This is a genomic window from Mesorhizobium sp. J428 (assembly GCF_024699925.1).
In the GTDB taxonomy this organism is placed as follows: Bacteria; Pseudomonadota; Alphaproteobacteria; order Rhizobiales; family Rhizobiaceae; genus Mesorhizobium_A.
Window position 1 is genome coordinate 669337 of record NZ_JAJOMX010000001.1, and the last position, 110722, is coordinate 780058.

Consider the following 110722-nt stretch of genomic DNA (forward strand, 5'->3'; position numbering starts at 1 on the left):
TCAAGGTCCAGTCCGATCCGCTCGCGGCGTCCAACCGTCGCATCGAGATCCTGCTGGAGGCCGCCGGATGAGGCGGCTCTGCCGGGCCATGGCGTTCGGCGCTACGCTCTCGGCCGCGGGCTTCGCGACCGGGCCGGCGGATGCCGCGCTGGACACGTTCCAGATGGTCCGCTCGCTGCAGCTCGTGCAGGACCGCATCGCGGGCGGCGACCACGCCGCCCTGCCGATGCAGCAGAAGATCCTGCAGATGATCGACAAGAAGCTGCGGGAGGCAGGCCCCGACGACTTCCGCGAGCGCAAGAATATCGAGGCGCTGCTGATCTACGCCATGAGCGGCGGCAATCCCGTCACCGTCGACGTCGCCATCGCCCGCCTCAAGCCCGACGAGGCAACCAAGCCGCTCACCGATGGGGTGCGCTTCTACATCCGCGGCGACGCGAAATCTGCCATGACCACGCTGCAGCCGATCGACCCGCGCACGCTCAACAGGGACCTGGGCTCGTTCCTCGCCCTCATCAAGGGTTCGATGACGGCGCCCGACGAACCCAAGCCTGCGATCGCCCTGCTGGACACGGCCCGGCTGCTGGCGCCCGGCACGCTGGTCGAGGAAGCTGCGCTGCGCCGCTCGCTGCCCCTCGCAGCCCGGCTCGGCGACACCGAGCGCTTCCTGCGCGCCTCCAACCAGTATGTGCGCCGCTTCCTGCGCTCGCCCTATGCGACGCAATATGCGGACGAACTGGTCAAGGGCATCGTCACCCTCTACGCCTCGCTCGACCTGCACGTGATCGAGAGCACCATCGCGGAAATGAGCCAGGAGCACCAGAAGGTGATCTATCTGCGGCTCGCCCGCACCGCCGCAATCGAGGGCCTGCGCGAGCTGTCCGATTTCGCCGCGAAGAAGGCGGCGGGCTTCGAGGCCGTCGCCGCGGGCGAGGACGACCCGCGCGCGCTGCTCTATTCGAGCCTCTCCGAGATCGCGTCGGAGAAAGGGCCGGAGATCCTCGAACGGCTGAGGTCGATCGATCGCGACAAGCTCGCGGGACCCGACCGGCAACTGCTGGACGCGGCGATCTCGGTTGCGACCGGGATCATGACGTCGCCGAACGATCCGGCGCCGCCGGCACCGGTCGTGGCTATCGAGCCTGAACCTGCGCCGCAGCCCGTCGCGCATGCGCCGGCGCCCGAACAGCCGGAGCCGCCGCAGGCTACCGACATCGCCGCTGCGCGTCCGGCGCAGCCGTCCGACGATCCGACGCCATTGGCCGTGCAACGCGTCGACCGGAGGCCGGACCCGCCCGCCCGGCCCGTCGAGGCCAGCGCCCCGGCGGAAGAACCCTTGCCCCTCGTCAGCGAGACGCGGCGCAAGCTGGAGGAAATCGACAAGATGCTCGAAGGGGCCAAATGACCAGTCTCGTGTCCGCGTCCAAGTTGGCGATTGCCGAAACGCGTCAGCAGGCCCGAAAAGACGGATCGAAAGGCCACTCCGGTTTTCAGGACGCCTTCCGCGCGTCCGGCGCCGAGCGGCACGGCAGCACAGCCGCGCACGCGCCGGCCCCCTCTTCGCCTTCGCCGATGCAGGGGCTAGCACAGCGGCTGGATGCGTTCGAGAAGATCGCGGGCCTTGTAGCCGAGAGACCGGCGGAGGCTGGAGGCGAGGTTCCGCAACCTGCCGTCGAGCGAGCGAACGCGCGGATCGCGGAAGCCGGGACCCAGTCATCGCCTGCACCGGCGCGGGGGCAGGCGCAACGGCCGGAGACGTTCGAGAAGGTCGCGGGCCTCGCAAACGAGATGCCTGCGCAGGTCGTAGGCGAGGTTCCACAGCCCACCGTCGCGCGAGCGAACGCGCAGATCACGGAAGCCGGGACCCAGTCATCGCCTGCACCGGCGCGGGGGCAGGCGCAGCGGCTGGATGCGTTCGAGAAGATCGCGGGCTTTGTGCCCGAGATACCGGCGGAGGCTGGAGGCGAGGTTCCGCTGCCCGTCGTCGAGCGAGCGAACGCGCGGATCACGGAAGCCGTGACCCAGTCATCGCCTGAGCCGGCGCAGGGACCGACGCAGCAGCTGGACACGTTCGAGAAGATCGCGAGCCTTGTAGCCGAGAGGCCGGCGGAGGCTGGAGGCGAGGTTCCCCAGCCCGCCGTCGAGCGAGCGAACGCGCAGATCACGGAAGCACCGGCCCAGTCATCGCCCGCGCCGGCGCGGGGGCAGGCGCAACGGCTGGACACGTTCGAGAAGATCGCAGACTTGACGGACGATACGCCGGCGGGAGATGCGGCCGAAGTTCCGCAGCGCACTGTTGAGCGAACGAAGGCGCCGATCGCGCAGGCGGCCGTCCCCCTTTCGCCCTTTGACGAAGCGGCCCCCGCGACGAATGTCAGGGCAGGCGACGGAAACGCCATCGCCGGCGACGCCATGCCGAAGCTTGCACAGACGATTGCCGAAGATGCGGGCGCGCAGGTCGAACAGGTCGCCGATCCTGATGTCACCTTTGACGCGGACCCACCGCTGACCAACGACAGGATCGGGCGCACCAAGATGGACGACACAGCCAAGGCAGATGCCCGCCTTACGCCCCCCTCCACTGACGAGAAGGGCAAGCCGGCGCCGAGGGCGGATATGCGGCCCGCACCGGTCGAGGTCGATACGGAAGCCGCGGAAGTCTCCGACACGACAGACAAGCTTGAACCGGCGTCGGAACCCGAGATCCCCGATACGGCGGCCGTGAAGACGGATGCCATGCCGAAACAGCCGGAGGCGGCGGCGACATGGTTGCCGTTGCATGATGCCAGCGCAGCGGCGCCGACGCAGAAGCCGAACGACGACAGACCGGCCGAGACGGTCGCCAAGGCTGCCTCTGACACGAAGGCAATTCCGGCGTCGAATGCTCCGCGCGAGCCGGCAGCGAGCATGGTCACGGAGGCTGCTGTACATGACGTCGCCGCGCCTGACGATGCAACCGCCTCGGATGCGCCCCACTCCGCGCCCGCGGTCACAGGACCGGCCTCCGTCAAGCCAGCCGCCCACGCCACCGCAACCGACGCGCAGGCGCGAAAGTCCCCGCCGGCCGCAGACGTCGCAACCGGCCCGACCAGCAAGCCGGCGCAGGCCATGGCATCGGGCGACAATCGCATCGATCGACAGGATGTGTCCCGGCCAGCCCCCGGCAGTGCATCGGATCAGGCCAAGGTCTCCATGAACGCAGCGGCCCAGGCGCAGCCGGCGCCGCGTGGGACCGGAGGCGATAGCGACGACCGCAGGACTCCCGAGCGCGCGGCATCCGCTCGTGCTACCTCCACAGCCACAACACCTGCCCCAACTGCCACAACGCCTGCGCCTGCTTCTCGCCCGGCCCAGGCAGCGGATGCCACCGCCGTGCATCCAGGATCGCCGTCCGCACCGGCAAACGAGCGCGTCCAATCCGTGGAGGAACCGGCCGAGAAGGAGCCGGTCCGCAGCGAAGCAGGCGACGACGCGAAGCCGGCCGTTTCCGGCGATGCGCGCCCGGCCGATGCTGCTCGTCCCGCGCCCGCCGCGGTGACGGCGGTTTCCATGCAGACCCAGCCGGCCGCTCCCGCCGCGCCAGCGGCTGCCGTGATCGCTACGGTCCGCGCCGACGCCTCCTGGGCAGCCTATTTCCGCGATACCCAGCCGGGAGCCGGCGCTCCGGTCAACTCGCTGAAGATCCAGCTCAACCCGCTGGAACTCGGAAACGTGACCGCCCACCTCAGGGTCAAGGACGACGCGGTGTCGGTGGAGCTGACGGCGGAGACCGCCGACGCACAGCGCCAGCTTGCCACGGATGCCGACACGATCGCGAAATCGCTGCGCGCGCTCGGCATCGACGTCGATCGCGTGACCGTGCAGCTCTCCGCCCGCGCGGACGCGCAGCCGCAGGCCGATGCCTCGAGCCAGCCGCGCCAGCAGGGCTTCGCTGCCGACAGCGGCGCGGGCAGCGCGCGCGAACAGGACGGCGGGTCGCGCCGGGAACAGCAAAGGCATTCCGGCGAGCCGGCTCCGCCATCCGGGCAGTCCGCGGCCTCTTCGAACAGGAGCGCATCCGCACGCTACATCTAGCCGGACGGCATCGTTCGACCTCCCGAAACGACCTCCGGCAAGCCGTTCGAATCAATCGGCGATTGCTCCCGGAAAATATGGTTAACGAGTGGTTAACGACCGCGCCCGAAGGGGCCGCGGGCGATACCCTAATTATGGTTAACAAGAATTCACGGATGTTCGCGATTCCGGCCCGGGGCTACCCCTTTTGACAGAAGTGGGGCTTCTGATTCGTGGGGCGGGACAATGATCGTTATCGTGGACGAGCGCGAGCTCGTAAAAGGCGGATTCAGTTCGCTTTTCAGCCGTGAAGGTGTCGCCAGCGCGGGCTTTCTTCCGGGCGAGTTCGACGAGTGGATCGACACCGCCGCGCAGCCCGACCTGAAAGCGGTCTCCGCGGTGCTGATCGGCGAGTGCGGCGAGCACGATCTGTCGCCGCGCCGCATCCGCGACCGCACCGCCGCCCCGGTGATTGCGCTCAGCGAACAGCACTCGCTGGAGAACACGCTCAAGTTGTTCGAGGCGGGTGTCGACGACGTCATCCGCAAGCCTGTCCACATCCGCGAGATCCTCGCCCGCGTCTGCGCCATCCGCCGCCGCGGCGCCGAAGAGGCAAGCTATGCCGAGGTCGGACCGATGCGCATCTACATGGACGGCCGCGACCCCGAGATCGACGGCGCGCCGCTGCCACTGCCGCGCCGCGAGCGCCGCATCCTCGAATACCTGGCGACCAATTCCGGCCGCCGCGTCACCAAGGCACAGGTCTTCAACGCGATCTACGGCGTGTTCGACGAGGACGTCGAGGAGAACGTCGTCGAGAGCCACATCTCGAAGCTGCGCAAGAAACTGCGCGAGAAGATGGGCTTCGATCCGATCGAATCCAAGCGCTTCCTGGGCTATCGCCTCGCCACACAGGCTGCCTGACCCCGACCCGACAGCCCCGCGCAAGTCCCGGGCTGTAGGCTCATCCTCAGCGGCACCACATCCGAGGAGTAACGGAATGAGTCTTTACGGAATGATGCGGACAGGCGTCTCGGGCATGAACGCCCAGTCGAACCGCCTGTCGACAACCGCAGACAACATCGCCAATTCCAGCACCAATGGCTACAAGCGGGCGAAGGCGGAGTTCTCCAGCCTGGTGCTGCCGAGCACGCCGGGCGCCTACAATTCCGGCGGCGTGACGACCTCCATCCGCTACGCCATCACTGATCAGGGCGCGCTGCAGTACACCACCTCGATTTCCGACCTCGCGGTCAAAGGCAACGGCATGTTCGTTGTCCAGGATGCGGCCGGAAACTCCTTCATGACCCGTGCGGGTTCGTTCGTACCCGACGGCAACGGCCAGCTCGTCAATGCGGCAGGCTTCACCCTGATGGGTTATGACGCCTCGAAGGGCGTCCCGACAGCGACCACCAACGGCTTCGAAGGCCTTGTTCCGGTCAGCCTGTCGCAGAACGAGCTCAACGCGACTCCGTCGACGAAGGGCTCGATGTCGCTCAACCTGCCCGCGCTCGCGGAAGATCTCTCGACGGGCGACGTGCCGTCGGACAACCTCGCGACCTCGAAATACACCGCCAAATCGTCGATGCAGGTCTATGACGACCTCGGCGGCCAGGTCGTGCTCGACATCTACTTCACCAAGACCGGCGCCGACACCTGGGAAGTGGCCGTGTACAACAAGGCCGACGCCGGCACGAACGGCGGTTTCCCCTACTCGTCGGCGGCGCTGTCCACCGAGACGCTGACCTTTGACCCGACCACAGGCGACTACACCTCGACCAGCCCGACATCAGTGTCGCTGACGATCCCCGGCGGCCAGGCCTTCACGATCGACCTGGAGAATGCGACGCAGCTCAAGGCGGACTACACGCTGTTCGACTCCTGGTCGAACGGCAACGCCCCGAGCTCGATCGAGCAGATCACCATCGACGGCGATGGCACCCTTTACGCCCAGTACGGTGACGGCACCACCAAGGCGCTCTACCGCATCCCGTTGGCCACCACGCGAAGCGACGACATGCTGACGGTGCTGCCCGGCAATGTCTACAGGCCGAGCAACGAGTCCGGCTCGGTGCTGGTCGGCTTCCCCGAGGACGGCACGTTCGGCTCGGTCGTGTCGGGCGCACTGGAGAACTCCAATGTCGACATCGCCGACGAGCTCACCAGCATGATCGAGGCGCAGCGCAGCTATACCGCCAATTCCAAGGTTTTCCAGACAGGCGCCGACCTGATGGACATCCTTGTGAATCTGAAGCGCTAGCTGAAGGTCTGCCGGGGGGCAGGGCCGACGGATGTCGCTTACGACCGCACTCAACATCGCGAAACAGTCGCTTCAGTCGACGTCGCGCCAGACTGCGGTCGTCTCGCAGAACATCTCGAACGCGAGCAATTCAGACTATGTACGGCGCAACGCCGTCGTCTCGAGCGAGGCGCCGGGCGCGCGCGTCGTCCTCATCCAGCGCGCGGCCAACGAGGCGCTGTTCCGCGCCAACCTCTCCGCGGTCTCATCCTACGAAGGCCAGGGGACGCTGCGCACGAGCATAGATTCGCTCGCGCTGGCGGTGAACGGTGTCGACAACGCCAACTCGGCCGCTACCGCGCTCGGATCGCTCTACGAGGCGATCCAGCTCTATTCGAACAATCCGGCCAACACCTCGCTCGGCGAGAACGCCATCGAGGCGGCGCGCCAGGTGGTGCGTTCGCTGAACGAGGGCACGGCCGCCGTCAGCTCCCAGCGCACCAATGCCGACATGCAGATCTCGGTCGCCGTCGGCGAGCTGAACGGCCTGCTGGCTGACTTCCAGTCTGCCAACAGCGCGATCGTGGCCGGCACCCAGACCGGCCGCGACGTTTCCGACCAGCTCGACCAGCGCGACGCGCTGTTGAAGAAGATCGCGCAATATGTGCCGATCTCGACCATCACGCGCGAAAACAACGACATGGTGCTCACCACCGCGTCGGGCGCGATCCTGTTCGAGACGACGCCGCGCTCGGTGACCTTCCAGCCGAAGCCCGGCTATGACGCCTCGACCACCGGCAACGCCGTCTACATCGACGGGGTGCCGCTGCAGGCCGGCATCGGCGGCGACACCAACGCGACGGGCAAGATCGCCGCCTACCTGCAGCTCCGCGACACGGTCGCGCCCGCGGTCCAGGCCCAGCTCGACGAGGTCGCGCGCGGCGTCATCAGGGCCTTCGCAGAGACGGACCAGACCGGAACCGATCCGGATCTCGCCGGCCTGTTCACCTGGAGCGGCGGACCGGCCCTGCCCGCGGACGGCACGCTGTCGCCCGGGATCGCAGGCTCGATCGCGGTCAACGCGGCGATGGATTCGCAGCAGGGCGGCAATCCGACCGTCCTGCGCGACGGCGGCGCCAACGGCGCGGACTATGTCGCGAACACCGCCGGGAACGCGTCGTTCTCGTCCCTGCTGATCGGCTATTCGAGCAAGCTGGACGAGACGATCCCCTTCGACGCGTCAGCGGGCGTCGGCGCCAGCGCCAGCGTGATGGAATACTCCTCCAGCATCATCGGCTGGCTGGAGAACCTTCGCCAGCAGGCCACGGCGGCCGAGGAGACCAAGGGCGCGCTCGTGTCACGCACCGCGGAAGCACTGTCGAACGACACCGGGGTGAACATGGACCAGGAAATGTCGCTCCTAATCGAGCTGGAACACTCATCGATGCGTCTGCCCGTCTCCTCAAGGCCGTCGACGAAATGCTGGCCAACCTCATTTCGATGGTGGGGTAACGGGCGATGAAATCCTCCTACGTCTCTTCGAACGCGATCAGCCAGGCGCTGCGCTATTCGATGATGAAGATGCAGACCGACCTCGTGTCCGCGCAGAAGGAGAGCACGACGCTGCGTGTCGCTGACGTCGGCCTGGCGCTCGGCTCGCGCACCAGCGAGACGGTGTCGCTCGCCCGCGACGTCAGCCGCCTCAACGGCATCATCGATTCCAACGCGCTCGTCTCCTCGCGGCTGACCTCGACGCAGGACGTGCTGGGCCAGCTGACCGCGCAGGCCGAGGAACTGCGCTCGACGCTCGCGGCGGCCGTGTCCGGTTCGTCCGACCGCGGCGTCGTCCAGGCCGGCGGCGCGGCGATGATGGACCTGCTGACCTCATCGCTGAACACCAGCATCAACGGCCAGTACCTGTTCGCGGGCATCAACACCGACGTGAGACCCGTCTCCGATTTCTCCAATGCCTCCTCCCCTGCGAGGGCCGCCTTCGACACCGCCTTCCAGACCTATTTCGGCTTCAGCCAAACGCATGCCGACGCGGCCGACATCACGTCGGCCGAGATGGAAGACTTCCTCACCAACGTGGTCGAACCGCAGTTCCTGGGCGCGGGCTGGGAGACCAACTGGTCGAGCGCGACGGACGAAGGCATCGTCTCGCGCATCGCGCTCAACGAGACGGCCGAGACCTCGGTCAGCGCCAACATCACTGGCCTGCGTAAGCTCGCGATGGTGTCGGCGATCACCTCCAGCTTCATGCAAGGCAACTTCAGCGAGGCTGCCACCAAGGCCGTCACCGAACGGGCACTTGCCCTGACGGTCGAGAGCATATCGGACATCACCGACCGGCAGGCGCTGGTCGGCGTGACCCAGCAGCGCGTCACCAACGCTTCCGAGCGCATCGACACGCAGATCGGAGTCTTCGAATCCACGATCACCGACATGGAGAGCGTCGACCCCTACGAGGCCGCCACGCGCGTCTCCGCGCTCGTGTCGCAGATCGAGACCGCCTACGCGCTGACCGCGCGGATCCAGAACCTGAGCCTGCTCAAATACATGAGCTGAAACTGAATTCGGACGAGCCATTTCGGGACACGACCAGGCATGTATCAATTCTCCTACGCCGACATTCAGACGGACTCGATCGCCGACGCGAAGGATCGTGAGCGGCAGGTGCTCGACCGGTCGATCGAACTCCTGATCGAAGCCCGGACCGCCGGGGTCGATTCATTCAAGTCGATCGAGGCGATCCATTTCTCACACAAGGTCTGGACCACCCTGCTCGAGGACCTCGCCAGCCCCGACAACGAGCTGCCGAAGGAACTGCGTGCGAACCTCATCTCGATCGGCCTGTGGGTGCTGCGCGAAGCCGAGAACATCCGTCAGGGCACTTCGAACAATTTCGACGGTCTGATCGAGATCTCGCAGATCATCAGGGACGGGCTGCAATGAAGAACACCCTGAAGATCTCGCTCAAGCCGAACGAGAAGATCTACATCAACGGCGCCGTGGTGAGGGTCGACCGCAAGGTATCGATCGAGTTCCTCAACGACGTGCAGTTCCTGCTCGAGAACCATGTCATGCAGCCGGAGAAGGCGTCGACGCCGCTGCGGCAGCTCTATTTCATCGCCCAGATCATCCTGATGACGCCTGGTGCGGCCGAAGAGGCGCGCGCGATGTTCAGGAAGTCGCTGTCGCTGCTTCTCGCCAACTTCACCGACGACGGCATCCTGGCCGGGTTAAAGGAGATCGACCGGCTCGTGGGCGAGGATCAGGTCTACGACGCCCTGAAGGCGATCCGCGCGCTGTATCCGATCGAGGCCATGATCCTCGATAGCAGCGCCCCGCGCCGGCCCGTCCAGCGGGAAGCCTTCGCAGCCGCGGGAGCACGTTGATGTACGTATCCAACTATACCTCGCAGAACACGTCGACATCCTCCACGTCGACGGCGTCGTCCGGCACCATGGTCGACTACCAGTCCTTCCTGAAGCTGCTCGTCGCCGAGATGAAGAACCAGGATCCGACGAGCCCGATGGAATCGACGGACTATGTCGCGCAGCTCGCCACCTTCAGCCAGGTCGAGCAGTCGGTGCAGATGAATACGAAGCTCGACAATATCCTCCAGGCCTCTGTCCTGGCGCAGGCGGGATCGCTGATCGGCAAGACCGTGACCTCGGCCGACGGATCGATGACCGGCACGGTCAAGGAGGTCAAGCTATACAGCGATGGCATCATCGCCGTGCTCGACAACGGCAAAGAGGTCCCTATGCTTCCGGGCGTCAAGATCAGCTAGGACGACCCATGAACGAGGCCGACGCGCTCGATATCGTCCAGGCCGCCATCTGGACCGTGCTGATTGCGTCTGCGCCCGCCGTCGTCGCAGCCATGCTGGTCGGCATCGGCATTGCGCTGCTGCAGGCCCTGACGCAGGTGCAGGAAATCACGCTGACCTTCGTGCCCAAGATCGTCGCGATCCTTCTCGCGCTGGTGCTGACCGGCCCCTTCGTCGGCGCGCAGATCTATGCTTTCTCGGAAGTGGTGTTCCAGCGCATCCAGACAGGCTTTTAGGAGATCGCCCGGAAACTTTACTCTGACGGCCATCTGACGGCGTTTTCTGCGCTTCCGGTGCTCACGGACCCAAATGCCCGCTGCGCGCGTCGCCTATGGCGACCCCGAAACCACCGCCATATGACTCGCCAGAGCAAGTTTCCAGGCAATCTCCAGGCCCACCCTCGCACAAGTTTGGCCCCCTAGTCTGAGCGGAGCGCCATGCGTCGGCGCGTGATTCCGCGAGGATTGCCTTGGCCCTGATCGAGACGCTTCCGAGGTTGACGAACGCCCGCAACGGGCGTGACGTCGGATTCGCCATCGGCATCGTCGCGATCCTGTGCATCCTCTTCCTGCCGATCCCCCCGTTCGTCATCGACATCGGGCTCGCCTTCTCGATCGCGCTGTCGGTGCTGATCCTGATGGTGGCGCTGTGGATCCAGCGGCCGCTCGACTTCTCCTCCTTCCCGACGATCCTGCTGATCGCGACGATGCTGCGGCTGGCGCTGAACATCGCCACGACCCGCGTGATCCTGTCGCACGGCAACGAAGGCACCAACGCCGCCGGCTACGTCATCGGCGGCTTCTCAAGCCTTGTGATGAGCGGCGATTTCGTCATCGGCATCATCGTCTTCTCGATCCTGCTGGTGGTGAACTTCATCGTCATCACCAAGGGTTCGACACGTATCGCCGAGGTCGGCGCGCGCTTCACCCTCGACGCCATCCCCGGCAAGCAGATGTCGATCGACGCCGACCTCTCGGCCGGCCTGATCAACGAGAAGGAAGCGCAGCTGCGCCGGCGTGAACTCGAAGAGGAAAGCTCCTTCTTCGGCTCCATGGACGGCGCCTCCAAATTCGTCCGCGGCGATGCCATCGCCGGCCTGATCATCACCGGCGTCAACGTCGTGGGCGGCATCGTCATCGGCTATGCGCGGCACGACATGGATCTGGGCGAGGCGGCCGAAGTCTTCGTCAAGCTGTCGGTTGGCGACGGTCTCGTCACGCAGATCCCGGCGCTGATCGTGTCGCTGGCCGCCGGCCTGCTGGTCTCCAAGGGCGGCACGCGCGGCTCGGCCGACCAGGCGGTCATGGGCCAGCTCTCGGCCTATCCCCGCGCGCTCTATGTCGCCGCGATGCTGCTGACCATCCTGTCGCTGCTGCCCGGCCTGCCGATGCTGCCCTTCCTGTCACTCGCGATTCTGATGGCCGTCATCGGCTACGTGATCCCGATGCGTCAGAACCGGCAGGCGGCCGAGGCGACGGCGCTCGAGAACCAGAAGCAGGCGCAGAAGGAGGAGGAAGAACGCAACTCGGTCAAGGAATCGCTCAAGACCGCAGAGATCGAGCTCCTGATCGGCAAGCAGCTCTCGACCAAGCTGGTGGTCGCCCACCAGGAGATGGCGTTCCGCATGGGCAAGATGCGCAAGAAGTTCGCCCAGCAATACGGCTTCGTCGTGCCGGAGGTGAAGCTCACCGACGACTTCTCCATTCCCGGCAAGGCCTACCAGATCCGCATGCACGGCACGGTCGTCGCCGAGAACCAGATGCGCGTCGGCGAGCTGATGGTGTTGCTCGGCGCCAAGGAGCCGCCTGACATGCCGGGCGAGGAAGTGCGCGAGCCGGCCTTCGGCATGCGCGCCTTCTCGGTGCCGGAGATGTTCGCCGACGACCTGAAGCGCGACGGCTACGCCTTTGCCGACAACCTGTCGGTGCTGCTCACCCACCTGTCGGAAGTGATCCGCAACAACCTGCCGCAGCTTCTCTCCTACAAGGACATGAAGGCGCTGCTCGACCGGCAGGACCCGGAATACAAGAAACTCGCCGACGACATCTGCACCTCGCACATCTCCTATCCGGGCCTTCAGGCCGTGCTGAAGCTCCTGCTCGCCGAGCGCGTCTCGATCCGCAACCTGCACCTGATCATCGAGGCGATCGCCGAGATCGCGCCGCATGTTCGCCGCACAGAGCAGATCGTTGAGCATGTGCGCATCCGCATGTCGCAGCAGATCTGCGGCGACCTGTCGGAAGGCGGCGTGCTCAAGGTGCTGCGCCTCGGCAACCGCTGGGACCTCGTGCTGCACCAGAGCCTGAAGCGCGACGCAAAGGGCGAGATCCGCGAATTCGACATCGATCCGCGCCTGCTCGAGGAGTTCGGCCAGGAGGCCGGCAAGGCGATCCGCAAGCTGATCGACGGCGGCGAACGCTTCGCCATCGTCACCGCACCCGACGCGCGCCCCTATGTGCGCATGATCATCGAGCGGCTCTACCCGACGCTGCCGGTGCTCAGCCATGTCGAGATCGCCAAGGGCGTCGAGATCAGGGTGCTGGGCTCGGTCTCGTGACCGCCACCCTGCCCGACCTCGTTATCGCGGCGTTCATCACCTTCTGCCGCGTCGGCGCCTGCTTCATGGTGATGCCGGGCCTGTCGAGCGCGCGCGTGCCGTTGCAGATCAGGCTGTTCGTCGCCGTCGCGGCGACGCTGGCGCTGCTGATGAACATGTCGGACCTGGTGATCCCCTATGCCCGCCGGCAGCCGGCCGAGCTGGCGCTCCTCGTCATCTCCGAGAGCCTGATCGGTGGCCTTATCGGGCTTATGGCCCGCTTCTATCTACTGGCGCTGCAGTTCATCGCCAGCGCGATCTCGATGATGGTGGGCTTCAACGGCGGCATGGGCCATTCGATCGCGGAATCGGAGCCGGAATCGACGCTCGCCGCGCTGATCTCCTTCGCCGGCCTGATGCTGCTCTTCGTCCTCGACTTCCACCACGAGATCGTCAAGGCGCTCGTGCTGTCCTACCAGCTGGCGCCGCTCGACGCGTTCTTCAATCCGCAGTCCAGCCTCGTCGACCTGACCGACACGCTGTCCGAGGCGTTCATGGTCATGCTCCGGCTCGGCAGCCCGTTCCTCGCCTATTCGCTGCTGGTGAACCTCGCGATCGGCTTCGTCAACAAGCTGACGCCGCAGATCCCGGTCTATTTCATCTCGCTGCCCTTCGTGATCACGGGCGGCTTCATCCTGCTCTATCTCGGCATGCCGATCTTCCTTTCCCTCTTCGCCGGCAGCTTCGCCAGCGTGACCGTCGGACGTTGACCATGACGAACCGAAGCGACCGCCTGAAGCAGATCGTGAAGCTCCAGAAGAAGGTGACGGAGATCCACGAGATGCGCCGCGCCAACTATCTCGCCCAAGCCGCGGCGGCCGACCGCGAGGCGAAGGAGATCCTGGAGGCGCGCAACGAAGGTTCGATGTCGAACCTGTTTCCGGACGTCTATTCGCGCTTCGTCGAAAAGGCGGTCGCACGCGCCCGCGAAAACGAGACGCTGGCGCAGGCCGAGGGGCTGAAGGTCGCCGCTGAGACTGCCCGCACCAACATCGTGGAGCGGACCTGGCGCGAGGCCCTGCGGGAGGAGGAACGCAAGGCCGAGGAGCGTGCAGCGCTTGATGCCGTCGAGCAACGTCTGGCGCTGAAATAGCGGCTCAAGCCTGCCGCAAGTTTATTCGCCTACGTTTTTCCAACGAAACAGCAGGGGAGAGCACCTTGGCCAATGCCGTCATCGACGCCCTCGGCGGCACCGCGATCGCGCAGCCGAACGCGTCCGTGGACGCATCCGAGAGCCGCGTCGAACGTCTCGCGCGGCTCGCCGCCGTGTCCGATGCCCGCAGCGCTGCCGCACTCGCCTCGCCTCGCGCGGCCGCAGGCAAGGTCCCCGAGACCTTCCAGAAGTTCGAGGGCATGGTGCTGCAGACCTTTATCCAGTCGATGCTGCCGCAGGAGAGCGAGGCGGTCTACGGCAGCGGTCTCGCCGGCGACATGTGGAAGTCGTTCCTCGCCACCGAGATCGCCAACCAGATGGCGAAGGCAGGCGGCATCGGCATCGCCGAGCGGGTGCTCGGCCAGCACTACATGGACGGAGAGAAGAAGGTGGCGGTCTCCGGCCTGCCCGGCGCGGCGGAGAAGTCCGGTCTCGCCGACCAGCGGCTCCTGTCGTCCAGCCTCGTGCAGGAAATGCAGCGCATGATGATGAAATCGCTCGGCGAGGACCTGGCGGCCACCGGCCGCTCGAGCGCGGACTGACGGGGTAGACGATGAGCGACACCACATTCTACAGCCCCAACCTACCGCAGCTCGTCTCCGGCGCGTCCGAGCGGACGCCGCAGGGCAGCGTCGGCTCGATCTCCGCCATCATCGGCCGCATCGAAGAGGCGATCGAGAGCGAGACGGCGTCCATCAGGTCGGATCCGAAATTCGACATCCACGCCTCCAACGCCAAGAAGAGCCGCTACCTCTACGAGCTGAACCGCGCCGTGAAGGGCATCTCGATGAGCGACTTCGCCGAGAAACATCGCGACGCGATCGCGCGGCTGAAGGAGAAGCTCGTCGCCAACGAGGCGGTCATCCGCGCCCATCTCGCCGCCGTGGCAGAGGTGGCGGGCCTGATCCAGACCGCGATCGAGCGCGCCGAGACGGACGGCACCTATTCGACCAGCGCGTTCCAGCGGATCTGACGGGCATGGTGAAGTTCATCGTCGCGGCTGTCTGGATCGTCGCCGTCACGGTGGGTTCGATCTTCTTCGCCTTCTCCTCGACCAGTGACAAACCGGGCGAGGTCGAGAAGCCTGCCCCGTTCTTCGGCGGCCTCGACTATGTGAAGACGGACGTGATCTCGGTTCCGGTGGTAAAGAATGGCGAAGTGGCGGGCTACTTCATCGCCCGCTTCGTCTTCACCGCCGAGCCGGCGCGCATCGCCAAGATGAGCGTACCGATGCAGTCGATCATCACCGATGAGTTCTTCACCTACCTCTATTCCAATCCGCTGATAGACTTCACCCGCGGCGACCGCATCGACATCAACGCGTTCCGCAGCGGACTGCGCGACAACCTGAACAAGCGGCTCGGCGAGGACGTGGTCCACGAGGTGATGATGGAGCAAGTGGACTACTTGTCGAAGCAGGAAATCCGCGACAACGCCATGAAACGGCGCATACCGCCGAAGGCCAAGCAACTGCCGGAAGCTCCCAAGCCGTCCAGCGGGCACTGAGGGGTCAGCTGAAGTTCGGCTTGCGCTTTTCCAGAAACGCCCGCAGCCCTTCCAGAGCGTCCGGGCCGGTTTGCGACAAGGCCGCGCTGAGGCTTTCCGCATAGAGCCCGTCGCTACGGCTCATGTCGTCGATGCGGGCGATCGAGTGGATGACCAGATAGTTGACCAGCGAGGCGTTGGAGGCGATGTCGCGCGCCAGCGCAATCGCCTTGTCGAGCCCTTCGCCCTCGCCGACGAGATAGTGCGCCAGACCCAGCCGATAGCCTTCCGCGGCATCGTAGACCCGCCCCGTCAGCATCATCTCCGTCATTCTGTCCGGCCCCAGGATGCGGCCGATTCGCACCGTGGCGCCACCGCCGACGAAGATGCCTCGCTTGCCCTCGGGAAGCTGGAACCGAACGCTGGGCTCCGCGACGCGCACATGGCAGGATGCGGCGATCTCGAGCCCGCCGCCGATCACCGAACCCGACATCGCCGCCACCACCGGCAGCCCGCCGAACTGGATCGTGTCCATGAGCTGGTGCCAGCGGCGCGAATGCTTCATGACGTCCGCCGGTTCGCGCCGCGACTGCTCTCCGAGGTCGAGGCCTGCCGAGAAATGCCCGCCGGCCCCGATCACGACCACCGCGCGCACGCTCTTTGGCGGCGCGTCGAAGAAGGCGCGCAGCCCGTCCGCGAGCGCGTCGGAGATCGCGTTGCGCTTCTCCGCCCGGTCGAAGGTGAGGATCGCAATATCGTCGCGTAGCTCCACCAGGACATGCCCTGCCCCGTCCGGCAGGCGCGTCTGGGGACTGGTGGTGAGGCTCATGGCTGCTGCAGTTCCGCTGGCATCGACTGTATTGTTCTATATCATAACAATATCGGTCGGTTCAATCGACGCATAGCCGGTAGCGATCGCCGCTTGGCGATTTTGCGGTCGTCCTGCACTATTCGTGTGCAGATCAGGTGCGATTCGCGGCCGTCGCATGCGGTTCGGCCGACGTCGGACCTCCGGTCATACCGCGGTTCCCGGCTTTCGCCGGGCCTGTTCCAAGAGGCGCCATGACGGTCGACACGAAGCCAGGACCTCGCCGCCGCGACGCCCCGGCCGCATCCGCCGAGATGCCCGACAAAGAAGGCATCATCGGCTACAAGCTGCGCCGCGCGCAGCTTGTCGTGTTCCAGGATTTCCTGCAGACCTTCGCCCGGATGAAAGTCCGGCCGGCCGAGTTTTCGGTGCTGTCGATGATCGCCCGCACCCCCGGCCTCAAGCAGACCGAGATCGCCGAGGCACTGGGCATCAAGCGCGCCAACTTCGTCGCCCTGATGGATGGGCTGGAGGCGCGCGGCCTCGCCGACCGGCGCAAGGGCGGCGCCGACCGCCGCTCGCACGCGCTCCACCTGACGCCTGAGGGCGAGCGCTTCGTCAGGAAGATGCTCGCCGTCTGGCACGAACATGAGGACCGCATGGTCCGCAGGCTCGGCGGTCCGCAGGAGCGCGACCGCCTGATCGAACTGCTCGACCGTCTGCTCGCGGGACAGGCCACGGCGAGGGAAGACTAGCCCCTCGGCGCTGCCGCGACCTCGTCCGGAATCGCATATCCCTTGATCCTGCCCGGAGCGTCCGGATCGACGCCGGCCCAGACCCGCGTCTCGCGTGCCTCGATCGCCAGCGCGTCGCTTTTGTAGACCCTGTGCAGGATGTCGAAGGACGACCGCCTGATTTCGCTTGCCTGCGTCTCGATACGGATCACGTCGCCGTAGCGCGAGGGGATGATGAACTTCGCGCCCGTGTCCACCATCGGGATGCCGACGATGCCGTAATGCTTCGTCCAGGCGATCTTCTTCATGCCGATGGCCTTCTCGAGCAGATAGGCCGTGGAGGCGTCGAACATCGCGAAATAGCGCGGATAGAAGACGATGCCGGCCGCATCGCAGTCGCCCCATTCGATCTCGATGTCACGGCTGTTCACCAGCATGGCTAGGCCGCCTCCGGATTTTCCACCAGCACTGCGATCCCCTGTCCGCCGCCGATGCAGGCGGACGCGATGCCGTAGCGCAGGCCTGATCGCTTCAGCTCGCGCGCCACGGTCGTCGTGATGCGCACGCCGGTCGCGCCGAGCGGATGGCCGATCGCGATCGCGCCGCCGTTGACGTTCGTCTTGTCCTCGTCCAGCCCCAATTCGCGGATGCAGGCGAGGATCTGCGCGCCGAAGGCCTCGTTGATCTCGATCCGGTCGATCTTGTCGAGTGAAAGCCCCGCCTCGTCGAGCAGCGCGCGGATCGCGGGTGCCGGTCCGATACCCATGATGTGCGGCGGCACGCCGACGGTCGCCGCCGCGACGATGCGCGCGAGCGGTGTCGTGCCGGCGCGCTCAGCCGCTGCGCGCGAGCCGACGATCGCCGCCGCGGCGCCATCCACCACAGCCGATGAATTGCCGCCGGTCTGCACGCCGCCAAACGCCGGCCTGATCTTCGCCAGCGCCTCGTAGGGCGAGGGACGGACATGGCTGTCCTTCGCCACGCTCTCGACGCCGCGCGGCAGCCGGATGCCGCGGGCATTATAGCCCTCCTGCTCGAATGCCTCGCTCGTCACCGCGACGATCTCGCCGTCGATGAAGCCGTCGGCCTGCGCCTTCAGCGCACGGTTGAAGGAGCGCTCTGCGAAGCGGTCCACTTCCTCGCGGCCGATCTGGTATTCCCGCGCCAGGTTCTCCGCCGTGTCACCCATAGTGCAGGAAACCGCCGGATCGAGCAGCGCCTCCCAGAGGAAGTCCTTGAAGGCGACCTGACCCATCTTGAAGCCGTTGCGGTGCGTATAGGCGGCGACAGGATTGCGGCTCATCGATTCGGTGCCGACGCAGAGCGCGAGGTCGACGCGCTGCTGCTCGACCATGTCGGCCGCCTGCACCAGCACCTCGATGCCGGTGCCGCAGATGCGCTGCACCAGATGCGCCGGGCGCTGATAGGGCACGCCGGCATAGAGGCCGATGTGGCGCGGCGTCATGTAGGCGTCGAACGAGGCCTGCGCCATCGAGCCGGCGATGGTGGTGCCGATCTCATTCGGATCGATGCCCGCTTTGTCCAGCACCGCGCGCGCGGCCTTGATGCCGAGGTCGATCGGCGAAATGTCGGCGAAAGCGCCGGTGTAGTCGACGAACGGCGTGCGCACGCCCTCGATCAGCCAGGCGTCCTCGAAACGGTAGCGGAGGCCTTTTTCGGCGGCAGTCATGCGGTCTTCCTTGCGACGAGAATGTGAGGCGGCGGCGGTTCGGCGTAGAGATCCTCGACCAGGCCGGGGCGCGCGGTGATGACGGCGCGCTGGTTGATCGATCCCTTGTCGGTGATCTCGCTTCGGTCCATCGACGGCGGCGTGTCGAGCACGACCGCGCGGGCCACGAGATTGGCGCTGCCGGTCGAGGTCTTCGCCAGCGCGTCGAGCCTTTGCTGGAAGAGGTCCCTCAGCGCCGGGCTGTGCGCGAGGTCGTGCTCGCTCGCCGCGGCAAGCTCCGGCGCGATCCGGCGCGCGGCGTCCACGTCGAGAAACAGCATCGCGCCGATGTGGTTGCGATCGAGGCCGGTCAGCACCGCCTCCCGCACATAGGGCGCGAAGGCACGGATGATCGCTCCCTTGACGGATGCGAGGTTGACCCAGGTGCCGGTCGACAGCTTGAAGTCCTCCGACACGCGGCCGTCGAAGAGCAGCCCCTTGTTGACGTCGGCGGGATCGACGAACTTCAGCGCATCGCCGATCTTGTAGAAGCCTTCCTCGTCGAAACATTCGGCCGTCTTGTCCGGCTGGCGCCAGTAGCCGGGTGTGACGTTCGGGCCGCGCAGCCTGAGCTCGAGCTTGTCGCCGTCCGGCACCAGCTTGAGTTCGACGCCCGGCGCCGGCAGGCCCACCTCTCCGGGCCGCTCGACCGCCCAGGTCGTGGTGGACGCAAAGGGCGCGGTCTCGGTCGAGCCGTAGCCGGTGATGATCATGACCCGACCGCCGGTGGCCTGGCGCGAAATCCGCTCCAGCCCGTCCCACACATGCTGGGCGAGGCCGGCGCCGGCATATTGCATCAGGTTCAGCCGGGCGAAAAAGCTCTCGCGCAGCCGGTCGTTACGCTCAAAGTGGCCGAGTAGCATCTCGTAGCCCTTAGGCACGTTGAAATAGAGCGTCGGCGATACCTCCTCGAGGTTGCGCACCGTCTTCAGGATGCCGGCCGGCGTCGGCGCGCCGTCGTCGATGTAGAGCGTGCCGCCATTGGCGAGCGTGATGCCGAAATTGTGGTTGCCGCCCGCCGTATGGTTCCACGGCAGCCAGTCGACCATCACCGGCGGCTCGTCCTTGAGGAAGGCGAGCGCGGCGGCGATCATCGCCTGGTTGCAGGTCATCATGCGCTGCGTGTTGATGACCGCCTTCGGCATGCCGGTCGAGCCGGAGGTGAACAGGAACTTCGACACCGTGTCCGGCGTCACCGCCGCGTCCGCCGCTTCCACGACGTCGGTGGGCACGGTGGCCACAGCGCAGTCGAACATGGTCGCCGGCAGGTCTGGCACCGCGTTGCGGGCGACGAGCAGGGAGATATCTTCCGACCAGATCGCCCGCAGTGCCTTGTCGAACGGCGCACCCTCGGCGACGAAGACCATTCCGGGCGTCAGCAGCTTCACCAGATAGCGGAGCTTCTGGTGGTCGGTGGAGACCAGTGAATAGGCGGGCGACAGCGGCGCGAAGGGGATGCCCGCCATCATCGCGCCGAGCGCCAGCAGGCCGTGCTCGACCGAATTGCCGGAAAGGATCATCAGCGGACGCTCGGCCGACAGGCCGCGGTCGATTAGGAACTGCGCCAGCGACCGCGCCTTGGCCAAGGCCTGCGCATAGGTGATGCGTCGCCACTCGCCATGCGGCCCCCTGTCGGCGAGGAAGACGCGGTCCGGCTCCGTCCGCGCCCAGTGGCGCAGCAGATCGGTCATCGAACGGGGATAGTCGTCCAGCCGCGCACGCGGGCGGATCAACAGCGTCCCGTCCGCGCGCCTCTCCAGCTCCGCGGCGAGATCGCCCATCCGCACCGGCCGCATGCCGGGCACATCGACCAGCGGCATTCTTCTCCTCCCGGATACTGTTATCTTGTATAACAATCTTGTGGCGGTGGTTCAAGGGCGCATGACTGTTTGCGCATTCAGTCAGAGCCGCTCAGCCCCTCCATCTGCCACGATCGGCGAAGAACGAAAGCCTTACTCCCGCAGGCCCAGCATCGCACGTGCCTCGGCCGGCGAAGCTATCTCGCGGCCGGCTTGGCGCGCGCAGCCGGCGAGTGCCTCGATCAGCTGGCCGTTGCCGGTCGCGCGCGTTCCGTCGGGCAGGTAGAATGTGTCTTCCAGCCCCGTGCGCAGCATGCCGCCGAGCTCCGCCGCGCGCTGGTGCACCCGCCAGATCTCGGCCCTGCCGATCAGCGTCGCCTGCCAGCGCGCGCCTTCGATCCGGTAATTCAGCAACAGCTCCAGCAGCGCGGCGTCGACGGGCATGCCCGAGGCGACACCCATGACGAAATTGTACTGCGCCGTTCGCGCCATGCCGTTCGCCACATACATGCCGACCGAACGCACGATGCCGGTATCGAAGCACTCGAATTCCGGCAGCGCGCCGGCCTCGGCCATCTCATCGAGGAACGCCTTCACCTTCTCGACCGGATTGTCGAACAGCATCGGCGGCCAGGCCCAGGCGCCGTCGGCCTTGATCTTGAGATAATTCAGGCTTCCGGCGTTGCAGGCGGCGATCTCCGGCCGCGCCGCGCGGATGCAGGCGAGCGGTCCGGCGATGTCCCGGCCGACCGTGCCGGTCGTCTGGTTGACCACGACGCCCGGGCATGCCTGCCGGATCGCCTCGCAGACGGCCACCGCCACGTCCGGCTCCCAGCTCGGCAAGTGGCCCCTGCCGGCGCCCTGCTGCCGGAAGTGGATATGGATGATCGAGGCCCCGGCGTCATAGGCCTCGCGCGCCGAGGCGGCGCATTGTTCCGGCGTGACGGGAATAGCGTTCTGCGACGGGTCTGTCAGCACGCCGTTCAGCGCGCAGGTGAGGATCGCCTTATCCATGGTCGGGCTCGATCTCCGCGATGAGCTGGCCCGCCGCCACCTGCGCGCCTTCGGCCACGTGCAGCGCCGCGACGACCCCGTCGATGGCCGCGTTGAGCGCGTTCTCCATCTTCATCGCCTCCACCATCGCAATCATGTCGCCCACGCTCACTGCCTGCCCCGCGACCACGCCCACCGCGCGGACCACGCCCGAGACGGGGGCCACGATGCGGCGCGGGTCTTTCGTCGCCGGCGGCCGCACCAGAGGATCGGGCTCGTGGAAGATGAAGACCGTGCCGTCCCGGTCGAGATGGACGTCGCGGCCGTCGAACAGGAAGCCGGCCCGACGCGACACGCCCTCCACCGAGAAGGCGATGTCGTCGTCACCGAGCCGCACCGCCTCGATCGCGACCGCCTCTCCGCCGACGGTGACGCCAACCAGCCGACCTCGCTCGAAGCGCACTTCCGTCTCCAGTCGATCCGTCCCGCAGGCGAGTGTGATCGGGCAGTTCGCAGCGCCGGTGGAACGGAACCAGCTGCCACCGTCGCGGCTCGCCAGCGCCACCGCGGCGATCGCGAAATCGAACGCAGCGGGCTGCGGCGCGTCGAGAATGGCAGCGCCCTCGCCGATCCAGCGGTCGATCAGCCCGGTGGTCATTTCGCCCTGCCGGAACGCTTCGGCGGACAGGAGGTCGATCAGGAAGCGGCGGTTGGTCGCAATGCCGAGAAGGGTCGAGCCGTGCAGCGCCGCGACCAGCCGATCGATCGCCTGCGCCCGGTCCGGCGCGTGCGCGATCACCTTGGCGATCATCGGGTCGTAGTAAGGCGTCACGACGCCGTCCTCTGCCACGCCGGCATCGACGCGCACGCCGTGCCCCTCGGTCGGCCGCCAGCGCAGGATTTGGCCGCTCTGCGGACGGAAGCCGTCATAGGGGTCCTCGGCATAGAACCGCGCCTCGATCGCATGGCCGCGCAGGCTCACCTCATCCTGCGTGGCCGGCAAGGCCTCGCCTGATGCCACGCGCAACTGCCACTCGACCAGGTCGAGGCCGGTCACCATCTCGGTCACCGGATGCTCGACCTGCAGCCGCGTGTTCATTTCCAAGAAATGGTAAGTGCCGTCCTGCGCGACGATGAACTCCACCGTGCCGGCGCCCTCGTAGCCGACCGCCCTCGCCGCGCGCACGGCGTCCGCGCCCATGGCGAGCCTGAGCGCCGGCGTGACGAAGGGCGACGGCGCTTCCTCGACGATCTTCTGGTGCCGGCGCTGCGCCGAGCAGTCGCGCTCGCCGAGATGGATCGCATTGCCGTGGCGGTCAGCGAAGACCTGGATCTCGGTATGCCGCGCATCGATGACGAGTTTCTCGATCAGCACCGACGGATCGCCGAACGCATTCTCGGCCTCGCGCCGGGCGCTTTCGAGCGCTGCCGCGAAATCCCCCGCCCGGTCGACCCGGCGCATGCCGCGCCCGCCGCCGCCCGCCGCCGCCTTGATCAGCACCGGGAAGCCGATCCGCTCCGCCTCCCGCGCCAGTGTCTGCGGAGACTGGTCCTCGCCCTCATAGCCCGGCACCACCGGCACGCCGGCTTGCGACATCAGCCGCTTGGCGCGCGCCTTGTCGCCCATGGCATGGATCGCGGTTGGCGGCGGGCCGACGAAGATCAGCCCCGCTGCCACGCATGCCTCGGCGAACGCCGCATTCTCGGACAGGAAGCCGTACCCAGGATGCACCGCGTCGGCGCCAGCGGCGCTCGTGGCCTCGATGATCGCGCCGGCATTCAGGTATGAGTCCGCCGGGAGCGGACCGCCGATCCGCACCGCCCGGTCAGCCAGCCGCACATGGGGGGCGTTCGCATCGGCATCGCTGTAGACCGCGACGGTTGCGACCCCCATCCGCCGTGCGGTGCGGATGATCCGGCAGGCGATCTCGCCGCGATTGGCGATGAGGAGGGAGCGGATCATGCGGATACCTGGCGACGAAGCCCGTGACGGTGAGCGGGTGTTTTTGCGATCGGGGGATTCTGCATCATCCTACCGCCCAGCCCGGCCTGCGCTTCTCCAGGAACGCCGCCGTGCCCTCCGCACCCTCGGCGCTGCGCAGTGCGATCGCGGACAGTTCCGCCGCGCGGTCGATGATCCCGCCGGTCGGCGCCAGCCGCGCCTCGGCGATCAGACCCTTGGTGGCGGCGAGCGCGCCAGGCGCGCAGCGCAGGATTTTGCGCACGCAGGCTTCGACCGCCGTGTCGAGATCGTCCGCCACCTCGTGCACAAGACCGAGCGACAGCGCCTCGTCGATGTCGATGAAGCCGCCCACGACGGCCAGCCGCTTGGTCTGGCCGTAGCCGATCCGCTCGATCAGCGGCGGCAGGATCTGCGCCGGCAGGATGCCGAGACTGGTCTCGGGCAGGCCGAATCTCGCCCCGCGCGACGCGATCGTCACGTCCGACACGCAGGCAAGCCCGAAGCCGCCGCCGAGCGCGGCGCCCTCGACCGCTGCGACGACGGCGACACCCGTCCGCGCGAACTCGGCCAGCATCTCGCCGAAGGCGCGATTGACGGCCGCGAACGGATCGGGCCGCCCTTCCACCAGCGGCTCTGCGCGCGCCTTCGCCATGTCGGCGATGTCGCCGCCGGCGCAGAACGTGCCGCCGGCGCCGCGCAGCACGATCACGCGCACGCTCCCGCCCGCCTCGGCCGCCGCAAGGGCCGCGCGCAGCTCGCGCACCATCGCCAACGACATGGCGTTCTTCACCGCCGGGCGATTCAATGTCAGCGACAGAACGCCGTCGCTCTCCTCGGCGAGGATGGTCTCGTAATCCGCCATCAGTGCGACTTTGCCGCCTTGTTGCTGGTGCCGGGCAGCGTGCCCTCCAGCTTGCAGATGATCGACAGCATCACCTCGTCCGCGCCGGCGCCGATCGACACCAGCCGCGTGTCGCGATAGGCGCGGCTGACCGGATTGTCGGCGGTGAAGCCCATGCCGCCCCAATATTGCAGGCAGGCATCCGTCAACTCGCGCGCCAGCCGCCCGGTTTTGAGCTTCGCCATCGAGGCGAGCTTGGTCACGTCCTTGCCCGAGACATACAGCTCGATCGCGCTCCAGGTCAGCGCCCTGAGCAGCTCGACCTCGGCGCGCAACTCGGCCAAGCGGAAGTGCACCACCTGATTGTCCAGGATCGACTTGCCAAAGGCCTGCCGGTCACGCGTGTAGTCGATGGTGAGGTCGATCAGCCGGTCGAATCCCTTGATGGAGCTCGCGGCGGAATAGAGCCGCTCCTCCTGGAACTGCAGCATCTGGTAGGTGAAGCCGAAGCCCTCCTGGCCAATGACGTTCGCCTGCGGCACGCGCACCTCGTCGAAGAAGAGCTGCGCGGTGTCGGAGGAATGCATGCCGATCTTGTGGATCTTCTGCTTGGTGATGCCCCTGGCGTCCATCGGCACGCAGATCAGCGACTTGTTCTTGTGCGCCGGCCCGTCCGACGTGTTGGCGAGCAGGCAGCACCAGTCGGCCTTCAGCCCGTTGGTGATCCACATCTTCTGGCCCGTGATGACATAGTCGCCGCCGTCCTTGCGCGCCGACGTTTTCGCCGCCGAGACGTCCGAGCCGGCGCCGGGTTCGGAGACGCCGAGGCAGCCGACGACATCGCCGGCAATCGACGGCGCGAGGAAGTTCTTCTTCACGTGGTCGGACCCGAAGCGGTTCAGCGCCGGCGTGCACATGTCGGTGTGCACCCCGATCGCCATCGGCACGCCGCCGGCATGGCACAGGCCCAGCTCCTCCGCCATCACCATCGAATAGGAGAAGTCGAGGCCAAGCCCGCCATATTCGGTATCGTATTTGATGCCGAGCAGGCCGAGATTGCCGAGCTTCTTGAACAGCTCGTGCGACGGAAACTCCTCAGCCGCCTCCCAGGCGTCGAGATGCGGATTGATCTCGGTGTCTACGAACTTCGCCACCGTGCGGCGGAGGTTCTCGTGTTCGGCAGTCAAGTGCATGCGGTTTCTCCCTACGATCTTTCCCCCTCACCGTCTCGGGCTTCGCCCGATCCACCTCTCCCCCATTGCATGGGGGAGAGGAGTGGTAGCCTCGGCGATTGGCATCTCCTCTCCCCCAGGCAGGGGGAGAGGTGGCCGGCGAAGCCGGTCGGTGAGGGGGTGCATCACCAGTTTCGTCGTCTCTACATCCTCGCCACGCCGAACGTGTTCGCCCGCAGCTCCCGCCGCTCGCCCTCCGCCGCGACCGCCAGGCACAGCGCAAGGACCGCCCGCGTGTCGCGCGGGTCGATGATGCCGTCGTCCCAGAGCCTTGCGGTGGCAAACAGCGCGTCCGACTGCGCCTCGATGCCGCCGCGGATCATCGCGCTCTGCTTCGCGAGCGCCTCCTCGTCGACTGCGCCGCCCTCCCGCGCGGCCTTGCCGCGCGCTACGATCTCCATCACCCGCGCCGCCTGTTCGCCGCCCATCACCGCAGTGCGCGCCGACGGCCAGGAGAAGATAAAGCGAGGCGAGAAGCCCCGGCCGCACATGCCGTAATTGCCGGCACCATAGGAGCCGCCGATGACGAAGGTGAACTTCGGCACGCGCGCGTTCGCCACGGCCTGGATCATCTTCGACCCGTGCTTGATCGCACCGTCGGCCTCCGCCTGCCTGCCGACCATGTAGCCGGTGGTGTTCTGCAGGAAGACCAGCGGCGTGCCGGACTGGTCGCAGAGCTGGATGAACTGCGCCGCCTTGGTCGATCCCGTCGGCATGATCGGCCCGTTGTTGGCGAGGATACCGACCGGACGGCCATCCACGAAGGCATGGCCGCACACCGTTTCCGACCCGTAGACCGCCTTGAACTCCAGGAATTCAGAGCGGTCGACGATCCGCGCGATCACCTCGCGCATGTCGAACGGCGTCCGGTCGTCGGCGGGCACGATGCCGAGCAGTTCGTCGGGATCGTAGACCGGGGCGGAGACGCTTCGCGGGCCGCCCGCCACCTCGTCCCACGCGAGATGGCGCATGATCTGCCGGCCGATCGCGAGCGCCTGCACATCGTCGTCGGCCACATATTCGCCAAGTCCCGTTACCCGGCCGTGCACGTCGGCGCCGCCGAGTTCCTCGTCGCTGGCATCCTCGCCGATTGCGGCCTTCACCAGAGGCGGGCCGGCGAGGAATATCTTCGAGCGGCCCTTCACCAGAACGACATAGTCCGACAGGCCGGGCAGATAGGCTCCGCCCGCCGTGGACGAGCCATGCACGATGGCGATCTGCGGTATGCCGGCGGCGGAGAGCCGCGCCTGGTTGGCGAAGGAACGGCCGCCCTCGACGAACATCTCGGCCTGATAGAGCAGGTTGGCGCCGCCGCTCTCGACCAGCGAGACGATCGGCAGCCGGTTCTCCAGCGCGATCTCTTGGCAGCGAAGCGCCTTCTTCAGCCCCATCGGGGGGATCGTCCCGCCCTTGATGCCGCTGTCGTTCGCCGTGACGACGACGCGCTTGCCGGCAACCACGCCGATACCGGCGATCGAGCCGCCGCCCATGATGTTCCTGCCGCCGTCGTCGTCGTGCATGCGATAGCCGGCGAGCGTCGAGATTTCGAGGAAAGGCGCACCGCGGTCGAGCAGCCTTTCGACACGTTCGCGTGGAAGAATCTGGCCGCGCTTCTCGAACGTCTCGCGCCGCGCGGCCGAGTTCTGCCGCACCCGCTCCTCCAGTTCGCGCACCCTCGCGAGCTTCGCCGCCATCGCCTCGACATTGGCCTTGAAGGTTGGCGAGGCGGTGTCGATCGCAGAGGACAGCACCGGCATCAGCCAGCGTCCTTTCCGGACAGGACATCGGGCACGACGGCGCGGTGGAAGCCGTCGAAGGGTTCGGTTCCCCTGCCCTTGCCGATCGGGAACAGCGCCGAACCCAGCGGCGAGCCACCGTCGATCGGCACCGTCACGCCGGTGACGAAGGATGCGGCCGGCGACAGCAGGAAGCAGATGACGGCCGAGACCTCCGCCTCGACGCCGATGCGCCCGAGCGGCACATGCTTCTTCAGCGTCGGGATCAGCGCCCGCGTCATGCCGTCATAGGTGTCCATGCCCGACGAGGCGACCCAGCCGGGCGCGACGCAGTTGACCCGCACGCCGGCCGGCCCCCACTCGTAGGCCGCCGTCTTGGTGAGGTTGACCATGCCAGCCCGCGCAGCCCCCGAATGCGCCATGCCCGGCATGCCGCGCCACATGTCGGCCGCCGTGTTGACGATCGCACCGCCAGCCGCCTCCATCGCCTGGAGGTAGACCTCGCGCATGACAAGAAAACCGCCGGTCAGATTGTTGGCGACGACGGCGTCGAAACCCTTCTTCGAGATCGACTGCATAGGGGCGGGAAACTGCCCGCCGGCATTATTGACCAGTCCGTGAATCCGCCCGCGCGCGGAAACGATCGACGCGACCGCCGCCTTGACCGCCTCCTCGTCGCGGATGTCGAACGCGCGCGCTTCCGCCGAGCCGCCATCCTCGGCGATCTCGGCCAGCACGCCGTCCAGCTTTTCCTGCCTGCGCCCGGTGATGACGACATGCGCGCCGAGGCTTGCAAGCTCGTGCGCCACGCAGCGGCCGATACCCGACCCGCCGCCCGTCACCACGATCGTCTGTCCGCTGAAACAGTCCTGTCGCAGTATGCTGCGATACGTCATCGGCCTCCTCCCCGAGGTGATCGGACGCTAGACTACGTTGACGTAAACGTCAAACGACTGGTAATGACTCGACAGCCTCGGAACATGTCCGGGCCACCCATCAACCGCCGGCCGGCGCGCCATGCCCGCCCGCACTCAGGAGGACGCCATGAGCGTGGAAGACATCGCCGCCAAGATGAAGGACAAGGTCGCCGCCAGCGGCTTCGACCGCTCGGTCAAATTCGACCTCAAGGGCGAAGGCGTCATCGTCATCGACGGCACGACCGTGTCCACCACCGATGCGCCCGCCGACTGCACGATCACCATCTCGCTGGACGACTTCAAGGACCTGATCGCCGGCGAACTGAACCCCACCGCCGCCTTCATGACCGGCAAGATCAAGGTCGCCGGCGACATGTCGGTGGCGATGGCGCTCAGCCAGATCGTGTGATTCCGATGGCGGTCAGTCGCCCCTGCGGATGGCCGCCATGTTCATCGTCTCGCGCAGCCGGAACCCGATGGACTCGTAGAGCCTGATCGCTGGCGCATTGGTCGTGTAGGCGTGCAGGAAGGCGGTATCGCCCGCCTCCTGGATCTTGCGGGTGCCGTAGAGCGACATCAGCCGCCCGAGCCCCCGCCCCTGCACGTCGGGATGCGAGCAGACGCCGCTCAGTTCCCGCAGCCCGTTCGGTCCGAGCCGCTGGCCGGCCATGGCGATCAGGCGTCCGTTCTCTCGGATGCCCCAGAACGGGCCGAAATCCTGTGCCCTGAGCGAGAACGGCCCGGGCTTCGTCAGCGTCGCAAGCTCCAGCATGTCGGCCGCGTCGGCGCGCCCGAGCGGCCGGATGCGCTCGTCATCGGCGAAGGCGACAGGCGCATCCGCCACCATCTGCACCAGCGTCGCCTGCGTCGCCGGCTCGAAGCCGTGGGGGAAGGCGAGCGGATCCTTCTGCACGAGCAACAGCGTCCCGCCCGGCTCCGCGAGCTCGCCGAGCGCGGCGATGCTCTCTCGCGTCTCGTCGCCGGTCGCGGCGAAGGCGGACATGTCGGCGGGGTAGCGTTTCGCCAATGCCCCGCCCTCGGCGAGCGCCGCGTGGCGCGAGACGAGCGATGTCCAGATCGGTCTATCGAGAAGATGCGCCATCGTCCGGATCCTCCGCGCGCCGCTGGAGCGGCCGCTCGGCGAGCCGGTCCTCCATCGACGCGAGTTGTTCGAGAAGCCCCGCCGGAAGGTCGCGGCAGAGATCGGCGACCGCCGCTTCGATCCGCGGCCAGATCATCGTCTTGCCCTCCTCCACCGCCTGTCGGCCGGCCTCGGTCAGCGTGATGACGCGCCGGCGCTGGTCGTCGGGCGGCGCCTGCGCGGTGACCAACCCCATCCTGGCCAGCTCCGAAACCGCACGCGTCGCGCCAGGCTGCGTGATCCCCAGCGCCTCCGCGAGGTCGCCGATGCCGAGGGGTCCCAGCCGATCGATAGCGGCGAGCGGCGGGTAGAGCGCTGGCTGCACCGCTCCGCCAAACCCGTCGATGATCTTCTGCGTATCGGCCTGCAGCCGCTCGCCGATACGACGAAAGCGTGTGCCGAGGCACAGATAGCCAAGCGCGCGTACTACATCCTCCGTCATCATAGAACTCGCTGTAGATATATAACTGCTTATATAAATGCCTATAGAGCCTTGGCGTCAAGCACCCTGGGACGGCCACCCTGTTCGTTGACGTCATCTGGGCGAGCTGGGACTATGAGCAATGACCTATGATCGCCAATGGCTCGAACGGGAATTCCGCGCAAAGGCAAAGCTGAAGTTCGTCTTCTTCTGGGGCCACCAGCCTTCAAAAGACGGAAGGCTGACGCCTGCATGCTTCAGCCAATGGTGGCCTTCGCCTTTCAAGGTCGAGGGTGTCACTTATCCTACCGCGGAACACTGGATGATGGCGGGAAAAGCCCTGCTGTTCGGCGACGATGACGCAGCAAAGCGAATACGCGAAGCCGGCGGTCCCAGGCAGGTCAAGGAACTCGGACGTCAGGTTCGCGGCTTCAACGAGATGCGCTGGTCCGCTGCCAGACGCGATATCGTCACCACCGGAAATCTCGAAAAATTCCGCCAGAACCCCGCACTCGGCTCCTTTCTCCAATCGACAGGGAAGGCCGTGCTTGTCGAGGCGAGTCCTGTCGACCGGATCTGGGGCATAGGTCTCGCAGCGGACGACGAGCATGCCGAGAATCCATTGCGGTGGAGGGGCGAGAACCTTCTCGGGTTCTCGCTCATGGATGTTCGCGACAGTCTGGCTGGGAGCTGACCGCTCAGGCGGCCAGCGCCGCCTTCGCCGCCTCGCTCTTGCGGCCGGCCGCCTTCAGCACGCCCTGCGCGCCATCCAGCGCGCCGTCCCTGAGTTCCAGCGCCAGGAAGCGGTGCTTCTCGTAGGGGCCGGGCATGGCGAGCCGATCGGTCTTCTCCGCCGAGAAGCCAAAGCGGGCGTAATAGGGCGCGTCGCCCACCAGCAGGATGGCTCCATGGCCAAGGCGCGCGGATTCCGCGATCGCGTGCTTCATGAGCGCCGAGCCGATGCCGGCCGACTTCAGCGACGGGTCGACCGCGAGCGGGCCGAGCAGGAGCGCGCACCTGTCGCCCGCCTCGACATCCCACAGCCGCACCGTCCCGGCGGCACGCCCGTCCTCGCCACGCGCGACGAAGGCGAGCCCCTCGGACGGCAGACGGCCGCGGCGGATCTTCTCCGACGACTTGCGCTTGCGGCCCGGGCCCATGGCGCGGTCGAGCAGCGCCTCGCGGGCAGCGATGTCGCGGGCGGATTCGGTCTGGATTGTGAAAGCAAAAGCGATGGAAGGGGCAGGCACGGCGGTCACGGCATTGTCCTCGGGTGTGCGGTCAACGCACCCCCAAAGCGAGAGTTGCAGGAAAATCGGTGGATCTGGTCGATTGTCCCAGGCGAGGCACGACGCCTCGCCTGTCGCATTTTTGTGCAGCCCGGTTAGGGCGTTAGCCTCGTCAGATGACGTAGGCCCGCAGCGGCTCGAAACCGTTGAACGCGACCGCCGAATAGGTGGTCGTGTAGGCGCCCGTGCCCTCGATCAGCACCTCGTCGCCGATCGTCAGCGACAGCGGCATCGGATAGGGCGTCTTCTCGTACATCACGTCCGCCGAATCGCAGGTCGGGCCGGCGAGCACGCAGGGTGCCGTCTCGGTGCCGTCATGCGCGGTCACGATCGGGTAGCGGATCGCCTCGTCCATCGTCTCGGCGAGACCGCCGAACTTGCCGATGTCGAGATAGACCCAGCGCACGTTGTCGTTGGCCGACTTGCGCGAGATCAGAACCACTTCCGACTTGATAACGCCCGCATTGCCGACCATGCCGCGGCCCGGCTCGATGATCGTCTCCGGGATCTGGTTGCCGAAGTGCTTCGACAGCGCATCGAAGATCGCCTGGCCGTAGGCCTGCGCCGCCGGCACGTCCTTCAGGTAACGCGTCGGGAAGCCGCCGCCCATGTTGACCATCTTCAGCACGATGCCCTCGTCGGCGAGCGTCGCGAACACGCGCTTGGCGTCGCCCAGAGCCTTGTCCCAGGCGTCGAGGTTGGTCTGCTGCGAGCCGACGTGGAACGACACGCCATAGGCGTCGAGGCCGAGCGACTTCGCATGGCGCAGCACGTCGACAGCCATCGCCGGCACGCAGCCGAACTTGCGCGACAGCGGCCACTCGGCGCCCTCGCCGTCGGTCAGGACGCGGCAGAACACGCGGGCCTCGGGAGCGACACGCGCGATCTTCTCCACTTCCTCGACGCAGTCGACGGCAAAGAGGCGGATGCCGAGCTCGTAGGCGCGCGCGATGTCGCGCTCCTTCTTGATGGTGTTGCCGAAGGAGATGCGGTCCGCAGGCGCACCCGCGTCCATCGCCATCTCGACTTCGGCAACGCTCGCGGTGTCGAAGGACGATCCCATCGAGGCAAGCAGGCGCAGGATCTCCGGCGCCGGGTTTGCCTTCACCGCGTAGTAGATCTTGCTTTCCGGCAGCGCCTTCTCGAAGGCGCGGAAATTGTCGGCCACGACGTCGAGGTCGACCACCAGGCAGGGGCCGGCGGGACGTCGGGTGGCGAGGAAATCGAGGATGCGCTGGGTGGCCATCGGGTCTCTCCATCGCGCGGATGCGCGCCATTGCTGCGAGCGAGCGGGCACGCAGCCTCGCTGTCGCGGTCAAACAAAGGCGGGACGCGTATCCGATGGAACCAGCCGGTGGAGACCCCGGAACCATCGAAAGCCATCTCGCGGCGATGAACCTTGGTCAGCCCGACCTCGGTTCGCTTTGTCTGCCTTGGCTTGGAGGGGAGACCCGTCCGCACTGCCGGCAATGAGGGTGTGCCTCAGAGGAGACCGGCATGTGGACAACCGGCTTCCAACAAGGCCCGCACCGTCGTTGCTTCAAGGCGTCCTCGGATCGGCGGTTGGCCGCTGAACCGACCGGGTTCGTTACTCCCCGGTTACCTGCCCTCGCCTCGCCATTCCGAGGTTCGGGGGACGCCCACAGGCACGTGCGACTTTGGGCAAGCGCGGATGTAATGAGAGGGTGTGTCACAATCAAGGAAAAAGTGGGTGCGGGGCGGATTTTTTTCGTGAGGTCGCGGCAGATGTTAACGGGTTGTTTCGCCGGAGGATTCCGGCGTTTCTAGCGCAGCGCTTTTCAGAAAGGCAAAGAGCACATCCGCACGGACCGCCGCTAGGTGGTCCCCTGCCCGACATAGCGCGACGGCGGCACGCCCACCAACCGTGCGCCCGCGCTAGACCCCCGCCACGCGCCGGCGCGTCTCGGCCTGCTGCGCGGCGCGTCTCAAGGCTTGCGGCGGCTGGCCGAAGCCGCGCAGGAAGGCGCGGCGCATGCGGGCGGCGTCGCCGAACCCCGCCTCCTCGGCGATTCGCTCCAGCGGCGCGTGGCCGCTCTCCAGCGCCCGCCGCGCCGTTTCCAGCCGCAGCCGCTCCACCGCCTTGGCCGGCGTGGTGCCGGTCTCGGCGAGAAAGGCGCGGGCGAAGTGGCGCGGGCTCATCGCCGCCTGATCGGCCAGTTGCTCGACCGTCAGCGGCTCGGCGAGATGCGCGCGCATCCAGTCGGTCAAGTCGGCGAAGCGGCCGCTGCGGCCGGCCAGTTCCACCGGCGGCGCGAACTGCGACTGGCCGCCCGGCCGGCGCTGGTGCACCACCAGCTCCTGCGCGACGCGACGCGACACGTCGGGCCCCAGGTCCTCCTCGATCAGCGCCAGCGCCAGGTCGATGCCGGCGCTGATTCCGGCCGAGGTCCATATGTTGCCGTCGCGGATGAAGATGCGCTCCGCGTCGAGCTTCACCTTCGGATTGAGCCGCGCGAAATGCTCGGTGCTGCCCCAGTGGGTCGTCGCGCGCCGCCCCTCCAAGAGGCCCGCCGCGGCCAGGATGAAGGCGCCGGAACAGACGCTGGCGATCCGCCGTGCCTCGACGGCTCCCAGCCAGGCGACGATCTCGCGGAACGCCCCCATCGACCGCACGATCTCGCCACCGGAGACGATCACCGTGTCGAACGGTCCGTCGCGCATCGGCGCGGCCGACATCGAGAGGCCCGACGAGCTCGCCACCTCGCCGCCGCCCGGCGCGATTGCGGCCAGCGCATAGGATCCCGGGCGGAAGCGCTCCGCCATCTCGAAGGCCGCCACCGGCCCGGCTGCGTCGAGCAGCTGGAAACCGGGATGGAGGACCAGCGCGATCGATCGGGTCATGTCTGTTTTTGCACGAAATATGTCATTTCGGACATGCTGCGCCGGCGCTAGGCTGCCGTCAAGTCGACTGGCGAGGAGATATCGCGATGACGTTGCGGATGGCGCTCTGGGGGGTGCTCGGGCTGATCGTCCTGTTCGCGCTGGCGGCAGGCGGCTGGATCCTGTCGCTGCCCGCCGCGCCCGTCGCCAGTGCCGCGCCCGCCATCCCTTCCGGCGAGGCCCAGGCCGTGCTCGACGCCCTCAAGCCGCCGAAGCGCGAGCGCCCGGTGGTCGCGATCCTCGGCATCAACGACGCCACCGAGACCACCGACTACCTGATGCCCTACGGCATCCTGCGCCGTGCGGACGTGGCGGAGGTGGTGGCGCTCGCCACCGGCCCGGGGCCGGTCGCGCTCTTCCCGGCGCTCAAGGTGGAGCCGGACGCCACAACCGCCGAGTTCGACACGCGCTATCCCGACGGCGCGGACTATCTCATCGTCCCGGCAATGAGCCGCGACGACGATCCGGCCGCGCTGGACTTCATCCGCGCGCAGGCCGCCAAGGGCGCCATCGTCATCGGCGTCTGCGCCGGGGCCAAGGTCGTCGGCGCCGCCGGCCTGCTGGACAAGCGCAAGGGCACCACCCATTGGTACTACCTGAAGCAGCTGCGCGGCCTAAGCCCGACGATGGATTACGTTCCCGACCGCCGCCTCGTCGTCGACGGCCGCGTGGTCACCACGACGGGCATCACCGCCTCCATGCCAATGTCGCTGACGCTGATCGAGGCGATCGCCAGCCGCGACAAGGCGGAGGCCACGGCCAGCGAACTCGGCTTAGAGAGCTGGGACGCGCGCCACGACAGCAGCGCCTTCACCTTCACTCGCCCCTTCGCGCTGACGGCGATCGGCAATTCGGCCACGTTCTGGGGCCGCGAGACCTTCGGCATCCCGCTGCAGGCGGGCATCGATGAGGTGGCGCTCGCGCTCGTTGCGGACGCCTGGTCGCGCACCTACCGCTCCCGCGCCCTCACCTTCGCGGCGACCCCCGAGGCGGTTGTCACCCGTGCCGGCCTGCGCATCCTCCCCGACCGCGTCCAGGCCGAGTGGCCCGCCGCCACGCGCCTTCCCGCGATCACCGCTCGGCCGGCGCAGGCGCTGACCGCGACGCTGGACGCGATCTCTGGTCGTTACGGCGCCCGCACCTCAGACTTCGTCGCGATGCAGCTCGAATATCCGAAGACCGCGGCGAGATAGCCGCGACGATGCGTCCCGCCCGTCCCCGATACGGCATCCGCCCCTTGCGCTCGTCCGTCCGGAATGGTTTAGGCACCGCTTCCTGACGGTCGCGACGGCCGGATTCCTCATCGGCTGGGCACGCATGATCCGTCTCGAATCCATCTCCAAGCAGAACGGCAAGCAGATCGTCTTCATCGAGGCGTCGGCAACGGTGCAGCGCGGCGAGAAGGTCGGCCTTGTCGGCCCCAACGGAGCCGGCAAGACGACGCTGTTCCGCATGATCAATGGCGAAGAGCAGCCCGACGAAGGCCAGGTCTCGATCGATAAGGGCGTGCGCATCGGCTATTTCAGCCAGGACGTCGGCGAGATGTCCGGCCGCAGCGCGGTGGTGGAGGTCATGGACGGGGTCGGCCCCGTCAGCGCCCTGGCGGGCGAGATGGCCGAGCTGGAGGCCGCGATGGGCGATCCGGACCAGGCCGACCGGATGGACGACATCATCGCCCGCTACGGCGAGGTGCAGGCCAAGTTCGACGAGCTCGACGGCTATGCGCTCGACGGCCGCGCGCGCGAGGTGCTGGGCGGCCTCGGCTTCTCGGACGAGATGATGAACGGCGACGTGGCCAACTTGTCGGGCGGCTGGAAGATGCGCGTCGCGCTCGCCAAGATCCTGTTGATGCGGCCCGATATGATGCTGCTGGACGAGCCGTCGAACCACCTCGACCTCGAAAGCCTGATCTGGCTGGAGTCCTATTTGAAGGGCTTCGACGGCGCGATCCTGATGACCTCGCACGACCGCGAGTTCATGAACCGGATCGTCGGAAAGATCATCGAGATCGACGGCGGCACGCTGACCTCCTATTCCGGCGACTACGAGTTCTACCGCGAGCAGCGCGCGCTGGCCGACGTGCAGCAACAGGCGCAGTTCGAGCGCCAGCAGGCGATGCTCGCAAAGGAAATCGCCTTCATCGAGCGCTTCAAGGCGCGCGCCAGCCATGCCGCGCAGGTGCAGAGCCGCGTCAAGAAGCTGGACAAGATCGAGAAGGTCGAGCCGCCCAAGCGCCAGCAGACGGTCCGCTTCGAGTTCCAGCCGGCGCCACGCTCGGGCGAGGACGTGGCGACTCTGAAGAACGTCTCGAAGAGCTATGGCAGCCGCACCATCTATGACGGCCTCGACTTCCAGGTCCGCCGCCGCGAGCGCTGGTGCGTCATGGGCGTCAACGGCGCAGGCAAGTCGACGCTGCTGAAGCTGATCGCCGGCGCGTCCGAACCGGACGCCGGCACGGTGGCGCGCGGCCCGAGCGTGAAGATGGGCTATTTCGCCCAGCACGCGATGGACCTGCTCGAGGGCGATCACACGGTGCTCCAGTCGCTGGAGGATTCATTTCCGCAGGCCGGCCAGGCGCCGCTGCGCGCGCTCGCCGGCTGCTTCGGCTTCCACGGCGACGAGATAGAGAAGAAGTGCCGCGTGCTGTCCGGCGGCGAGAAGGCGCGGCTGGTGATGGCCAAGATGCTGTTCGACCCGCCGAACTTCCTGGTGCTGGACGAGCCGACCAACCACCTCGACATCGCCACCAAGCAGATGTTGATCGAGGCTCTGTCGCGCTTCGAGGGCGCGATGCTGTTCGTCAGCCACGACCGGCATTTCCTCGCCGCGCTGTCGAACCGCGTGCTGGAGCTGACGCCGGACGGCATCGAGGCCTATGGCGGCGGCTACACAGAATATGTCGCGCGCACCGGTCAGGAAGCGCCCGGCCTGCGTAGCTGACGGACGCCCGGCCTACCCTGCAGAAATGAAAAGGCCCATCCGGACGGACGGGCCTTTCTAGTCAGGGCCTCAGCCCGCAGACGATTGTCAGGTCACTGCACGCCCTTGAGCGTGAAGGCCATGACGTAGTCGCCCTTGTCGGCCGAATAGGGCGCGCCGCCGACCGAGACGAGCACATACTGCTTGCCGGTCTTCGGCGAGACGTAGGTCATGGGCGTCGCGCTTGCACCGACCGGCAGCGGATACTTCCACAGCTCCGTGCCGTCCGCGGCGTCATAGGCGCGGATGTAGTAGTCCTGGTAGCCCGCGAAGAACACCAGGCCGCCGGCCGTCGCCGAGGTGCCGGCATAGGTCGGCAGGCCCATCGGCATCGGCAGCTTGGACTTGATGCCGAGCGGGCCAAGCTGTTCGGCCGTGCCGGCCGGGACCTGCCAGGCGATCTTGCGGGTGTTCATGTCCACCGCCGTCACCGTGCCGAAGGGCGGGTTCACGCAGGGCACACCGAGCGGCGAGACCCACATCTCGGTCGCCATGCCGTAGGGCGTGCCGCGCTGCGGCGACGGTCCATGACCCGTGTCGTCGGCGTGCACCTTCTTGGCGAAGGCGTCGTAGCCCTCGCGCGGCACCAGCGCGAAGATGCTCGGCGCCCGCACGTCGTTGAGGAAGACGCGGTTGTTCGGCACGTCGACCGAGACCGAACCCCAGTTCAGGCCGCCGATGTTGCCAGGCTGCGAGATGGCGTAGTTGAGGCCGATCGGCGTGAAGTCGCCCTCGTAGCGCAGCTGCTTGAAGGCGATGCGGCAGGCGAGCTGGTCGAACATGGTCAGCCCCCACATCTTCGCCTCGGTCAGGTGCTCGGCGCCGATCGTCGGCATGCCGACCGAATAGGGCTGCGTCGGGGAGAGATATTCCTCCGGCGCATGGCCCGTCTGCGGCACCGGCTTTTCCTCGACGTCGGCGAGCGGTTTGCCCGTCGTACGATCGAGCAGGAAGAGCTGGCCGCGTTTGGTGGTCTGCAGCACCGCCGCGGTCGTGCCGCCCTTGCCGTCGGGCAGATCGAGCAGGGCGGGCTGCGACGGCAGGTCGTAGTCCCAGATGTCGTGATGAACGGTCTGGAACTTCCAGCGCTCGCGGCCGGTGGTCACGTCGAGCGCCACCAGCGAGGCGTTGTATTCGTCCGCGAAGGGCGGACGGTTGCCGCCGAAATAATCCGGCGTGGTGTTGCCGAGCGGCGCGTAGATCAGGCCCAGCTTGTCGTCATAGGCGGCCGTCGTCCACATATTGGGCGTGCCGCGCGTATAGGTCTGCCCCGCAGGCGGCAATCCGGTGATCGCAGGGTTGCCGAGATCCCAGGCCCAGTCGAGCTGGCCCGTCACGACGTTGAAGGCGCGGATGACGCCCGACGGCTCGCCGACCATCTGGTTGTCGACGACCCAGCCGCCGACGACGATCTTGTCGCGCGCGACCAGCGGGGCCGAGGTCTGGAAGTAGAAGCCGGGGATGACCTCGCCCATGTTCTCGCCCAGCGAGACGACGCCGTTGTTGCCGAAGGTCGGGCAGACCTGGCCCGACTTGGAATCGATGGCGAACAGGCGCGCATCGACCGTGGTCATGATCAGGCGCGTGTTGCAGAGCTGGCCCTGGACCTGCTGCTCGGCCGGCAGCTCATAATATCCGATGCCACGGCAGCGCTGCCAGAACGGCCCCTTCGCCTGCGGATCGAACTTCCAGCGCTCGGCGCCGGTGTCCGCGTCGAGCGCGATGATGACGTTGCTCGTGGTACACGAATAGACAGTATCGTCGATCTGAAGCGGCGTGTTCTGGTCGATGCCGATGTCGCCGCGTCCGCATGCGATAGGTCCACGCCAGTTCCAGATTGCCGACATTGCCGCGGTTGATCAGGTCGAACGGCGAATAGCGCAGCCCGGCCGTGGTGCGGCCGTAGGCCGTCCAGTTTGCAGGCGCGTTGTCGCCCTTCGCCGCGGTATAGGCGGCCATGTCGGCCGAGGGGCGCACCACGCCGTGCGGCACGAAGGCCAAGCCGAAGCCGATGACGAACAGAACCGCCGCCAGCGCCGCACCTGCGCGGTAGAGGCCGGAGCGCGCCGTCGGCGCCGCGGAAGGCGTGAACAGCAGCGCAAACCCGGCGAGCGCGAGAGGCGCCATTACACGGGCGAACACGGGCCAGAATTCGGCGCCGGCTTCCCACAGCGCCCACGGAACCGTCAGCACCGCGACGGCCAGCACGAGCAAACCGCCGCTCGCCTTGCCGCGCCACAGCAGGATCGCCGCGACGAGATAGGCAATGCCGACGATGAGATAGTAGACCGAGCCGCCTAATCCGATCAGCCAGCCGCCTGCCGCCGCGAGGCCCAGCCCTATCAGGCCAAGCACCACGGCATAGAGTTTCGCAAGAGCTTTCATGCACCGTTCCTGTTGAGTAGCCGGCCGCACGGCCGATATCTGACGGCGAAAACGGGAGGAAATCGCGCCATCGAACACGGAAACGCGCAGCGCCAAGGGCATCCGCTTGACCGGGCACCAGCGCACCGGTCATGACGTGGGCTCATAGTCCTTTCGTCTGACTGCGACAATTGGTCCAGAGACCGAAACCTGTGCCGCCTGACCGGTTTCCGCGGGAGCGGCCGCGATGGCCGATCCAGGAATGGCCGGGCTTCAGAAGGTCTGCCGCTTCGCTCTCGCCAACCCGTGCGCCACGAGCCGGTCGATGAGCGTCGGATAATCGACGCCGCTCGCGGCCATCGCCTTCGGATACATCGAAATGTTGGTGAAGCCGGGAATGGTGTTGAGCTCGTTGAGGCGGATGCCGAAATCCTCCGTGACGAAGAAGTCGACGCGCGCCATCGCATCGCAGCCCGTCGCCCTAAACGCCTGTGCCGCCAGATCTTTCAGCCGTTCCTCAACCTCCGCCGGAAGCTGAGCCGGAACGATGATCTTCGCCCCGTCTGCGTCGACATATTTAGCGTCGTAGCTGTAGAAGCCGTGGCTTTCCGCAGGCGCGATCTCGCCCGGCCGCGAGACGAACAGGCCGCCCTCGGGCGCTTCGAGCACGGCGAGCTCGATCTCCCGGCCCTTTATGAATTCTTCCACCAGGAGCTTGTCGTCATGGCGGAAGCCGAGATCCAGCGCTGCCGCGTAGCCCGCCTCGTCGGACACCTTGCTCACGCCGACTGAGGAACCGTGCCGGGCCGGCTTGACGAACACAGGCAGACCGAGCGCCGCCTTCACCTCGGCGAAGGACGGAGCCGAGTCCTCGATGACCGTCAGCGAACGTGCGACGGGCACGCCGGCCTGGAGCAGCAGCTGTTTGGCGATGTCCTTGTCGAGCGCGACCGCCGAGCCGAGGATGCCGCAGCCGACAAGCGGTACGCGCGCGGCCTGGGCCAGACCCTGCACCGATCCGTCTTCGCCGTTGAGGCCGTGCAGCACCGGAAAGACGATATCGACCGGCGGAAGGTCGCGCGCAGCACCCGCATCGATCGCCAGCAACCGGCCCTGCCCGCCCGCGGTCAGGCAGAGCTCCGTGCCGCTGTCCGGCCTCGCCAGCGCCCCGTCCGAGAAGCTGCTCGCCAGCCACCGGCCCTCGCGCGTGATGTAGACGGGAACCGCGTCGTATTTCTCCGGATCGAGCGCGGCCATGACGTTCGTCGCCGACATCACCGAAACCTCGTGCTCGGAAGAACGCCCGCCGAACAGGACGGCGATGCGGAGTCTGGCGGCGTTGGTCATGAAGATGTCCCGGCAATTCTGATCGCCTCCCGCCTAGTCCCGATGCTGGGCTGATCGCAAGCGGAAAGCGGCGTCGCATGCCGCTGCCGTGCTGCTTCCTCCTCCCTTCCCCCTCGCCCGCTCTCCTGCCATAAATATCGAACGATCCGGCGTCTGCCGTTCCTGATTCTCGAACGACGGTGTGAACATGGACACCCTCACCCGCATGCGTGCCTTCATCGACGTGGTGGAGGCGGAAGGCTTTTCCGCCGCGGCGCGCAAGATCGGCCGCTCCAAGGCGCTGCTGTCGAAATATGTCCGTGAGCTGGAGGACGAACTCGGCGCGCTGCTGCTCAACCGCACTACGCGCCAGTTCTCGCTCACCGAGGCCGGCCACACATATTACAAGCGCGCTTCGGAGATCCTGCGCGAGATCGACAGCCTCGCCGATACGGTGCGCGATTCCTCCGGCGATGTGCGGGGCCGCATCAAGCTCACCGCGCCGCGCACCTTCGCCGACGCACCGATCGGCCAGTCGATGATCGATTTCGCCAAGGAGCATCCCGACATCGTGCTGGACATCCATCTCGACGACCGCTTCGTCGACCTCGTGGAGGAAGGCTACGACCTCGCCATCCGCATCACCCGGCTGGAGAGCTCCTCGCTGATCGCACGCAAGCTGTCGCCCTTCGGCATCAGGATCTGCGGCGCGCCGGAACTGATCGAGAAATATGGTCGCCCGACGCGGCCGCAGGACCTGACGCGCATGCCCTGCGTGATCGACACCAACGGACGTTGGCTGTCGAACTGGCCCTTCGTCAACGAAGCGGGCGAGCCGATCACCGTGCCGGTGACCGGGAGGCTGGAGGTCAACAGCCCGCAATCGGTACGCGCCGCCGCTATCGCCGGGCTCGGCTTCGCCACCATGCCCGACTTTATCGCCCGCCCGGCGCTGGAGGACGGCACGCTGGTCTCCGTCCTCGATGAGTTCGTGCCGACCGGCGGCGGCATCTTCGCCGTCTATCCGCACCGGCGCTACCTGCCGGCGAAGGTCAGGGTCTTCGTCGACTACCTTGCCCAGTGGTTCAAGAAATACGACGCCGCCTGATGTCCCAATTTTGCCCGCATTGGAAGGCATCTGTCGCGGCGCGCTCGGACACGAGGGGACGGATGCCATTTCCCGAAAAGAAGCGATGGATCGTGGCGGCGGCCCTGTCGTCAGCCCTGCTGTGGTCTACGCCCGCCTGGGTTCATCCGCACGTCTTCGCCGAAGCCAGCCTCGAGGTGAAGCTCGACCCCTCGAGCAACGTCTCCGCGCTGCGCCATGTCTGGCGCTTCGACGACCTGTTCTCCTCGACCGTTCTGGTCGAGTTCGACACGAACAAGGACCTGAAGCTCGACGAGTCCGAGCTGGCGGAAGTGTCGAAGACGATCTTCGAATCGCTCGCCGAATACAACTACTTCCAGCTCGTCGAGGCGGACGGCAAGGACGTCGCGATGAGCGCGCCCGACCAGCTGATCGCCACGCTGGAGGACAACCAACTCATCGTCCTGTTCGAATCCAAGCCGAAGACGCCGTTCCCGCTCTCCGGCAAGATCGATTTCGGCGTCTACGATCCGACCTTCTACACCGCGATCGACTTCACCGAAGACGACAACATGAAGGTCGACGCGTTGCCCGCCTCCTGCAAGCGCCAGGTGATCCGTCCCGACCCGGACGAAGCGATCTCGCAGAACCAGGCGACGCTGACCGACGAGTTCTTCAACGATCCGGCGGGCACCGACATGAGCAAGATCTTCGCGACCAAGCTGGAGATCACCTGCCAGGCACAGGGTTGAACGACATGCAGCACAAGACGGTTCGGATCGCGCTCGCAACCCTCGCGACGGTCTTTGCCCTGACCCATATCGCGGCGCACGCCCACGCGGCGAGCTCGCTCGGCATCGGCACCAACGAGGCCGTGCTGCCTTCCACCGGCTTCTTCTCCGGCGTGCTCAATTGGGTCAACGCCCAGCAGCAGGGCTTCTACCGTCAGCTTACCGGCGCGATGAAGTCGATGCGCGACGGCGGCGGCGGCGCATGGCTGCTGGTCGGCCTCTCCTTCGCCTACGGCATCTTTCACGCCGCCGGCCCCGGCCACGGCAAGGCAGTCATCTCGTCCTACATGCTCGCCAATGAGGTGGCGCTGCGCCGCGGCGTCATGCTGTCCTTCGTCTCGGCCTTCCTCCAGGCCGCAACCGCGATCGTGGTCATGACGCTGGTCTATTTCCTGCTGCGCGGCACCAGCGTCTCGATGACCGACGCCACCTGGTTCCTCGAAGTGTCGAGCTACGTCTTGGTCACCCTCTTCGGCGCCTGGCTCCTGTGGAAGAAGGCCGGTGTGCGGCTGGTCTCGCGCCTGTCCGGCCACCCGGCCCACAGCCTCTCCGCGGCCGTCGCCCACTCTCATGCGCATTCGCATGCCGGGCATGGCCACAATCATGCACACGCGGCCGCGCATGCGCTCGCGCATGATCACCATGATCACGATCATGATCATCACGGGCAGTCCCATGCGCACCACCACGACCACGCGCATCACGCCCATGGCCCGGGCGAGGTCTGCGAGACCTGCGGCCACAGCCATGCGCCCGACCCTGCACTTCTTTCGTCTGAGCGGTTCGACTGGCGCGCCGCCTGGGCCGCCGTCGCGTCGGTCGGCATCCGTCCCTGCTCCGGCGCGCTGATTGTGCTGACCTTCGCCTTCCTGAACGGCCTCTGGGTCGCCGGCATCGCCTCGGTGCTTGCCATGGCGCTCGGCACTGCCATCACCGTCTCGGCGCTGGCGACGCTCGCGGTGACGGCGAAAAACGTCGCGGTGTCGATCGCCGGCGACGGTCGCATCGGCAACCGCATCCACGTCACGGTCGAGATCGCAGGCGCCGCCTTCGTCTTCCTGATCGGCCTGGCGCTGCTGATGGCGACGATATGAACGAGCAAACCGGCCCCTTGGTCAGGTGCAGTCGGTGGGCTCGATCGTGAATGAGATGACTTCGCCGCGGAGCCGGTAGTTGTAGTCCGCGCCGTCGACCCTGCCGGCGGCGAATTCTGGTTTCCAATGCGCGCATAGATCGGACAGAAGGCCAGTCTTCATCGTTTCAGCGGTGACACCCGGAAGGCTGTCGTCCAATTCATAGTGATAGACATAGCGCCGACCGTCATAGTCGATCCGCACGATGGTCGTCACGTCGTCGCCCTTCTTCGGCAGATCAGCGTTGAGGCTGGCTGTGACGATGCGCGGAATGACAACCGACTTAGTAACCTGGGTGCTTGTGACAGCACCGACGACTGCAAGGACGGACGCCAGGTGGGGAATCCGCAGAACCTTCTGCAGTGCTCCCCCGATCAAGCCGCCAAGTCCTCCCAGGATCGCCCCCACGAGACCATGGATCACCCAGTTGGGAAGATCGATCAGCCCAGCGAAGAGCCAGTCCATCAGGCGAGTTCCTCCTCGACATAGACCCTCACGATCTCGTCGAAGCTGGTCTCCGCCTCGAAGCCGAGTTCCCGCGCCCGCCGCGCCTCGAAGCGCGTAGGCCAGTTCTTGACGATCGACCACACGGCTTCGTCGGGCGCCTCGCGGATGAGGCTCACCACGTTCGAGCCCGCAACCCGCTCCAGCGCCTCGATCTGCTCGCCGACTGTCACGCCCACGCCCGGCATGTTGAGGTTGCGTCTTGGCCCGACGAGATCGCCGTCGATGCCGGCTGCGCGGATCAGGAAGCCGACCGCCGAACGCGGGCTCGCATGCGTGTGCACCACGGAGCGCGGCACCGGCAGGATCGCCTCCTGCCCGTTGAGCGGCTCGCGGATGATGCCGGAGAAGAAGCCCGAGGCTGCCTTGTTGGGCTTGCCCGGCCGCACGCAGATGGTGGGCAGCCTGATGCCGATGCCGTCCATGAAACCACGGCGCGTGTAGTCGGACAGAAGCGCCTCGCCGATCAGCTTTTGCGTGCCGTAGGAGGTCATCGGCGTCGGGTGGAACTCGTCCGGAATGACATCCGGGAACGGCGCTCCGAACACCGCGATCGAGGAGGTGAAGACGACGCGCGGCCGGTAGTCCGCCAGCCGGATCGCGTCGAACAGCATCCGCGTGCCGTCCAGGTTGACCCGGTAGCCGAGGTCGAAATTGGCTTCCGCCTCGCCCGACACCACGCCGGCGAGATGGAAGATGACGTCCGGCCGGCGCGAGACCAGCGTATCGACAGTGTCGGGGCTGGCGATGTCGCCGACGAAGACCGAAGTCTCTGCGTCAGGGATAGAAACGAGATCGGCCGCGACAATGTCGTGCAGGTCGAGCGCGGTGATCGGCCTGCCGGCGACCTCGCCGTCCCGGGCGAGCCGGGCGACCAGCTTGCGGCCGATCATGCCGGCCGCTCCCGTTACCAGGATACGCATCAGCGCCCCCCACCCTGCGCACGGCCGCGCAGCCAGAACACCAGGAAGAAAGCGAGCACGAAGAGGACGGCGACGCCGCCCGCGGCCACCGGCGAACGCTCGCCGACGAAGAGCATGATCTTCGGCAGGTAGAAGGCGACGATGCCGAAGCCGAGCAGGATGACGAGGGCGGCGATCGCCGAATTGCGCGTGCGCGGGTCCATCAGAGCGTCCAGCCTCCGTCGATGGGAATGGCGGTTCCGGTGGTGAAGGCAGATTCGTCAGAAGCGAGATAGACAGCCAGCGCCGCGATCTCCGAAGCTTCGCCGACCCGGCCCATCGGCTGGCGCGACACGAACATCTCCATCGCCTTGTCCTTGCCGCCGACCGATTTGCCGAGATCCTCCACCCGCCCTTCCCAGGACGGCGAGCGCACCGTGCCGGGGCAGATCGTGTTGCAGCGGATGCCCTGGCGGATGAAGTCGATCGCGACCGATTTGGTCAGGCCGATCACCGCGGCCTTTGTCGTTCCGTAGGCGTAGCGGTTGGCCGCTCCCTTGATCGACGAAGCGCCGGACGACATGTTGACGATGGAACTCGACGTCCCGTTCGCCTTTGCCCGCGCCAGCATGCCTGGCAGGAAGGCACGGATCGTTCGATGCATGGATTTGACATTGAGGTCGAAAGAGAAATCCAGGTCCTTCTCGGACGTGTCGAGCGCGGTGCCGTGATGGACGAAGCCGGCGACATTGACGAGGATGTCGATCTCGCCGACCTTCGCCGCATAGGATTCGACCGCTTTCGTCGACAGGATGTCGAGCTTCGCCTTCTTCGCCCGCGCCAGCCCGTCGAGCTTGTCACGCGCGATGTCGGAGGCGAAGACCGTCGCCCCTTCGGCGACGAACGCCTCGGCGATCGCGCGGCCGATCCCCTGCCCCGCCGCGGTGACGACCGCGATCTTTCCCTTCAGCCTGCCGGCCATCGAGTTCCTCCCGTCAGTGCCGGTGCGCCGCACTTCCGTCGGCGCAGGCGCCATACTCCACCTCGATAGTGGCATGGCCGATGCCGTGGCGCGATGCAAGCCGCTGCTTGATCGCCGTCACCGCGCCGAACGCGTCCGCGCCGTCATTGAGGCAGGCGTGCAGGGTCGCGATGTTGCGCGATCCGTCCATCGACCAGACATGCATATGGTGCACTTCCCGCACATCCTTCACGCCGCTCTCGATGTCCTTGGCCACGGCATCGCGGTCGATGCGAGACGGCACACCTTCCAGCAGCACGGTGCCCGCTTCCTTCATCAGCGACCACGCGCTGCGGAACAGGATAACGGCAACGAGCGCCGACAGGATCGGATCGATGGGGGTACCATCCCGTCCAGATAATGATCAGCGCGGCGGCAAGCGCCGCGACCGAGCCGAGCAGATCGCCCATCACATGGAGCATCGCCCCGCGCATGTTGAGGTTCTCGCGGTCGCCGCCGTGGAGAACGAAGAAGGCGGCAATGTTGATGCCAAGGCCCACGAGCGCCACCGCCAGCATCGGCCAGCCGAGGACCGGCTGCGGCACCGCGAAGCGCTCCACCGCCTCCCAGCAGATCCAGATGCCGATCGCGAAGATGGTGAGGCCATTGGTATATGCGACGAGCGTCTTCACGCGATCGAAGCCATAGGTCATGCGCGCGGTGGCCGCCCTGCCAGCCAAGCTGAACGCATACCAGGCAAGCACGAGGGACACCGAGTCGGTAAGCATATGGCCGGCGTCCGCCAGCAGCGCCAGCGATCCCGTCACGAGGCCGCCAACGGCCTCGGCGACCATGAAGCCGCCGGTGAGCAGCGCCGCGATAAGAACCCGTGTCTTGTCCGCGCCTTCGGCATGATTGTGGGAATGTCCGCCATGCGAATGGCCTTCATGCCCATGAGCATGGTCATGATGATCGTGGTGGTCGTGCGAATGGTTGCCTGCCATGGTCCAAAGCTCCGTCTGTTCGCGGACGGCTTACACCCGGACGGCGACGTTATGCTATTCCACCTGGAGCGGCCGCAGATCCTCCAGCCGGCGCTTCTGCTTGCCGGCGGCATCGAAGTTCGCCGGATCGAGCCAGGCCTCGTAGGCGCGCTTCAGCGCAGGCCATTCCTTGTCGATGATCGAATACCAGGCAGTGTCGCGGTTCTCGCCCTTGACGACCAGGTGCTGGCGGAAAATGCCCTCGAACGAGAAGCCGAACCGCTCGGCCGCCCGCTTCGACGGCTCGTTGCGGTTGTTGCATTTCCACTCGTAACGGCGGTAGCCGAGGTCGTCGAAGACATATTTCGCGAAGAGATATTGCGCCTCGGTCGACAGCCGCGAGCGCTGCATCTTCGGCCCCCAGTGGATGTTGCCGATTTCGATCACGCCATAGGTCGGGTCGATCCGCATCAGGGTCTGCCGGCCCACCGCCTCGCCGGTCGCCTTGTCGATGACGGCGAAGAACAGCGGGTCCTCGCTCGCCTCGACTTTGGCGAGCCAGGCATCGAAGGTCGCCCTGTCCGGCGGTGTCGTCTCGAACAGCCAGCGAAAGCGGGCATCCGATTCGCCCTCGGTCGCGGCCCTGTAGAGCCCGTCGCCATGCTTCGCCGCGCTCAGCGGTTCCAGCCGGACATACCGCCCCTCCAGCACGATGCGCTGCGGACGCGGCCGCGGAGTCCAGTTCGAGAGATCTTCCATGGGTCTTCCCTTGAAGGCGCGCGCCGGAATATGCTTCGCGCCGATTTGACTTCCATACTAGGTCAGAATTCTGGCTCAATGGATTGAGCCAGTTGCCAATTCCAGTCGGAACACGAAAGCCCATGACCCTCCATACCATTGCCGCCTTCGACCGCATCGGCGAGGAAAATGCCTTCGCCGTGCTCGCCCGCGCGACCGCGCTTGCGCAGTCCGGCAAGGACGTCATCAATCTCGGCATCGGCCAGCCCGACTTCCGCACGCCCGAGCACATCGTCGAAGCAGCCATCAAGGCGTTGCGCGACGGCCATCACGGCTACACGCCTGCCACGGGTCTGCTCGCCTGCCGCGAGGCGGTGGTGCGCCGCACGCTGGCGACGACAGGCGTCGAGGTGTCGCCGGAGAACGTGATGATCCTGCCCGGCGGCAAGCCGACCATGTATGCGGCGATCATCATGTTCGGCGAACCGGGCGCCGAGATCATGTATCCGGACCCCGGCTTCCCGATCTACCGCTCGATGATCGAGTTCACCGGGGCGACGCCCGTGCCGATCCCGGTTCGCGAGGAGAACGGCTTCGCCTTCTCGGCCGAGGAGACACTGGCGCTGATGACGCCGAAGACGCGGCTGATCATCCTCAATTCGCCCGCCAACCCGACCGGCGGCGTCACGCCGAAGGCCGAGATCGAGAAGCTGGTGAAGGGGCTAGAGAAACATCCCGACGTCGCGATCCTTTCCGACGAGATTTACGACGTGATGACCTATGACGGCGAGGTGCACACTTCGCTGCTGACCTTCCCCTCGATCCGCGACCGGCTGATCGTCCTCAACGGCTGGTCCAAGACCTGGGCGATGACCGGCTGGCGCATGGGCTGGTCGATCTGGCCGGACAAGCTCTACAACCTCGTGCGCAAGCTCGCGGTCAATTGCTGGTCCTGCGTCAACGCCCCGTCGCAATATGCCGGCATCGCCGCGATCGACGGCCCGCAGGACGACGTCGACAAGATGATGCGCGCCTTCGACCGGCGCCGGAAGGTCGTCGTGGAGGGATTGAACGGGCTGCCCGGCATCTCCTGCATCACGCCAAAGGGCGCGTTCTATGCCTTCCCGAACATCTCCGGGACCGGCTGGAAAGCCAAGAAGCTCGCCTCCGCCCTGCTTGAGGAAACCGGCGTGGCGCTGATCGGCGGACCGGACTTCGGCGTGCTCGGCGAAGGCTACATGCGGCTGTCCTACGCGAACTCGGAGGAGAACATCTTGAGGGCGCTGGAGCGGATCGAGGGGTTCCTGGCGACAGGTGTTGAAAAGGTATAGTTTCTATACCATATTGTGCTATGAGCTTCGAATTCGACGCGGAAAAGAGCGCTGCGAACAAGAGCAAGCACGGCATCGATTTTATCGAGGCGCAAGCACTCTGGAACGATCCGCTTTTGATCTTGGCGCCAGCGCGTTCGGAAGACGAGCAGCGTTTTCTTGCGGTCGGTCGTATCGGCCTGAAGCATTGGTCGGCCGTCTATGCACTGCGCGAAGGCCGAATCAGGCTGATTTCGGTGCGCAGGTCCCGGGAGCAGGAAGTTGAATACTATGAAGGCGAGTGAATTCGAGAGCCGTTTCGATGCCGGCGAGGATGTCGCTGAGCTTGTGGACTGGTCGAAGGCGCGGCGTCCGAACGTCGAGAGTCGGCGCGTAAACATCGACTTTCCCGCATGGGTCGTACAGGGTCTGGATCAAGAAGCCCGCAGGCTTGGCGTCACACGGCAGGCGCTGGTCAAGCTCTGGATCGCAGAGCGTCTCGACTCATAGCTCTTTCTCGAACCAGTGTTCCGCATAGGGATTGTCGTTGTAGCGCGGGATCGCGCGGTATCCCCGCTTGGCATACATCGCCTGCGCTTCCTTCAAGGTCCCGTTCGTGTCGAGCCGCAGCAGATCGAACCCCGCCTCCGACGCGAGCGCTTCCAACCGTTCCATGATCCGGCTCGCGACGCCGAGACCGCGGGCGGAGGGTGACGTCCAGACGCGCTTGACCTCGCCGATCCCGTCGTCCAGCGTCTTCAATGCACCGCATCCGACCGGCTCGCCATCGAGACGCGCAACGACGAACCAGCCTTTCGGCGGCGTCATTTCGGCCGGATCGAAATTGTTGCCCGCGAGCGGGTCGAAGCCGGACGGAAAGCGGCGGGCGAGCTCGGCATAATACTGCTCCAGACAGGACCGGGCATCCGGACTGTCCGCCGGCTCCAGCGCCACCGCCACAGAAGCCGCGCGCAGCAGATGTTCGATCTGCGCCATCGCCTTCACGACCAGTTTGCGGTCCGGCTCGCGCAGCGACCCCAGAAGCCGCTGCGCCGCAACGTCGGACAGACGATCGTAAGCTTCGAACTCGACCTGACCTTTCGTCGTCAGCCGTGCCTGCCGCGCACGAGCGTCCCGTTCATCCCTGACGAGCTCGACCATTCCCTGTGTTTCCAGCGATCGAATGAGCCTGCTGAGATAGCCCGAGTCGAGACCGAGCCGCTGGCGCAGCGGCTGCAGGCCGATCCCGCCGGAAAGTCCGATCTCGAACAAGACCCGCGCCTCGCCGAGCGGGCGACCGCGCGCAAGATAGCTCTCTTCGAGCACGCCGATGCGCTTCGTGAAGGCGCGGTTGAACCGCCTGACCTGATCGATCTCCGTCCGATACATTAGTTGACTTTAGTCAGATATATAGCCCGACTCAAGTGCGAACCGGACTTACCCGCGCCCCACGAACGGCATCTTGGTCGCCATCACCGTCATGAACAGCACGTTGGAGGCAAGCGGCAGGCTGGCCATGTGCAGGACGGCGTCCGCGACGTGCTGCGGGTCCATCGTCGCTTCGACGGCGATCTCGCCGTTGGCCTGCGGCACGCCCTTGGTCATGGGCACCGCCATCTCGGTCAGCGCGTTGCCGACGTCGATCTGGCCGCAGGCGATGTCGAACGGCCGGCCGTCGAGCGCGATCGTCTTGGTCAGCCCCGTGATCGCATGCTTCGTCGCAGTGTAGGGCACGGAGCCCGGACGTGGCGCGTAGGCCGAGATCGAGCCGTTGTTAATGATGCGTCCGCCCATCGGCGTCTGGTGCCGCATCATGCCGAAGGCCGCCCGCGCGCACAGGAACGAACCGGTGAGATTGACGTTCACCACGTCCAGCCAGGTCTCGACCGGGATCTCGTCGATCGGCGCGCCCTTCGAGCCCATGCCGGCATTGTTGAAGAGCAGGTCCAGCCGTCCGAACTCGGACTTGATCGCAGCGAAGAGCGCATCGACCTCGGCAGGCTTCGTCACGTCGCAGGCGACCGCGAGCGCCCTGCCCGGCACCGTTCCCACGCGCGCAACCGTCTCGTCCAGCTTCTCCTTGCGGCGGCCGGCGAGAACGGTGTCCCATCCGTCCTTCAGGAACGCAGCGGCGACCGCCGCGCCTATGCCGGTTCCGGCCCCGGTGACGAGCGCTACTCCCTTGGCCATGAAATCCTCCGCGTGTTGGCGCGGCGAACCTTGCAGAAGCGGGTGTGGGAGGCAAGCGGCCCGACGTCGGCAAAAAAAGGCGGCCATTGGTGGCCGCCCAGTGACTGGATCTGCTTGGGAGGATGAGAGCAAATCCGATGGTTAAAATTACGATACGAATCTTAACCAAGGGTTAACGTTCGGCTCAGCCGAGGAATGGCAGGAATGGCCGCCCCAGCAGTGCCTCCACGAAGGTGTAGGCGACGAAGGCGGTGAACAGGACCGCGAAGATCCGTGCCGGCCGCCGGTCGTCTCGGCCGAGGAGCGAGGCGGACACCAGCGCGAACGCGGGAATGGCGTGCATCGCGTGGGTCGCGAAGAAGTGGGCGATGCGCAGGTCGCCACCATCACGCGACCATCCCATCAGCGCCAGACCACCCGCGTCGCTCGTGCCGCCGCCGACCCAATGCCCGCCCATCGAGGCCATCGTGCCCGCGGTGACGAGCGTCAGCGGCAAGGTAAGTGCGAGACCGAGCACGACGCCCTCCTTCACCGCCGGAGAAAGGCCCGTCGCAGGATTGCGCGCGATCTGCCAGGCATAGACGGCGGTGATGGAGGTCAACAGCACCGCCAGCGGCCCCATGATCGAATAGAGCACCATTCCGGCCGTCGTCGTGTTGAAATGCGAGGCGGTGCCCAGGGCCGCCGCGCCGCCGACCCAGGCGATCTCGAGCACGATGGCCCCGATCACGGCGGTCACATAGGTGCGATACCAGCGCATGCGTCTCGTGCCGGCCGGCAGAAGACGCGCGAACAGGACGAGCGTGAGCAGATAGACGGCAAGCGCGAATTCGAACTTGAGCGGCTTGTCCCAGACATTGATGCCGAGGAACTCGCGCTGATCGACCAGGGCGGCGAAGGCGGTGGGCGCCATCGCGGCGAGCATCAACACGCCGAGGTCGAAAAGGCGGGGCTCGCCCGCCCGGAAGGCGGCGAGCGCGGCGAACAGGTTTCCGGGCCTGGCCGGACGGTCGATCAAGGCGATGGCGGACATGGTTCTTCTCCGACAGTGGCTCAGGCCGGTTGCCCGGCCGGGCTGCGCAACCGCGCGGCACGAACGGCTGAAAACAGCAGGAAACCGGCCGGCCCGAACAAGAAGGTCAGCACGAGGCATGGCACGACGAGGATGAAGCCGATCCCCTCGGCGCGGGCGGTGCGGACAAGCCAAGCACCGACGAAGAGGTCGAAGGCGAGGAAGTGCAGCCAGCCGGCAAGGAGGAGTTCGCGCGTCTCGAACAGCAGTTCCACATTGGCAAGACTGTCGAAGCCGCCCTGCCCGCCGCTCCAGAGGGCCAGCACCAGTCCCGTATAGGCGACTGACAGCAGAAGCGGCACTGCCACGGCGGCGATCATGTCCGAGGCTCGGGGAATGAACGGGCTCGCCAGCAGAGCGATCCAGCCGACGACCGCCACCATGTTGGCGACCGTGAAAACGAAATCGGGTTCCATACCGTTCTCCCTCTCTTGACGTTGTCAAAATCAAAGCTGGAGCAATTTCTTGACACCGTCAAGATTTATTTTTGACGGTGTCAAGATTGCGAGGGCCAAGCCTGCGGCCTAGAGTGCAGCCGACGAACGGAGAGGAATCGCGATTTGGAAGACGGAATTGACCGGGTGCCGCGGGAGGAAGAGCACCACAAGGCACCGCACCATCACGGCGACCTGCGCGACGCACTGCTGCGTGCGGCCGAGGCCGAACTGACGGAAAAGGGCATGGAAGGCTTCACGCTGCGCGGCTGTGCCAAGCGTGCGGGCGTGTCGCATGCCGCGCCGAAGCACCATTTTCGCGATGCGAACGCGCTACTGACGGAGCTGGCGGCAGTCGGGTTCGGGCGGTTCGTGCGGGCGATGCACGCCCGCCGCGACGCGGCCGAGGACACGCCCCGCGCGCGGCTGGTGGGCGTGGGCCTGGGCTATATCGACTTCGCGCGGGAGAACCCGGCGCTGTTCCGTTTGATGTTCTCGTCCTTCCGCCCGGATTTCGAGACGGCCAGCCTGATGACGCAGGCCAGGGATGCCTTCAATCTTCTGGTGGAGAGCGTCGGCGATCTGCGCGGCGTCGATCCGCGCAGCGACAAGTCGGCGATGCGCGACGTCGCCGCCGCCTGGGCGACGGCGCACGGGCTGGCGGACCTGCTCCTCTCGGACCGGATCAAGTTCATGGCCGAGATTTCGGACAGCGCGCCCGAGCGGCTCTACGCCGACATCATCAGCCGGTCCGTGCCGGACGGGCCGGTGGGCGGCGACTGATCCGCCGCCCTCGCAGGGTCGATCAAGCCGGGACCTTCGCTGCCGACACTGTCGCCTCGACATGGTCGACCAGCGCGTCGGGCAGCTTGAGCCGGCCGGCGAGCATGTCGAGATAGCCGCGCTCGGCGCGGGTCTCGGGCTCGATGGCAAGGCGCGAGGCAGTGTAGAGCTCCACCTTCTGCGCATCGGTCTGCGCGGCGGCGACCAGCTCGTCGAGATTGAACGGGCGCTCCAGTTCGGCGGTGAGGAACTGCTCGGCCTCCTCGCCGATGCCGGAGAGCTTCAGCCTGTCGGCGATCTTCGCCCGCTCTTCGTCATCGATATGCCCGTCGGCGCGTGCCGCCAGGATCATCGCCCGCACCAGGGTCAGCGTGAACTCCGCTTCGCCCTGCGGCGCCTGGGACGGATGGAAGCTGGTGTCGGAGGGCGGCGGAAGCAGTTCCGGCCCTTGCTTGGCAGCCTCGGCAGGCTGGTTGCCGTTCTGGTAGTTCTGATAGGCCTTGTAGGCGAGGCCCGCGATGGCCGCGAGGCCGCCCGCCTTCAGCGCCTATCCGGTGACGGCGCGGCCTGTTCCGGTGCCCAGAAGGATCGCAGCGATCGCACCGGTGGCGATCGGATTGTCCTTGGCGAGCTGGACGGCCTGGCCCGCCTTGTCGCGGACGGTTCCCTGGCCGCCGGGGATCTGGGTTCCGAGAAGATCGTCAAGGAGTTTCTTGGGATCGAACATACGTTCTCCTTCGATGGGGCCTGACACGGCCGGTCGCTTCCGCCGAGCCAGAGGTAGGCAGGCGATGGCGACATTGCAATGACGATGAGGCGGCTTGCTAGCCGCGGCGGCCGATGTGTTCCTCGCCACGCCGCCGGGCGAGCTCGACCTGGCGCTGGCGTTCGGCGTAGCGGTCCCGGTCGGCGTCGCTGCGCACCTCGTGGCAGTGCGGGCAGGACACGCCGGGATGGTAGTGCGGCGAGGCGCGATCGGCGGCGGTGAGCGGCATCCGGCAGGCACGGCACAGCTCCGCCTCCCCTTCCTGCAGGCCGTGACGCACCGCCACGCGCTCGTCGAAGACGAAGCACTCGCCGTCCCACAGGCTCTCCGCGGCGGGCACCTCCTCGAGATATTTCAGGATGCCGCCCTTGAGGTGGTAGACGTCCTCGATGCCGAGCGAGCGGACATAGGCCGTCGCCTTCTCGCAGCGTATGCCGCCAGTGCAGAACATCGCCACCTTGCGGCCTTCGAGCAGCCCGCGGTTCGCGTCCGCCCAGGCCGGGAACTCGCGGAACGACTTCGTCGCAGGGTCGATCGCGCCGCGGAAGGTGCCGATCGCCACCTCGTAGTCGTTGCGTGTGTCGATGACGACCGTGTCCGGATCGCCGATCAGTTCGTTCCACTCGCCCGCCGGAACGTAGGTGCCTGCCGCCAGCGCCGGGTCGATCTCGGGCCGGCCCATGGTGACGATCTCGGCCTTGAGCCGCACCTTGAGCCGGTGGAACGGCATCTCCGAGGCGAGGCTGAACTTGAGCTCAAGATCGGCGAGCCCATGCGCGGCAAGGCGTTCGACCAGAGCCTCGATCGCCTCGTCGCTGCCCGCCACCGTTCCGTTGATGCCCTCGCGCGCAATGAGCAACGTGCCCTTGATCCCCTGCCCGCAGCAGAACGGCGCGAGATCGGCGCGCAGCGCGGCCGGGTCCCCGATCGGCACGAACCTGTAGAGCGCGGCGACCCGGAAAGGTCTGTCGGGGGTGGATCGATCCATGACCGCTGCGCCTACCCCCTCGATGAGGCGATTTCAAGTAAGCTCGGATTTTCAAGCCTTTGCCGGCACGGAAGCTCATTGCCCGCCCGCCGCCCCCGGAAAATCGATCCCCGCGTTCCCGGGCTGCCTCATTCTTGCGGAGAACCAGCAAGGGAGAGGCAACCATGTTCAGCAAGAAAATTCGAAGCGAGATCGAGACGATCGCCACACGCAGCGGCCTGGAGCCGGCAGCACTGCTGGCGATCGCGGAGGTCGAAGCGGCCGGCAAGGCCTTCGCCAATGTCGACGGCCGGCGCGAGCCGCTGATCCGCTTCGAAGGGCACTATTTCGACCACCGTCTGCCCGCCGACAAGCGCGCTGCCGCACGCGCGGCAGGTCTTGCGGACCCAAAGGCGGGCGCGGTGAAGAACCCGGCCTCGCAGGCGGCACGCTGGAGGATGCTCGCGAAGGCGGCCGCGATCGACCACAAGGCCGCGCACGAATCCGTCTCCTGGGGCCTCGGCCAGGTGATGGGCGCGCATTGGGAATGGCTGGGCTATGCCAGCGTCGACGCACTGGTCGCCGAGGCGCGAGCCGGCGCCGGCGGGCAGGTCGCGCTGATGGCGCGTTACATCGAGAAGGCCGGGCTTGCCGGCGCGGTCCGCCGACACGACTGGGCCGCCTTCGCCCGCGGCTACAACGGCCCCGACTACCGGCGCCACGGCTACGACCGAAAGATTGCAGCGGCCTATGCGAAATATGCGGAGGAGATCGCAGCGCCGTCGCTGACCAACCCCCCGCTGCGGCGCAGGTCGACGGGCAAGGCCGTGCGGGAGTTGCAGGACCTTCTCGCGTCCGCCGGCTATTGGGTGTCCTCGGACGGCGTCTTCGGCCCGAGGACGGAAGCCGCGGTGCGGGACGTTCAGCGAGCGCGGTCCCTGGACATCGACGGTGTCGCAGGCCCGAAGACGATGGAAGCGCTGAAAAGAAGTTCGATCGAGGCTCCGTTAGCGAGCATATCCGACGCTCCATCGCCAGCCAGATCGTTCTGGCCCTGGTTCGCAGTCTGGCTGCGCGGTCTCTGGCGCGGTTGATGGACTTGGGGGCCGCCATCTGTTAGGCGGTGCAGCATCGATCGTGTCAGGGGATGCGCCTGGAATGGCTCAGAAGACCGACCTCCTTCTTCCCGTCATGACCGGTCAGCCGGTCATTCCCGTCATCAAGATCGGCAGGCTGGCGGATGCCGTTCCGCTGGCGCGGGCGCTGGCGCGGGGCGGGTTGAAGGCGATCGAGATCACGCTGCGCACGCCCGTCGCGCTCGATGCCATCAGGTTGGTGTCGAACGAGGTCGAGGAGGCGGTGATTGGCGCCGGCACCATCCTCAACCGCAAGCATTTCGAAGGCGCCGTCGAAGCCGGCTCGCGGTTCATCGTGAGCCCGGGGCTCACGCCGCAGCTCGTGGCGGCCGCCGACGAAAGCAGCGTGCCGCTGCTGCCGGGGGCGGTGACGTCGAGCGAGATCATGACGGCGCTGGAGGCGGGCTATTCGCTGCTCAAGTTCTTCCCGGCCGAACAGGCCGGTGGCGCGGCCTATCTGAAGTCTCTGTCCTCGCCGCTGGCAGGCGTGCGCTTCTGCCCGACCGGTGGCGTGACGGAAAAGAACGCGCCAACCTACCTCGGCCTGCCCAACGTGCTGTGCGTCGGCGGATCCTGGGTGGCGCCGGACGAACTGGTCGCCGACGACAAGTGGGCGCAGATCGAGGAACTGGCCCGGCAGGCGGCCACGCTGTCGAAGCCGCGTTGACATAATCATAGCACGCCGAAACGAAACCGGGGCCTGACGGCCCCGGAAATATCGTCCGCGAAAGAACGACTCAGTTGGTGTCGAACTTGGCGACCGACAAAAAGGTCACCGCCTTGCCGGTGAAGCGCTGCGGATCGGGCGCGCGCGCCACCTGCTGGAAGCCGGCCGTGTAGACCTCGCTCGGCGCCTGGCGGATCGACGAGACGGCGAATGCCTTGCCGTCGGGCCGTGCCGGCTTCAGGACGGACGGGGCAGGCGCAAGCGTGCGGTCGACCAGTCCGGTCTTGATCGGAACCTGGACCGGCTTCGGGTCCGGCTTGCTGTCGGTGGATACGGGGCGTGCGGACTTCGGCGTGGTCGCAGGCCCAGCGTTGAGCGCCACGACCGGATCGCCCCCGCCACGCAGCGCGTCGCGCGGGCTGGCAGGGCGCTCGCCGACGGCGGCGACCTCGCCCGTTTCGCCCTGCTCGACGGCGTCCGTTACCGTCGGACGCGTCTGCGGCACGAGCGCGGCAAGCACGACCGGAGCCTCCGGACGGGTGTGCGGGACGGGAATTCCATTCAGCTCGGCCGGACGGTTTTCCCTCGCCAGGACGGTTTCGATGGCGAGTTCACCCGCGGTCGCCGTCGGCTTGCCGGCAATCGCCGTCACAGCCGGCGTGGCCGTCGCGGCAGCGGCAACCGCCGTCTCAGGCGCCGTGTAGGCAGGACGAGGCATGGGAATCGGCACGTTCTCGGCCACCGCCTGCGCGGCCTCGCCAACGGTCAGATCCTGGGCAGCCGCCACCGCGGGAGCCACCTCCGCAACGACATCCACAGACGGACGCGGCGCGAACACAGGCGCCGGGACGTCGCGCAGCGGCAGCGCAGCGATGATCGTCGCGGGCGTCTCCGGCTCGGGCTGGGCGGCCTGGACCGGGACCTCCACCGCCGGCGCAGCAGCCGGTGCGGAGGCAACCGCGACCGGGGCCTTGGCCACCGAATCGTCGACCCCGCCGGTCTCCTCTTCCTCGTCGGCGCCGCCGCCGAACAGCGACGCCAGGAAGCCGCGCTTCTTGCCCGCAGGCTCGTCGGCGCTAGCATAGGCCACCGCAGTGCCCTTGCGCTTCTGATAGGCGGCCACAGCCTGATCGTAGCCCGGCAACGGCTTGCCGTCGGTCGGCACATGCATCGTGCCGCCCTTCGGGAACACGGCAGCGAGCTCGGTACGGTTCATCTTCGGCCAGTGACGGACATTGCCGACGTCGAGATGGACGAAGGGCGAGCCGGAAGTCGGGTAGTAGCCGACGCCGCCACCCTGCAGGCGTAGGCCCGCATAGCGCAGTTCCTTCAGCTTTACGCCGGGGATGAAGAAGTCCATCGCCTTGCCGAGCATGTGCTGGCTCTTTTCGGCAACGCCGCGGCCGCGCTTGCGCAGCATGGAGTTCGTTGCCGGCGAACGGTAGGCCGAGACGACGTGGATGTAGCCGCTCGCGCCGACATTCTTGTAGACCTGCCACACGACGTCGAAGAGCCGGGGGTCCATCTTGGTCGGCTCGTTGCGCCGCCAGTCACGCAGGAAATTGTTGAGCTGCTTCAGGCCGGACGGAAGATACTTGCCGTTCTTCTTGAACGTGATCTCCGCCTTTTCGCCGGTATGGATGTAGTAGAGCTTCAGAGTGCGGGTTTCGGCGCTCGCGGCAGAGCCCGCGCCGAGGATGCAACCGAACGCCAGCAACAGGCTGGCACACCAGTGTTGCCAAGAAACAGATCCCGCGTCCCGTCCACTTTGGGGTCGTCCGATGCTGGTCAAAACGTCTCGCCTTGTCGGCTGATGGTTGGTCCCCGCGGGATGATTCGCAGGCAAATGCGCCTACGATCATCGTGCCTAATGGTTAATCACAGCTTAGTGAAGCCCAAATGCGGTGACACAATGGCAGCATGTTGGCAAGCGCGTGAGGCCTTCCGGCATGGTAAATGAAGGCCTTTCGGGAGAGGATAGCGGGGAAATTCAGCCCTGCGCCGACATCGGGCGCCCCTCGTCCGGATCGATCCCGTATTCCTTGAGCTTCCTGTAGAGCGTCGAGCGGCCGATGCCGAGTCGGCGTGCGACCTCGCTCATCTGGCCTTTGTAGTGCTCGATCGCAAACAGGATCATTTCCAGCTCGACATCGGCCAGCGTGCGCACGTTGCCGCCATCGTCCAGCGCCCGCACCAGGCCGAAACGGCCTGAATAGGCCCGGTCGGCAGCCCCCGGGGCAGCGGGCCGCTCCGCCGGTATCGAGACCGCCGCCGCGGCGGCGGGTGCGTCGGCATAGGCGTCGAGGTCGACCCCGTCGACTTCGAGCCTGATCTGGGGGAAATCGTCCACCGTCAGCATGTCGCCGTCGGCGAGCACCACGGCGCGGAACACCGCGTTCTCCAGCTGGCGGATGTTGCCCGGCCAGTCATAGGCCATCAGCATGGCGAGCGCCTGCGGCATGATGCCGTGCACGCGGCCGCGATGCTCCTTCACCTGTATCTGGCGGATGAAATGCGACACCAGCGCCGGGATGTCGTCGCGGCGGTCGCGCAGCGGCGGCACGGAGATCGGGAAGACGTTCAGCCGGTAGAAGAGGTCCTCCCGGAACAACCCGTCCTTGACCCGCTGCAGCAAATCGCGATGCGTCGCCGAGATCAGGCGAATGTCGACCTTCTGCGTGCCGCGTGCGCCGACCGTCTCGATCTCGCCCTCCTGCACGGCCCTGAGCAGCTTTACCTGCACGTCGAGCGGCAAGTCGCCGATCTCGTCGAGGAAAAGCGTGCCGCCATTGGCCTCGACGAACTTGCCGGAATGCTTCTCGGTCGCGCCGGTGAAGGCGCCCTTCTCGTGTCCGAACAGGATGCTCTCGACCAGGTTTTCCGGGATCGCGCCGCAGTTCACGGTCACGAACGGCTTGCCCTTGCGTTCGCTCGTGCCCTGGATCGCGCGCGCGACGAGTTCCTTGCCGGTGCCGGATTCGCCCTCGATCAGGATCGGGATGTTGGAGGCGGCGGCCTTCTGTCCGAGCCTCATCACGCGATCCATCGCGGGACTTGAGGTGACGATGTCGCGGAAGGTGAGCGTTCCGGCGGGGCGTCGCCGCGTCTGGCGCGCCTCGCCTTCCATTGCCTCGACCTTCAACGCATTGGCGATCGCCGTCCGAAGGCGTTCCGGCGAGACCGGCTTCACCACGAAGTCGAAAGCGCCCTCGCGCATCGCGCCGACAACCGATCTCGATACCGCCCTGCGACGTCTGGACGATGACCGGCGCCGCGATGCCGCGCTGACGCAGCCGCCGCAGCACGTCGAGCCCGCCGACGCCGGGCATGACGAGGTCGAGCACGACTGCGACGATGTCCGAACCGCCTGGGCCGTCGAAGGCGACCATGCCCGCTTCCCCGCCTTCGGCGAGGATGGTGCGATAGCCGAACTTGGTCAGCGCCGCGTCGACGAGACGGCGCTGCACCGGGTCGTCATCGATGACGAGGACGGCGCCGCCTGCGACAGTCTCCTGCGCTCTCGGGGACGTAAGTTGATTCATGGTGCCTCAACTTGGCACAGGCTCCTAAACAACGGCTCAACAAAGCCGGTATACGAATGCTTACGGCCGGTTTAGGAATGCCGTACACTTCGACAGGATCCGGAATGCTGAACGACTTCATCGCCCGCACCCATCTTGCGCCGCAAAGCGCCGCGGCAAAGGCGCCGACGACCGGCGCCCTGCCCGAATGGAACCTGTCCGACCTCTATCCGTCGATGGACGGACCGGAACTCGCAGGCGACATCGCCCGCGCCCTGTCGGAATCGGCAGCGTTCGAGACCCGATGGAAGGGCAAGCTCGCCGACGAAGCCGAAAAAGGCGGGCTCGGCGCGGCGATGGCGGAATACGAGGCGCTGGAGGAGTTGATCGGCCGCATCGTCTCCTATGCGGGGCTCGTCTATTCCGGCGACACGTCCGACCCGAAGCGGGCAAAGCTCTACGGCGACGTCCAGGAGAGGATGACGGATGCGAGCGCGCATACGCTCTTCTTCGCTCTCGAACTGAACACGATCGACGACGCGGCGATCCAAGGAGCGTTCGAGCGCGATACCGGCTTTGCGCGCTACCGGCCGTGGATCGTCGATCTGCGAAAGGAAAAGCCCTACCAGCTCGAGGATCGCGTCGAGCAGCTGTTTCACGAGAAGTCGGTGACCGGCCGCGGCGCCTGGAACCGCCTCTTCGACGAGACGATGACCAGCCTGCGCTTCACGGTCGACGGCGAGCAACTGACGCTGGAGCCGACGCTCAACAAGCTTCAGGATGCGGATCAGGAGGTTCGCCGCAAGGCGTCGGAGGCGCTGGCAGCGACGTTCAAGGCCAACCTGCGCACCTTCACGCTGATCACGAACACCTTGGCGAAGGACAAGGAAATCTCCGACCGCTGGCGCGGCTTCGAGGACATCGCGGATTCGCGCCATCTCGCCAACCGCGTCGAACGCAGCGTCGTCGACGCGCTCGCGACCGCCGTGCGCGAGGCCTATCCGAGCCTCTCGCATCGCTACTACGCGATGAAGGCGAGATGGCTGGGCCTCGACAAGCTCAACAACTGGGACCGCAACGCGCCGCTGCCGGACACGCCGCAGGCGATGATCGGCTGGGACGAGGCCAAGCACACGGTGCTGTCGGCTTACCAGCTCTTCTCGCCCGACATGGCCGAGATCGCCCGCGCCTTCTTCGACCGGAGCTGGATCGACGCCGCGGTCCGCCCGGGCAAGGCGCCGGGCGCCTTCGCGCATCCCACTGTGCCGTCGGTCCACCCCTACGTGCTCGTCAACTACATGGGCAAGCCGCGCGACGTGATGACGCTGGCGCACGAGCTCGGCCACGGCGTGCATCAGGTGCTTGCCGGCGCGCAGGGCGCGCTGATGGCGTCGACGCCGCTGACGCTTGCGGAGACAGCGTCGGTCTTCGGCGAGATGCTCACCTTCCGCTCGCTGCTCGACCAGACCCGCGAGCCGCGCGAGCGCAAGGCGATGCTGGCGCAGAAGGTCGAGGACATGATCAACACGGTCGTGCGCCAGATCGCCTTCTACGAGTTCGAGCGCAAGGTGCACACCGAGCGGCGCAACGGCGAACTGACCTCCGACCGGATCGGAGAGCTGTGGCTGGAGGTGCAGTCGGAGAGCCTCGGCCCGGCGATCGCGCTGCAGCCAGGCTACGAGACGTTCTGGACCTACATCCCCCACTTCATCCACTCGCCCTTCTACGTCTACGCCTATGCGTTCGGGGACTGCCTGGTGAACTCGCTCTACGCGGTCTACCAGAACGCCGAATCCGGCTTCCAGGAGAAGTATTTCGACATGCTGCGGGCCGGCGGCACCAAGCATCATTCGGAACTCCTGGCGCCCTTCGGCCTCGACGCCTCCGACCCGCAGTTCTGGGCCAAGGGCCTGTCGGTGATCGCCGGGCTGATCGACGAGCTCGAAGCGATGGGATGAGCCGCTTGGCGGCTTCGCTCGTTCGCGCTAGATTCCGGACCAAGGAGCCGGGCGATGAACATTCCCCTCAAGAAGCAGCAGGCACAATGGATCGCCGACCAGGTGAGCTCCGGCCGCTACCGCGATGAACTCGAGGCGATCGAGGACGCTATCGCAGCCAAGATGCGCGAAGACGAGGCGGACTGGGCCGCGGCCAGGGAAAAACTGCGCGACCGGATAAGGTCCGCCGAGGACGACATCCGCAACGAGCGGACAATACTGGCCGATAAGGCTTTCTTTGAAAGCAAGCGCCAGATGATCCGCGATCGGTATCTCAAGTCCGGGAAATGATGCCCTACAAGGTTTCATTCTCCACGGAGGCCAACAGCGACGTCGATTCAATCCTATTCTACATAGCAGCGGACAGCCCTGCGACAGCGCTGAACTTCGTCGACCGTCTGGAGTCTCGGATCGTCGAACTGCTTTCGTTGACGCCATCTGCCGGCAAGCGGATCGGCCGGGCACGCTACTTCTCGTTCGGCAATTATGTGGTTGCTTACATCGTGAACGAGGAAGCCTCCACGGTAACGGTCGTGCTCGTTGCCGAAGGACATCGCAACTGGCGGGCCGACCTCGATGATCGTTTACCGTCATGACCGCCTTCACTTCCCCCACCCCCTATGACGGCTCGTCGCGCCCATTCACCATCGGCTTGAAGCCGATCGATCCCGCCGAGTGGATCGCGCCTGCCGACAACCTCGAAGCGATGCTCGCCGAGAAGGATCGCCTGAACTGCGAGATTCCAGATCTCGTCTTCGTCGAGGAGCGCGGCACGCGCGAAGCGCAGGGGGAACTGCGCGACCTGCTGGCGGCGCATCTCCTCGAATGCCAGCCCGCGCTGTATCGGCGCGACGGAAACGCGATCTCGGTCGACGGTTTCCGGACGGTGGAACTGGCCGACACCGGCCGCGCGCCACTGCTTGCCGCCGCCGGTCTCGTCGCGGACGACCTCGTGCTGATGCGCAAGGACGACAATGGCTGGAGGCTCGTCGCCGCCTCGCTGTGCTTTCCTTCGTCCTGGACCCTGTCGGAGAAATTCGGCCGGCCGCTGCAGCAGATCCACACGCCCGTCCCCGGCTTCGGCGAAGGCACGCGGACGGCGGACGTGATCCAGCGCATCTTCGACAATCTCCAGCCGGGCCAGCCCGTGATCCGCTGGAACTGGTCGCTGCAGGCCGACCGCGCGCTCTACAAGCCGCTCTCCTCGGTCCAGCGCGACGAGCGCGCCGCGGCAAGACCTCCGCGCTTCGCCGACGGCGCCGCGTCGGCCTTCATCCGGGTCGAACGCCAGACGCTGCGCAAGCTGCCCGTTTCAGGCGACATCGTCTTCACGATCCGCATCGACCTCGACCCGATGTCGGCGCTGAAGACGCACCCGGACGGCACCCGTCTGGCGGCCGGCCTCGCCGCGCAGCTTGCGGCGCTCGACAGTGCACAGGTCGACTACAAGGGTTTCGGCGCCGATCGCGACCGCCTGATCGCGGATCTGAAACAAGTCGCCGCCGGGTAACCCTGTTCTGGCAAACCGCTTTCCGCTTTATTGTGACAGGCTAATATGGTTTGACCGGGCTGCGGCCTTTCAAAAAGGCCGGATATTGAAGGAGTTTTTAAAGAATGGCGGAAAAGAACTGGCCGATCTACGGCGAAATCAGCGGGCCCGTGGTGATGATCGGCTTCGGATCGATCGGCCGGGGCACGCTGCCGTTGATCGAGCGCCATTTCAAGTTCGACAAGGCGCGCATGACGGTCGTCGACCCGTCCGGGGAGAACCGCAAGCTGCTCGACGAGCGCGGCATCGCCGTCGTGACCGAACACGTCACCAAGGACAACTACAAGAAGCTGTTGACTCCGCTGCTGACAAAGGGCGGTGGCCAGGGCTTCTGCGTCAACCTCTCCGTCGATACCGGATCGGTCGACCTCATGCGTCTGTGCCGCAAGCTCGGTGTCCTCTACATCGACACGGTCGTGGAGCCTTGGCTCGGCTTCTACTTCGACGCGGAAGCCGACAATGCCAGCCGCACCAACTATGCGCTGCGCGAGACGCTGCTGGAGGAGAAGCGCAAGCAACCCGGCGGTCCGACGGCGGTTTCGACCTGCGGCGCCAATCCCGGCATGGTGTCGTGGTTCGTCAAGCAGGCGCTGGTCAATCTCGGCAAGGACATCGGCCTCGACTTCGAACAGCCCGCGACCTCGGATCGCGAAGGCTGGGCCAGGCTGATGAAGAAGGTCGGCGTCAAGGGCGTCCACATCGCCGAGCGCGACACGCAGCGCACCAAGAGGCCCAAGCCTCTCAACGTGTTCTGGAATACGTGGTCGGTCGAAGGGTTCATCTCCGAGGGGCTGCAGCCGGCCGAGCTTGGCTGGGGAACCCATGAGAAGTGGATGCCGAAGAACGCGCGCGAACAGAAGCACGGGTCCAAGGCGGCGATCTTCCTGGAGCAACCGGGCGCCAACACACGCGTGCGCACCTGGTGCCCGACGCCGGGACCGCAATACGGTTTTCTCGTCACCCACAACGAGGCGATCTCGATCGCCGATTTCTTCACCGTGACCAACAAGAAGGGCAAGGTGACCTACCGGCCGACCTGCCACTACGCCTACCATCCCTGCAACGACGCCGTGCTGTCGCTGCACGAGATGTTCGGAGCGGCCGGCAAGGCGCAGCCCGTCCATCACGTGCTGGACGAGAACGAACTCGTCGACGGCGTGGATGAACTGGGCGTGCTGCTCTACGGTCATAGCCTCAACGCCTACTGGTGCGGCTCGCAGCTCTCGCTCGCGGAAGCGCGCAAGCTTGCCCCCAACCAGAACGCGACCGGTTTGCAGGTCACCTCGGCCGTGCTCGCGGGCATGGTCTGGGCGCTCGAGAACCCGAATGCCGGCATCGTCGAGGCTGACGAGATGGATTTCCAGCGCTGCCTGGAGGTCCAGACGCCCTACCTCGGGCCGGTGAAGGGCTACTACACCGACTGGACCCCGCTCGCCGACCGTCCCGGCCTTTTCCCGGAGGATATCGACGAGAAGGATCCCTGGCAGTTCCGCAACATTCTGGTGCGGTAACTCCACGTGCAAGGTCTTGCATTCGCCCGGATAACGCGCGATGCAAACCATGTAGGGGGACTCACTACAGGAGAATCGCCGATGCCGAATGCGCGCACGCTCTTATCGGCCACACCGCTTGTCGCGCTTCTGGCGCTGGCCGGTTGTCAGGCAACCGGCCCCGGCCCTGGAGGTTCCGGGCCATCTGCCTCGCGCCCCTCCGGCGTCGAGGGCGAATGGCTGTCCACGGACGGCGTGGCGATGTCGCGCTTTACCGGCGGCTCGTTCGAAACGCTCGCGGTCGATACAGGCAACAAGCTCGCGACCGGCTCGTATCGCTATGCCGACCAGCGCACGATCGAGATTTCCGTCACCTCGATCATCCGCCAGACGACGTCCAGCGTGAACTGCGCGCTGGTGACCATGCAACAGCTCAACTGCACCAGCTCCACCGGCCAGCAGTTCGTCCTGGTGCGCAAGCAAGCCGGTGCATGAGCGCCGGACGCTAGCGGACTGATGTCGGAGGGCGGCACGTGATCGCCCTCCTCGCGGTCGCATTCCTCTCGGTTGCGATCCTTCCGCAGCTTTGGGTCCGCTGGACGATCAACCGGCATGCCGCGGACAGGGCGGACTATCCCGGCACGGGCGGAGAGTTGGCGCGCCATCTGCTCAACCGCTTCGACCTCGCCCATGTGAAGGTCGAGATCACCGACAAGGGCGATCACTACGATCCGGACGACAAGGCGGTGCGGCTTTTGAAGCAGCACCATGACGGCCGCTCGCTCTCCGCGGTCGCGATCGCCGCGCACGAAGTCGGCCACGCCATCCAGGATGGGCGCGGCGAGCGCGCGCTCCAGGCGCGCCAGTCGCTGGCAAGACTGGCCATGCAGACAGACCGGATCGCGTTCTGGTTCTTCCTCGCCGCCCCGTTCTTCGGCATCCTCGCCCGCAACCCGCTCGCCTTCGCCGCCGTGCTCGGCCTGGGCGTTGCCCTGCTTGGGGTCCGCGTTCTCGTCAATCTCGTCACGCTGCCGGTGGAGTTCGACGCCAGCTTCGGCAAGGCGCTGCCGATCCTAAAACAGGGACGGTATCTCGACGACGGCGACCTGCCGCGCATCCGCAGCGTGCTCGCCGCGGCCGCGCTGACCTATGTCGCCGGCGCGCTTATCTCGATGGTCAACCTTGCGCGTTGGATCAGCCTGTTGCGATAGTGCGGAAAAATCATCGGGAGGAGACATGCCGGATCATTTCGACGCGCTCGAGACACGTGCGCCCACCGAGCGCGAGGCGGACAATTTCTCGCGGCTTCCAGCCTTCCTCGCCCAGGCGATGGCGAAGGCGCCGGGACTGGCGGCGTGGCTTTCCGGGCACGACCCGGCAACGATAACCGACAGGCGCGCGGTGGCCAGGCTTCCAGTGCTGCGCAAGTCGGAGCTGATGGAGTTCCAGCAGAAGGATCCGCCTTTCGGCGGCTTCGCAGACACCTCGCAGCTGAAGGGCGGACGCGTCTTCCTGTCGCCCGGTCCGCTGTGGGAGCCGCAGGCGGCGGGCGCCGACCCCTGGCAGGCCGCGCGCGCCTTTCATGCAGCCGGCGTGCGCCCGGGGGAAATCGTCCACAACGCCTTCGCCTATCATATGACGCCAGGCGGCTTCATTCTCGACGAGGGCGCGCGCGCCATGGGCTGCACAGTATTCGCGGCCGGCACGGGCAACACGGAGATGCAGGTGGATGCCGCCGCGAGCCTCAAGCCCTCGGTCTATGCGGGCACGCCGGACTTCCTCAAGGTGATGCTCGACAAGGCGGCCGAAATGGGCCGGGATCTTTCCTCGATCAGAAGGGGCCTCGTCTCGGGCGGTGCATTGTTCCCCTCGCTGCGCGAGGAATACCGCTCCCGCGGCGTTTCGGTCCTGCAATGCTACGCCACGGCCGAGTTCGGCGTCATCGCCTACGAGACCGCGCAGGCCGACGGAACGCCCCTGCCTGGCATGGTGGTGAACGAAGGGCTGATCCTGGAGATCGTCAGACCCGGCACAAACGAGCCGGTTCCCGACGGCGAGGTCGGCGAAGTCGTGGTGACGTCGTTCAATTCCGCCTATCCGCTGGTGCGGCTCGGGACCGGCGACCTGTCCGCCGTCATCAGCGAGCCCTCGCCCTGCGGGCGCACCAACACTCGCATCCGCGGCTGGCTCGGCCGCGCCGACCAGCGCACCAAGGTCAAGGGCATGTTCGTCGATCCGAAGCAGATCGCCGCCGTGCTCGCGCGCCATCCGGAGATCGCGAGGGGCAGGCTCGTCGTCACCCGCGACGGCGAGCGCGACGCGATGGCACTGCACGTCGAGGCCGCGGATGGCGCCGGGACGGACGCCGCGGCGGTCGAGGCAACGCTCCGCGACGTGACCAAGCTGGGCGGCGCGGTGCTGATCGCGCCGGCCGGCAGCCTTCCCAACGACGGCAAGGTGATTGCGGACGAGCGCGATTACCGCGCCTGAACCCGGCCCGAATCCGCTTGCATCGGTCACGGGCCGGTGGAAGATTGCCGTTACCGGGTTTGCAATATCGCTGACACCTCACCCCGTTAGGAAGGTGTCGTGGCGAAACATGGGAGACGAAAACATGCGGAAAACAGCCTTGATCGGGGCGCTGTCGGCATCGGTTCTTGCGATGTCCACAGCTGCGTCCTTTGCCGACTACACGCTGAACATCCTGCACATCAACGACTGGCACAGCCGCATCGAGAGCAACAACAAATACGAGTCCACGTGCTCGGCCGAGGAAGAGGGCAAAGGCGAGTGCATCGGCGGCGCCGCACGCCTCGTTACTGCGATCGCCGACCGCCGCAAGGCGCTGGAAGGCCAGAACGTGCTGCTGCTCAACGGCGGCGACAATTTCCAGGGCTCGCTGTTCTATGCAACCTACAAGGGCGCGGTCGAGGCTGAGTTCCTCAATCTGATGAAGTTCGACGCCATGACCGTCGGCAACCATGAGTTCGACGACGGCGAGCCGGCACTGAAGGGCTTCCTCGACGTGGTGAAATTCCCGGTGCTGAGCGTCAACGTGAAGGCTGCCTCCGCCTCCACCATTGTCGACCGCATCAAGCCGTCTCTCGTTCTGGATGTCGGCGGCCAGAAGATCGGCATCGTCGGCGCCGTCACCACCGACACGCCGGAGATCGCCTCGCCGGGTCCGAACATCACGATCGAGGACGACATCGCCACCATCACCGCCGAGGTGAAGAAGCTGGAGGCCGAGGGCGTCAACAAGATCATCGCCCTGACCCATGTCGGCTATCCGCGCGACAAGGAAATGATCGCCAAGATCCCGGGCGTCGACGTGGTCGTCGGCGGCCATTCGCACTCGCTGCTGTCGAACACCGACGCGAAGGCCGAAGGCCCCTATCCGACGATGATCGACAACCCCGGCGGCTACAAGGTGCCGGTCACACAGGCCGCGTCCTACTCGAAATATCTCGGCGAGTTTGCCGTCACCTTCGACGACAACGGCGTCGTCAAGGAAGCCAAGGGCGACCCGCTCTTCCTCGACAAGTCGATCACTCCGGACGAAGCGGTTCTCGCCCGCATCAAGGAGCTCGGCGCACCGATCGAGGAGCTGAAGAAGAAGGAAGTCTCCGAAGCGGCCGCCGCGATCGACGGCGACCGCAAGTCCTGCCGCGCCGTCGAATGCACGATGGGCAACCTGATCGCCGACGCGATCCTCGACCGCACCAAGGACCAGGGCGTCACCATCGCCATCCAGAACGGCGGTGGCATCCGCGCCTCGATCGACCAGGGCGTCATCACCATGGGCGAGGTCCTCACCGTCCTGCCCTTCCAGAACACGCTCGCCACCTTCCAGCTCTCCGGCAAGGACCTGAAGGACTCGATCGAAGCTGGCCTCTCCGAGATCGAGGAAGGCAAGGGCAAGTTCCCGCAGGTCGCGGGCCTGAAATATACGTTCGACAAGTCGGTCGCGCCGAACGGCGGCCGCCTGAAGTCGCTCGAGGTTCAGGAAGGCGGCGCCTGGGTGCCGATCGACGAGGCCAAGACCTACACGATCGCCACCAACAACTTCGTCCGCGCGGGCGGCGACGGCTACAAGCTGTTCGCCTCAAACGCCCAGAACGCCTACGACTTCGGCCCAAGCCTCGAGCAGGTCGTCGCCGACTATCTCGAGAAGAACCGGCCCTACACGCCGAAGCTCGACGGCCGCATCACTGAGGTGACACCGGCTGCGGCTCCGGCCGCCGAGCCGGCACCGGCTGCAACGCCCGCTCCCGCTGCGACCCCCGCGCCGGCCACGACGACGGAACCCGCTGCCAAGCTGCCCGAGCTGCCCGCGGCCTCGAACAACATCGCGACACAGCCGCCGAAGGTTGAGACGGCTCCCGCCGCACCCGCCCCTGCGGCTGCGCCCACCACGCAGACGGCTGCCGCTCCTGCGACGCAGGCCGCCTCCCCGGCCACACATACGATCGTCGCCGGCGACAACTACTGGAATCTCGCCAAGGAAATCTACGGTGACGGGTTCCTGTGGAAGAAGATCTCGGAGGCCAATCCGGGCCTGAAGCCCAAGGAACTGCCGATCGGCGGCACCCTGACCATCCCGCCGAAGGGCTGACGCTCACCTCGTTGAAATCGAGCCGGGCCGTCCGTTCGCGCGGGCGGCCCGGTTGCCATTTGCCGCAGCCACCAAGACGCTGTGCGCATTGAATTCCCCGGCTCAGCGGCTAAGTGTGCCTCGATGGAAACGGGCTGATGGACGCGGGCGTGGAGACAAGAGAGAAGCAGAACCACATGACGGGCCCCCTGCCTGCCGGCCACCCGCCCGTGCGCAAGGGCCGCATCGGCGTGCTGCTCGTGAATCTCGGCACGCCGGACGGGACGGATTACGCCTCCGTGCGCCGCTACCTGAAGGAATTCCTGTCTGATCGGCGCGTGATCGAACTGCCGGCACTGATCTGGCAGCCGATCCTCCAGCTTTTCATCCTCACCACCCGTCCGCAGAAGACGGGTGCGAACTACCGCAAGATCTGGAACACGGAGCTCGACGAGTCGCCGCTGCGCACCTTCACGCGCGGCCAGGCGGAGAAGCTTGCTGCCGCGCTATCCGACAACCCGGACATCTCGGTCGAATGGGGCATGCGCTACGGCAATCCGTCGACCGCGAGCGCGCTCGATCGCCTGCTCCAGCAGGGCTGCGACCGGGTTCTGACCTTCCCGCTCTATCCGCAGTATTCCGCTACCACGACGGCGACCGCGAACGACCAGCTCTTCCGCGCGCTGATGAAAATCCGCAACGCGCCGGCGGTGCGCTCCGTGCCCGCCTATTACGACGAGCCGGTCTACATCGACGCGCTGGCGGATTCACTGAAAGGCCATCTCGCCAAGCTCGACTTCGAACCGGAGGTCGTTCTCGCCTCCTATCATGGCCTGCCGAAGGTCAATCTCGAGAAAGGCGACCCCTATCATTGCCACTGCCTGAAGACGACACGACTGCTGCGCGAGAGGCTGGGCTGGGACGAGAAGCGGCTGATCAGCACCTTCCAGTCGCGCTTCGGCGCGCAGGAATGGCTGCAGCCCTACACCGACAAGACGGTCGAGCGATTGGCCAAGGAAGGCGTCAAGCGCATCGCCATCCTCAACCCAGGCTTCTCGGCCGACTGCATCGAGACACTGGAGGAGATCGACGGCGAGGTGCGCGAGGTGTTCCTGCATGCCGGCGGCGAGCGCTTTGCGCACATCCCCTGCCTTAACGACAGTCCTGAGGGCATGACCGTCATCGAGAGCCTGGTCCGGCGCGAACTGTCCGGCTGGGCGTAGGCAGGGCGGAACCGCTTACCCCGGACGGCGTTCTCCCGCGTCTGAGGGGGAACAGGATGATCCGCAAGCTTGATCTCAGGACCGGCAATCCGGTCTGGACCGCCTATCGCGCACCGCGCATTCCAAGCACGAGGCTCACCCGCGACATCCGCACCGATGTTCTCGTGGTCGGCATGGGGATCTCCGGTGCGATGATCGCCGAGGCGCTCAGCTGCGACGGTCACGACGTGGTCGTCATCGACCGCCGCGGACCGATGAAGGGATCGACGGCGGCGACGACCGCGCTGGTGCAGTACGAGATCGACCAGCCGCTGACCCGACTGACGCGCATGATCGGCAAGGGGAAGGCCGAGGCAGCCTGGCGACGCTCGCGCCTCGCCATCGCCAATCTCTCCGGCCATCTGGATGAGCTCGGCATCCGGTGCGACAAGCATCCACGCCCTTCCCTGCTGCTCGCCGGCACGGTGCTCGGCGCCGAGGGCCTGCGCGCCGAGGCGGAAGCGCGCCGCGCCGCCGGCATTGCGGCGGAATACCTGACGCGCGGCGAGCTACGCGGCCGTTTCGGCATCGATCGCGCCGGTGCGATCCTCAGCCTCGACAATCTCGCGGTCGATCCGCGCAAGATGACCGCCGGCTTCCACCTCGCCGTGCAGCGGCGCGGCGCGCGCTACCATTCGCCGGTGGAGGCGACGACTTTCTCCTTCTCGCAGTCCGGCGTCGAGGTCGGCACGCGGGAGGGTCCCGTCATCTCCACGCGGCATGTCGTTCTGGCGACGGGCTACGAACTGGCTTCGATCGCGCCACCCAAGGGGCATCGGGTCGTCTCGACCTGGGCAATCGCGACCAAGCCGCAGAGATCGGCGCTCTGGCCATCGGAAGCCTTCATCTGGGAAGCTTCGGACCCGTACCTCTACATGCGCGCGCTCCCGGACGGGCGCGTGATCTGCGGCGGCGAGGACGAGGACTTCCAGGACGAAGCGGCACGCGACGCGCTGATCGATAAGAAGACGGCGCTGATATCGCGCAAGCTCGGCCGGCTGCTGCCGTATCTGGACCCCACGCCGGAGTTCGCCTGGACCGGCTCGTTCGGCACCACCGCCACCGGCTTGCCGATCATCGCGAAAGTCCCGCGCCACCCGCGCATCCATGCCGTCATGGGCTACGGCGGCAACGGCATCACCTTTTCGCGCATGGCGACCGAGATGATCCGCACCGACCTTGCCGGCGGCCGCGATGCCGACGCCGCACTCTTCGCTTTCCCCGAATAGCAACCCGGGCGGGGATTGTTGCGCGCCGAGATTGTAACGGACACGGAACGCGCTTAAATCGTTGAGCACAGGCGACGCGAAGCGGGCATCCGTCCGCCAAAACGGGGGTTCTCATGGACTTTTCTGGCCTCGATATCGTGATACCGGTCCTCGTGGTCCTGGTGCTCCTGCTGATCTTCGCAGGCATCAAGACCGTGCCGCAGGGCTTCAACTACACGGTCGAGCGTTTCGGCCGCTACACGCGCACCCTCACCCCCGGCCTTAATCTGATCATCCCATTCATCGACCGCCTCGGCGCAAAGATGAACATGATGGAGCAGGTTCTGGATGTTCCGACCCAGGAGGTCATCACACGCGACAATGCGATCGTCGCAGTTGACGGCGTCGCCTTCTTTCAGGTGCTGAACGCGCCGCAGGCCGCCTACCAGGTGTCCGGCCTGCAGAACGCTATCCTCAACCTCACCATGACCAACATCCGCTCGGTCATGGGCTCGATGGATCTCGACGAGCTTCTGTCCAACCGCGACGCGATCAACGAGCGGCTGCTCAAGATCGTCGACGACGCGGCAAGCCCTTGGGGCATCAAGATGACCCGCGTCGAGATCAAGGACATCAATCCGCCGGCCAATCTCGTTGAATCCATGGCCCGGCAGATGATGGCGGAACGCAACAAGCGCGCCCAGATCCTCGAAGCGGAGGGCCTCAAGCAGGCACAGGTTCTGGAGGCCGAGGGCCGCAAGGAGGCCGCCTTCCGCGACGCCGAGGCCCGCGAACGCGCCGCCGAGGCCGAGGCCCGCGCCACGCAGGTCGTGTCGGAGGCGATCGCCAAGGGCGATGTCCAGGCGATCAACTACTTCGTCGCGCAGAAATACACCGAGGCGCTGGCGAAGATCGGCTCCGCCACCAACAGCAAGGTGGTGCTTATGCCGATGGAGGCGTCGTCGCTGATCGGCACGCTGGGCGGCATCGGCGAGATCGCCAAGGAAGTGTTCCGCGCAGAGGGCACCGCCGGCGCGCAGCGCCTGGCTGGCCGCACCCCACGCGTCCCGCCGGAAGGCGGGAACTGAGGCCGTCGCCTCGTTCCAGGCGCAGGGAGGTAACGCATGCTCGAACGGATATTCTTGGAGCTCGGACCCTGGAACTGGATGGTTCTCGGCTTCGTGCTGCTCGCGCTGGAAATCCTCGTCCCGGGCGTCTTCCTGCTCTGGATCGGCATCGCGGCGATCATCGTCGGTGCGCTGTCGCTGCAGTTCTGGGACTGGGCGGCCTGGACCTGGCAGGTGCAGACGCTGCTTTTCCTCGCCTTGTCGCTGGTGGCCGCCTATGTCGGCCACCGCGTCAACAAGGCGCGCGAGACCGACAGTGACGAGCCGCTGCTCAATCGTCGCGACGCCCAGCTCGTCGGACGCACGGCAACGCTCGAAGAGCCGATCCGCGAGGGCCGCGGCCGCATCAGACTGGATGACACGGTCTGGAAGGTGATCGGCCCCGACGCCCAGCCGGGCACGCGCGTGCGAGTCGTCAGCGCACATGGCGGCGAGCTGACCGTCGAAACAGTCTGACCGCGGTCAGGCCGCGCCGATCCTCAGAAGGTCGTGCAGGTGGACGATCCCGACCGGCTTCGGTCCGTCCACGACCATCAATGTCGTGATCGCGGACGAGTTGATCAGCTGCAGCGCGGTGGCGGCGAGCATGTCGGGCGAGATCGTCTTGGGATTGAGCGTCATCACCTGCTCGACGCTGAGCGAGAGCAGGTCGCTGTCGATGTGACGGCGCAGGTCGCCGTCGGTGATGATGCCGGCCAGCGCGCCCTCCGCGTCGACGATGCCGACGCAGCCGAAGCCCTTGCGCGAGATTTCGAGAATCGCCTCGCGCATGCTGGTGCCGGACTGGACGATGGGCAGCCGGTCGCCGGTATGCATGACATCGCCGATCAGCGTCAGGTTGGCGCCGAGCTGGCCGCCCGGATGGAACGTGCGGAAATGGTCGGCCGTGAAACCCCTCGCCTCCAGCAGCGCCACCGCGATCGCGTCGCCGATGGCGAGTTGCAGCAGCGTCGAGGTGGTCGGCGCCAGTCCGTGCGGGCAGGCTTCGGGCGCGCGCGGAAGGCAAAGCACGACATCGGATTCCCGCGCCAGGATCGAACCGTCGTTCGAGGTGATCGCGATCAGCGGGATGGAGAAGCGGCGCGCGTAAGACACGATGCCCTTGAGTTCGGCGCTCTCGCCCGACCATGACATGGCGATGACGACGTCGTCGCTAGCGATCATGCCGAGATCGCCGTGATTCGCCTCGGCCGGATGGACAAAGAAAGCCGGTGTCCCGGTGGACGCAAGTGTCGCGGCGAGCTTGGAGCCGATATGGCCACTCTTGCCGACGCCGGTAACGATCACACGGCCGGAAATGCCTGAAATCGTGGAGACCGCATCCGCGAAAGGCCCGGCGAGCCCGTTGTCGAGGGCCGCTGCGAGAGCCGCCATTCCTGCCTGTTCCGTCGTGATCGTCCGCACCGCGGAGCGGATCGCGGCGGCTCGGTCTACAGATTTGCGTTTCAGGCCTGCATGCATGGCGCCCGGATTAGCGCGTCGCCCTGTTCCTGTCCAACGCTGTTTCGGGGCAGCGGGGGCTTCTCAACTCTCCATTAACCATCGCTGTTTACGGTTCGGTAAGCATGGCGCAAGCAGCGCCGTGGCAAATTCGAGTGGTCATGCCGCGTCTTCGAACCCCTTCGTCGCGCCTGCTGCGCAGCCGGGCCTTGCTGCTCTCGGCCGGCGCCGTGCTGGTTGCGCTCTCGCCGGCGCTCGCCCAGGAGGCCGGCCTGCGCGGGGAGGTGACCGAGGCGGACATCAGGCGGGACCTCGTCTCCCGCCCCTCGCCCCTCTATCCGGTGACGCCGCCGACGCCTGAAGAACAGCGCGCGGCCAATCCAGCCTATATTCCGGAAGGTCCCCGCGCGACCGAGGAAGAGGCCGCCCCCACCGAAACGCTCTCGACCTTGTTTCCCGAACCGACGGGTGATGCCGCAGCGCTCGGAGAACCCGAAGCGGCGGAAAGACCCATCGGCGTGCGCAAACGCCCGACAGAGACGGAAGCCGTTCCCGAGGAACCGGCCCCGGAGGAAGAAGAGCCTACGTCCGCCAATCCGCGCGCGGAGAAGATCGATTCGGAGGACGAAGAGCGGAATATCCGCATCGAGCCCGAGAACGTCCGCACCGCCGGCATCGAAAGCCCGGAGCCGGAGGAGGAGGAAAATCCCTACGCGCCGCTCGGCCTGCGCCTCGGCACCTTCAATGTCATCACCACGCTGGAACAGGGCCTCACATGGACCTCCAACGCGACCTACAGCCCGGAGCCGAAATCGGCCTTGCTCTCCGAGACGACGCTGCGCCTCAACGCGGCATCCGACTGGTCCCGGCACTCTGCGAACATCAACGCCTATGGCACCTACCGCAAGTCGATCGACGGCGAGCCGGTCACCGATCCGTCGGCCGGCATCGACGCCACGCTCACCCTCGACTTCGCCGACGACCTGCGCGGCATCGGCAAGCTCGGCTACGCGCTGAAGCGCGAGGACGCCGACTCGCCCGTCGAGCTCCCCGCGGAGGTCACGTCGCGGCCGATCCGCCAGGAGATCACCGGCAGCCTCGGGCTTGAGAAGGATGTCGGCAAGCTGCGCTTCGCCGCGACCGCCAACCTGCTGCGCCTCGACTATAGTGACGCCGATCTCAGCGATGGCGACACGCTCTCGCAGCGCGAGCGCAATTCGACGCTGGTCACCGGTGTTCTTCGCGCCGGCTATGAGATTTCGCCGGCGATCACGCCCTTCGTGGAACTCGAATACGGCCGCCGCAGCTACGATTTCACGCCCAAAGACGGAAACCAGCGGTCCTCCGACCGCATGGCCGCTAGGCTCGGCACGGAACTCGATCTCGGCGAAAAGCTCTCCGGCGAGCTGGCGCTCGGCTATGTGACGGAAAAATTCGACGATGCCGCCCTCTCCGACATCTCGGGCATATCGGCGAGCGCCGACCTGTCATGGTCGCCGCAACGCGGCACGACGGTCGGCTTCAACGCCTCGACCGAGGTGGAAGGCACGACGACTGCAAACGAGAGCGGGTCGATCTTGTATTCGGGAACCGTCTCGCTGCAGCGGGAGATCCGCGCCAACCTGTCGGCAAACGCCTCGCTCGGCCTGTCCTGGCGCGATTATGCCTCGACCCCCGACCACGATCTCACCTGGCGCGGCGAGACGTCGCTGACCTGGTGGCTCAACCGCTATGCCGGGGTGACCGGGCGCTACCGGTTCGAGCACCTGACCAGCACCAAGACGGAAAGCGACACGACGGTCCACAACGTGTTCCTGGGCGTCACGCTGCAGCGGTAGCGGCCGTGCCGTACACTATTCGGTAGGCTTCACCTCGGCCGACAGCCGCTCGATCGCCGACTGGACATGGCCACGCATGTCCGGCCGCCAGAGGCCGAAGGCGATGTTCGCCTCGATGAAGCCTTCGGGAGAACCGCAGTCGAAGGTGCGGCCGCGATAGTGGAAGCCGTGGAAGGTCTGAGCCCTGGCGAGCGTCAGCATCGCGTCGGTGAGCTGGATCTCGTTGCCCGCCCCGCGCTCCTGCGTGGCGAGAATGGAGAAGATCTCCGGCTGCAGGATGTAGCGCCCGTTGATGAACAGGTTGGATGGCGCAGTGCCCGGCTTCGGCTTCTCGACCATCTGCGAGATCTCGAAGCCGGTGTGGACATCCCTGCCCTTGCCGACGATGCCGTATTTGTGTGCCTCGGCGGGATCGCATTCCTGCACGGCAACGACGTTGCCGCCCGCCTCCTCGTAGAGCTCGACCATCGAGGCCATGCAGCTCTTCTGCGACTGCATGATCATGTCGGGGAGGAGAAGCGCGAACGGCTCATCGCCCACGAGTTCGCGTGCGCACCACACGGCGTGCCCGAGGCCGAGCGGCACCTGCTGGCGCGTGAAGCTCGTCGTGCCCGCCTCCGGCTGCATCGCCGACAGCTTGTTGAGCGGCTCCGTCTTGTTGCGCTCCCGCAGCGTCGCGTTGAGCTCGAACTGGATGTCGAAATGGTCCTCGATCACCGCCTTGTTGCGGCCGGTGACGAAGATGAAATGCTCGATGCCGGCGGCGCGCGCCTCGTCGACGACATACTGGATCACCGGCTTGTCGACGACGGTGAGCATCTCCTTCGGGATAGCCTTCGTCGCCGGGAGAAAACGCGTTCCGAGCCCAGCGACCGGAAACACTGCCTTGCGAATCTTCTTCCTGGACACCTTTTCCTCCGCGCCGGTTTCACCGACGTTGGTCCGACACTTTCATGCCGGAATTTAGAAATACTGAACATTTCCGCAACTGACCAAGCGGAATGCGCATTTGACGTTCAAGTTCCGTATCGTCTCTATGGTAAACTGAATCCTAACCCTCTTCTCCGATGAATTGGCTTCCGAAACGACGATGGAGGCAAGTATGTTCATTCGCAGAACGACGATCCGCGCGGGGGTTGCCGCTCTTGCGGTCACGCTCGGCTCGATGGTTGCGGCTGCGCCCGCCCTCGCCGATGCCGGCTTCAAGCGCTGGATCGCCGATTTCCGGGGCGTCGCCGCCGGAGCCGGGATTTCCGGCAGCACCTTCGATCGCGCTTTCCGAGGGGTCAGCGATCCCGATCCGGAAGTGCTCGAAAAGGCGCGCTACCAGCCGGAGTTCACCGCTCCCGTATGGGACTATTTCGACAACCGGGTGAACGAGGATTCGGTTCGCGTCGGCCGCGAGATGGCGCGCAAATACAAGTCGACCCTCGACAAGATCGAGGCGCGCTTCGGTGTCGATCGCCACATCCTGCTCGCCATCTGGTCGATGGAATCGAACTACGGCGAGATCCTGAAGAACGACAAGGTGATGCGCAACGTCGTGCGCTCGCTGTCGACGCTCGCCTATGCCGACAAGAAGCGCGCCAAGTTCGCCCGCACGCAGCTGATCGCGGCGCTGAAGATCCTGCAACGCGGCGACATCGACGAGAGCCACCTGACCGGCTCGTGGGCCGGCGCCATGGGGCACACGCAGTTCATCCCGACGAGCTTCATCGCCTACGGCGTCGACTTCGACGGCAACGGCCGCCGCGACATCTGGAATTCGGTTCCCGACGCGCTCGCCACCGCGGCCAACCTGCTTGCCAAGAACGGCTGGCAGTCGGGGCAGACGTGGGGCTACGAGGTCACCCTGCCGCAGGGCCGCAAGTTCCCGGGCGGCAAGGCATCCATCGCCAAGTGGACCGACATGGGCATCACGAGGGCGAGCGGCAAGCCGTTCCGCTCGACAAGCATGTCGGCCGAGCTGAAGGTGCCGGACGGACGTTCCGGCCCGGCCTTCCTGGCGACGAAGAACTTCTTCGTGCTGAAGGCCTACAACAATGCCGACAAATATGCCCTGGCAGTCGGCCTCCTTGCCGACCAGATTGCAGGTTACGGAGAACTCGTGAACGACTGGAACCGGCCCTTCACGAAGCTGACCTTCGCGGAGAAGCAGGAATTGCAGAAGCGGCTGCTCACGCTCGGCTATTACGAAGGCGAACTGGACGGCAAGATCGGCACCGGCTCGCGCGAGGCGATCAAGGCGTTCCAGCAGCGCGCCGGTCTCACGGCCGACGGCCATCCGAGCAAGGAAGTGCTGACGACGCTTCGTCAGAAATAGTGGTGGGTTTTGCGACACACGGCGTTTCGGAACATCTCATCCAGGGCCATCGCGATCCTCACGGTCGCGGTGGCCGCGGCTTTTTTCGTGTCGTCGATCGCACCCGTCTTCGCCCAGGATCGCCCGCGTTCGCTTTTCGACTTCCTGTTCCGGTCGAACAGGCCACGGCCGGAGGTCGAGATTCCGGAGAAGTTGCCGCCCCCCACGATCAAGCGCAAGACGCCCGCGAGTGCGAGCGAACGCAGCACGCCGGCGCCGGAAGCCGTCGCCAAGGCTGAGAATGCCCGGGTGGTGCTCGTGGTCGGCGACTTCCTGGCGAGCGGCCTCGCCGAGGGGCTCGAGAGCGCCTATGCCACGCTTCCCGACGTGCGCGTCGTGGTGAGGGCGAACGGCTCTTCAGGCATCGTCCGCGACGACTTCTACAACTGGCCGGCTGAGATCGGCGGCATCATCGAGCAGGAAAAGCCTGCGGCGGTGGTGGTCATGCTCGGCGCGAACGACCGCCAGGAAATGCGCGTCGGCGACGTGCGCGAACCGAAGCGTTCCGAGAACTGGATGAAGGAATACGAGCGGCGCGCCGTGAATCTCGCCAAGGCGGTGACCGATCGCTCGATCCCGCTGGTCTGGGTCGGAATGCCGTCGTTCAAGAACTCCACGATGGCGTCCGACATGCTCGCCTATAACGACGTCTACCGCTCGGCGGCCGAGGCGGCGGGCGGCAGCTTCGTCGACATCTGGGACGGTTTCGTCGACGAGAACGGTGCCTTCGTCTCGACCGGTCCGGACATCAACGGCAACCCGGTGAGGCTGCGCTCGGGCGAAAACGGCATCAACCTGACACGGCCCGGCAAGCGCAAGGTCGCCTTCTACGCCGAGAAGCCGCTGGAGAAGATTCTCGGCACGGCCAGGCCGGCGCAGATCGGTGCGATCGGCCCGAACGGGCTCGTGCCGCAGGCGCCGGGCGCGGTCGCTCCGGTCGACATCGATCGCACCGTTCCCATTTCGCTGTCCGATCCGGAACTGAACGGCGGACAGGAACTGCTGGGCGCGACATTCAAGCCCGGCGTGGAAAAGCCCCAGACCGCGGCGGAAAAGCTTACCAAGGAAGGCATCGCACCGCGGCCGGTCGCCGGCCGGGCCGACGATTTCGGCGACGGCGTCCCGGCGAAATCCGCAACCGGAATTCCCCCGGCGGCAGCGGAGAAGACGACGGCGATCGCGAACTGACCGCCGTCGCCGTTGATCCAGCCTATCGCGGCAGGACCGAAGATCCCATCAGATGCTCGTCGATCGCGCGGGCGGCCTGCCGGCCCTCGCGGATCGCCCAGACGACCAGCGACTGGCCGCGCCGCACGTCACCGGCGGCGAACAGCTTGTCGACAGAGGTGCGATAGTCCTTGTCGTTGGCCACGACATTGGTCGAGCCGCGCGCATCGCGGTTGAGCTTCAGCCCTTCGGCCGTAGACGCAAGCCCGTTCTCCATCGGTCCGGCAAAGCCGATCGCGATGAAGGCGAGATCTGCGCGGATGACGAATTCGGTGCCGGCGATCGGCTTGCGCTTCTCGTCGACCTCGCAGCACTTCACGCCGGTCAGCGCGCCGTCCTCGCCGATGAACTCCAGCGTCGCGACCTGGAACTCGCGCTCCGCGCCCTCGGCCTGGCTGGACGAGGTGCGCATCTTGGTCGCCCAGTAGGGCCACACTGTCAGCTTGTCTTCCTTGACGGGCGGCTGCGGGCGGATGTCGAGCTGCGTGACGCGGACGGCGCCTTGGCGGAACGCCGTACCGACGCAGTCGGATGCGGTGTCGCCGCCGCCGACCACCACCACATGCTTGCCATTGGCGAGGATCGGATCCGCCGCCCAGGCGACGGAGGCGATCGGCTCGCCGCCGACGCGCTTGTTCTGCTGCACGAGATACGGCATCGCATCGTGCACGCCGGCGAATTCCGTGCCCGGAATGCCCGCCGGGCGCGGCTTTTCGGAGCCACCACAATAGAGCACCGCGTCATACTCGGCGATCAGTTCGTCGAGCGGCTTGTCGACGCCGACATTGACGTTGCAGAAGAAGGTGACCCCCTCGCCCTGCATCTGCTCGACGCGGCGGTCGATATAGTGCTTCTCGATCTTGAAGTCGGGAATGCCGAAGCGCATCAGCCCGCCCGGACGGCTCTCGCGCTCGTAGACATGCACCTCGTGCCCGGTGCGGCCGAGCTGCTGCGCCGCCGCCATGCCGGCGGGCCCCGAGCCGATGATGGCGACCTTCTTGCCCGTCTTCGCGGCCGCCGGCTGCGGCACGATGTAGCCGCTGTCATAGGCCTTGTCGGCGATCGCCTGCTCGATCGTCTTGATCGCGACCGGGATGTCCTCGAGGTTCAGCGTGCACGCCTCCTCGCAGGGCGCCGGGCAGATGCGGCCGGTCCACTCCGGGAAGTTGTTCGTCGAATGGAGGTTGCGGATCGCGTTGTCCCAGTCGCCATTGTAGACGAGGTCGTTCCAGTCCGGGATCTGGTTGTGGACCGGGCAGCCCGTCGGGCCGTGGCAATAGGGCACGCCGCAATCCATGCAGCGCGCGGCCTGTTTCTCGACCTCCTTGTCCGACATCGGCAGCGTGAATTCGCGAAAGTGCCGGATGCGGTCGGAGGCCGGCTGGTACTTGTGCACCTGCCGGTCGATCTCAAGAAAGCCTGTTACCTTGCCCATCGAAGTTCCTACTCACGATCCACGGGAGCATCCCGCAGCCAATTCTCTACTTTCAGTCCGGGAACGCGATCGAATTCGCGTTCGTTGTCCGTCACCAGCGTCACCCCGAGTGCCACCGTGTGAGCGGCGATAAGCATGTCGTTCTGGCCGATTATCCTGCCTGTGCGTTCCAGCAATGTCCGTATGCGCGCGTATGCAAAGTCGGCTGGCGTATCCCAAGGTGCGATCTCAAAACTTGCCAGGGTCTGCTCTATCAGCCGCTCCAGCTTGGGCGAATCCGCTTTCGTGTAACCAAACCTCAGTTCGGCAGCCACGATGATGCTGGTTCCGAGGTCTCCCACTTCCAAGTTCCGCACCCGATTTGCAGCGGCACCATTCGGAAACTTGTAGATGTTCGAGACCACATTCGTGTCGAGCAGATACCTCACTTCGGAAGGTCCAGGTCCACCGGGTCGGGCGGGAAATCCTCTATTTCCGGAAACTCGTCGTCGGTCAGCGGCGGTTGCTGCCGCAACCAGTCGATGAGCTCGCGAGGAGACCTCCGTTTCCTGCCGGGTGAGATCGTAAGGCTGCCGTCGGCCTGCCTGCTGATCGTGACTTCATCTCCCTCAAGCTCGAATTCCTTAGGAATGCGCACCGCCTGACTCCGCCCATTGCGGAAAAGGCTGGCGGTGCGCGTTTTGTTGTCGTGTGCGTTCACCGAACCTCTCCTTATGGCATATGACAAAGCATATGCCATAAGTCGCTCTATTTCAACGGACCCTTACTCTGCCGCGACCCCCATGCGCGAGCGCTCCATCTCGATCAGCGCGCGGCGATATTCGACCGGCATGACCTTCCGGAATTTCGGCCGGAACTCCGCCCAGTTGTCGAGGATGTGCTTGGCCCGCGTCGAACCCGTGTAATGCAGGTGGTTCGAGATGAGCTGGTAGAGCCGCTCGTCGTCGTGCCGCGTCATGTCCCCGGACACGTCGACGCGGCCCATATGGGCGATGTCGCCGCCATGGTGATGCAGCTTTTCGAGCAATTCGTCCTCTTCCGGCACCGGCTCCAGGTCCACCATCGCCATGTTGCAGCGTTCGGCGAAGTCGCCCGCCTCGTCGAGCACATAGGCGATGCCGCCCGACATGCCCGCCGCGAAGTTGCGGCCGGTCTTGCCGATCACGACCACCACGCCACCGGTCATGTATTCGCAGCCGTGGTCGCCCACGCCCTCGACGACCGTGATGGCGCCCGAGTTGCGCACGGCGAAGCGCTCGCCGGCGACGCCGCGGAAGTAGGCCTCGCCCTCCGTCGCGCCATAGAGCACGGTGTTGCCGACGATGATGGAGTCCTCCGCCACGATCCGCGCATCGTCCGCCGGACGGATGACGATACGGCCGCCCGACAGGCCCTTGCCGACATAGTCGTTGCCGTCGCCCACCAGCTCGAACGAGACGCCACGCGCCAGGAAAGCCGCGAAAGACTGCCCGGCGGTTCCGGTCAGCTTGACGTTGATCGTATCGGGACGAAGCCCCTTGTGACCGAAGCGCTTGGCGACCTCACCCGACAGCATCGCCCCGGCCGAGCGGTCGACGTTGCGGATGGTCGCCTCGATCGTCACGGGCTGCCGGGCGACGAGCGCCGGCTCGGCCTCGGCGATCAGCCTGCGGTCGAGAACGTCGTCGATCGGATGCTTCTGGGTCTGCGTCCAGTAGGTCTCTTCCTTCGGCGCGTCCGGCTTGTAGAACATGCGCGTGAAGTCAAGCCCCTTCGCCTTCCAGTGATCGATCACCGCCCGCTTCTCCAGCAGGTCCGACTGGCCGATGATCTGGTCGAGATGCGTGTAGCCCATCTGGGCGAGCAGCTCGCGCACCTCGTCGGCGACGTAGAAGAAGAAGTTGATCACGTCCTCGGGCGTGCCCTTGAAGCGCTTGCGGAGGACCGGATCCTGCGTCGCCACACCCACCGGACAGGTGTTGAGGTGGCACTTGCGCATCATGATGCAGCCCGCCGCGATCAGCGGCGCCGTCGAGAAGCCGAACTCGTCGGCGCCGAGAAGCGCGCCGACGATCACGTCGCGGCCGGTGCGGAGCCCGCCGTCGACCTGAAGCGCCACGCGGCTGCGCAGGCCGTTCAGCACCAACGTCTGGTGCGTCTCGGCCAAGCCCATTTCCCAGGGCGAGCCGGCATGCTTGAGCGAGGTCAGCGGCGAGGCGCCGGTGCCACCGTCATAGCCCGAGACCGTGATGTGGTCCGCGCGCGCCTTGGCGACGCCGGCGGCGACCGTGCCGACGCCGACTTCCGAGACGAGCTTGACCGACACGCCGGCGGCCGGATTGACGTTCTTCAGGTCGAAGATCAGCTGCGCGAGATCCTCGATCGAGTAGATGTCGTGATGCGGCGGCGGCGAGATCAGGCCGACGCCCGGCGTCGAATGCCGGGTCTTGGCGATGGTTGCGTCGACCTTGTGGCCGGGCAACTGGCCGCCCTCGCCGGGCTTGGCGCCCTGCGCGACCTTGATCTGCATCATGTCGGAGTTGACGAGATACTCCGCCGTCACGCCGAAGCGGCCCGAGGCCACCTGCTTGATGGCCGAGCGCTCCGGGTTGGGAGAGCCGTCCGGCAGCGGCTTATAGCGGTCCGGCTCCTCACCGCCCTCGCCCGTGTTCGACTTGCCGCCGATCCGATTCATGGCGATCGCGAGCGTGGTATGCGCCTCGCGCGAGATCGAGCCGAACGACATCGCACCCGTCGAGAAGCGCTTGACGATCTCGGACGCAGGCTCGACGCTTTCCAGCGGCACCGGCTTGCGGCCGGCATCCTCAGCCAGCTTGATGTTGAACAGGCCGCGAATGGTCTTGGCCCGCGCCGCGGCGCTGTCGAGCTCGGCCGAATATTCCTTGAACGTCTCCCACGACTTCTTGCGCACCGCGTGCTGCAGGGTCGCGACCGCGTCGGGCGACCACATGTGCGCCTCGCCGCGCATGCGGAACATGTATTCGCCGCCGACGTCGAGCGCGCTGCGCAGCACAGGATTGTCGCCGAAGGCGTCCGAGTGGCGGCGCACCGTCTCCTCGGCGATCTCGTCCAGGCCGACGCCTTCGATCGTGGTCGCGGTGCCGGCGAAGTAGCGATCGACGAACTCGGACTTGAGACCCACCGCGTCGAAGATCTGCGCACCGCAATAGGACTGGTAGGTCGAGATGCCCATCTTGGACATGACCTTCAGGATCCCCTTGCCGATCGACTTGATGAACCGGCCGACGAGCTCGCCCGCATCCACTTCCGGCGGGAACTCGCCGCGCTTGTGCATGTCGAGCAACGTGTCGAAAGCCAGATACGGATTGATCGCCTCCGCACCGTAGCCGGCGAGGCAGCAGAAGTGATGCACCTCGCGCGGCTCGCCGGTCTCGATGACGAGGCCGACCGACGTGCGCAGACCCTTGCGGATCAGGTGGTGATGCACCGCCGCCGTCGCGAGCAGCGAGGGAATCGCGATCCGGTCCGGCCCGACCTGGCGGTCGGACAGGATGATGATGTTGTAGCCGCCCGCGACCGCCGCCTCGGAGCGCTCGCACAGCCGCTCAAGCGCACCGTGCATGCCCGCCGCCCCTTCGGAGGACGAGTAGGTGATGTCGATGGTCTTCGTGTCGAACCGGTCTTCGGTGTGGCCGACCGAACGCAGCTTTTCCAGGTCGCCATTGGTGAGGATCGGCTGGCGCACTTCGAGCCGCTTCTTGCGCGAGGTTCCGACCAGGTCGAAGATGTTCGGCCGCGGTCCGATGAAGGACACCAGGCTCATCACCAGCTCCTCGCGGATCGGGTCGATCGGCGGGTTGGTGACCTGTGCGAAGTTCTGCTTGAAATAGGTGTAGAGCAGCTTCGACTTGTCCGACATGGCCGAGATCGGCGTGTCGGTGCCCATCGAGCCCACAGCCTCCTGGCCGGTAGTGGCCATCGGCGACATCAGGATCTTGGTGTCTTCCTGCGTGTAGCCGAAGGCCTGCTGGCGGTCGAGCAGCGTCACGTCGCGGCGCGGCTCGCGCGGCGCCACCGGCTTCAGGTCCTCGAGGATGATCTGCGTGTTCTTCAGCCAGTCGCGATAGGGATGCTTCGCGGCGATCTGCGACTTGACCTCGTCGTCGGAGATGATGCGGCCTTCCTGCAGGTCGATCAGAAGCATGCGGCCGGGCTGCAGCCGCCACTTCTTGACGATGTGCTTCTCCTCGACCGGCAGCACGCCGGCCTCGGACGCCAGGATCACCCGGTCGTCGTCGGTGACGATATAGCGCGCCGGCCGCAGGCCGTTGCGGTCGAGCGTCGCGCCGATCTGGCGACCGTCGGTGAAGGCGACCGCCGCCGGCCCGTCCCACGGCTCCATGAGCGCGGCATGATACTCGTAGAACGCCTTGCGGTCGGCGCCCATCAGCTTGTTGCCGGCCCAGGCCTCGGGGATGAGCATCATCATCGCATGGGCCAGCGAATAGCCGCCCTGCGTCAGGAACTCGAGCGCATTGTCGAAGCAGGCCGTGTCCGACTGCCCCTCATAGGAGATCGGCCACAGCTTCGAGATGTCGTTGCCGAACAGCTCCGAATCGACCGAGGCCTGCCGCGCCGCCATCCAGTTGACGTTGCCGCGCACCGTGTTGATCTCGCCGTTGTGCGCGACCATGCGGTACGGATGCGCCAGCTTCCACGACGGGAAGGTGTTGGTCGAAAAGCGCTGGTGGACGAGGATCAGCGCGGATTCGAAGTCCGGATCCGAGAGGTCCTTGTAGTAGGCGCCGACCTGGTAGGCGAGGAACATGCCCTTGTAGACGATGGTGCGCGACGACAGCGACACGCAGTACGCGCCGACGTCCTTGTTGTCGTGCTCGTGGTAGAGCCGCCCCGAGATCACCTTGCGCAGGATATAGAGCCACCGCTCGTACTCGTCGTCGGACGAGGCCTCGGCGGGGCGGCCGAAGAAGACCTGCCGGTGCACCGGTTCGGCGGCTGCGATGTCAGGCGCCTTCGACAGCGACTCGTTGTCCACCGGCACGTCGCGGAAGCCGAGCAGCGGCACGCCTTCCGAGGCAGCGCTCTCGCGAATCAGGTCTTCGACGTGGAGGCGCTTCGCCTCGTCCCGCGGCATGAACCAATGGCCGACGGCATATTGGCCGACCGGCGGAAGCTCGACACCCTGCGCCGCCATCTCGCGGCGGAAGAACTTGTCCGGGATCTGGACGAGCACGCCCGCGCCGTCGCCCATCAGCGGATCGGCCCCGACCGCACCGCGATGCGTCAGGTTTTCGAGTATGAACAGCCCGTCCTTGACGATCTGGTGCGACTTGACGTTCTTCATCTGCGCGATGAAGCCGACGCCGCAGGCGTCGTGCTCGTTGCGCGGATCATAGAGGCCGACGCGGCCCGGCTGCGTTTTGACGGCGCGCGCATTGCCCTGCGTACGGGCAGCAAGCTCCGTCGTCAGAGATGGCGTCATGTCCGTCATCGCTTCATCCTCCTGTTCGATCGGGGAATCGGTCCCCGCACCCATCGCGCGCAAGGCCGGAATGGCGCGATGATACGCCAATTCCGGCCATCGTAACGACGATAATTAAGACAGTAGTGCTGTCCTATATTTTGTATGGCAGAAATCGGGCGGCCACACAAGACCGAATTGCAAAGGTTGAGGTCAGGCCGCGTATTTTTAATGCATGAGGCGTGCGGTCACTGGAAATTTTCTTTCGCCACAGGCCGGCAGGCGCAAATGCCGCACCGGACGGCAAGCCGGCCGCTGACCGTCGCCCGCCGAAAGACGCTTGCACAAGACGATCTGAACGAACAGTGTCCCGCCGCACCGCAGAACAGGGGCCAGCATGATCTTCTCCTCCGACAACTGGGCCGGCGCCCATCCATCCATCGCCGAGAGCCTCGTCAGACACGCCGGAGGCTTCGCACCGGCCTACGGGACGAGCGACCTCGACAAGGCGGTCGACGCCACGTTCAGCCGGATCTTCGAACGCGATGTCGCCGTCTTCTTCGTCGGCACCGGCACGGCCGCGAACTCGCTCGCCATGGCCGCCTGCTACAGGCCGGGCGGCGTGGCCTTCTGCCATTCCGAGGCGCACATGATCGTCGACGAGTGCGGCTCGCCCGAGTTTCTCGCCGGAGGCATCCGGCTCTGTCCAGTTACGGGCGCGCGCGGCAAATTCAGCCCGGACGCGCTCTCCGCGGCGATCGATCGCTATTCGGCCCGAGTCGTTCATTCCGGCCAGCCCATGGCGGTCTCGATCACCCAGGCGACGGAGGTCGGAACAGTTTACTCGCTGGACGAGATCGAGGCGGTGGCCGGGATCGCCCACGCCCACGGATTGCCCTTGCACATGGACGGCGCGCGTTTCGCCAATGCGCTCGTGGCGCTGGAGACTACGCCGGCGGAAATGACCTGGAAGCGCGGCGTCGACCTGGTTTCCTTCGGCGGCACCAAGAACGGCTGCTGGTGCGCGGAGGCGCTCGTCGTCCTCGATCCGGCAAAGGCTACCGAGATCCCCTTCCTGCGCAAGCGGTCGGCGCATCTCTTCTCGAAATCCCGCTTCATCGCGGCCCAGTTCGAGGCCTATTTCGCCGAGGATTTGTGGCTCGCCTCCGCCCGCCACGCCAATGCGATGACGAAGCGGCTGGCGGACGTGCTCTCCTCGTCCAACCGCGTCAAGCTTGCCTGGACGCCGGACGCGAACGAGGCCTTCGCCGTGATGCCGCGCGCACTGATGGAAGAGCTGAACGCCCAGGGCGCCCGCTTTTACCCCTGGGCGACGCCTGCATCCTATGAGGAGCCGGTCGCCGACGACGAGACCTTCTGCCGCTTCGTGACGAGCTTCGCCACCCGCGACGAGGATATCGACGCGTTCCGCAGGCTTTTGATGTCGAAATAGATCCTGACCGGATTGTCAGGAGCTCCGCCCGCCCCTGCTGGCTGGGCGGACCCGGGCCTCCTAGTTGTGTCATGGGCGGATCGCCAGTGACGGAACAGGAGCCACACGATGTCCTCATTCGCGGAATTCATGGACCGGCGCGAAGCCGCGGCCGAAGCGTATGTGCGCGGCCGGTCCGACAAGGTCGAAGCCATGGCCTCCGAAACCGAGCCGTCGACCTTCTTCGGCCCCGACGGCAAGGTGCTCGCCGGCAGGAGCGCGATCGTCGAATCCTACCAGGCGGGCGCCTCGCGGTTCGGGTCGGATGGAGAGAGCCGGCTGGACGTGATGCAGTCTGCCGAGGGCGGCGACATCGCCTATTGGTGCGGCATCCAGCGGGCGATCGTCGACCTGGACGGCAAGGCCGTCCCGATGAACTTGCGCGTGACCGAACTGTTCCGCCGCGAAAACGGCGAGTGGCGGCTGGTGCACCGCCACGCCGATTTCCTGCGGGAGTAGGAAACGGAAGCGGCGCCCGAAGGCGCCGCCATGATGTGCCGTGAAGGCTGGATTACGCGGCCGCTTTGGCCTCGATCTGCTTCGAAGGCTTGGCCGCGGTCGCAATCGCGATCTTGCGCGGCTTCATCTCTTCCGGAATGTTCCGCTTCAGATCGACATGGAGCAGGCCGTTCTTCAGCGTCGCGCCCGTTACCTCGACATGGTCGGCGAGCTGGAAGCGGCGCTCGAACGCGCGGGACGCGATGCCGCGATAGAGCAGCTCCGAGCCCTCATTGGCGCTTTCCTCGGACTTCTCGCCCTTGACGGTCAGCACGTTGCGGTGAGCCTCGATCGAGATCTCGTTCTCGCCGAAGCCGGCAACCGCCATCGTGACGCGGTAGGCGTCCTCGCCGGTGCGCTCGATATTGTAGGGCGGGTAGGTCTGGCCGCCGTCGGGCTGGCCGATCTGGTCCAGCATCGAGAAGAGACGGTCGAAGCCGACGGTGGAACGATAGAGCGGCGAAAAATCAACAGAACGCATGGGTGTTCTCCCTTGAGCAACAAGTCTTGCGTGATGACCGACTCTCGAAAACCCGTAGCGGCGTTTCCTGTCGGCCAGTGACCCCTTCAAGGCGGCCACGACAGTGATTTGGGAACGGCATTTTGCGATTTCAAGGATTTTTCGCTCCACCTTCGATGAACGCAGGATGAACCGCCGCTTCGGATGCCGTTCAGGCCGGAACGTCTAGAGTTCGACCATGGATCAAGGGTCGATCGGGGCCTGCGATCCCGGTTCGGGTGTATCGTCCCTTCCACCCGGGCTTGAATCGGCCGGAGGCGGCATGTCCGCTTCCGGCCATTTTTTACCGATCGCGAGGATGCGGGACCGCTCGACATCCGACGGTTACCTCGGCGCCTTTGACATGCCCCGAGCCTTCGGAGGCTTTGCTTTTACGGCCGTCCTCCCTATCAAGGATCGCAGTGCCACCGGATTCTTCAATGACCGAATCTCTGGTCGACATTCCCGAAAACCCCGCGCCCGACTGGGGCGAGGTCGAACGCTTTTCCGCCCATGACGGCCGATCCATCCGCTATGCCCGCTTCCCGGCGCAGACGCGGCCGCTGAGAGGCACCGTCGTCATCCTCGCCGGGCGCAACGAGTGCATCGAGAAGTATTTCGAGACGATCCGGGGGCTCTCTGCGCGCGGCTTCGGCACCGCCATCATGGACTGGCGCGGCCAGGGCGATTCGGAGCGGCTGCTGCGTGACCGCGCCCGCGGCTATGTGACGAGTTTCGACGAATACGTCTCGGATCTGGAAAAATTCTTCGACGATGTCGTCCTGCCGGACTGCCGCGGCCCCTATTACATCCTCGGCCACTCGACCGGCTCCCTGATCGGACTGCTCGCGACCCCGCGCCTTTTCAACCGCGTGCGGCGCATGGTCCTCGTGGCGCCGTTGGTCGAATTCGTCGGTCTGCCGGTCTCGATGACGGCGCTGCGCCGGATGACCGCTTTCCTCTACAGCCTCGGCCTCGGCACGCTCTACGTCTCCGGCGGCCCGCGCCCGAAGGGTGGCTATCCCTTCGCCGCGAACAAGCTGACGACCGATCTCGCCCGCTTCGCCCGCAACACCGCCCTGTTCAACGAAGCGCCCCATCTTGCGATGGGCGGGCCGACGGTCGCATGGGTGCACGCGGCCTGCGTCGCGGCCGAGCGCGTGCGCGATCCCGATTTCGCGGCAAAACTGCACATTCCGACGCTGTTCGTCGCCGCCGGCGGCGACGAGGTCGTGTCGACGCCGGCCATCGAGGCCCTGTCGCGGACGATGCGGTCCGGATCGGTCGTCACGATCGACGGCGCGCGCCACGAAATCCTGCAGGAAGCCGACATCTATCGGGAGCAGTTCTGGGCGGCCTTCGACGCGTTCATACCCGGCGAAGACGCCGAGGACTGACCGCGCTCAGCCGTTGATGAGTTTCAGCGCCTTCTCATGCAGGACCGGATTGGCGCTGGCGAGGATGTCGCCGCCGCCTTCGGCTGCCCCGCCCGTCCAGGTCGTCACCACGCCGCCCGCCTGCTCGATCAGCGGGATCAGCGCGACGATGTCGTAGGCCTGCAGGCCCGCATCGACCGCGATGTCCGCATGCCCGGCGGCCACCATGGCAAAGGCATAGCAGTCGGTGCCGTAGCGCGGCAGGCGCACCGAGGCTTCCAGCCGGTCGTAGCGCTCGCGCATCGCGCCCTTGAACAGCGCCGGCGTGGTGGTGAACAGGGTCGCGTCGGAAAGCGCCACCGTCGCGCGCGTCGCAAGCCTGCGCGGCCCGCCGGGCCCCTCGAAATGCGCGCCGTCGCCGAGCGCGTAGAAGAGCTCGCCGGTGAAGGGCTGCGACATCAGCCCCGCCTTGGCGTCGCCCTCGATCGTCAGGCCTACCAGCGTGCCCCACACCGGCAGGCCGGAGATGAAGGCGCGGGTTCCGTCGATCGGATCGATGACCCAGACATGGCTGGAGGTGATGTTCTCCGCGCCGTGCTCCTCGCCCAATATGCCGTGGCCGGGATATTCGGATAGGATAAGCGCCCGGATGGCGCGCTCCGCCTCGCGGTCGGCCTCCGTCACCGGATCGAACCCCGACGCTTCCTTGTTGGATATCGAGCCTTCCATCCTGAAGCGCGGCAGCGTCTCCGCGGCCGCGACGGCGGCCAGCCGGCGCATGAAGTCGGCGCTGACGGTCATGTATCCCCCTGTTTCGTTGCCTATCTGCCACATTTGGAGGCAGGCAAATCAGTGTGAATTATTTTTAAGCGTTTCGCCTTGACATTTGTGCAATGCAGCAAGATTGTAACGACAGACGGGTTCGCCCGTCTATGCCCTCCTTGGGCGTTTCCTCCCTAGACTTGGACCGCGTCGTGCGAACGATGCGGTCTTTTTTTGTCCGGCCGGAGCGGATGCGGGCGGCTATTCGGCGGCGAGCGCCGGGCGGTCGAAGAAGAAGTCGGCAAATGCCATCAGCCGCGCGGAGAACTCGGTCAGGTCTTCCGCCAACGCCTCGAAGCCGGCCGACTTCTCGTAGGTCCGCTCGTTCATGTAGAGGCCGCGGTTGATCTCGATCTGCATCGCGTGCAGGCCCTTGCCCGGCCGGCCGTAGTGTTCGGTGATGAACCCGCCAGCATAGGGCTTGTTGTGGGCGACCGTGTAGCCCATCGAGGTCAGGATCGCGATCGCCTGTTCCGACAGCGGCCCCGCCGCCGATGCGCCGAACCGGTCGCCGAGGATGAAATCCGGCCGCAGCCCCGCCTCCCCCACCCGGATCGAGGCCGGCATCGAGTGACAGTCGATCAGGATCGCGCGGCCGAAATGCGAATGCGCCCGCATCAGGAGACTGCGCAGGCGCTGGTGATAGGGCTTGTAGAACAGGTCGATGCGCGAGAGCGCCTCCGCCAGCGGCAACCGGCCCGAATAGATGTCCTGACCCTCGCCGACGATACGAGGGATGGTGCCGAGCCCGCCCGCGACACGCGCCGAGCGCGCATTGGCGAACGGCGGCAGGGGTTCGGCGAACATCCGCGGGTCGAGCTCCCACGGCTCGCGGTTGACGTCGAGATAGGCGCGCGGGAAGTTGGCGGCGAGCAACGGTGCGCCGAGCGAGGCGACGCCGGCGAAGAGTTCGTCGACATAGCAGTCTTCCGAACGGCGGATGCCCTCGCCGTCGAGGCGGATCATGCCGAGGAAGCGCTCCGGGTAATAGCTACCGCTGTGGGGCGAGTTGAAGACGAAGGGAACGACAGGATCCGCGGGCGCGATCTCGAAAAAGGGTGTCGTTTCAGCGAAGTCCGCGCCTGCGTTCATCAATCTTCGGTCGGTTGGATAGGCCATGCCGGCAGTTCCCGCACCGTGCCACCCGCACGGCGTCCTGTCCAGTGCGGCTGCCGGCAGTGGGCGCGCGCGTTCACTTGATATTTACCCGCCGCCTTTCATATACAGAACATGGTTAACGGGCGGGTTTTCATCCGCCTGCACATGTGATTCGGACGGGACAATGGCACGAATTCTCCTTGCGGAAGACGATGACGACATGCGCCGCTTCCTCGTGAAGGCGCTGGAGAGGGCGGGCTACGACGTCTCCGATTTCGACAATGGCGCATCGGCCTACGAGCGGCTGCGCGAGGAGCCGTTCTCGCTGCTCCTGACCGACATCGTCATGCCGGAGATGGACGGCATCGAGCTCGCCCGCCGCGCGACCGAGATCGACCCGGACCTGAAGGTGATGTTCATCACCGGCTTCGCCGCCGTCGCCTTGAACCCCGATTCGAAGGCTCCGCGCGACGCCAAGGTCCTGTCGAAGCCCTTCCACCTGCGCGATCTCGTCAACGAGGTCGAGAAGATGCTGCAGGCGGCCTGAGCGCCGCCCGCCCCCTGCCCGGCTCCGCTGGGCGCGCTCATTTCCCCGCCATTTGGCTATTGACGCCCGGCGTCAGGCATGATGTATGCGCCGCGTCGGATGGGCGTGTAGCTCAGCGGGAGAGCACTACGTTGACATCGTAGGGGTCACAGGTTCAATCCCTGTCACGCCCACCATTCGAACTTCATGATTTAGTTGGATTATTTAGTGTTGCCAGCTCGCGCGAGGAGCGCTCGGCCAAAACCCAGCAACAAGCTAGCAACAGCCGGCAGAGACTTCCCGGGCTTTTGAGGTATCTCGCGAGAAGCCAAAACGCCTTCGCAACCGAACCGAGAACCAGCAAACCGCACGCCATGCATGAGCGTCGGAGCGAGGCGCAGAGCGGACCTTGTCGACGCGGCGCTCCTTCTGGCTCCTGTCGAAGACCTCCCCTGCCACAAACGACGATTGTATTGGGTATGCCAATCCGCCGCTGACATCTGTCGGGGGAAGGGCGATGAAGACGTGTAACGCGCAAGAACACATGGCATTTACCGGGATTAGGCGGGAACAGCCGGGATCAGGCGAAAAATGCTGGAAATCCACAGGGTTGCGGGCGAAGGGGCGGTAGGCGGCGTTGGGGCGGCGCGCAACTTTGAAAAGGCGAAAAAAGCAGGATTCCGGTGCCGAAAAACGCAATGAAATCAATCCGAGGTGGGAAATCGCTTCCCACCTTGCCACATTTGCGTGGAATCGCCGCAAGATACTGAAAGCATTGAGATAACTGCACGCCCCGGCCACACGTGAATTGTGGCGAGGTGGGAACTCTTGTTGCTTTCGGCTCAGCTGCATTTCACAGCAAGGTCTCCACCCATCGAGGTCCGAAATCCGGAAGACCGCTACATCGGCACGCGACAAACTTCTGCGATCGTGGACAGCAGGTTCGGGCCAGCTTCCTTCTTCGCGAAACTGAACGATCCCGTGTCGCGGTTTTCACGGAAGGGTGTCAGCGCCAAGGCAGTGAAGTTGAGGTCGGTCCCGAACGGGCGAAAGCCGGTGTAGGCGCCAAACAGGCTCTTGCCGTTCACCTCACCGCAGACGATGTCACCGTCGCGGCGGAGATTGCGGAACTGCAGGGCGACGGGATCATACGTCCCAACGTTGAAGGCACGAACCACGATCTCGAAAGTAGGTCGGGGGAAGGTGCGATTGGAGTCGTCGATGATCGTCTGAGCCTGGGCCACCCCAGAGGCGGCAATCAAAGTCGTAAGGGCAAATAACGCTCTCATCTGATCCTCCCAGTTCCCAACACTATCGCAATCCCGGCATGCAATCGACGCCAACTATTTGAGTGGTCTCAAATGGTTGATCCTCCAAGAGTGCTACTGATAGCCTGCTAAGGGGCTTGGGGGAGACCATTGGACACATACTGACGGCCAGCGGCGCGTGATCATTCTCTATTGTTGCCGTGCCTAAGCCCGCGATCGCGCGGGCAAGTGCGTTTATTGCGTTCACGCCATCCCACGAGATCTAGCGGACGATTAGGAAGCCTCGCGTTTGCCGGTGCCGGGCGCGGCGGCTGCCGCTTTCAGTTCGGTTCGTATCCGGTTTTCCAGCCATGGTGCCAACGAGCGCGCCTCGGCCTCGTCGGCCGGATTGTCCATACGGGAAACAAGCGCCTGCAGATGTCGGATCGTCTCGGGCATAAGCGCGTCGGCCGGCAGCTTCACGCCGTCTTCGCGATAGACCCGGCGCAGGACCTGGTCGACGACGCGCATTGCCTCGGCCGGAACGACAGCTGTGACGATGCTTTGCGTCTGCATCTGCACAAGTGGCTCGCCTGCTAGAACGCTGATCGGGATACCAGCAGCTGCTGCGATCCTTGTCGCGTTTGCAAACGACGCTGTCCTGCTCTTCGCAAGATACTTCTCAAGCGTCTTCTTCGGAATTCCTGTGCGCTCAGCCATGGCGGGAACACCTCCTCCGGCCTGTATGGCGTCGCGAATTCGCTGCAGAAACGCTTCTTCGTCGGCGTCGTCTCCCATTTGAATAAAATCTTCTCCATCCACCCCGAATGGGGTTGATTGACACCCCACTTGGGGTTATTGCTATCGATACGGCCCATGATCTCGGGCCAGATTTCTACTGCATGAACCAACAAAAAGCCGGGTGTCCGGCCTCAAGTCGGGAAGTTCGATGGCACGACGAATTTGGAACCGTCACACGATCCTCGCCGAGCTTAGGTCGCGGGGCATGACCCTGGCCAAGCTGGCGGAGATCTACGAGATCAGCCCGCATTCGGTCTGTCACGTCTGGAAGCGCCCCAACGCAAAGGCCGAGGCAGCCATCGCCGATTTCCTCGGCGTGCCGGCCGAGGAGCTGTTCGAATTCGATGGCCGGTATCCCAAACGGACCGCCGTCGTCCTCTCTAGCAAATACGACACGCCGCCTGCGAGTCCGAATCCCAACGGGAGGGCGGCAGCGTGATCCGGCGCCTGATCAGAAGTCTTCTGGCCGGAAGCGCGCGGCCGGCCTCGCATCCGCCGCAGGGGCGCGTTCCGACCTTTGCCGAGCGGTTGGAGAGAGCTGAGGCCGAGGTAGATCTGCCTCCGTGGTTTTCCACTCGCTCTCGAAGGGAAGAGCATCTTCCCGAACCCGTTTCATGCACTTCCACGCCATCTCGTGGATGTGTTGAACCCGGGCTTCCTGCTCGCGGGTCATGCGGTCCGACCAGCCTCTCGGAAAGGCTTCGTGACCGATGATCGCCTCCAGTTCGGCAGCGAAGTCCTCGTGGCTTGCATACAGCTTGGCCAGCGCGGTTCTGAGCAGCAGCTCATATGCCGAGAGCTGCACCTCCAGCTTTTCGACGCGATCCTTCAATGGTTCCTGCATCGTCTCCTCCAATTCGAGGTTCGAGGGGATGAGAGGTTCCGGGCGGCGGTGGTGCGCCGTCCGGAACCGACTGATCACCGACGCTAGCCGGAGACGGTGCGTCGCGGAAAGGTCAAATCGCACGGCGGATTTTGACAGCGGAGGGCTCGTCTAATGCCCGTTCCGTCAAATCCCGACGCGATCGTTGACATCGCCATCGACCTGATCGACGTGCCGGCCGGGCGCAGGAAGCTCGATCCGAAATGGGTCGAGACGCTGGCCGGCCTGTTCGCCTCGCAGGGGCAGCTGTCGCCGATCGAAGTGATCGCCCGGAGCGACCGCTTCCAGCTCGTCTTCGGCGCGCACCGCCTCGCGGCAGGCTCGAAGGCCGGCTGGAGCACTATCCGCGCGGCCGTGAAAGATGCCGCGACCTTCGCCTCCGAGGCGGAGATCAAGCTGCGGGAAATCACCGAGAACCTCGCCCGACGCGAGCCCTCGGTGCTCGATCGGTCCGTCGACATTGCGACTTGGCGGGAGATCTATAACGCCGCTCACGCTATCTCAAAGGGCGGACGGAAGCCGAAGGACGCCGACCAGCAAGAACTTACTGCAAAGTTTGCAGTAAGTTTCACGCGGGCCGCTCAGATAGCGTTCCAGCTATCCGAGCGCAGCATTTTCCTGGCCGTCAAGATCGCCTCGATCCCGGCCGATCTGCGCGACGCCATCGCCCTTTATCCGATCGCCGAAAACCAGTCCGAGCTGCTGCAACTCGCCTCCGAGCCGGTGGGCCGGCAGCAGTTGATCGTCGGTGTCTTGACGCGCACGGCGCGTCCCGCAGCCTCGGTCAGCGATGCAATCGCCGAGATCGACCGGGCGCCGAAGCCTCGTCCCTCCGCGGCCTGGGAAAAGCTGTCCGGCGTGTTTTCCCGCATGAAGGAGAAGGACCAGAACCGCTTCTTCGACCTGCATGAAGGCGCGATCCGGCGCTGGCTGGCCGAGCGGGGCGGCTGATGAAAAAGCCCCGGCGCGACACGTTCACCGCAGACCTGTTCCGCGACTATCAGCCGGAGCAGGTGGTCGATCGCTTCGACCCGGAGGCGGTGCAGGCGTGGTCACTGTCGGGGCGCCTGTCGAAGGCGGTCGCGATCACCATGGACGAGGCCGGCATGTCGCGTGCCGAGATCGCGGCCGAGATGACGGACATGACCAAGGTCGCCGTCTCCAAGTCGATGCTTGACGGCTATGCCAGCCAGGCGCGCGAGCAGCATTCGATCTCCGCCGTGCGGCTGGCCGCACTGGTCGCCGTCACCGGCGATGCGCGCGCCTTGAACGTGCTTCTCGAAGAAGCCGGGCTGATCGCCGTTCCGAAAAAATACGAGGCGCTGTTGCGACGCGAGATGGCCCGCGAGGCCCGCGAGCGCGCGGCGCGCGACGAGCAGGCTTTCGATGCCGAGTGGAGGGCAAGACGATGAAGGACATGCTGCAGGACATAAGCTCGCTGATCGCCGTCGCGCTCTTTGCCTACGGGATACTGTCGCTGGCGGACGTCGCCAGCCTGCTGGTACTGGCCGGGCGGGTGCTGAATTGAGCGCGCGGGCGTCCACCGTCTCGCGCCGGCTGGCCGCGCTGCGCCGCGCGCTGCTGGTCCAGGAAATGGTGCTGATCGGCACGATCGTCGCCGCCCTGCTGATGGGCATCGCCTCGATGCTCGGAGCGATCTGATGTCGCTGCTGTCCCTGATCCTTTCCGCGCCGGCCCTTCCCGGCTGGCTGCGGCAGGCGCCTGCCGTCTCCTCCTCCCCGGCGGCAGGCGCTCCTCTTTGCGAGCGCTGCCACGGCGCCGGCATCGTCTTCGACTGCGCCCACTGGCCGCGATGCGGATGCCCTGGCGGAGCGGTGGCGCATCATTGTTCCGGCCGGACGGTCGCATGCACCTGCAGGGAGGGGGCGGATGGCTGACGGAACCGCGATCGAGTGGACGGATGCCACCTGGAATCCGGTGACGGGGTGTCAGGTGACGTCCCCGGGATGCCGCTTCTGCTATGCGATGAAACTGGCGGGAACTCGCCTGCGAAACCATCCGAGCCGCGAAGGCCTCACCGTCGAAACCAAGAACGGCCCGGTGTGGACGGGTGCGGTGCGGTTCAACGAGGGCTGGCTTGATCAGCCCCTGCGTTGGACGAAGCCGCGCAAGATCTTCGTCTGCGCGCATGCCGACCTGTTCTATGACGCTGTTCCCGATGAGTGGATCGACCGCGCCTTCGCCGTCATGGCGCTTGCCCAGCAGCACACGTTTCAGGTGCTGACGAAACGCCCCGACCGCATGTGCCGGTATATACGCGCCGGCCGGCGCCTGACGTTGTCTGATGGCTCGACCGTGAGCTGGGACAAGCCTCTTGCAAACGTCTGGCTCGGAACCTCCGTCGAAGATCAGCAGCGCGCGGAGGAGCGGCGCCTGCCACTATATCTAGTTCACGCCGAAGGGTGGCAAACTTGGGTAAGCTACGAGCCTGCGCTCGGGCCCATCTACTGGGATGGATGGGAGTTCATCCGCTGGCTGGTGGCCGGCGGCGAGAGCGACATGGACGGCGTCAGCGCGCGACCTTCACATCCGCACTGGCACCGCCTCGCGCGGAATTTCTGCGCCGCGCACGGCATCGCCTTTGACTTTAAGCAGTGGGGTTCGTGGGCAGCAGCCTGCCAGATGACGGACCGAGAGGTGGATGCGCTCTTCGGTAATGGCGGTGCCTGCAAGGTCGAAGAGATTGTGCTGCGGGCCGATGGAACGCAGCGTCAGAGCGGCTCGTCGGATGCGTTCGGTGGCTACCGGCCAGTGGTCATGTTCCGGGTCGGTAAGAAGCACTCCGGCCGGCTGCTCGACGGACGGCTGCACGACGCATTCCCGCAGGGAGGCGCACTGTGACCCGATGCTGTCCGCACTGCGGTCTCTCAAGCCCCACGCTGCTCCCGTCGCTGACCTTGGATCACGACAGGAACACGATCACCCGTGGTCTAGTAACAGTTCGTCTAAAGCCAGCGGAGTTCCTGGTCTTCGTAGCATTGGTGTCTGCGTTCCCACGGCTTGCTCGCAGAGAACAGCTCCACTCCTCGCTGGTGGCTGCCCGGTCGGAGTGGGACGAGCCCGAGCCACGCATCATCGACGTCTATCTCGCTAGGATCAGACCCTCGCTCGGCCGTCTCAACCTGGGAGTCAGATCAACTCCCGGAATGGGCTGGGAGATAGTCGACCAATTGGGAGCCGCTCGATGAAGGAGTGGCTGACCCCAAGCGAGATCGCGGCCGAGGCGCTGCCGGACCTGCCGGCGACGAAGCGGGGTGTCCAGCTCTTCGCGGAACGCTACGGCTGGCTCGACCATCCCGCGCTGGCACGGCCACGCAAAGGACGCGAGGGTGGCGGCGGAACCGAATTCCATATCCATCAGCTGCCGACGCTTGCCCGGATCGAATATTGCCGCCGGCATCAGATCGCCGGCGGCGATCCGGCCCCGTCCGAGCACATCACCATGTCCGTCGGCGCGACCAACGCTCGCGCGACACTCGAACGCGACGCCCGCCTTGCCATCATTCGCGCCTTCCGACGCCTGTCGGACGGGCTGGCGCTCACCCAGGTCAGCCGCCTGCAGATCTTCACGGACCGATATAACCAGGGGCTGATCGAGATCGAGGGATGGATCCTGAAAGCGGTCCCTGCGGTTTCAAAGCGCTCGCTGGCGCGGTGGCTTTCATCTGCTGCGAAGGGCAAGGCGCTCCAGCTCGGACACGACCCCGCCGCCGCCCCGCAAGGGAACCGGCGTGCTGCACACGGCCAACGGCGGCCGATTGCGTGATCACATCCTCGGCGTGCTTGTCGCGAAGCCGCACTTTACGGCCGACGAAGTCCGGACCGACTGCATCGCCGAGTTCGGAAAGGAGATCGTGCTGCGACACGGTGAGGTCGGCGCAATGCCGCCGCTTCGCACCTTCCAGCACTTTCTCAAGGCGCTGAAGGTCGAAGAGCAGGTGCCTCTCGCGCTCGTAACGAACCCGGACAAGCACCGCTCCCATTTCGCGCTGTCGGGGACCGACGCCTATTCATGGGTGAAGGATCCCAACCAGCTCTGGCAGGTCGATGCGTCTCCGGTCGACGTCATGTGCCTGGATGGCCGCCACTCGATCTATCTCTGCATCGATATTGCCACGCGGCGCGTCGTGATCACCACCTCGAAGACGCCGCGGGCCTCTGCCGTGAACCTGATGACGCGCAAGGCCCTGCTGGCCTGGGGTGCGCCTGTGGCGGTGAAGACCGACAATGGAACGGACTTCACTGCGATCGAGACAATCAGCCTGTTAGATGCGCTGAACATCGATGTCCAGCGATCCACCCGCTACTCGCCCCAGGAGAAGGGCCATGTCGAGCGGGCGATCAAGACGTTCCAATATGGATTCTGCACCAAACAGCCCGGCTATATCGGTCACGACGTCGAGGACCGGAAGGAGATCGAGGCCCGCAAGGCGTTTGCCGCCCGCCTCCATTGCGACGACAAGGACGCCTTCTGCGTCGAGCTGACGGCGGCGGAACTGCAGGCGCGCATAGACCGGTGGGTGGTCGATTACGAAACCTCCGAGCATGAGTTCGTCGGCCTCGGCAAGGTCATACCCGCCCAGCTCGCCGCTGCTTCCGTCAAACCGATCCGCACCGTCGACGAACGCGCGCTCGACGTGCTGCTCATGCCCCTTGCCGGCGGCGGCGGCATCCGCACCATGTCCAAGAAGGGGCTGCGGATCGACCATCACTACTATCAGGCCCCCGAGATCCTGCCGCGCACCCAGGTGTTCGTCCGACTGGACCCCGGCGATGCCGGCATCGTTCGCGCCTATTCCCCCGACCGGCACGAGTTCCTGGCCGTGGCCGTCTGCTACAGCCTGGCCGGCGTCAATCCCGTCGAGCGGCTGAAGGAGGCGCGGGCAAAGCGCAAGGCGGTCGAAAGAAGCCGCATCGACCCGGCGATCGCGGCGACGCGTCATATCAAGCCTGGTGACTACTTCCCCCGCCACATGGCGGTAAAGGAGGCCGAGGCCGCCGAGCGCATGAAGGGGCTGGAGAACGTCGTTCCGCTGCCAAGACGGACGCAGGATCATTCGACGCCGCAGATCGCCGCCGCCATCGAGTCTTTCGATGCGCATTTGAAGGGGCCTCGAAGAGCGGTTTTCGACGATGCGGCAAAGATGCGCCACCAGCGATTGGTGGCCGAACTCTCGGGATCCGACGATCGCGCCGGCAACGTCACTCCGCTGCGTCGCGAAGAGGCGCCCGCTCAGCGCTTTGCCCGCATGATCGAGATCGAGCGCCGGCGGGATGCTGGCGCGCCGCTCAGCGAAGACGAGGCGCATGAGCTCGGCAGCTACCAGCAGAGTTCAGAATACAAGTCCCGAAAGGCAATGCTGGAAGATTCCGGCGACCAGGCGCCAGTCTCGCGTTCCTGAAAAAAACACCCGGCAAGGCCGGGCTTCAAAATGACTACGAGGAGCCTTTAATGCAGCAATCTCAGCCTGGTAGCAAGAGTGGAACGCTCGCGCCGCTCAAGAACGTCACCACCTGCCTGGATGTAGCGTTTCGTATCATCGATCAACCTGCCGGCGTCGACCGGCTCGGGATGTTCTTCGGACCCAGCGGCTATGGCAAGTCGAAGGCGTCCACGTATCTCCAGAACAAGGTGAGAGCCGCCTATTTCGAAGTTTTCGACTTCTGGACACGAAAGGTGTTCGTCGAAAGCCTGCTCATAGAACTCGGCGGCAAGCCTCGCGGCACCATTGCCCATATGATGATGGAGATCCTGGAGCGCCTGCGCGACGACCCCGACCGCCTGATCATCATCGACGAAGCTGACAAGCTCGTCGACAAGGGCATGATCGAACTGGTCCGCGACGTTTACAAGGGCGCGGGCGTGCCTGTGCTGCTCGTGGGCGAGGAGCAGCTTCCGCAGAAGCTCGCGAGCTACGAGCGCTGCGCAAATCGCGTCACGGCCTACGGCATGGCAAACCCGTGCGACCTCGAAGACGCGATCGTGCTCGCACGCGCCTATCAGCCCTCGATCGAGATCGAGGAGGATCTGCTGCGGCGCATACTGAGCGCGACGAACGGTGTCGCCAGCCGCATCGTCGCCTCGCTCAACGAGGTGGCGCAGTTCGCGCGAGCGCGTCGCGTCAGCCGTGTCGGCCTGGCAGGTTATGACGGTACCATTTTCACGGGCCGGGCGCCCTCGCGGAGGGCCGCCTGATGTCCGCCGTGCTCAAGATCCGTGTTGCAGGCTGTGAGCCGATCCGACGCGGGCAGGAACATCTCTGGGCGACGATGATGGAGGCTCGGAGCGCCTTCACGGTCGGCGACATCTACAAGAGTTCGGCTGAAAGCCACCGCTCGAACGTCTCGACCTATATGCGACGGTTGGAGAACGCAGGCTACATCGAGCGGACAGCTGAGAGCCGGCTCGGGCGCAACGGCACCTCCGAGCCGATGTTTTGCGTTTCCAGGCGGCAATCCGCCACGCCGGTCATTTCCCGCCAGGGCGATCGAAGCACCGTCGGTCTGTCGCAGCAGAACATGTGGAACGTCATGCGACGACAGCGCGCCGGCTGGACGGCCAGCGAACTTGCCGTGCTTGCGAGCACTGACGACGTCGTCGTCGCCCGCGCGACGGCGCTCGCCTATTCGACCCGGCTGGCCCAGGCCGGAGCGCTGATCGTCATAGATGCCGGCAAGCCTGGCACGGAGCGCTGCTGGCGGCTGAAAGGCAGCGCGGACACGGGACCCAAGCCCCCGAAAATCCTGCGGTCGAAACTCGTCTACGACCAGAACACATCGCGGATCCTTGGCGACATCCTTGCCGAGGAGGATCGACCATGAACCGTGGGCCGAAAAAGGGCCTTCGACCGACCGGGCCGAGCTTCCTCGAAAAGGCCGCGGCCGCGTGGGGCACGCTGCTGCCGGAGTGGGTCGCGGAACTCGCTCGCCTTGCGGATAGGGAGGGCCTCTCCGGCGCGGGCAGGCATATCGGTTATAGCGCGTCCGCCGTCTCCACCGTCATCGCGAACAAATATCGTGGCGACATGGGCAGTGTTGCCGGCAAGGTGCGCGGCGCGGTGATGTCGGAAACGGTCAATTGCCCGGTCCTCGGCGAGATCGGCCGCGACCGCTGCCTGGACTGGCAAAAGAAACCTTTCGCCGCGACCTCTTCCCACCGCGTCCAGATGTTCAAGGCATGCCGAGGCGGGTGCCCGAACGCGCGGCAGAAGCCGGACGGAGGCGCGTGATGTCCAGGAGCAACGCGACACTCATTGCCAGTCATATCGAGCCGATCGTCCAGCAGCTCGTCGACCAGGAGGTTGCGCGGCTGATGGAGCCGGTGGCGCGGCGCAGGACCGCCGCCCAGATGGAGACGGACGAGATCATGTCGGCGGCGCGCGCGGTGGGCGAGCTCACCGACCGGCTGCTCCAGGCCCGCTATGCCGGGCAGGGCGAGATCACGGCGCGCAAGAAGCTGTTCATCGCCAATCTCAAGCTCGCCACCGTGATGCGTCGGCACGGGAGGCTCAAGTGACGAAGCTGTTCGAGCAGGCCGCCGAGGTCGACATCCTCGACGCCGCCGGCCGTCTGATCGCGGATCCGGAACGGGCGGTGGTGAGCCGCGCGGCGATCGTGGCGTTGGCGCAGCTTGTCGAGCGCGCCTGGGAGATCTGCATCGAAGCCGACCTGCTCGCGCGGGCCGTCGCCTTGCCGGCCGACGCCGCCAGCGAACACGCGATCCGCACCCAGGCGGAACGCGTCCGAACCCTCATGGCCGCGCTGAGCGGCGAAACCCAGGAGAAGACCGATGGAAGCAGTGATTCTTGAAGGCCGCCCGACGGGCGAGACGATCGTCAACGGCCGCGCCTACATGCCCGACGCCAAGGGCAATCTCGTGCCGGTGGAGATGATCAAGGCCGAGCACAAGCTCGAAGACGAGACGGTGCGGAAGATCTTCGGCTACGCCGACGAACTGTCGGCGCAGGTGACCCGGTTCAAGCTTCACACGTTCGACGATCTCGAAGCCTTCGAAGCGCTGCTCGCCCAGGAATACGGCTCTGCGAAGGGCGGAGCGAAGGGCAACAAGACGTTCATGACCTTCGACGGGCTGAAGAAGGTGCAGGTGCAGGTTGCCGACACGATCGATTTCGGGGCGCAGCTGCAGATTGCCAAGGGCCTGGTCGACGAATGCCTGACCGAGTGGGCCTCCGACGCCAGGCCGGAGATCCGGGCGATCGTGACGCGGGCGTTCAACACAGACAAGGAAGGTCAGATCAACCGTGCCGAGATCTTCATGCTGCTGCGCCTCGACATCGAGGACGAGCGCTGGAAGCGCGCGATGGACGCGATCCGCGACGCCATGCGGGTCGTCGGATCGAAGATCTACGTCCGGTTCTACAAGCGCGCCGACCACAAGGCCCGCTGGGAGCCCGTCACGATCGACATGGCCAAGGCGTGAGGAGGTGGGGATGAACATCCACCAGCGGATGAAGCGCGAATTTGATCTCGCCAGGACCTATGCGCGCGACGGCGCTTTCCACACGGGCGCGAAGATCCTCCGTGACCTCTCAAACGAGGTGAAGTCGCACGCCGAATATTGCGACGATCTGCTCGCAAAGGCGATAGGCGCTGACCCGCTGAACCTCGCCGGCTCCGGTCCGACGCTGATCGAGCCGAGGGAGGGCTGAGAGGTGGTCAACGCAGCTACACTCGGTCCCGAAGCCGCCATCCTCGACATCCTCGCCGACGAGGACGACGATTTGCATATCGGCGAGGCTTTGACGGTGCTGCTCAACGTCGTTGCCGGCATCTGCTGCGAAGACCGAAATCCACACGAGCTGGCGATCGAGTTCGGGGTGAGGCTCGGGCGCCACGTGTCCGACGAGGTGGATCGCCAACACAGGGTGCTGTCATGAGCGGTGCCATCGCCACGCTCGGTTACAGCAGCCGAACCGAGGCCGTCTTGGCCATGCGCCGGCAGGGACGGACCACGCGCGAGATCGCGGAGGCGATCGGTATCGACGTGAAGACGGTCAGCGCGCTCGAATGCTCCGCGGCGCGCTGGCCCAAACACGCTGGTGACCACGTTCCTAGACCGTCCTTCGACGTGGTCGCCAGCATCTCCCTCAACACAAGGCAGAGGCTCCGGCCGGCCGCCGCAGCGCGCCAGATGAATGTCGAGCAGCTGATGCGGCTCATCATCGAGAAGGTAGCCGAGGACGGACTGGTCGACGCTGTGCTCGATGATCGCGACCTCGTGCAGGAGCTGCGCTGATGGACCATTGGCAACGCATCCGTCAGATCGAAGACGTTCTCGCGCGTGTGCTCAATCGCGGGTGCTTCGAAGTCGTCCAACGGGACGGCGAACGCTTGGTGAGAGCCCACCTCATCGGCCCGCCGGAACTTTGCGAACTGGTCGACGGGCAGCCGGTCCTCCTCCGTTCTATCGCCGAGGATCTTGAAAGGGCGCTGTCATGAACCCGACCGCCGCCATCCATGTCGCGAAGAAGCAGCTCGGCCTCGACGACGACACCTATCGCGACCTGCTGCAGCGCGTGACCGGGAAGCGTTCGGCGGGCGACATGTCCGAAGCCGAGCGGCAGGCCGTGCTTGACGAGATGCGGCGCCAGGGGGGCGGTTTCAAACCCGGTTCAAACGGGTCTCGAAAGCCGCTTGAAGGCCGGTTCGCGAAGAAGCTGCAGGCGCTCTGGATCGCCGGCTGGAACCTCGGTGTCGTGCGCGATCGCGACGATGCCGCGCTGATCGCCTTCGTCCGGCGGCAAACGCATATCGACCATGTCCGCTTCCTCGTCGACGCGGCCGAGGCACGCAAGGCGGTGGAGGCGATCAAGGGATGGCTCACCCGCGAGGCCGGCGTCGACTGGAGCGACGGCAGCGACAAGCCGGCCTGGCTGCGCGAGCCGGGCGCACAGATCGCCATGGCGCAGTGGTCGCTCCTGGCGAACGCCCACGTCGTCGAACGCGACTTCACCGCCTTCCACAACTTCGTCCAGGCGCGCGCCTTCCGCCCACTCGGCCAGATGAAGGCGGGCGAGTGGAAGGGCATCATGAACACGCTCGGCGAGCGGGTGAGAAAGGTGCGGGGATGAGCAAGCGTCGTCGCAAGAGCTGGCTCCTCAAGCTCGACCGGGAAACCCTGCAGCGCATGGCTGCAGAGCTGTGGACCGGGCATGCCGGGCTTCTCGACCAAGGCTACTGGCTGTCGCCGAAGTCGGGCATCTGGCGCGCCGCCAATGGCACGTTCACGGCTCGGCTGGCTTATCGCTCGCAGCGCAGCGACCTGGTCTCGTCGCTGGTCGTGACGATCCGCGGCATCCAGCCGGAGGCGAGCCGGTGAGCGCGCTGCCGCACGTGGGGGGGGGGTGACCTCATGACCCCATGGCCCTTCGGTTCCCTGATGCCGTTCAAGTATGGCGCGATCATCGCCGATCCGCCGTGGTCGTATCGCATGCGCTCGGAAAAGGGCTACGAGAAGAGCCCCGAGAAGCACTACGCCACGATGGATGAGGCGGAGATCTCCGCTTTGCCGGTCGCGCATCTCGCCGGCGGCGACTGCCTCCTTTTCCTCTGGTCGACCTGGCCGCATCTGCCGATGGCAATGCGCGTCATGTCGGCTTGGGGCTTCAGCTACAAGACGGGCGGCGCCTGGGTGAAACGGACGCCGACCGGCAAGCCCGTGTTCGGGACCGGCTACCTTCTTCGCTCCGCAACGGAGCCGTTCCTCGTTGGGACGATCGGCGAGCCGGCCACCCGGTCGAAATCGGTCCGGAATCTGATCGACGCATTGCGGCGCGAGCACAGCCGCAAGCCGCCCGAGATCCGTGAGATGGTCACAAGGCTGATCCCCGACCGCTTCGCATGCGAGCTGTTCGCGCGTGAGCCCTGGCCGGGCAATGACGTGTGGGGCCAGGAAGCGTCCAAGTTCGCGGGAGAGGACGCTTGACGGCCATGGCCCGCATCCGCCCGATCGACCCGCCGCCGCTCCTCGTCTGGAGTGAGCTGGCGGCGATCGACCGGCTGCAGGTGCAGCGCGAGGAACTGATCCGGCGGATCAAGCTTCTGCCGCCGCGTTCCTTCCGTCGCGTCGAGCTGGAGGCGCGGCTGCGGCTCGTGACGGCGCAGCAGCTCGAGCTGCAGAACACGCTCGGGGACCGGCTTTGACGCACGATCCTGACCGCTCCTGGTTCTCGCCTCTGCTCAACCGAATCGCCGATGTCGCCGGCGTACGCGCCGCGCTGATGCTCGGCCGGGAGAAGGGTTGCCAGACGGTCTACATCCCGCGCCGTTTCGGGCCGCAGCACTGGCTGCCGAAGCTAGTAGGCGACGAGGCCGCAGCGGCACTGGCGAAGGAGTTCGGCGGCAGCAAGATCGATATTCCGCCCGCGCTTGTCGGGCAAAAGCGCAAGCGCCGGGCCGCCATTGCCGAAATGACGCAGAACGGATACTCGATAGCGAGGATCACGCACGCCCTCGGCGTCGCGAAGTCAACCGTCAAGGACCATCGCCGCAGACTGCGCGGTGATGAGGACGACGGCCCCCAAGGCAAACTCTTCTGATCAGCAAGGGGGGCCGAAACCGGCCCCATGATCCGGCGCCCGGACAGGCCCACAACACCCCCGAACCGGCCCGGTCCCGCTCTCGCGGGCCGGCCCTTTCCACACCGGGGGCCACGATGGACGCCGAAACCCGCCAAGCCGCAACCGCGATCGCCAACGCCAAGGGCTGGGAGCCGCCGGCGCTGCTGGCCGTGATCGAGATCGAGAGCGCCGGCAAGGTGTTCGCGACGGTCAACGGCCGCAAGGAACCGATGATCCGCTTCGAGGGCCACTATTTCGATCGGCGGCTGCCGGCCGACAAGCGCGCCGTGGCGCGAAAGGCCGGGCTCGCCAGCCCTACCGCCGGCGCGGTGAAGAACCCTGCCTCGCAGGCGGCCCGCTGGGCGATGCTCAATCGCGCGATCGAGATCGACGCGACGGCGGCGCTGGAATCGGTGTCGTGGGGCCTCGGCCAGGTGATGGGCTCGCACTGGGAATGGCTCGGCTATTCGAGTGTCGGGAACATGGTCAATGTCGCCCGCTCGGGGGTCTCCGGCCAGATCGACCTGATGGTGCGCTACATCGAGAAGGCAGGCCTGTCGGACGAACTCGCACGGCGCGACTGGGCAGGCTTTGCCCGCGGCTACAACGGGCCGAACTACAAGAAGTACGGCTACGACACGAAGCTCGCGGCAGCCTATCGCCGCCAGCTCGGCTCGTCGGCGCCGGTCGCGCCGTCGACGAACGAAGGCTTGCTGCGGATGGGATCGAAGGGCGACGCCGTCCGCGACCTGCAGACGCTGCTGCGGCGCGCTGGCCACGCGATCCATGTCGACGGCGATTTCGGACCGGCGACGCGCGACGCGGTGCGGGCCTTCCAGACGGCGGCCGGCCTCGACGCGGACGGTATCGCCGGGCCGGCGACGCTCGCCGCGCTCGATCGCTACCGGCAGTCTGCCTCGCCCGCCGTCGAGAAACCTTCCGGCTGGCTAGAGCTGCTGCTCGCTTTGCTGAGGAGCCTGTGATGGACCTCGCCGTCATCCTTGGACTTGTCGGCGCCGCAGGGCTGTTCCTGTCCACCGGCTTCGCCTGGCTCTCAAAAGGTCGGCTCAGCTATCTGCCGGAATGGCTCGATTGGCTGATCGCCTTCTTCGTCGTGCTGCTGCTGATCTCATTCGGCGCGCTCGGAACGCGTGAGGCCGACGTCCACGACGCCGCGAGCGGATGGTCATACCCGCTGTCGTGTTGCTCGAACTTCGACTGTCGCGAGGCGACGACGGGCGAGGTGCAGGAGCGGCCCGAGGGCTTCGTCATCGCCGGCACCGGCGAGGTCGTGCCGATGACCGACAAGCGGATCCGCAATTCGCCGGACGGCAAGTTCCACTGGTGCGCGCACCAGGCCGGTGTCGATGCCGGTCGCACGATCTGCCTGTTCGTTCCGCCGCGGGGGTTCTGATCATGATCGCGGCCATCTTCGCCTGGTTCGCAGCATTGCTGGCAATGGCGATCGGCGCCGGCGTCTTCGTGGTCTCGTTCATGCTCGGCCGCATCGACTATTCGCGCAACCCGACCCTCGTCGTGGCGCGCTGGGCCGGCGCTGGCCTCTTCCTGCTCGGCCTGGCGCTGGCGGGGACTAATATCTGGGAGCTGTTCTGATGGGCCTCGAAACCATCCTGATCGCCGTCGCCGCCAAGGTCGGCGCGCCGCTGGTGAAATCGATCCTGGAGAAGAAGATCGGCGGCAAGGCGGGCGAGATCGGCGGCGCCGTAATCGACGCGATCGCCGGCAAGGCGGACGTCACGCCGGACGAGCTGCCGAGGCTGCCGACCGACGAGCTGGAGGAGGCCGTGCGCCAGGTCGAGGCCGAGGCGCCGGAAATGATCGCGGCCTTTGTCGAGCAGCAGCGGGAACAGAACCGGTTGCAGCTCGAAGAGATGAAGACGGAACCGGCGTGGACCTGGGCCTGGCGCCCGGCCGGCATGTGGATGTTCAACGCACTGGTGGTCTGGGCACGTCGTCCTGGTCCCGCTCGCCAACATGATCGTCCGAACCCTTGGCGGCTCTTCGACGATCGAGCTGATCGTCGATGTCGGCACCTTCTTCTCGCTCTACCTGACCTTCTCCGGCTTCTACATGGGCGGGCACACGGTCAAGGCGCTGGGCGAGAGTGCCGTCACGACGGTGCGCAGCTGGAAGGCCCGCGCATGAGGGCGACCGACGCCATGATCGAGCAGGCCGAGGCCCGTGTCGCCGAGGAGGTCGATGCGCGCGTGGCGCGCATCCAGGAGAAGCTTGCCGTGCGTTCGTCGCGGCTCGTCTGTGACTGCGGCGAGGAGATCTCGCCGGCCCGGCGCGAGGCGTATCCCAATGCCCGCGACTGCATCGAATGCGCGCGGCGCATGGAACGCATGAGGAGACGCGCGTGATGCTTCAGGAAATCAAGGACTGGCTGGGGGTCGCCGCACTTCTGA

The 110722-nt window shown here is 66.0% G+C and carries 119 protein-coding genes, 1 tRNA gene and 3 pseudogenes (2 of these 123 running past the window's edge); 79 read left to right on the plus strand and 44 right to left on the minus strand.

Annotation, left to right across the window (positions count from 1 at the left end; translation table 11 throughout):
- From LRS09_RS03445 to LRS09_RS03525, 17 genes are all read left to right on the plus strand, one after another.
- On the plus strand, positions 1–71 hold the 3' end of the coding sequence (locus LRS09_RS03445; protein WP_257804274.1) for a MotB family protein. It extends 1177 nt beyond the left edge of the window; the window shows 71 of its 1248 coding nt (coding positions 1178–1248); its start codon lies beyond the left edge, outside the window; its stop codon occupies positions 69–71.
- The gene (locus LRS09_RS03450) at positions 68–1405 is read left to right on the plus strand and encodes a chemotaxis protein MotC (protein ID WP_257804275.1); all 1338 of its coding nucleotides are present in this window, start codon (positions 68–70) and stop codon (positions 1403–1405) included. Before LRS09_RS03445 ends, LRS09_RS03450 begins: the two co-directional genes overlap by 4 nt.
- Positions 1402–4074 (plus strand): flagellar hook-length control protein FliK, encoded by a 2673-nt coding sequence (locus LRS09_RS03455; RefSeq protein WP_257804276.1) that lies wholly within the window; start codon positions 1402–1404, stop codon positions 4072–4074. The genes LRS09_RS03450 and LRS09_RS03455 overlap by 4 nt, the downstream gene beginning before the upstream one ends.
- 225 nt (positions 4075–4299) lie before the next feature.
- Positions 4300–4977: a response regulator transcription factor gene (locus LRS09_RS03460; protein ID WP_257804277.1), complete on the plus strand. Its 678-nt coding sequence runs from the start codon at positions 4300–4302 to the stop codon at positions 4975–4977.
- Between the two features lie 76 nt (positions 4978–5053).
- Positions 5054–6313 (plus strand): flagellar hook protein FlgE, encoded by a 1260-nt coding sequence (locus LRS09_RS03465; protein ID WP_257804279.1) that lies wholly within the window; start codon positions 5054–5056, stop codon positions 6311–6313.
- Between the two features lie 31 nt (positions 6314–6344).
- On the plus strand, positions 6345–7814 hold the full coding sequence (gene flgK / locus LRS09_RS03470; protein ID WP_308240273.1) for a flagellar hook-associated protein FlgK: 1470 nt from the start codon (positions 6345–6347) through the stop codon (positions 7812–7814).
- A complete protein-coding gene (locus LRS09_RS03475; RefSeq protein WP_257804280.1) occupies positions 7811–8860 on the plus strand; it encodes a flagellar hook-associated family protein in 1050 nt (349 codons plus the stop codon). The genes flgK and LRS09_RS03475 overlap by 4 nt, the downstream gene beginning before the upstream one ends.
- A gap of 39 nt (positions 8861–8899) precedes the next feature.
- Positions 8900–9247: a flagellar biosynthesis regulator FlaF gene (flaF, locus tag LRS09_RS03480; RefSeq protein ID WP_257804281.1), complete on the plus strand. Its 348-nt coding sequence runs from the start codon at positions 8900–8902 to the stop codon at positions 9245–9247.
- The gene (gene flbT / locus LRS09_RS03485) at positions 9244–9690 is read left to right on the plus strand and encodes a flagellar biosynthesis repressor FlbT (protein WP_257804283.1); all 447 of its coding nucleotides are present in this window, start codon (positions 9244–9246) and stop codon (positions 9688–9690) included. The genes flaF and flbT overlap by 4 nt, the downstream gene beginning before the upstream one ends.
- Positions 9690–10088, plus strand: coding sequence for a flagellar hook assembly protein FlgD (flgD, locus tag LRS09_RS03490; protein ID WP_257804285.1), 399 nt, complete (start codon positions 9690–9692; stop codon positions 10086–10088). Before flbT ends, flgD begins: the two co-directional genes overlap by 1 nt.
- Before the next feature lie 8 nt (positions 10089–10096).
- Complete coding sequence (gene fliQ / locus LRS09_RS03495) at positions 10097–10363, plus strand: flagellar biosynthesis protein FliQ (protein WP_257804286.1); 267 nt, start codon at positions 10097–10099, stop codon at positions 10361–10363.
- A 227-nt stretch (positions 10364–10590) separates the two neighbouring features.
- Complete coding sequence (gene flhA / locus LRS09_RS03500) at positions 10591–12684, plus strand: flagellar biosynthesis protein FlhA (RefSeq protein ID WP_374684895.1); 2094 nt, start codon at positions 10591–10593, stop codon at positions 12682–12684.
- Positions 12681–13433, plus strand: coding sequence for a flagellar biosynthetic protein FliR (gene fliR, locus LRS09_RS03505; protein WP_257804288.1), 753 nt, complete (start codon positions 12681–12683; stop codon positions 13431–13433). Before flhA ends, fliR begins: the two co-directional genes overlap by 4 nt.
- 2 nt (positions 13434–13435) lie before the next feature.
- On the plus strand, positions 13436–13816 hold the full coding sequence (locus tag LRS09_RS03510) for a hypothetical protein (RefSeq protein WP_257804290.1): 381 nt from the start codon (positions 13436–13438) through the stop codon (positions 13814–13816).
- A 65-nt stretch (positions 13817–13881) separates the two neighbouring features.
- Positions 13882–14418 (plus strand): rod-binding protein, encoded by a 537-nt coding sequence (locus LRS09_RS03515; RefSeq protein WP_257804291.1) that lies wholly within the window; start codon positions 13882–13884, stop codon positions 14416–14418.
- A gap of 11 nt (positions 14419–14429) precedes the next feature.
- Entirely contained in the window at positions 14430–14849 is a 420-nt protein-coding gene (locus LRS09_RS03520) for a hypothetical protein (RefSeq protein ID WP_257804292.1), read from the plus strand.
- Positions 14850–14854: 5 nt separating this feature from the next.
- Positions 14855–15382, plus strand: a complete 528-nt coding sequence (locus tag LRS09_RS03525) for a hypothetical protein (protein ID WP_257804293.1) — start codon at positions 14855–14857, stop codon at positions 15380–15382.
- 4 nt (positions 15383–15386) lie between these two features.
- Here the strand turns inward: LRS09_RS03525 and LRS09_RS03530 are convergent, their stop codons facing one another.
- The gene (locus LRS09_RS03530) at positions 15387–16190 is read right to left on the minus strand and encodes a crotonase/enoyl-CoA hydratase family protein (protein WP_257804294.1); all 804 of its coding nucleotides are present in this window, start codon (positions 16188–16190) and stop codon (positions 15387–15389) included.
- 233 nt (positions 16191–16423) lie between these two features.
- Between LRS09_RS03530 and LRS09_RS03535 the strand changes: the two genes are divergently transcribed.
- Positions 16424–16924 carry a MarR family winged helix-turn-helix transcriptional regulator gene (locus LRS09_RS03535; protein WP_257804295.1) on the plus strand — a complete coding sequence of 167 codons (501 nt, stop codon included), beginning with the start codon at positions 16424–16426 and terminating at the stop codon, positions 16922–16924.
- On the opposite strand, the gene LRS09_RS03540 is transcribed toward LRS09_RS03535, so the two are convergent.
- From LRS09_RS03540 to LRS09_RS03580, 9 genes are all read right to left on the minus strand, one after another.
- The gene (locus tag LRS09_RS03540) at positions 16921–17340 is read right to left on the minus strand and encodes a thioesterase family protein (protein WP_257804296.1); all 420 of its coding nucleotides are present in this window, start codon (positions 17338–17340) and stop codon (positions 16921–16923) included. The two genes, LRS09_RS03535 and LRS09_RS03540, sit on opposite strands and share 4 nt — an antisense overlap.
- A gap of 2 nt (positions 17341–17342) precedes the next feature.
- Positions 17343–18593 carry a thiolase family protein gene (locus LRS09_RS03545; protein WP_257804297.1) on the minus strand — a complete coding sequence of 417 codons (1251 nt, stop codon included), beginning with the start codon at positions 18591–18593 and terminating at the stop codon, positions 17343–17345.
- Positions 18590–20452, minus strand: coding sequence for a feruloyl-CoA synthase (locus LRS09_RS03550; protein ID WP_257804298.1), 1863 nt, complete (start codon positions 20450–20452; stop codon positions 18590–18592). The genes LRS09_RS03545 and LRS09_RS03550 overlap by 4 nt, the downstream gene beginning before the upstream one ends.
- A gap of 132 nt (positions 20453–20584) precedes the next feature.
- The gene (locus LRS09_RS03555) at positions 20585–21445 is read right to left on the minus strand and encodes a 3-keto-5-aminohexanoate cleavage protein (RefSeq protein ID WP_257804299.1); all 861 of its coding nucleotides are present in this window, start codon (positions 21443–21445) and stop codon (positions 20585–20587) included.
- Complete coding sequence (locus LRS09_RS03560; RefSeq protein WP_257804300.1) at positions 21438–23387, minus strand: biotin carboxylase N-terminal domain-containing protein; 1950 nt, start codon at positions 23385–23387, stop codon at positions 21438–21440. The genes LRS09_RS03555 and LRS09_RS03560 overlap by 8 nt, the downstream gene beginning before the upstream one ends.
- 64 nt (positions 23388–23451) lie before the next feature.
- Complete coding sequence (locus LRS09_RS03565) at positions 23452–24249, minus strand: enoyl-CoA hydratase-related protein (protein ID WP_257804301.1); 798 nt, start codon at positions 24247–24249, stop codon at positions 23452–23454.
- The gene (locus tag LRS09_RS03570) at positions 24249–25421 is read right to left on the minus strand and encodes an acyl-CoA dehydrogenase family protein (RefSeq protein WP_257804303.1); all 1173 of its coding nucleotides are present in this window, start codon (positions 25419–25421) and stop codon (positions 24249–24251) included. The genes LRS09_RS03565 and LRS09_RS03570 overlap by 1 nt, the downstream gene beginning before the upstream one ends.
- A 182-nt stretch (positions 25422–25603) precedes the next feature.
- Positions 25604–27217 (minus strand): acyl-CoA carboxylase subunit beta, encoded by a 1614-nt coding sequence (locus LRS09_RS03575; protein WP_257804304.1) that lies wholly within the window; start codon positions 27215–27217, stop codon positions 25604–25606.
- On the minus strand, positions 27217–28092 hold the full coding sequence (locus LRS09_RS03580) for an SDR family oxidoreductase (RefSeq protein ID WP_257804305.1): 876 nt from the start codon (positions 28090–28092) through the stop codon (positions 27217–27219). Before LRS09_RS03580 ends, LRS09_RS03575 begins: the two co-directional genes overlap by 1 nt.
- A gap of 148 nt (positions 28093–28240) precedes the next feature.
- Between LRS09_RS03580 and LRS09_RS03585 the strand changes: the two genes are divergently transcribed.
- Positions 28241–28522 (plus strand): SCP2 sterol-binding domain-containing protein, encoded by a 282-nt coding sequence (locus LRS09_RS03585; RefSeq protein ID WP_257804307.1) that lies wholly within the window; start codon positions 28241–28243, stop codon positions 28520–28522.
- Positions 28523–28534: 12 nt separating this feature from the next.
- Here the strand turns inward: LRS09_RS03585 and LRS09_RS03590 are convergent, their stop codons facing one another.
- Complete coding sequence (locus LRS09_RS03590; RefSeq protein WP_257804308.1) at positions 28535–29215, minus strand: GNAT family N-acetyltransferase; 681 nt, start codon at positions 29213–29215, stop codon at positions 28535–28537.
- Positions 29196–29696, minus strand: a complete 501-nt coding sequence (locus LRS09_RS03595) for a MarR family winged helix-turn-helix transcriptional regulator (protein WP_257804309.1) — start codon at positions 29694–29696, stop codon at positions 29196–29198. Before LRS09_RS03595 ends, LRS09_RS03590 begins: the two co-directional genes overlap by 20 nt.
- 121 nt (positions 29697–29817) lie before the next feature.
- Here LRS09_RS03595 and LRS09_RS03600 point away from each other — a divergent pair, with 121 nt between their 5' ends.
- Positions 29818–30369 carry an NADAR family protein gene (locus LRS09_RS03600; protein ID WP_257804310.1) on the plus strand — a complete coding sequence of 184 codons (552 nt, stop codon included), beginning with the start codon at positions 29818–29820 and terminating at the stop codon, positions 30367–30369.
- Positions 30370–30373: 4 nt separating this feature from the next.
- Here the strand turns inward: LRS09_RS03600 and LRS09_RS03605 are convergent, their stop codons facing one another.
- The 3 genes from LRS09_RS03605 to LRS09_RS03615 form a co-directional block, all read right to left on the minus strand.
- Positions 30374–30934: a GNAT family N-acetyltransferase gene (locus tag LRS09_RS03605; protein ID WP_257804311.1), complete on the minus strand. Its 561-nt coding sequence runs from the start codon at positions 30932–30934 to the stop codon at positions 30374–30376.
- Positions 30935–31076: 142 nt separating this feature from the next.
- The gene (gene odc2 / locus LRS09_RS03610) at positions 31077–32210 is read right to left on the minus strand and encodes an ornithine/lysine decarboxylase (protein WP_257804312.1); all 1134 of its coding nucleotides are present in this window, start codon (positions 32208–32210) and stop codon (positions 31077–31079) included.
- A 650-nt stretch (positions 32211–32860) separates the two neighbouring features.
- A complete protein-coding gene (locus LRS09_RS03615; protein WP_257804314.1) occupies positions 32861–33826 on the minus strand; it encodes a GlxA family transcriptional regulator in 966 nt (321 codons plus the stop codon).
- An 86-nt stretch (positions 33827–33912) separates the two neighbouring features.
- On the opposite strand from LRS09_RS03615, the gene LRS09_RS03620 reads away from it, so the two are divergent.
- Both LRS09_RS03620 and LRS09_RS03625 read left to right on the plus strand, forming a co-directional pair.
- Positions 33913–35058: a DJ-1/PfpI family protein gene (locus LRS09_RS03620; protein WP_257804316.1), complete on the plus strand. Its 1146-nt coding sequence runs from the start codon at positions 33913–33915 to the stop codon at positions 35056–35058.
- A 124-nt stretch (positions 35059–35182) separates the two neighbouring features.
- Positions 35183–36805 (plus strand): ABC-F family ATP-binding cassette domain-containing protein, encoded by a 1623-nt coding sequence (locus LRS09_RS03625; RefSeq protein ID WP_257804317.1) that lies wholly within the window; start codon positions 35183–35185, stop codon positions 36803–36805.
- A 92-nt stretch (positions 36806–36897) separates the two neighbouring features.
- On the opposite strand, the pseudogene LRS09_RS03630 reads toward LRS09_RS03625, so the two are convergent.
- Positions 36898–39229, minus strand: a pseudogene (locus LRS09_RS03630) (membrane-bound PQQ-dependent dehydrogenase, glucose/quinate/shikimate family).
- A gap of 252 nt (positions 39230–39481) precedes the next feature.
- Positions 39482–40555 carry a D-alanine--D-alanine ligase family protein gene (locus LRS09_RS03635; RefSeq protein ID WP_257804319.1) on the minus strand — a complete coding sequence of 358 codons (1074 nt, stop codon included), beginning with the start codon at positions 40553–40555 and terminating at the stop codon, positions 39482–39484.
- A 187-nt stretch (positions 40556–40742) separates the two neighbouring features.
- On the opposite strand from LRS09_RS03635, the gene LRS09_RS03640 reads away from it, so the two are divergent.
- The 3 genes from LRS09_RS03640 to LRS09_RS03650 all read left to right on the plus strand — a co-directional run bounded on the left by LRS09_RS03640 (position 40743) and on the right by LRS09_RS03650 (position 43506).
- Complete coding sequence (locus LRS09_RS03640) at positions 40743–41642, plus strand: LysR family transcriptional regulator (RefSeq protein WP_257804320.1); 900 nt, start codon at positions 40743–40745, stop codon at positions 41640–41642.
- A 62-nt stretch (positions 41643–41704) separates the two neighbouring features.
- On the plus strand, positions 41705–42373 hold the full coding sequence (locus tag LRS09_RS03645) for a DUF1007 family protein (protein WP_257804321.1): 669 nt from the start codon (positions 41705–41707) through the stop codon (positions 42371–42373).
- Between the two features lie 5 nt (positions 42374–42378).
- Positions 42379–43506 carry a nickel/cobalt transporter gene (locus LRS09_RS03650; protein ID WP_257804323.1) on the plus strand — a complete coding sequence of 376 codons (1128 nt, stop codon included), beginning with the start codon at positions 42379–42381 and terminating at the stop codon, positions 43504–43506.
- Between the two features lie 21 nt (positions 43507–43527).
- Here the strand turns inward: LRS09_RS03650 and LRS09_RS03655 are convergent, their stop codons facing one another.
- Genes LRS09_RS03655 through LRS09_RS03680 form a run of 7 tightly spaced genes read right to left on the minus strand, consistent with a single transcriptional unit; the run spans position 43528 to position 47654 of the window.
- The gene (locus LRS09_RS03655; RefSeq protein ID WP_257804324.1) at positions 43528–44010 is read right to left on the minus strand and encodes a hypothetical protein; all 483 of its coding nucleotides are present in this window, start codon (positions 44008–44010) and stop codon (positions 43528–43530) included.
- A complete protein-coding gene (gene denD / locus LRS09_RS03660) occupies positions 44010–44972 on the minus strand; it encodes a D-erythronate dehydrogenase (RefSeq protein ID WP_257804325.1) in 963 nt (320 codons plus the stop codon). The genes LRS09_RS03655 and denD overlap by 1 nt, the downstream gene beginning before the upstream one ends.
- A complete protein-coding gene (locus LRS09_RS03665; RefSeq protein WP_176247597.1) occupies positions 44972–45175 on the minus strand; it encodes a hypothetical protein in 204 nt (67 codons plus the stop codon). Before LRS09_RS03665 ends, denD begins: the two co-directional genes overlap by 1 nt.
- Positions 45175–45933, minus strand: a complete 759-nt coding sequence (locus LRS09_RS03670) for an SDR family oxidoreductase (RefSeq protein ID WP_257804327.1) — start codon at positions 45931–45933, stop codon at positions 45175–45177. Before LRS09_RS03670 ends, LRS09_RS03665 begins: the two co-directional genes overlap by 1 nt.
- A 13-nt stretch (positions 45934–45946) precedes the next feature.
- Positions 45947–46123 (minus strand): hypothetical protein, encoded by a 177-nt coding sequence (locus LRS09_RS29950; RefSeq protein ID WP_308240274.1) that lies wholly within the window; start codon positions 46121–46123, stop codon positions 45947–45949.
- Positions 46077–46916 (minus strand): cation diffusion facilitator family transporter, encoded by an 840-nt coding sequence (locus tag LRS09_RS03675; protein WP_308240275.1) that lies wholly within the window; start codon positions 46914–46916, stop codon positions 46077–46079. Before LRS09_RS03675 ends, LRS09_RS29950 begins: the two co-directional genes overlap by 47 nt.
- 54 nt (positions 46917–46970) lie before the next feature.
- Positions 46971–47654, minus strand: coding sequence for a GNAT family N-acetyltransferase (locus LRS09_RS03680; protein WP_257804328.1), 684 nt, complete (start codon positions 47652–47654; stop codon positions 46971–46973).
- Positions 47655–47776: 122 nt separating this feature from the next.
- Here LRS09_RS03680 and LRS09_RS03685 point away from each other — a divergent pair, with 122 nt between their 5' ends.
- Genes LRS09_RS03685 through brnA form a run of 3 tightly spaced genes read left to right on the plus strand, consistent with a single transcriptional unit; the run spans position 47777 to position 49453 of the window.
- Positions 47777–48964 carry a pyridoxal phosphate-dependent aminotransferase gene (locus tag LRS09_RS03685; RefSeq protein WP_257804329.1) on the plus strand — a complete coding sequence of 396 codons (1188 nt, stop codon included), beginning with the start codon at positions 47777–47779 and terminating at the stop codon, positions 48962–48964.
- Between the two features lie 20 nt (positions 48965–48984).
- Positions 48985–49248 carry a BrnT family toxin gene (locus LRS09_RS03690; protein WP_257804330.1) on the plus strand — a complete coding sequence of 88 codons (264 nt, stop codon included), beginning with the start codon at positions 48985–48987 and terminating at the stop codon, positions 49246–49248.
- The gene (gene brnA / locus LRS09_RS03695; RefSeq protein ID WP_257804331.1) at positions 49235–49453 is read left to right on the plus strand and encodes a type II toxin-antitoxin system BrnA family antitoxin; all 219 of its coding nucleotides are present in this window, start codon (positions 49235–49237) and stop codon (positions 49451–49453) included. Before LRS09_RS03690 ends, brnA begins: the two co-directional genes overlap by 14 nt.
- Here the strand turns inward: brnA and LRS09_RS03700 are convergent.
- The 4 genes from LRS09_RS03700 to LRS09_RS03715 form a co-directional block, all read right to left on the minus strand.
- Positions 49448–50332 (minus strand): helix-turn-helix domain-containing GNAT family N-acetyltransferase, encoded by an 885-nt coding sequence (locus LRS09_RS03700; RefSeq protein ID WP_257804332.1) that lies wholly within the window; start codon positions 50330–50332, stop codon positions 49448–49450. The two genes, brnA and LRS09_RS03700, sit on opposite strands and share 6 nt — an antisense overlap.
- Before the next feature lie 48 nt (positions 50333–50380).
- Positions 50381–51133: an SDR family oxidoreductase gene (locus LRS09_RS03705; protein WP_257804333.1), complete on the minus strand. Its 753-nt coding sequence runs from the start codon at positions 51131–51133 to the stop codon at positions 50381–50383.
- Positions 51134–51317: 184 nt separating this feature from the next.
- A complete protein-coding gene (locus LRS09_RS03710) occupies positions 51318–52166 on the minus strand; it encodes a hypothetical protein (RefSeq protein WP_257804334.1) in 849 nt (282 codons plus the stop codon).
- 20 nt (positions 52167–52186) lie between these two features.
- Positions 52187–52621, minus strand: coding sequence for an ABA4-like family protein (locus LRS09_RS03715; RefSeq protein WP_257804335.1), 435 nt, complete (start codon positions 52619–52621; stop codon positions 52187–52189).
- Positions 52622–52765: 144 nt separating this feature from the next.
- Between LRS09_RS03715 and LRS09_RS03720 the strand changes: the two genes are divergently transcribed.
- Entirely contained in the window at positions 52766–53422 is a 657-nt protein-coding gene (locus LRS09_RS03720) for a TetR/AcrR family transcriptional regulator (protein ID WP_257804337.1), read from the plus strand.
- Between the two features lie 22 nt (positions 53423–53444).
- Here LRS09_RS03720 and LRS09_RS03725 read toward each other — a convergent pair.
- Positions 53445–54149: pseudogene (locus tag LRS09_RS03725) on the minus strand (tellurite resistance TerB family protein).
- Positions 54150–54246: 97 nt separating this feature from the next.
- A complete protein-coding gene (locus LRS09_RS03730; RefSeq protein ID WP_257804338.1) occupies positions 54247–55176 on the minus strand; it encodes a rhodanese-related sulfurtransferase in 930 nt (309 codons plus the stop codon).
- Positions 55177–55340: 164 nt separating this feature from the next.
- On the opposite strand from LRS09_RS03730, the gene LRS09_RS03735 reads away from it, so the two are divergent.
- A complete protein-coding gene (locus LRS09_RS03735; RefSeq protein WP_257804339.1) occupies positions 55341–56249 on the plus strand; it encodes an N-acetylmuramidase domain-containing protein in 909 nt (302 codons plus the stop codon).
- 64 nt (positions 56250–56313) lie between these two features.
- Positions 56314–56958, plus strand: a complete 645-nt coding sequence (locus LRS09_RS03740) for a 2-dehydro-3-deoxy-phosphogluconate aldolase (RefSeq protein WP_257804340.1) — start codon at positions 56314–56316, stop codon at positions 56956–56958.
- Positions 56959–57028: 70 nt separating this feature from the next.
- On the opposite strand, the gene LRS09_RS03745 is transcribed toward LRS09_RS03740, so the two are convergent.
- The gene (locus tag LRS09_RS03745; RefSeq protein WP_257804341.1) at positions 57029–58675 is read right to left on the minus strand and encodes a DUF882 domain-containing protein; all 1647 of its coding nucleotides are present in this window, start codon (positions 58673–58675) and stop codon (positions 57029–57031) included.
- A 273-nt stretch (positions 58676–58948) separates the two neighbouring features.
- Positions 58949–60500, minus strand: a pseudogene (locus tag LRS09_RS03750) (sigma-54-dependent transcriptional regulator).
- Between the two features lie 104 nt (positions 60501–60604).
- Between LRS09_RS03750 and LRS09_RS03755 the strand changes: the two are divergent.
- From LRS09_RS03755 to LRS09_RS03815, 13 genes are all read left to right on the plus strand, one after another.
- Positions 60605–62437 carry a M3 family oligoendopeptidase gene (locus LRS09_RS03755; RefSeq protein WP_257804342.1) on the plus strand — a complete coding sequence of 611 codons (1833 nt, stop codon included), beginning with the start codon at positions 60605–60607 and terminating at the stop codon, positions 62435–62437.
- A 54-nt stretch (positions 62438–62491) separates the two neighbouring features.
- Positions 62492–62767 (plus strand): hypothetical protein, encoded by a 276-nt coding sequence (locus LRS09_RS03760; RefSeq protein WP_257804343.1) that lies wholly within the window; start codon positions 62492–62494, stop codon positions 62765–62767.
- Positions 62767–63072 (plus strand): type II toxin-antitoxin system RelE/ParE family toxin, encoded by a 306-nt coding sequence (locus LRS09_RS03765; RefSeq protein ID WP_257804344.1) that lies wholly within the window; start codon positions 62767–62769, stop codon positions 63070–63072. The genes LRS09_RS03760 and LRS09_RS03765 overlap by 1 nt, the downstream gene beginning before the upstream one ends.
- The gene (locus LRS09_RS03770; RefSeq protein ID WP_257804345.1) at positions 63069–63986 is read left to right on the plus strand and encodes a DUF3445 domain-containing protein; all 918 of its coding nucleotides are present in this window, start codon (positions 63069–63071) and stop codon (positions 63984–63986) included. Before LRS09_RS03765 ends, LRS09_RS03770 begins: the two co-directional genes overlap by 4 nt.
- 104 nt (positions 63987–64090) lie before the next feature.
- On the plus strand, positions 64091–65536 hold the full coding sequence (locus LRS09_RS03775; protein WP_257804347.1) for a homospermidine synthase: 1446 nt from the start codon (positions 64091–64093) through the stop codon (positions 65534–65536).
- An 81-nt stretch (positions 65537–65617) separates the two neighbouring features.
- Positions 65618–66010 (plus strand): hypothetical protein, encoded by a 393-nt coding sequence (locus LRS09_RS03780; protein WP_257804348.1) that lies wholly within the window; start codon positions 65618–65620, stop codon positions 66008–66010.
- Between the two features lie 38 nt (positions 66011–66048).
- Positions 66049–66726 (plus strand): zinc metallopeptidase, encoded by a 678-nt coding sequence (locus LRS09_RS03785; RefSeq protein ID WP_257804349.1) that lies wholly within the window; start codon positions 66049–66051, stop codon positions 66724–66726.
- 25 nt (positions 66727–66751) lie between these two features.
- A complete protein-coding gene (locus tag LRS09_RS03790; protein ID WP_257804351.1) occupies positions 66752–68005 on the plus strand; it encodes a phenylacetate--CoA ligase family protein in 1254 nt (417 codons plus the stop codon).
- 124 nt (positions 68006–68129) lie between these two features.
- Complete coding sequence (locus LRS09_RS03795; RefSeq protein ID WP_257804352.1) at positions 68130–70130, plus strand: 5'-nucleotidase C-terminal domain-containing protein; 2001 nt, start codon at positions 68130–68132, stop codon at positions 70128–70130.
- A 137-nt stretch (positions 70131–70267) separates the two neighbouring features.
- On the plus strand, positions 70268–71332 hold the full coding sequence (gene hemH, locus LRS09_RS03800) for a ferrochelatase (protein ID WP_257804354.1): 1065 nt from the start codon (positions 70268–70270) through the stop codon (positions 71330–71332).
- A 56-nt stretch (positions 71333–71388) separates the two neighbouring features.
- Positions 71389–72600, plus strand: a complete 1212-nt coding sequence (locus tag LRS09_RS03805) for an FAD-binding oxidoreductase (RefSeq protein WP_257804355.1) — start codon at positions 71389–71391, stop codon at positions 72598–72600.
- Between the two features lie 113 nt (positions 72601–72713).
- Positions 72714–73667, plus strand: a complete 954-nt coding sequence (locus LRS09_RS03810; RefSeq protein WP_085466341.1) for an SPFH domain-containing protein — start codon at positions 72714–72716, stop codon at positions 73665–73667.
- Between the two features lie 36 nt (positions 73668–73703).
- A complete protein-coding gene (locus LRS09_RS03815; RefSeq protein WP_085466342.1) occupies positions 73704–74162 on the plus strand; it encodes an NfeD family protein in 459 nt (152 codons plus the stop codon).
- A 6-nt stretch (positions 74163–74168) separates the two neighbouring features.
- On the opposite strand, the gene LRS09_RS03820 is transcribed toward LRS09_RS03815, so the two are convergent.
- Positions 74169–75167 (minus strand): SIS domain-containing protein, encoded by a 999-nt coding sequence (locus LRS09_RS03820; RefSeq protein WP_257804357.1) that lies wholly within the window; start codon positions 75165–75167, stop codon positions 74169–74171.
- A 140-nt stretch (positions 75168–75307) separates the two neighbouring features.
- Between LRS09_RS03820 and LRS09_RS03825 the strand changes: the two genes are divergently transcribed.
- A complete protein-coding gene (locus tag LRS09_RS03825) occupies positions 75308–76984 on the plus strand; it encodes an outer membrane beta-barrel protein (RefSeq protein ID WP_257804359.1) in 1677 nt (558 codons plus the stop codon).
- 15 nt (positions 76985–76999) lie between these two features.
- On the opposite strand, the gene galU is transcribed toward LRS09_RS03825, so the two are convergent.
- A complete protein-coding gene (gene galU, locus LRS09_RS03830) occupies positions 77000–77893 on the minus strand; it encodes a UTP--glucose-1-phosphate uridylyltransferase GalU (RefSeq protein WP_257804361.1) in 894 nt (297 codons plus the stop codon).
- Positions 77894–78086: 193 nt separating this feature from the next.
- Here galU and LRS09_RS03835 point away from each other — a divergent pair, with 193 nt between their 5' ends.
- Positions 78087–79307, plus strand: a complete 1221-nt coding sequence (locus LRS09_RS03835; protein ID WP_257804362.1) for a lytic murein transglycosylase — start codon at positions 78087–78089, stop codon at positions 79305–79307.
- Positions 79308–79394: 87 nt separating this feature from the next.
- Positions 79395–80534 (plus strand): DUF459 domain-containing protein, encoded by a 1140-nt coding sequence (locus LRS09_RS03840; protein ID WP_257804364.1) that lies wholly within the window; start codon positions 79395–79397, stop codon positions 80532–80534.
- A 22-nt stretch (positions 80535–80556) separates the two neighbouring features.
- On the opposite strand, the gene LRS09_RS03845 is transcribed toward LRS09_RS03840, so the two are convergent.
- From LRS09_RS03845 to gltB, 4 genes are all read right to left on the minus strand, one after another.
- Positions 80557–82008, minus strand: a complete 1452-nt coding sequence (locus LRS09_RS03845; protein WP_257804365.1) for a glutamate synthase subunit beta — start codon at positions 82006–82008, stop codon at positions 80557–80559.
- 8 nt (positions 82009–82016) lie between these two features.
- Complete coding sequence (locus LRS09_RS03850) at positions 82017–82436, minus strand: type II toxin-antitoxin system VapC family toxin (RefSeq protein WP_257804366.1); 420 nt, start codon at positions 82434–82436, stop codon at positions 82017–82019.
- The gene (locus tag LRS09_RS03855; protein ID WP_257804367.1) at positions 82433–82708 is read right to left on the minus strand and encodes an antitoxin; all 276 of its coding nucleotides are present in this window, start codon (positions 82706–82708) and stop codon (positions 82433–82435) included. The genes LRS09_RS03850 and LRS09_RS03855 overlap by 4 nt, the downstream gene beginning before the upstream one ends.
- A 63-nt stretch (positions 82709–82771) precedes the next feature.
- On the minus strand, positions 82772–87481 hold the full coding sequence (gene gltB / locus LRS09_RS03860; RefSeq protein WP_257804368.1) for a glutamate synthase large subunit: 4710 nt from the start codon (positions 87479–87481) through the stop codon (positions 82772–82774).
- Positions 87482–87848: 367 nt separating this feature from the next.
- Here gltB and LRS09_RS03865 point away from each other — a divergent pair, with 367 nt between their 5' ends.
- Both LRS09_RS03865 and LRS09_RS03870 read left to right on the plus strand, forming a co-directional pair.
- A complete protein-coding gene (locus tag LRS09_RS03865; protein WP_257804369.1) occupies positions 87849–88904 on the plus strand; it encodes a low specificity L-threonine aldolase in 1056 nt (351 codons plus the stop codon).
- 108 nt (positions 88905–89012) lie between these two features.
- Positions 89013–89402 carry a nuclear transport factor 2 family protein gene (locus LRS09_RS03870; protein WP_257804371.1) on the plus strand — a complete coding sequence of 130 codons (390 nt, stop codon included), beginning with the start codon at positions 89013–89015 and terminating at the stop codon, positions 89400–89402.
- A gap of 52 nt (positions 89403–89454) precedes the next feature.
- Here the strand turns inward: LRS09_RS03870 and LRS09_RS03875 are convergent, their stop codons facing one another.
- Complete coding sequence (locus LRS09_RS03875; protein WP_085466353.1) at positions 89455–89922, minus strand: Hsp20 family protein; 468 nt, start codon at positions 89920–89922, stop codon at positions 89455–89457.
- Between the two features lie 458 nt (positions 89923–90380).
- Here LRS09_RS03875 and LRS09_RS03880 point away from each other — a divergent pair, with 458 nt between their 5' ends.
- Entirely contained in the window at positions 90381–91337 is a 957-nt protein-coding gene (locus LRS09_RS03880; protein WP_257804374.1) for an alpha/beta fold hydrolase, read from the plus strand.
- Positions 91338–91343: 6 nt separating this feature from the next.
- Here LRS09_RS03880 and hisN read toward each other — a convergent pair whose 3' ends face one another.
- Together hisN and LRS09_RS03890 are read right to left on the minus strand one after the other, a co-directional pair.
- Positions 91344–92117: a histidinol-phosphatase gene (gene hisN, locus LRS09_RS03885; protein ID WP_257804376.1), complete on the minus strand. Its 774-nt coding sequence runs from the start codon at positions 92115–92117 to the stop codon at positions 91344–91346.
- A 222-nt stretch (positions 92118–92339) separates the two neighbouring features.
- Complete coding sequence (locus LRS09_RS03890) at positions 92340–93257, minus strand: N-formylglutamate amidohydrolase (protein WP_374684805.1); 918 nt, start codon at positions 93255–93257, stop codon at positions 92340–92342.
- A gap of 163 nt (positions 93258–93420) precedes the next feature.
- On the opposite strand from LRS09_RS03890, the gene cpdR reads away from it, so the two are divergent.
- Both cpdR and LRS09_RS03900 read left to right on the plus strand, forming a co-directional pair.
- The gene (gene cpdR / locus LRS09_RS03895; RefSeq protein WP_085466356.1) at positions 93421–93783 is read left to right on the plus strand and encodes a cell cycle two-component system response regulator CpdR; all 363 of its coding nucleotides are present in this window, start codon (positions 93421–93423) and stop codon (positions 93781–93783) included.
- Positions 93784–93884: 101 nt separating this feature from the next.
- Positions 93885–93959 (plus strand) — tRNA-Val (locus tag LRS09_RS03900).
- Between the two features lie 702 nt (positions 93960–94661).
- Here LRS09_RS03900 and LRS09_RS03905 read toward each other — a convergent pair.
- Both LRS09_RS03905 and LRS09_RS03910 read right to left on the minus strand, forming a co-directional pair.
- Positions 94662–95051: a hypothetical protein gene (locus LRS09_RS03905; protein WP_257804378.1), complete on the minus strand. Its 390-nt coding sequence runs from the start codon at positions 95049–95051 to the stop codon at positions 94662–94664.
- Positions 95052–95303: 252 nt separating this feature from the next.
- Positions 95304–95831, minus strand: coding sequence for a hypothetical protein (locus LRS09_RS03910; protein WP_257804379.1), 528 nt, complete (start codon positions 95829–95831; stop codon positions 95304–95306).
- 127 nt (positions 95832–95958) lie between these two features.
- Here LRS09_RS03910 and LRS09_RS03915 point away from each other — a divergent pair, with 127 nt between their 5' ends.
- Complete coding sequence (locus tag LRS09_RS03915; RefSeq protein ID WP_257804382.1) at positions 95959–96249, plus strand: helix-turn-helix domain-containing protein; 291 nt, start codon at positions 95959–95961, stop codon at positions 96247–96249.
- Between the two features lie 12 nt (positions 96250–96261).
- Here LRS09_RS03915 and LRS09_RS03920 read toward each other — a convergent pair whose 3' ends face one another.
- The gene (locus LRS09_RS03920; RefSeq protein WP_257804384.1) at positions 96262–96654 is read right to left on the minus strand and encodes a hypothetical protein; all 393 of its coding nucleotides are present in this window, start codon (positions 96652–96654) and stop codon (positions 96262–96264) included.
- A 153-nt stretch (positions 96655–96807) separates the two neighbouring features.
- On the opposite strand from LRS09_RS03920, the gene LRS09_RS03925 reads away from it, so the two are divergent.
- The 26 genes from LRS09_RS03925 to LRS09_RS04050 all read left to right on the plus strand — a co-directional run.
- Positions 96808–97644 carry a ParB N-terminal domain-containing protein gene (locus LRS09_RS03925; protein WP_257804386.1) on the plus strand — a complete coding sequence of 279 codons (837 nt, stop codon included), beginning with the start codon at positions 96808–96810 and terminating at the stop codon, positions 97642–97644.
- On the plus strand, positions 97644–98105 hold the full coding sequence (locus tag LRS09_RS03930; RefSeq protein WP_257804388.1) for a hypothetical protein: 462 nt from the start codon (positions 97644–97646) through the stop codon (positions 98103–98105). Before LRS09_RS03925 ends, LRS09_RS03930 begins: the two co-directional genes overlap by 1 nt.
- A gap of 112 nt (positions 98106–98217) precedes the next feature.
- A complete protein-coding gene (locus LRS09_RS03935; protein ID WP_257804390.1) occupies positions 98218–98355 on the plus strand; it encodes a hypothetical protein in 138 nt (45 codons plus the stop codon).
- Between the two features lie 228 nt (positions 98356–98583).
- Positions 98584–99555, plus strand: a complete 972-nt coding sequence (locus LRS09_RS03940) for a phage Gp37/Gp68 family protein (RefSeq protein WP_257804391.1) — start codon at positions 98584–98586, stop codon at positions 99553–99555.
- Positions 99556–99898: 343 nt separating this feature from the next.
- On the plus strand, positions 99899–100480 hold the full coding sequence (locus LRS09_RS03945) for a DNA-binding protein (protein WP_257804392.1): 582 nt from the start codon (positions 99899–99901) through the stop codon (positions 100478–100480).
- The gene (locus LRS09_RS03950) at positions 100446–102116 is read left to right on the plus strand and encodes a transposase family protein (RefSeq protein ID WP_257804393.1); all 1671 of its coding nucleotides are present in this window, start codon (positions 100446–100448) and stop codon (positions 102114–102116) included. Before LRS09_RS03945 ends, LRS09_RS03950 begins: the two co-directional genes overlap by 35 nt.
- Positions 102117–102166: 50 nt before the next feature.
- A complete protein-coding gene (locus tag LRS09_RS03955) occupies positions 102167–102910 on the plus strand; it encodes an AAA family ATPase (RefSeq protein ID WP_257804394.1) in 744 nt (247 codons plus the stop codon).
- Positions 102910–103536 (plus strand): hypothetical protein, encoded by a 627-nt coding sequence (locus LRS09_RS03960; RefSeq protein WP_257804395.1) that lies wholly within the window; start codon positions 102910–102912, stop codon positions 103534–103536. The genes LRS09_RS03955 and LRS09_RS03960 overlap by 1 nt, the downstream gene beginning before the upstream one ends.
- Entirely contained in the window at positions 103533–103943 is a 411-nt protein-coding gene (locus LRS09_RS03965) for a transcriptional regulator (RefSeq protein ID WP_257804396.1), read from the plus strand. Before LRS09_RS03960 ends, LRS09_RS03965 begins: the two co-directional genes overlap by 4 nt.
- Entirely contained in the window at positions 103943–104230 is a 288-nt protein-coding gene (locus tag LRS09_RS03970) for a hypothetical protein (RefSeq protein WP_257804397.1), read from the plus strand. The genes LRS09_RS03965 and LRS09_RS03970 overlap by 1 nt, the downstream gene beginning before the upstream one ends.
- A complete protein-coding gene (locus tag LRS09_RS03975; RefSeq protein ID WP_257804398.1) occupies positions 104227–104523 on the plus strand; it encodes a hypothetical protein in 297 nt (98 codons plus the stop codon). The genes LRS09_RS03970 and LRS09_RS03975 overlap by 4 nt, the downstream gene beginning before the upstream one ends.
- Positions 104504–105154: a DUF3164 family protein gene (locus LRS09_RS03980; RefSeq protein WP_257804399.1), complete on the plus strand. Its 651-nt coding sequence runs from the start codon at positions 104504–104506 to the stop codon at positions 105152–105154. The genes LRS09_RS03975 and LRS09_RS03980 overlap by 20 nt, the downstream gene beginning before the upstream one ends.
- A gap of 10 nt (positions 105155–105164) precedes the next feature.
- On the plus strand, positions 105165–105383 hold the full coding sequence (locus LRS09_RS03985; protein WP_257804400.1) for a hypothetical protein: 219 nt from the start codon (positions 105165–105167) through the stop codon (positions 105381–105383).
- A gap of 3 nt (positions 105384–105386) precedes the next feature.
- Complete coding sequence (locus tag LRS09_RS03990; protein WP_257804402.1) at positions 105387–105611, plus strand: hypothetical protein; 225 nt, start codon at positions 105387–105389, stop codon at positions 105609–105611.
- Positions 105608–105970 carry a hypothetical protein gene (locus tag LRS09_RS03995; protein WP_257804403.1) on the plus strand — a complete coding sequence of 121 codons (363 nt, stop codon included), beginning with the start codon at positions 105608–105610 and terminating at the stop codon, positions 105968–105970. Before LRS09_RS03990 ends, LRS09_RS03995 begins: the two co-directional genes overlap by 4 nt.
- Entirely contained in the window at positions 105970–106173 is a 204-nt protein-coding gene (locus LRS09_RS04000; protein WP_257804404.1) for a hypothetical protein, read from the plus strand. Before LRS09_RS03995 ends, LRS09_RS04000 begins: the two co-directional genes overlap by 1 nt.
- Positions 106170–106805 (plus strand): gp16 family protein, encoded by a 636-nt coding sequence (locus LRS09_RS04005; RefSeq protein WP_257804405.1) that lies wholly within the window; start codon positions 106170–106172, stop codon positions 106803–106805. Before LRS09_RS04000 ends, LRS09_RS04005 begins: the two co-directional genes overlap by 4 nt.
- Positions 106802–107053: a hypothetical protein gene (locus tag LRS09_RS04010; protein ID WP_257804406.1), complete on the plus strand. Its 252-nt coding sequence runs from the start codon at positions 106802–106804 to the stop codon at positions 107051–107053. Before LRS09_RS04005 ends, LRS09_RS04010 begins: the two co-directional genes overlap by 4 nt.
- Before the next feature lie 33 nt (positions 107054–107086).
- The gene (locus LRS09_RS04015; protein ID WP_257804407.1) at positions 107087–107659 is read left to right on the plus strand and encodes an MT-A70 family methyltransferase; all 573 of its coding nucleotides are present in this window, start codon (positions 107087–107089) and stop codon (positions 107657–107659) included.
- Positions 107656–107877, plus strand: coding sequence for a hypothetical protein (locus LRS09_RS04020; protein ID WP_257804408.1), 222 nt, complete (start codon positions 107656–107658; stop codon positions 107875–107877). Before LRS09_RS04015 ends, LRS09_RS04020 begins: the two co-directional genes overlap by 4 nt.
- Positions 107874–108272, plus strand: coding sequence for a helix-turn-helix domain-containing protein (locus tag LRS09_RS04025; RefSeq protein WP_257804409.1), 399 nt, complete (start codon positions 107874–107876; stop codon positions 108270–108272). The genes LRS09_RS04020 and LRS09_RS04025 overlap by 4 nt, the downstream gene beginning before the upstream one ends.
- Before the next feature lie 116 nt (positions 108273–108388).
- The gene (locus LRS09_RS04030; RefSeq protein ID WP_257804410.1) at positions 108389–109276 is read left to right on the plus strand and encodes an N-acetylmuramidase domain-containing protein; all 888 of its coding nucleotides are present in this window, start codon (positions 108389–108391) and stop codon (positions 109274–109276) included.
- A complete protein-coding gene (locus tag LRS09_RS04035; protein ID WP_374684806.1) occupies positions 109276–109707 on the plus strand; it encodes a hypothetical protein in 432 nt (143 codons plus the stop codon). The genes LRS09_RS04030 and LRS09_RS04035 overlap by 1 nt, the downstream gene beginning before the upstream one ends.
- A gap of 2 nt (positions 109708–109709) precedes the next feature.
- Positions 109710–109907, plus strand: a complete 198-nt coding sequence (locus LRS09_RS04040) for a hypothetical protein (protein ID WP_257804411.1) — start codon at positions 109710–109712, stop codon at positions 109905–109907.
- Complete coding sequence (locus LRS09_RS04045; RefSeq protein WP_257804412.1) at positions 109907–110677, plus strand: TraR/DksA C4-type zinc finger protein; 771 nt, start codon at positions 109907–109909, stop codon at positions 110675–110677. The genes LRS09_RS04040 and LRS09_RS04045 overlap by 1 nt, the downstream gene beginning before the upstream one ends.
- Positions 110677–110722 carry the beginning of a DUF2730 domain-containing protein gene (locus tag LRS09_RS04050; RefSeq protein ID WP_257804414.1) on the plus strand. 311 nt of this gene lie beyond the right edge of the window, so only the first 46 of its 357 coding nucleotides appear in the window; the start codon lies at positions 110677–110679; the stop codon falls past the right edge of the window. Before LRS09_RS04045 ends, LRS09_RS04050 begins: the two co-directional genes overlap by 1 nt.

Bases quoted from the DNA above. Each gene is read 5' to 3' on its own strand.
- hisN (WP_257804376.1), bottom strand. From the start codon at position 92,117: ATGACCGTCAGCGCCGACTTCATGCGCCGGCTGGCCGCCGTCGCGGCC.
- gltB (WP_257804368.1), bottom strand. From the start codon at position 87,481: ATGACGGACATGACGCCATCTCTGACGACGGAGCTTGCTGCCCGTACG.
- cpdR (WP_085466356.1), top strand. From the start codon at position 93,421: ATGGCACGAATTCTCCTTGCGGAAGACGATGACGACATGCGCCGCTTC.
- LRS09_RS03590 (WP_257804308.1), bottom strand. From the start codon at position 29,215: ATGGCGCATCTTCTCGATAGACCGATCTGGACATCGCTCGTCTCGCGC.
- LRS09_RS03600 (WP_257804310.1), top strand. From the start codon at position 29,818: ATGACCTATGATCGCCAATGGCTCGAACGGGAATTCCGCGCAAAGGCA.
- LRS09_RS04035 (WP_374684806.1), top strand. From the start codon at position 109,276: ATGGACCTCGCCGTCATCCTTGGACTTGTCGGCGCCGCAGGGCTGTTC.
- LRS09_RS04030 (WP_257804410.1), top strand. From the start codon at position 108,389: ATGGACGCCGAAACCCGCCAAGCCGCAACCGCGATCGCCAACGCCAAG.
- LRS09_RS03790 (WP_257804351.1), top strand. From the start codon at position 66,752: ATGCCGGATCATTTCGACGCGCTCGAGACACGTGCGCCCACCGAGCGC.
- LRS09_RS03765 (WP_257804344.1), top strand. From the start codon at position 62,767: ATGCCCTACAAGGTTTCATTCTCCACGGAGGCCAACAGCGACGTCGAT.
- flgK (WP_308240273.1), top strand. From the start codon at position 6,345: ATGTCGCTTACGACCGCACTCAACATCGCGAAACAGTCGCTTCAGTCG.
- LRS09_RS03640 (WP_257804320.1), top strand. From the start codon at position 40,743: ATGGACACCCTCACCCGCATGCGTGCCTTCATCGACGTGGTGGAGGCG.
- LRS09_RS03550 (WP_257804298.1), bottom strand. From the start codon at position 20,452: ATGCCGCTGGTCGATGTGCCCGGCATGCGGCCGGTGCGGATGGGCGAT.
- LRS09_RS03865 (WP_257804369.1), top strand. From the start codon at position 87,849: ATGATCTTCTCCTCCGACAACTGGGCCGGCGCCCATCCATCCATCGCC.
- LRS09_RS03820 (WP_257804357.1), bottom strand. From the start codon at position 75,167: ATGCATGCAGGCCTGAAACGCAAATCTGTAGACCGAGCCGCCGCGATC.
- LRS09_RS03645 (WP_257804321.1), top strand. From the start codon at position 41,705: ATGCCATTTCCCGAAAAGAAGCGATGGATCGTGGCGGCGGCCCTGTCG.
- flgD (WP_257804285.1), top strand. From the start codon at position 9,690: ATGTACGTATCCAACTATACCTCGCAGAACACGTCGACATCCTCCACG.
- LRS09_RS03460 (WP_257804277.1), top strand. From the start codon at position 4,300: ATGATCGTTATCGTGGACGAGCGCGAGCTCGTAAAAGGCGGATTCAGT.
- LRS09_RS03805 (WP_257804355.1), top strand. From the start codon at position 71,389: ATGATCCGCAAGCTTGATCTCAGGACCGGCAATCCGGTCTGGACCGCC.
- LRS09_RS04010 (WP_257804406.1), top strand. From the start codon at position 106,802: ATGAGCAAGCGTCGTCGCAAGAGCTGGCTCCTCAAGCTCGACCGGGAA.
- LRS09_RS03705 (WP_257804333.1), bottom strand. From the start codon at position 51,133: ATGGCCAAGGGAGTAGCGCTCGTCACCGGGGCCGGAACCGGCATAGGC.
- LRS09_RS03680 (WP_257804328.1), bottom strand. From the start codon at position 47,654: ATGGAAGATCTCTCGAACTGGACTCCGCGGCCGCGTCCGCAGCGCATC.
- LRS09_RS03670 (WP_257804327.1), bottom strand. From the start codon at position 45,933: ATGGCCGGCAGGCTGAAGGGAAAGATCGCGGTCGTCACCGCGGCGGGG.
- LRS09_RS03955 (WP_257804394.1), top strand. From the start codon at position 102,167: ATGCAGCAATCTCAGCCTGGTAGCAAGAGTGGAACGCTCGCGCCGCTC.
- LRS09_RS03620 (WP_257804316.1), top strand. From the start codon at position 33,913: ATGACGTTGCGGATGGCGCTCTGGGGGGTGCTCGGGCTGATCGTCCTG.
- LRS09_RS04045 (WP_257804412.1), top strand. From the start codon at position 109,907: ATGGGCCTCGAAACCATCCTGATCGCCGTCGCCGCCAAGGTCGGCGCG.
- LRS09_RS03945 (WP_257804392.1), top strand. From the start codon at position 99,899: ATGAAGGAGTGGCTGACCCCAAGCGAGATCGCGGCCGAGGCGCTGCCG.
- LRS09_RS03755 (WP_257804342.1), top strand. From the start codon at position 60,605: ATGCTGAACGACTTCATCGCCCGCACCCATCTTGCGCCGCAAAGCGCC.
- LRS09_RS03985 (WP_257804400.1), top strand. From the start codon at position 105,165: ATGAACATCCACCAGCGGATGAAGCGCGAATTTGATCTCGCCAGGACC.
- LRS09_RS03925 (WP_257804386.1), top strand. From the start codon at position 96,808: ATGCCCGTTCCGTCAAATCCCGACGCGATCGTTGACATCGCCATCGAC.
- brnA (WP_257804331.1), top strand. From the start codon at position 49,235: ATGAAGGCGAGTGAATTCGAGAGCCGTTTCGATGCCGGCGAGGATGTC.
- LRS09_RS03510 (WP_257804290.1), top strand. From the start codon at position 13,436: ATGACGAACCGAAGCGACCGCCTGAAGCAGATCGTGAAGCTCCAGAAG.
- denD (WP_257804325.1), bottom strand. From the start codon at position 44,972: ATGCGTATCCTGGTAACGGGAGCGGCCGGCATGATCGGCCGCAAGCTG.
- LRS09_RS03580 (WP_257804305.1), bottom strand. From the start codon at position 28,092: ATGACGTATCGCAGCATACTGCGACAGGACTGTTTCAGCGGACAGACG.
- LRS09_RS03635 (WP_257804319.1), bottom strand. From the start codon at position 40,555: ATGACCAACGCCGCCAGACTCCGCATCGCCGTCCTGTTCGGCGGGCGT.
- LRS09_RS03685 (WP_257804329.1), top strand. From the start codon at position 47,777: ATGACCCTCCATACCATTGCCGCCTTCGACCGCATCGGCGAGGAAAAT.
- hemH (WP_257804354.1), top strand. From the start codon at position 70,268: ATGGACGCGGGCGTGGAGACAAGAGAGAAGCAGAACCACATGACGGGC.
- LRS09_RS03970 (WP_257804397.1), top strand. From the start codon at position 103,943: ATGTCCAGGAGCAACGCGACACTCATTGCCAGTCATATCGAGCCGATC.
- LRS09_RS03625 (WP_257804317.1), top strand. From the start codon at position 35,183: ATGATCCGTCTCGAATCCATCTCCAAGCAGAACGGCAAGCAGATCGTC.
- LRS09_RS03650 (WP_257804323.1), top strand. From the start codon at position 42,379: ATGCAGCACAAGACGGTTCGGATCGCGCTCGCAACCCTCGCGACGGTC.
- LRS09_RS03810 (WP_085466341.1), top strand. From the start codon at position 72,714: ATGGACTTTTCTGGCCTCGATATCGTGATACCGGTCCTCGTGGTCCTG.
- LRS09_RS03675 (WP_308240275.1), bottom strand. From the start codon at position 46,916: ATGGCAGGCAACCATTCGCACGACCACCACGATCATCATGACCATGCT.
- LRS09_RS03995 (WP_257804403.1), top strand. From the start codon at position 105,608: ATGAGCGGTGCCATCGCCACGCTCGGTTACAGCAGCCGAACCGAGGCC.
- LRS09_RS03710 (WP_257804334.1), bottom strand. From the start codon at position 52,166: ATGTCCGCCATCGCCTTGATCGACCGTCCGGCCAGGCCCGGAAACCTG.
- flbT (WP_257804283.1), top strand. From the start codon at position 9,244: ATGAAGAACACCCTGAAGATCTCGCTCAAGCCGAACGAGAAGATCTAC.
- LRS09_RS03980 (WP_257804399.1), top strand. From the start codon at position 104,504: ATGGAAGCAGTGATTCTTGAAGGCCGCCCGACGGGCGAGACGATCGTC.
- LRS09_RS03775 (WP_257804347.1), top strand. From the start codon at position 64,091: ATGGCGGAAAAGAACTGGCCGATCTACGGCGAAATCAGCGGGCCCGTG.
- LRS09_RS03585 (WP_257804307.1), top strand. From the start codon at position 28,241: ATGAGCGTGGAAGACATCGCCGCCAAGATGAAGGACAAGGTCGCCGCC.
- LRS09_RS03530 (WP_257804294.1), bottom strand. From the start codon at position 16,190: ATGAGCCTCACCACCAGTCCCCAGACGCGCCTGCCGGACGGGGCAGGG.
- LRS09_RS03930 (WP_257804388.1), top strand. From the start codon at position 97,644: ATGAAAAAGCCCCGGCGCGACACGTTCACCGCAGACCTGTTCCGCGAC.
- LRS09_RS04015 (WP_257804407.1), top strand. From the start codon at position 107,087: ATGACCCCATGGCCCTTCGGTTCCCTGATGCCGTTCAAGTATGGCGCG.
- LRS09_RS03880 (WP_257804374.1), top strand. From the start codon at position 90,381: ATGACCGAATCTCTGGTCGACATTCCCGAAAACCCCGCGCCCGACTGG.
- LRS09_RS03575 (WP_257804304.1), bottom strand. From the start codon at position 27,217: ATGCCGGTGCTGTCCTCTGCGATCGACACCGCCTCGCCAACCTTCAAG.
- LRS09_RS03845 (WP_257804365.1), bottom strand. From the start codon at position 82,008: ATGGGCAAGGTAACAGGCTTTCTTGAGATCGACCGGCAGGTGCACAAG.
- LRS09_RS03735 (WP_257804339.1), top strand. From the start codon at position 55,341: ATGTTCAGCAAGAAAATTCGAAGCGAGATCGAGACGATCGCCACACGC.
- LRS09_RS03770 (WP_257804345.1), top strand. From the start codon at position 63,069: ATGACCGCCTTCACTTCCCCCACCCCCTATGACGGCTCGTCGCGCCCA.
- LRS09_RS03870 (WP_257804371.1), top strand. From the start codon at position 89,013: ATGTCCTCATTCGCGGAATTCATGGACCGGCGCGAAGCCGCGGCCGAA.
- LRS09_RS03525 (WP_257804293.1), top strand. From the start codon at position 14,855: ATGGTGAAGTTCATCGTCGCGGCTGTCTGGATCGTCGCCGTCACGGTG.
- LRS09_RS03555 (WP_257804299.1), bottom strand. From the start codon at position 21,445: ATGGATAAGGCGATCCTCACCTGCGCGCTGAACGGCGTGCTGACAGAC.
- LRS09_RS04040 (WP_257804411.1), top strand. From the start codon at position 109,710: ATGATCGCGGCCATCTTCGCCTGGTTCGCAGCATTGCTGGCAATGGCG.
- LRS09_RS03905 (WP_257804378.1), bottom strand. From the start codon at position 95,051: ATGAGAGCGTTATTTGCCCTTACGACTTTGATTGCCGCCTCTGGGGTG.
- LRS09_RS03595 (WP_257804309.1), bottom strand. From the start codon at position 29,696: ATGACGGAGGATGTAGTACGCGCGCTTGGCTATCTGTGCCTCGGCACA.
- LRS09_RS03815 (WP_085466342.1), top strand. From the start codon at position 73,704: ATGCTCGAACGGATATTCTTGGAGCTCGGACCCTGGAACTGGATGGTT.
- LRS09_RS03655 (WP_257804324.1), bottom strand. From the start codon at position 44,010: ATGGACTGGCTCTTCGCTGGGCTGATCGATCTTCCCAACTGGGTGATC.
- LRS09_RS03455 (WP_257804276.1), top strand. From the start codon at position 1,402: ATGACCAGTCTCGTGTCCGCGTCCAAGTTGGCGATTGCCGAAACGCGT.
- LRS09_RS03890 (WP_374684805.1), bottom strand. From the start codon at position 93,257: ATGGCCTATCCAACCGACCGAAGATTGATGAACGCAGGCGCGGACTTC.
- LRS09_RS03520 (WP_257804292.1), top strand. From the start codon at position 14,430: ATGAGCGACACCACATTCTACAGCCCCAACCTACCGCAGCTCGTCTCC.
- LRS09_RS03570 (WP_257804303.1), bottom strand. From the start codon at position 25,421: ATGCACTTGACTGCCGAACACGAGAACCTCCGCCGCACGGTGGCGAAG.
- LRS09_RS03665 (WP_176247597.1), bottom strand. From the start codon at position 45,175: ATGGACCCGCGCACGCGCAATTCGGCGATCGCCGCCCTCGTCATCCTG.
- LRS09_RS03715 (WP_257804335.1), bottom strand. From the start codon at position 52,621: ATGGAACCCGATTTCGTTTTCACGGTCGCCAACATGGTGGCGGTCGTC.
- LRS09_RS03915 (WP_257804382.1), top strand. From the start codon at position 95,959: ATGGCACGACGAATTTGGAACCGTCACACGATCCTCGCCGAGCTTAGG.
- LRS09_RS03540 (WP_257804296.1), bottom strand. From the start codon at position 17,340: ATGCTGGTGAACAGCCGTGACATCGAGATCGAATGGGGCGACTGCGAT.
- LRS09_RS03560 (WP_257804300.1), bottom strand. From the start codon at position 23,387: ATGATCCGCTCCCTCCTCATCGCCAATCGCGGCGAGATCGCCTGCCGG.
- LRS09_RS03690 (WP_257804330.1), top strand. From the start codon at position 48,985: ATGAGCTTCGAATTCGACGCGGAAAAGAGCGCTGCGAACAAGAGCAAG.
- flaF (WP_257804281.1), top strand. From the start codon at position 8,900: ATGTATCAATTCTCCTACGCCGACATTCAGACGGACTCGATCGCCGAC.
- LRS09_RS03615 (WP_257804314.1), bottom strand. From the start codon at position 33,826: ATGACCCGATCGATCGCGCTGGTCCTCCATCCCGGTTTCCAGCTGCTC.
- LRS09_RS04000 (WP_257804404.1), top strand. From the start codon at position 105,970: ATGGACCATTGGCAACGCATCCGTCAGATCGAAGACGTTCTCGCGCGT.
- LRS09_RS04005 (WP_257804405.1), top strand. From the start codon at position 106,170: ATGAACCCGACCGCCGCCATCCATGTCGCGAAGAAGCAGCTCGGCCTC.
- LRS09_RS03740 (WP_257804340.1), top strand. From the start codon at position 56,314: ATGGCTCAGAAGACCGACCTCCTTCTTCCCGTCATGACCGGTCAGCCG.
- LRS09_RS03545 (WP_257804297.1), bottom strand. From the start codon at position 18,593: ATGACTGCCGCCGAAAAAGGCCTCCGCTACCGTTTCGAGGACGCCTGG.
- LRS09_RS03475 (WP_257804280.1), top strand. From the start codon at position 7,811: ATGAAATCCTCCTACGTCTCTTCGAACGCGATCAGCCAGGCGCTGCGC.
- LRS09_RS03940 (WP_257804391.1), top strand. From the start codon at position 98,584: ATGGCTGACGGAACCGCGATCGAGTGGACGGATGCCACCTGGAATCCG.
- LRS09_RS03730 (WP_257804338.1), bottom strand. From the start codon at position 55,176: ATGGATCGATCCACCCCCGACAGACCTTTCCGGGTCGCCGCGCTCTAC.
- fliQ (WP_257804286.1), top strand. From the start codon at position 10,097: ATGAACGAGGCCGACGCGCTCGATATCGTCCAGGCCGCCATCTGGACC.
- LRS09_RS03965 (WP_257804396.1), top strand. From the start codon at position 103,533: ATGAACCGTGGGCCGAAAAAGGGCCTTCGACCGACCGGGCCGAGCTTC.
- LRS09_RS03960 (WP_257804395.1), top strand. From the start codon at position 102,910: ATGTCCGCCGTGCTCAAGATCCGTGTTGCAGGCTGTGAGCCGATCCGA.
- LRS09_RS03565 (WP_257804301.1), bottom strand. From the start codon at position 24,249: ATGGCGGATTACGAGACCATCCTCGCCGAGGAGAGCGACGGCGTTCTG.
- LRS09_RS03760 (WP_257804343.1), top strand. From the start codon at position 62,492: ATGAACATTCCCCTCAAGAAGCAGCAGGCACAATGGATCGCCGACCAG.
- LRS09_RS03700 (WP_257804332.1), bottom strand. From the start codon at position 50,332: ATGTATCGGACGGAGATCGATCAGGTCAGGCGGTTCAACCGCGCCTTC.
- LRS09_RS03535 (WP_257804295.1), top strand. From the start codon at position 16,424: ATGACGGTCGACACGAAGCCAGGACCTCGCCGCCGCGACGCCCCGGCC.
- LRS09_RS03875 (WP_085466353.1), bottom strand. From the start codon at position 89,922: ATGCGTTCTGTTGATTTTTCGCCGCTCTATCGTTCCACCGTCGGCTTC.
- LRS09_RS03920 (WP_257804384.1), bottom strand. From the start codon at position 96,654: ATGCAGGAACCATTGAAGGATCGCGTCGAAAAGCTGGAGGTGCAGCTC.
- LRS09_RS03795 (WP_257804352.1), top strand. From the start codon at position 68,130: ATGCGGAAAACAGCCTTGATCGGGGCGCTGTCGGCATCGGTTCTTGCG.
- LRS09_RS03450 (WP_257804275.1), top strand. From the start codon at position 68: ATGAGGCGGCTCTGCCGGGCCATGGCGTTCGGCGCTACGCTCTCGGCC.
- LRS09_RS03780 (WP_257804348.1), top strand. From the start codon at position 65,618: ATGCCGAATGCGCGCACGCTCTTATCGGCCACACCGCTTGTCGCGCTT.
- LRS09_RS03835 (WP_257804362.1), top strand. From the start codon at position 78,087: ATGTTCATTCGCAGAACGACGATCCGCGCGGGGGTTGCCGCTCTTGCG.
- LRS09_RS29950 (WP_308240274.1), bottom strand. From the start codon at position 46,123: ATGGACGGATCGCGCAACATCGCGACCCTGCACGCCTGCCTCAATGAC.
- odc2 (WP_257804312.1), bottom strand. From the start codon at position 32,210: ATGGCCACCCAGCGCATCCTCGATTTCCTCGCCACCCGACGTCCCGCC.
- LRS09_RS03465 (WP_257804279.1), top strand. From the start codon at position 5,054: ATGAGTCTTTACGGAATGATGCGGACAGGCGTCTCGGGCATGAACGCC.
- LRS09_RS03825 (WP_257804359.1), top strand. From the start codon at position 75,308: ATGCCGCGTCTTCGAACCCCTTCGTCGCGCCTGCTGCGCAGCCGGGCC.